The 85,627-nt window shown below is 50.4% G+C and carries 73 protein-coding genes, 1 pseudogene, 1 riboswitch and 1 other annotated feature (1 of these 76 running past the window's edge); of the genes and pseudogenes, 49 read left to right on the top strand and 25 right to left on the bottom strand.

Features of this window, described 5'->3' with window-relative positions:
- Positions 1-70: 70 nt before the first annotated feature.
- Positions 71-718 carry a MarR family transcriptional regulator gene (locus DP091_RS24255; RefSeq protein ID WP_113060661.1) on the bottom strand — a complete coding sequence of 216 codons (648 nt, stop codon included), beginning with the start codon at positions 716-718 and terminating at the stop codon, positions 71-73.
- Between the two features lie 441 nt (positions 719-1,159).
- On the opposite strand from DP091_RS24255, the gene DP091_RS24250 reads away from it, so the two are divergent.
- The 3 genes from DP091_RS24250 (at position 1,160) to DP091_RS24240 (ending at position 4,232) form a co-directional block, all read left to right on the top strand.
- The gene (locus DP091_RS24250; protein WP_113060660.1) at positions 1,160-1,342 is read left to right on the top strand and encodes a GapA-binding peptide SR1P; all 183 of its coding nucleotides are present in this window, start codon (positions 1,160-1,162) and stop codon (positions 1,340-1,342) included.
- Positions 1,343-1,741: 399 nt separating this feature from the next.
- A complete protein-coding gene (locus DP091_RS24245) occupies positions 1,742-2,596 on the top strand; it encodes an NAD-dependent epimerase/dehydratase family protein (protein ID WP_113060659.1) in 855 nt (284 codons plus the stop codon).
- Positions 2,597-2,813: 217 nt separating this feature from the next.
- On the top strand, positions 2,814-4,232 hold the full coding sequence (locus DP091_RS24240) for a stalk domain-containing protein (RefSeq protein ID WP_258394673.1): 1,419 nt from the start codon (positions 2,814-2,816) through the stop codon (positions 4,230-4,232).
- Positions 4,233-4,414: 182 nt separating this feature from the next.
- Here DP091_RS24240 and DP091_RS24235 read toward each other — a convergent pair whose 3' ends face one another.
- Positions 4,415-5,584, bottom strand: coding sequence for an MFS transporter (locus DP091_RS24235; protein WP_258394674.1), 1,170 nt, complete (start codon positions 5,582-5,584; stop codon positions 4,415-4,417).
- A 380-nt stretch (positions 5,585-5,964) separates the two neighbouring features.
- On the opposite strand from DP091_RS24235, the gene DP091_RS24230 reads away from it, so the two are divergent.
- The 4 genes from DP091_RS24230 (at position 5,965) to DP091_RS24215 (ending at position 8,334) form a co-directional block, all read left to right on the top strand.
- Complete coding sequence (locus DP091_RS24230) at positions 5,965-6,546, top strand: TetR/AcrR family transcriptional regulator (protein ID WP_113060656.1); 582 nt, start codon at positions 5,965-5,967, stop codon at positions 6,544-6,546.
- 147 nt (positions 6,547-6,693) lie between these two features.
- Complete coding sequence (locus DP091_RS24225) at positions 6,694-7,197, top strand: GNAT family N-acetyltransferase (protein WP_258394672.1); 504 nt, start codon at positions 6,694-6,696, stop codon at positions 7,195-7,197.
- 230 nt (positions 7,198-7,427) lie between these two features.
- Entirely contained in the window at positions 7,428-7,712 is a 285-nt protein-coding gene (locus DP091_RS24220; protein ID WP_015736836.1) for an autorepressor SdpR family transcription factor, read from the top strand.
- Entirely contained in the window at positions 7,696-8,334 is a 639-nt protein-coding gene (locus DP091_RS24215; RefSeq protein ID WP_113060654.1) for an SdpI family protein, read from the top strand. Before DP091_RS24220 ends, DP091_RS24215 begins: the two co-directional genes overlap by 17 nt.
- A gap of 173 nt (positions 8,335-8,507) precedes the next feature.
- Here the strand turns inward: DP091_RS24215 and DP091_RS24210 are convergent, their stop codons facing one another.
- Positions 8,508-9,491, bottom strand: a complete 984-nt coding sequence (locus tag DP091_RS24210) for a glycoside hydrolase family 43 protein (protein ID WP_113060653.1) — start codon at positions 9,489-9,491, stop codon at positions 8,508-8,510.
- Between the two features lie 126 nt (positions 9,492-9,617).
- Positions 9,618-10,250 (bottom strand): nitroreductase family protein, encoded by a 633-nt coding sequence (locus tag DP091_RS24205; protein ID WP_258394671.1) that lies wholly within the window; start codon positions 10,248-10,250, stop codon positions 9,618-9,620.
- Between the two features lie 178 nt (positions 10,251-10,428).
- Here DP091_RS24205 and DP091_RS24200 point away from each other — a divergent pair, with 178 nt between their 5' ends.
- From DP091_RS24200 to DP091_RS24185, 4 genes are all read left to right on the top strand, one after another.
- Complete coding sequence (locus DP091_RS24200; RefSeq protein WP_113060651.1) at positions 10,429-11,775, top strand: aminotransferase-like domain-containing protein; 1,347 nt, start codon at positions 10,429-10,431, stop codon at positions 11,773-11,775.
- Between the two features lie 162 nt (positions 11,776-11,937).
- A riboswitch (cyclic di-GMP riboswitch) is annotated at positions 11,938-12,031 on the top strand.
- A 187-nt stretch (positions 12,032-12,218) separates the two neighbouring features.
- Complete coding sequence (locus DP091_RS24195; RefSeq protein ID WP_113060650.1) at positions 12,219-12,968, top strand: GTP cyclohydrolase II; 750 nt, start codon at positions 12,219-12,221, stop codon at positions 12,966-12,968.
- 17 nt (positions 12,969-12,985) lie between these two features.
- Positions 12,986-14,140: a bifunctional diaminohydroxyphosphoribosylaminopyrimidine deaminase/5-amino-6-(5-phosphoribosylamino)uracil reductase RibD gene (gene ribD / locus DP091_RS24190; RefSeq protein WP_113060666.1), complete on the top strand. Its 1,155-nt coding sequence runs from the start codon at positions 12,986-12,988 to the stop codon at positions 14,138-14,140.
- Positions 14,141-14,435: 295 nt separating this feature from the next.
- Complete coding sequence (locus DP091_RS24185) at positions 14,436-14,810, top strand: winged helix-turn-helix transcriptional regulator (RefSeq protein ID WP_113060649.1); 375 nt, start codon at positions 14,436-14,438, stop codon at positions 14,808-14,810.
- Between the two features lie 72 nt (positions 14,811-14,882).
- Here DP091_RS24185 and DP091_RS24180 read toward each other — a convergent pair whose 3' ends face one another.
- Together DP091_RS24180 and mgtE are read right to left on the bottom strand one after the other, a co-directional pair.
- Positions 14,883-15,959 carry an SDR family oxidoreductase gene (locus DP091_RS24180; RefSeq protein WP_113060648.1) on the bottom strand — a complete coding sequence of 359 codons (1,077 nt, stop codon included), beginning with the start codon at positions 15,957-15,959 and terminating at the stop codon, positions 14,883-14,885.
- Positions 15,960-16,213: 254 nt separating this feature from the next.
- Positions 16,214-17,569: a magnesium transporter gene (gene mgtE, locus DP091_RS24175; protein ID WP_113060647.1), complete on the bottom strand. Its 1,356-nt coding sequence runs from the start codon at positions 17,567-17,569 to the stop codon at positions 16,214-16,216.
- A gap of 215 nt (positions 17,570-17,784) precedes the next feature.
- Between mgtE and DP091_RS24170 the strand changes: the two genes are divergently transcribed.
- Positions 17,785-18,705, top strand: coding sequence for an aldo/keto reductase (locus DP091_RS24170; protein ID WP_113060646.1), 921 nt, complete (start codon positions 17,785-17,787; stop codon positions 18,703-18,705).
- 129 nt (positions 18,706-18,834) lie between these two features.
- Here the strand turns inward: DP091_RS24170 and DP091_RS24165 are convergent, their stop codons facing one another.
- Positions 18,835-19,761, bottom strand: a complete 927-nt coding sequence (locus DP091_RS24165; protein WP_113060645.1) for an NAD(P)-dependent oxidoreductase — start codon at positions 19,759-19,761, stop codon at positions 18,835-18,837.
- A 185-nt stretch (positions 19,762-19,946) separates the two neighbouring features.
- Between DP091_RS24165 and DP091_RS24160 the strand changes: the two genes are divergently transcribed.
- A complete protein-coding gene (locus DP091_RS24160; RefSeq protein WP_113060644.1) occupies positions 19,947-20,903 on the top strand; it encodes a 3'-5' exoribonuclease YhaM family protein in 957 nt (318 codons plus the stop codon).
- A gap of 109 nt (positions 20,904-21,012) precedes the next feature.
- Here DP091_RS24160 and DP091_RS24155 read toward each other — a convergent pair whose 3' ends face one another.
- Entirely contained in the window at positions 21,013-22,476 is a 1,464-nt protein-coding gene (locus DP091_RS24155; protein WP_113060643.1) for a sensor histidine kinase, read from the bottom strand.
- Entirely contained in the window at positions 22,473-23,162 is a 690-nt protein-coding gene (locus DP091_RS24150) for a response regulator transcription factor (RefSeq protein WP_113060642.1), read from the bottom strand. The genes DP091_RS24155 and DP091_RS24150 overlap by 4 nt, the downstream gene beginning before the upstream one ends.
- A gap of 261 nt (positions 23,163-23,423) precedes the next feature.
- On the opposite strand from DP091_RS24150, the gene DP091_RS24145 reads away from it, so the two are divergent.
- From DP091_RS24145 to DP091_RS24040, 21 genes are all read left to right on the top strand, one after another.
- Entirely contained in the window at positions 23,424-24,632 is a 1,209-nt protein-coding gene (locus DP091_RS24145) for a DUF418 domain-containing protein (protein WP_113060641.1), read from the top strand.
- Positions 24,633-24,895: 263 nt separating this feature from the next.
- Entirely contained in the window at positions 24,896-28,840 is a 3,945-nt protein-coding gene (locus DP091_RS24140) for a discoidin domain-containing protein (RefSeq protein WP_181469911.1), read from the top strand.
- A 76-nt stretch (positions 28,841-28,916) separates the two neighbouring features.
- The gene (locus DP091_RS24135) at positions 28,917-30,134 is read left to right on the top strand and encodes a Gfo/Idh/MocA family protein (protein WP_113060639.1); all 1,218 of its coding nucleotides are present in this window, start codon (positions 28,917-28,919) and stop codon (positions 30,132-30,134) included.
- 469 nt (positions 30,135-30,603) lie between these two features.
- Positions 30,604-31,674: a bifunctional 3-deoxy-7-phosphoheptulonate synthase/chorismate mutase gene (locus DP091_RS24130; RefSeq protein WP_113060638.1), complete on the top strand. Its 1,071-nt coding sequence runs from the start codon at positions 30,604-30,606 to the stop codon at positions 31,672-31,674.
- Between the two features lie 81 nt (positions 31,675-31,755).
- Positions 31,756-31,985, top strand: a binding site (T-box leader).
- 101 nt (positions 31,986-32,086) lie between these two features.
- Positions 32,087-33,649, top strand: a complete 1,563-nt coding sequence (locus DP091_RS24125; protein ID WP_113060637.1) for a 2-isopropylmalate synthase — start codon at positions 32,087-32,089, stop codon at positions 33,647-33,649.
- A gap of 447 nt (positions 33,650-34,096) precedes the next feature.
- Complete coding sequence (locus DP091_RS24120; protein ID WP_113060636.1) at positions 34,097-35,263, top strand: MFS transporter; 1,167 nt, start codon at positions 34,097-34,099, stop codon at positions 35,261-35,263.
- Between the two features lie 58 nt (positions 35,264-35,321).
- The gene (locus tag DP091_RS24115) at positions 35,322-35,477 is read left to right on the top strand and encodes a hypothetical protein (protein ID WP_258394670.1); all 156 of its coding nucleotides are present in this window, start codon (positions 35,322-35,324) and stop codon (positions 35,475-35,477) included.
- 45 nt (positions 35,478-35,522) lie between these two features.
- Entirely contained in the window at positions 35,523-35,825 is a 303-nt protein-coding gene (locus DP091_RS24110) for an ArsR/SmtB family transcription factor (RefSeq protein ID WP_113060665.1), read from the top strand.
- 149 nt (positions 35,826-35,974) lie between these two features.
- Positions 35,975-37,159, top strand: a complete 1,185-nt coding sequence (locus DP091_RS24105; RefSeq protein WP_113060635.1) for an MFS transporter — start codon at positions 35,975-35,977, stop codon at positions 37,157-37,159.
- A 205-nt stretch (positions 37,160-37,364) separates the two neighbouring features.
- Complete coding sequence (locus DP091_RS24100; protein WP_113060634.1) at positions 37,365-38,402, top strand: LacI family DNA-binding transcriptional regulator; 1,038 nt, start codon at positions 37,365-37,367, stop codon at positions 38,400-38,402.
- A 729-nt stretch (positions 38,403-39,131) separates the two neighbouring features.
- A complete protein-coding gene (locus tag DP091_RS24095) occupies positions 39,132-40,091 on the top strand; it encodes an ABC transporter permease (RefSeq protein WP_113060633.1) in 960 nt (319 codons plus the stop codon).
- Between the two features lie 19 nt (positions 40,092-40,110).
- Positions 40,111-40,995, top strand: a complete 885-nt coding sequence (locus DP091_RS24090; RefSeq protein ID WP_113060632.1) for a carbohydrate ABC transporter permease — start codon at positions 40,111-40,113, stop codon at positions 40,993-40,995.
- A gap of 48 nt (positions 40,996-41,043) precedes the next feature.
- Complete coding sequence (locus DP091_RS24085; protein ID WP_113060631.1) at positions 41,044-42,666, top strand: extracellular solute-binding protein; 1,623 nt, start codon at positions 41,044-41,046, stop codon at positions 42,664-42,666.
- 34 nt (positions 42,667-42,700) lie between these two features.
- Complete coding sequence (locus tag DP091_RS24080; RefSeq protein WP_113060630.1) at positions 42,701-43,972, top strand: Gfo/Idh/MocA family protein; 1,272 nt, start codon at positions 42,701-42,703, stop codon at positions 43,970-43,972.
- A 428-nt stretch (positions 43,973-44,400) separates the two neighbouring features.
- Positions 44,401-45,291, top strand: a complete 891-nt coding sequence (locus tag DP091_RS24070; protein WP_113060629.1) for a helix-turn-helix transcriptional regulator — start codon at positions 44,401-44,403, stop codon at positions 45,289-45,291.
- Positions 45,292-45,358: 67 nt separating this feature from the next.
- Entirely contained in the window at positions 45,359-46,177 is an 819-nt protein-coding gene (locus DP091_RS24065; protein ID WP_113060628.1) for an NAD(P)H-binding protein, read from the top strand.
- A 60-nt stretch (positions 46,178-46,237) separates the two neighbouring features.
- Entirely contained in the window at positions 46,238-47,188 is a 951-nt protein-coding gene (locus DP091_RS24060) for an ATP-binding cassette domain-containing protein (protein WP_113060627.1), read from the top strand.
- A complete protein-coding gene (locus DP091_RS24055) occupies positions 47,185-48,018 on the top strand; it encodes an ABC transporter permease (RefSeq protein WP_113060626.1) in 834 nt (277 codons plus the stop codon). Before DP091_RS24060 ends, DP091_RS24055 begins: the two co-directional genes overlap by 4 nt.
- Before the next feature lie 204 nt (positions 48,019-48,222).
- On the top strand, positions 48,223-50,280 hold the full coding sequence (locus tag DP091_RS24050) for a HelD family protein (protein WP_113060625.1): 2,058 nt from the start codon (positions 48,223-48,225) through the stop codon (positions 50,278-50,280).
- Positions 50,281-50,559: 279 nt separating this feature from the next.
- Positions 50,560-52,335: an ABC transporter ATP-binding protein gene (locus DP091_RS24045; protein WP_113060624.1), complete on the top strand. Its 1,776-nt coding sequence runs from the start codon at positions 50,560-50,562 to the stop codon at positions 52,333-52,335.
- Positions 52,319-54,169, top strand: a complete 1,851-nt coding sequence (locus DP091_RS24040) for an ABC transporter ATP-binding protein (RefSeq protein WP_113060623.1) — start codon at positions 52,319-52,321, stop codon at positions 54,167-54,169. The genes DP091_RS24045 and DP091_RS24040 overlap by 17 nt, the downstream gene beginning before the upstream one ends.
- Positions 54,170-54,256: 87 nt before the next feature.
- On the opposite strand, the gene DP091_RS24035 is transcribed toward DP091_RS24040, so the two are convergent.
- Positions 54,257-55,126 carry a LysR family transcriptional regulator gene (locus tag DP091_RS24035; RefSeq protein WP_113060622.1) on the bottom strand — a complete coding sequence of 290 codons (870 nt, stop codon included), beginning with the start codon at positions 55,124-55,126 and terminating at the stop codon, positions 54,257-54,259.
- Between the two features lie 125 nt (positions 55,127-55,251).
- Between DP091_RS24035 and DP091_RS24030 the strand changes: the two genes are divergently transcribed.
- Positions 55,252-55,938 (top strand): ankyrin repeat domain-containing protein, encoded by a 687-nt coding sequence (locus DP091_RS24030; protein ID WP_373456947.1) that lies wholly within the window; start codon positions 55,252-55,254, stop codon positions 55,936-55,938.
- Positions 55,939-55,970: 32 nt separating this feature from the next.
- Positions 55,971-57,200: an amidohydrolase gene (locus DP091_RS24025; protein ID WP_113060621.1), complete on the top strand. Its 1,230-nt coding sequence runs from the start codon at positions 55,971-55,973 to the stop codon at positions 57,198-57,200.
- A 68-nt stretch (positions 57,201-57,268) separates the two neighbouring features.
- Here DP091_RS24025 and DP091_RS24020 read toward each other — a convergent pair whose 3' ends face one another.
- The 3 genes from DP091_RS24020 to DP091_RS24010 form a co-directional block, all read right to left on the bottom strand.
- Positions 57,269-58,156: a DUF2268 domain-containing putative Zn-dependent protease gene (locus tag DP091_RS24020; protein WP_113060620.1), complete on the bottom strand. Its 888-nt coding sequence runs from the start codon at positions 58,154-58,156 to the stop codon at positions 57,269-57,271.
- Positions 58,157-58,243: 87 nt separating this feature from the next.
- Positions 58,244-58,930, bottom strand: coding sequence for a G1 family glutamic endopeptidase (locus DP091_RS24015; RefSeq protein ID WP_113060619.1), 687 nt, complete (start codon positions 58,928-58,930; stop codon positions 58,244-58,246).
- A 171-nt stretch (positions 58,931-59,101) separates the two neighbouring features.
- Positions 59,102-59,587, bottom strand: a complete 486-nt coding sequence (locus DP091_RS24010) for an anthrone oxygenase family protein (RefSeq protein ID WP_113060618.1) — start codon at positions 59,585-59,587, stop codon at positions 59,102-59,104.
- A 317-nt stretch (positions 59,588-59,904) separates the two neighbouring features.
- On the opposite strand from DP091_RS24010, the gene DP091_RS24005 reads away from it, so the two are divergent.
- The 3 genes and pseudogenes from DP091_RS24005 (at position 59,905) to DP091_RS23995 (ending at position 63,147) form a co-directional block, all read left to right on the top strand.
- A complete protein-coding gene (locus DP091_RS24005; protein WP_071223248.1) occupies positions 59,905-61,305 on the top strand; it encodes an ABC transporter substrate-binding protein in 1,401 nt (466 codons plus the stop codon).
- Between the two features lie 100 nt (positions 61,306-61,405).
- Positions 61,406-62,297: pseudogene (locus DP091_RS24000) on the top strand (carbohydrate ABC transporter permease).
- A gap of 16 nt (positions 62,298-62,313) precedes the next feature.
- Positions 62,314-63,147 (top strand): carbohydrate ABC transporter permease, encoded by an 834-nt coding sequence (locus DP091_RS23995; protein WP_113060616.1) that lies wholly within the window; start codon positions 62,314-62,316, stop codon positions 63,145-63,147.
- Between the two features lie 106 nt (positions 63,148-63,253).
- On the opposite strand, the gene DP091_RS23990 is transcribed toward DP091_RS23995, so the two are convergent.
- Positions 63,254-64,183 carry an AraC family transcriptional regulator gene (locus DP091_RS23990; protein ID WP_113060615.1) on the bottom strand — a complete coding sequence of 310 codons (930 nt, stop codon included), beginning with the start codon at positions 64,181-64,183 and terminating at the stop codon, positions 63,254-63,256.
- 199 nt (positions 64,184-64,382) lie between these two features.
- Here DP091_RS23990 and DP091_RS23985 point away from each other — a divergent pair, with 199 nt between their 5' ends.
- The 4 genes from DP091_RS23985 to DP091_RS23970 all read left to right on the top strand — a co-directional run bounded on the left by DP091_RS23985 (position 64,383) and on the right by DP091_RS23970 (position 66,885).
- Positions 64,383-64,646, top strand: coding sequence for an Atu4866 domain-containing protein (locus tag DP091_RS23985; RefSeq protein ID WP_113060614.1), 264 nt, complete (start codon positions 64,383-64,385; stop codon positions 64,644-64,646).
- A gap of 65 nt (positions 64,647-64,711) precedes the next feature.
- Positions 64,712-65,449 carry an SDR family oxidoreductase gene (locus DP091_RS23980; protein WP_113060613.1) on the top strand — a complete coding sequence of 246 codons (738 nt, stop codon included), beginning with the start codon at positions 64,712-64,714 and terminating at the stop codon, positions 65,447-65,449.
- A 138-nt stretch (positions 65,450-65,587) separates the two neighbouring features.
- Positions 65,588-65,938: a VOC family protein gene (locus DP091_RS23975; RefSeq protein WP_113060612.1), complete on the top strand. Its 351-nt coding sequence runs from the start codon at positions 65,588-65,590 to the stop codon at positions 65,936-65,938.
- Between the two features lie 146 nt (positions 65,939-66,084).
- Positions 66,085-66,885 carry a TetR/AcrR family transcriptional regulator gene (locus DP091_RS23970; RefSeq protein ID WP_113060611.1) on the top strand — a complete coding sequence of 267 codons (801 nt, stop codon included), beginning with the start codon at positions 66,085-66,087 and terminating at the stop codon, positions 66,883-66,885.
- Between the two features lie 398 nt (positions 66,886-67,283).
- Here DP091_RS23970 and DP091_RS23965 read toward each other — a convergent pair whose 3' ends face one another.
- The 3 genes from DP091_RS23965 to DP091_RS23955 all read right to left on the bottom strand — a co-directional run bounded on the left by DP091_RS23965 (position 67,284) and on the right by DP091_RS23955 (position 70,539).
- A complete protein-coding gene (locus DP091_RS23965) occupies positions 67,284-68,072 on the bottom strand; it encodes an ABC transporter permease (RefSeq protein WP_181469910.1) in 789 nt (262 codons plus the stop codon).
- Positions 68,072-68,956: an ATP-binding cassette domain-containing protein gene (locus tag DP091_RS23960; RefSeq protein WP_113060609.1), complete on the bottom strand. Its 885-nt coding sequence runs from the start codon at positions 68,954-68,956 to the stop codon at positions 68,072-68,074. The genes DP091_RS23965 and DP091_RS23960 overlap by 1 nt, the downstream gene beginning before the upstream one ends.
- Positions 68,957-69,189: 233 nt before the next feature.
- Complete coding sequence (locus DP091_RS23955) at positions 69,190-70,539, bottom strand: alpha-L-fucosidase (RefSeq protein ID WP_113060608.1); 1,350 nt, start codon at positions 70,537-70,539, stop codon at positions 69,190-69,192.
- 119 nt (positions 70,540-70,658) lie between these two features.
- Here DP091_RS23955 and DP091_RS23950 point away from each other — a divergent pair, with 119 nt between their 5' ends.
- On the top strand, positions 70,659-71,486 hold the full coding sequence (locus DP091_RS23950) for an AraC family transcriptional regulator (RefSeq protein WP_113060607.1): 828 nt from the start codon (positions 70,659-70,661) through the stop codon (positions 71,484-71,486).
- A 64-nt stretch (positions 71,487-71,550) separates the two neighbouring features.
- Here DP091_RS23950 and DP091_RS23945 read toward each other — a convergent pair whose 3' ends face one another.
- The 3 genes from DP091_RS23945 to DP091_RS23935 form a co-directional block, all read right to left on the bottom strand.
- Positions 71,551-71,853, bottom strand: coding sequence for a putative quinol monooxygenase (locus tag DP091_RS23945; RefSeq protein WP_113060606.1), 303 nt, complete (start codon positions 71,851-71,853; stop codon positions 71,551-71,553).
- 5 nt (positions 71,854-71,858) lie between these two features.
- Complete coding sequence (locus DP091_RS23940; protein ID WP_113060605.1) at positions 71,859-72,851, bottom strand: helix-turn-helix transcriptional regulator; 993 nt, start codon at positions 72,849-72,851, stop codon at positions 71,859-71,861.
- A 66-nt stretch (positions 72,852-72,917) separates the two neighbouring features.
- Positions 72,918-73,415 (bottom strand): DinB family protein, encoded by a 498-nt coding sequence (locus DP091_RS23935; protein ID WP_113060604.1) that lies wholly within the window; start codon positions 73,413-73,415, stop codon positions 72,918-72,920.
- Between the two features lie 202 nt (positions 73,416-73,617).
- Between DP091_RS23935 and DP091_RS23930 the strand changes: the two genes are divergently transcribed.
- Both DP091_RS23930 and DP091_RS23925 read left to right on the top strand, forming a co-directional pair.
- Positions 73,618-74,538 (top strand): aminoglycoside phosphotransferase family protein, encoded by a 921-nt coding sequence (locus DP091_RS23930; protein WP_113060603.1) that lies wholly within the window; start codon positions 73,618-73,620, stop codon positions 74,536-74,538.
- Between the two features lie 87 nt (positions 74,539-74,625).
- Positions 74,626-74,997, top strand: coding sequence for a hypothetical protein (locus DP091_RS23925; RefSeq protein WP_113060602.1), 372 nt, complete (start codon positions 74,626-74,628; stop codon positions 74,995-74,997).
- Positions 74,998-75,204: 207 nt separating this feature from the next.
- Here the strand turns inward: DP091_RS23925 and DP091_RS23920 are convergent, their stop codons facing one another.
- The 5 genes from DP091_RS23920 to DP091_RS23900 all read right to left on the bottom strand — a co-directional run bounded on the left by DP091_RS23920 (position 75,205) and on the right by DP091_RS23900 (position 81,344).
- Positions 75,205-76,344 carry a zinc-dependent alcohol dehydrogenase gene (locus DP091_RS23920; RefSeq protein WP_113060601.1) on the bottom strand — a complete coding sequence of 380 codons (1,140 nt, stop codon included), beginning with the start codon at positions 76,342-76,344 and terminating at the stop codon, positions 75,205-75,207.
- Between the two features lie 958 nt (positions 76,345-77,302).
- A complete protein-coding gene (locus tag DP091_RS23915) occupies positions 77,303-78,664 on the bottom strand; it encodes a dipeptidase (protein WP_113060600.1) in 1,362 nt (453 codons plus the stop codon).
- Between the two features lie 134 nt (positions 78,665-78,798).
- Entirely contained in the window at positions 78,799-78,969 is a 171-nt protein-coding gene (locus tag DP091_RS23910; RefSeq protein ID WP_113060599.1) for a LysR substrate-binding domain-containing protein, read from the bottom strand.
- 145 nt (positions 78,970-79,114) lie between these two features.
- Complete coding sequence (locus DP091_RS23905) at positions 79,115-80,011, bottom strand: cupin domain-containing protein (RefSeq protein ID WP_113060598.1); 897 nt, start codon at positions 80,009-80,011, stop codon at positions 79,115-79,117.
- 157 nt (positions 80,012-80,168) lie between these two features.
- Entirely contained in the window at positions 80,169-81,344 is a 1,176-nt protein-coding gene (locus tag DP091_RS23900) for an MFS transporter (protein ID WP_113060597.1), read from the bottom strand.
- A gap of 200 nt (positions 81,345-81,544) precedes the next feature.
- On the opposite strand from DP091_RS23900, the gene DP091_RS23895 reads away from it, so the two are divergent.
- The 3 genes from DP091_RS23895 to DP091_RS23885 form a co-directional block, all read left to right on the top strand.
- The gene (locus DP091_RS23895; RefSeq protein WP_113060596.1) at positions 81,545-81,889 is read left to right on the top strand and encodes a winged helix-turn-helix transcriptional regulator; all 345 of its coding nucleotides are present in this window, start codon (positions 81,545-81,547) and stop codon (positions 81,887-81,889) included.
- 145 nt (positions 81,890-82,034) lie between these two features.
- Positions 82,035-84,308, top strand: a complete 2,274-nt coding sequence (locus tag DP091_RS23890) for a helix-turn-helix domain-containing protein (protein WP_113060595.1) — start codon at positions 82,035-82,037, stop codon at positions 84,306-84,308.
- Between the two features lie 320 nt (positions 84,309-84,628).
- On the top strand, positions 84,629-85,627 hold the 5' portion of the coding sequence (locus tag DP091_RS23885) for an ABC transporter substrate-binding protein (RefSeq protein ID WP_113060594.1). 618 nt of this gene lie beyond the right edge of the window; only the first 999 of its 1,617 coding nucleotides appear in the window; it begins with the start codon at positions 84,629-84,631; its stop codon lies off the right edge, out of view.

The raw sequence follows: 85,627 nt of genomic DNA, 5'->3' as shown, positions 1-85,627 counted from the left end.
GTCCATTAGTTTGTCTATTCGTCTCTTGGATAGCTGCAAGAACTGATGCATGCTCCGGTCAGGTACTGTGTTACAAGCGGAGTTTATAGGTACGGGCTCGTTGTTCACCGCTTGCTATGTCCAGTAGCTGGAGCTCGACCAGTTTACGCAATAAACGTCGGGTATGCCGGTCACTCACCCTAAGATGATTCGCGAGTTCTAATGGAGTTATCGGGCGCAGCAGTCGCCGCGCAAATCGGACGGCTTCTGCCTCCAGCCAACTTAAGGACGCAGGCACATCTGACGCCACAAATCTGCCGACGAAGGATAAAATGAGCTGCTGGCATTGTTGTGGCTCTTCGACGATGGAGGGGTAAGCAATGGGAAGGAATGTCCAACCATCCAGCGCCAGTAAGCAGTGACGGCGGCATAAATCCTTAAACCTTCTTACGTCCAAATCGCGGGCATGCGGGCCGTATCCTTGGATTTCGATGCCTCCTCTTGCACCACCGGGCATATAGGCAAGGTCTAAATAACGATAACCATTGCTGAAATCGCGTACTTCCCATTCCGGATGCAAGTCATTGAAATTACCGATCGCGGGAAACCACACCGTGCGCAGAAACTCGACGGTACCGTGGCCTAACCCTTTATGAAGGATTTCAAGCCTGCGGGGATTCTTTTCATTCAAAATATTCGTGTGGTTCCAGAGCGTATATTGTTGATCAAACCGTGACATGTTCAATTTTCCTCCTTAGTATTAAATGGAATGCGTAGGGCTAGAAAATAAAAAAAGCCGCTCCATACAATGCAACCCCAATCCTTCATTGGGGCACTTTGCATAGAAGCGGCGTGTTCTTCACGTCCTTATGATGGCTAGTATAACTCGTGTTTTGCGGGTTTTGCAATAGTATTGCTTCCAAGCTATACAGCTTGTAGTTCTTCCAATTGATAAAAAACATGGGATTGTGTGATCTTCGCAAGTTCTGGACATGGAAGCGCTTCAGTTATTAAATGGAGCGTTTTTTTATGTTTTCTCCATAAATATGATGTCATATATAACGATTTTTTACCAATAAACGAATATATATTGTGTATTATTTATTTATATTGTACATTAATTGCATGGGATAGTTATACAAATGCATAACAATCTGATACTGGAGAGGATGAGTGAAGCATGAACACTTCCGTTAAAAAGTTGGAAATGGGCGTCATCTTATGCAGGCATTGCAGTGCTGAAATCGATACGGTGGATACGAATCGAATCGCTACCTTCTATGGCGTGTGTGATCAGCCAGAGTGCCGGCAGCTGCACAGCCACATGCATGTATCAGTTAGTGATGGAACAGACGAAGAGTGAGTAATGATAGGAGAAGGTTGTTCCGGCAAAAACGCACCACTTGATGTGGTGCGTTTTTGCATTGATTGAAGAGTGCTTATTGCTGAGTGCTCTGTCGCGCTTGTAATACTACGACAATGTGTGCACTTATCATAAGGCGGGTGCTCTCTCCATGCTTGTCATAGTGCGTCCTGTGGTGCTTGCCAAACTACGCTGCTCGGTCATGTTGGTCAAAAACGCCAGCGCCCTATACTCTTTTCAACTGCGGAGATAACCTCTCAATCGAATGGAAATGGCATGATTGATCTGATGAAAAGTGGTACTTATAGCTGCCCATTTATCATGCTAAGATGAAACTGCCAATATCCCCTTTTTGATAGGTGGGACCCATTGTATGCAGCGGAATGGAGGTTGTCATTTATGAAAATATTCGTAGCGGGCTCTACCGGCGTTATCGGCCAGCGTTTACTTCCCAGACTGGTGCAAGCCGGCCATAAAGTTATAGGCATGACCCATGACCCTCAGCGGAAAGGGTTGATCGAATCATGGGGAGCCAAGGGGATCATAGCGGATGCCTTTGATCGGGAAGGGATCATAGCCTCGATTGGGGAAGTGCGGCCGGATGTCATTATCCATCAGCTCACTTCGTTAAGCCAATGGAATCTGGAGGATAATGCGAGGATGCGGATGGAGGGCACCCGTCATCTGGTAGAAGCCGCGCAGATCCATGGCGTTAAACGCATGATTGCCCAGAGCATTGCCTGGGCCTATGAACCCGGGGATCATCCCGCCACCGAGGACGTCCCTCTGGACGTCCAGGCGCCTGCGCCTCGCAAGTCCACGATAGACGGTATCATCTCGCTGGAACAGGCCGTTGCACAACTGCCGAATCACGTCATTTTAAGGTACGGTATGTTCTATGGTCCTGGCACGTGGTACGACGCCAGCGGAATCATGGCGGAAAAGGTAAGAACCCGAACTCTTCCAGCAACGGATGGCGTAATGTCATTTCTTCATGTCGAGGATGCGGCGAATGCAGCATTGCAGGCATTGGACTGGCCGACGGGGCCGGTCAATATCGTAGATGACGAGCCTGCTGCCGGTACGTTGTGGCTGCCGCTTTATGCTGAGGCTCTGCACGCGCCTGCCCCAGCATATCAAGCGGGGAGCAAGCGCGGCGAACGCGGCGCTTCGAATGCCAAAGCCCGGAAGGAGTACGGCTGGCAGCCGCTACATCCCACGTGGCGAACAGGGTTTGCGCAATCGCTGAGGTGAGCGAGCTTAGTGTAATAGAAGAAAAGAAAGCTATAGTTAATAGAGGAGAATTACGGATATCAGCAAGCAAATCGGAAAGCATACTATTTTTTCCATACCATCTTTTGTATGGTATTATATACCATTATAAAGATCGAGAATGGAGGCCTCATGCGTGAAGGTATTGAATCGTAGAGTAGCTTATATGTTAGCGACGATATTGTTAGCAGTCAATTGTATGGCAATGGACACTGTGGGAGCAGCGGAAGCTGTGAAAAGTGATTCCCGCCCCATCCCGGTAAGCGTGGCTGGCGGCAGCGGACACGGTGTTGCGGCATGGAGCGACGGCTCCGTGACCGCCTGGGGTTATAACAAGTCAGGTCAAGTAGGTGACGGGACAAGTATTCATCAATTGGTGCCCAAGCAAGTCACCGGTCTATCTGATATTGTCGAGGTGGCGGCAGGCGACAATTCTTCATTTGCCTTGGACAAGAACGGGGACGTGTGGGCTTGGGGCGATCATTACTCTCCTTATATTAACGGAGATCCTGCGTTGCCTCACCAAAAGCGGGGAGGCCCCATAAAGCTGGAAGGACTTAAGGATGTAGCGAGTTTGGCATTTGTGAGGTATAGCGGTGTTGCCTTGCACAAGGATGGGACCGCAACGATATGGCATCCTGCTTCTAATCCGGATAATCCCTTGATAAGGTCTGTGAAGTATTTTCCTGTTAAAGGGGTCAAGAATGAAAAATCGATGATCATCGCCGGACATGAGGCCTTGATGCTCGGTAAAGACGGCAGCGTCGATATGTTAACGGTATATAACAGCTTCTACGATCGGTACCGGCTGGAGCGTGAGTTCCGTGAGATTAAACCGTTGGTTACTTCCTCCATTGCCGGAATCGCCGCGGATTGGTATGACGTGTTTCTGCTCCATGAGAACGGGACGGTGCTGCGGTGGAATGTGAATGAAAAGCAGCAAGTGCCGGCTGCGGTGAAGGGATTAAACGATATCCAAGAGATAAGAACGGGGTCTAACCGTTTGTACATGCTTAAAAATGACGGCACGGTCTGGCAGTGGAAATACAACGACCCGGCGGCGAAGCCTTTTCAAGTGAAAGGTTTGACAGGTATCAAGGCGCTTTGGGGAAGCAATGGATATACAGGTTATGCAACCAACAAAGACGGTATGCTGCTGGCTTGGGGAGAAGAGAAATATCAAGGCAGCGGCTCGCCTAACGAGAACGATCGAAATCCGGTCCTGGTACAGCCTCCTCTGTCCTGGACGGCAAACGGACAATCGGTTAGCTTTTACGGTTCTTCCGCCATTGTGAAAGGCAAGCTGTATGTACCGTATACTAGCGTTTTTGAAGCCCTCGGAATCAAAGTGAAGCGCGGACAGTCGAATCCGGATCCGAAACAAGGAAATCATCGATATCCGGTATGGTCTTTCTCTTATGGCGGGAACACCGTATCCATTAAATCCAGTGATCCCGCCGTTGTATTGGTGAACGGGAAGGTGACGCGAGAAGATGTCAGCATTCCATTCATGGCTAATTCGAGCATGTTTCCATTGGAGTTGATCACGACGCAGCTTGGCATTCCGATGTCCTGGAATAAAGCGACAGGTGAAGTGATCCTGGGGAAAACACTATAAGATTTATGATGTAGGCACGCCATAAGGCGTGTCTTTTGTTATTCTGAGGAGCTGCATCCTTAATGATGAATAGAGTGTTTCCAAAATGATAGACGTATAGGCTGGCAAGGCTGCCAATGTTCGTGGATATTACAAAAGATCGCCACTCCGTAGGAGCGATCTTTTGTAGTTTGAATTTATTGTCATAGGGTGCCTTTAGCACGTTTGGTTATAAGCCAAAAAGTAAGAGCGGCAGCGCTGACGGAGGCACCAAGCACACAAACTCCATGCCAACCATACTGTGCGTAGATGTGGGTCGAAGCAATGGAACCGGCGGCACTTCCGATGGAATAAAAAATCATATACCCGGCAACCATGCGACTGCGCGCCTGCGGGCGCAATGCAAAAATCATACTCTGATTCGTGACATGCACCGCCTGTACCGCCAAGTCCAGCAGAATAATACCAATGACTAAGGCAAACAGGGACCGTTCTGTATAGCTGATCGGCAGCCATGACAGCAATAGCAGGGACAATGCAATTCCGGTCGTTCTTTGTCCGTAACCTCGATCGGCTAGCTTACCGGCCTTTGCTGCAGCCAGTGCACCCACGACGCCCACGAGACCAAACGCCCCGATGGCAGAGTGCGAAAGGGATAGCGGCGGCGCGCTAAGAGGCAGCACCAATGGCGTCCACAAAATGCTGAAAGCCGTAAAAATCAGCATAGCCAGCACAGCGCGGATACGTAGTAGCCGTTCTTGAAGGAACAACACCAGTACCGACTTAAGCAGCTGAGAATAGGAAAGAGTTTTTACCTTACGCTCAACATTTGGCAGCACCTTATATAATGCGTAAACCATGAGCAGCATCAACGCAGCAGAAACCAGATAAACCGAACGCCATCCTGCAAGATCCTTCAAAACCCCTGAAATGGTTCGCGCTAAAAGGATCCCGATCACAATTCCGCTGGTTACCATGCCTACGGCTCGCCCGCGTTCAGCAGGAGCAGCTACAGTCGCGACGAACGCCACAATAGTCTGCGTTACTACGGCAAGCAATCCAACCAATGCCAAACCTGCAAAGAGCATCGTGCCGGATGAAGCAGTACCAACGATAACGAGAGCCGCCATGGAGACTGTCATTTGACCGATAATTAACCGGCGTTGGTTCAGTAAATCCCCCAGAGGCACCAGCAGCAGCAGTCCCAATGCATAAAAGATCTGTGTGACGGTAATTAGAATTCCAATCACGGAATAGTCCATGTCGAATTCGTACGACAGCTCATCGAGCAGCGGCTGTGCGAAGTAGATATTGGCAACTGACATACCGCAAGCAATCGCAAACAATAACGTAACATAACGAGTCAGAGGCATACGATTACCGGATTGGGCCGTGGACACCGTTCCCTGTGACGCATTCGCGGCTGTTTCGTCATGGACCGCTTTTTTTGCTATCAACTCTTCCATTCTGTGCATTCAACCCTTTCGAATTTTATGTACTGATCGGTATGATAAATTGCCCGATAAATATATCTTATCCATACGATCTATGTCAACAGGTTTATTTCAAGCGTTAGGGTGAAACGGTGTGTCCCAATATTTATCTGCATTAATATAGAAAAACGGTATTTGACAAAAACAACAGCCCAATATAAAATTAATTATACTGATTGGTAATGAAAAAAGGTTGTTTACTTCCCTTTTGTGATCATGAAGTTTTCCTTGAAATCAAATGTAATGAGAGGTAATTCATTATGGGACGAGTCCGCGAATTTGATGAAGAGAAAGTATTGGATGCAGCGATGCAGTTATTTTGGGAGAAGGGATATGAGGCTACCTCATTAAGCGATTTGACTTCCAGAATGGGGATTCAGCGGCCCAGTATATACTCAGCCTTTGGAGACAAGAAGGAGCTGTTCGAAACAGCTTTGCGCAAATACACGATGTCACATGCTTCCGAGGCGCGGACCAGGCTGCAAAACCATCAATCGGTCAGGGAGGCCTTTCGGGCTTTTTTTAAAAATATGGTTGATGAGGAATTTTCCGAAAGCCGCAGCCGAGGATGCTTTTGCATCAATACGATGGTTGAGCTTGCGCCTCATGATGAGAAATTTGAAATTCTGACAAGGGAGCATCAGATGTACTTGGCGGTCATATTTCAAGAAACCATTGAGCGAGGCATACAATCGGGCGAGCTTGCGAGCGGCACGGACGCGAAAGCTTTATCCCAAGCGCTGATCGTATCGCTGATTGGGTTGACCGTCATGTTGAAATCCCGTCCGGAGCGCTCATTCGTAAATAATACGATAGAGGTGACTCTTACATTGCTTAAATAAAAGGGGATCTGTAATGGAACGTTTATAGGCGTTATCCTACCCAAGTAATTTCGCGGGATGACGTTGAGTTTCATGTTTACGTGTTGTTGCAGCCGTCCAAGCATAGTAAACTGTTCTAAAAAAACAATAGTAGGTGCATCGATGAATATGAACATACGAACAGGACGAATAGAGGAGCTTCAAGAAATCATGGCTTTGATAGCCCGCTGTGTTGCGGTCATGCAGGCTGGAGGCAGCGATCAATGGGATGATCAGTATCCGAACCGAGAGGTCATTGGTGAGGATTTGCAGCGAGGAACATTGTTTGCAGCTGAGGGCGAAGGCCGGATCTTAGGGATTATCGTCCTTGACGAATCGCAGGCTGAGCAGTATGAGACCATTAACTGGAAGCAGATGAAAGGGCCTCATTTAATGATGCATCGGCTTGCTGTCGATCCGGAAGCCCAAGGACAGGGAGTTGCGCGAAAACTGATAGCCTTCTCCGAAGAATATGCCGTGCGAGAGGGTTACACGAGTCTGCGATTGGATACCTACGCCAAGAATACGGCTGCTCTCAAGCTGTATCAAGGATTAGGTTATGACCTGCGGGGAGAAGTGAACTTCCCGGGCAGAGCATTAAGCTTTCCGGTATTTGAAAAGGTGCTTGGATAAACAAGTCATGAAGTTAGTCTGCTGAGGATCAGCGTGTATGCTGGTCCGAGGTGGACTTTTGCTGTTTATTAGGAAAACTACGATTACATGCATCATGGCGAGGGGGCTTTTCGGATGCCCATTTTTACCTTCTATTTAGATTTTTTTCAAAATAGGTATTGCAATTGGATGCAGGGATAAGCGATAATGTATTTAGATGAAATTCTAAATAGAAATATGGGTGATGCACATTGGGCTTTCCGGAAACATTCAAGGCGTTATCTGATCCGGTGAGACGGGACATCCTGGTTATGCTCAAGCGCGGCAAAATGTCAGCCGGAGAGATCGGCCAGCATTTCGATATGACCGGGGCGACCATTTCGTATCATCTGTCGCAGCTGAAGAAGGCCGGACTGATATTTGAAACGAAATATAAAAATTATATCTACTATGAGATCAACGTGTCCGTCTTCGAAGAAATCATGCTGTGGTTTTCACAATTTAACGGGGGGAAACAAGATGAGGAAAAAGAATAGTTCGATGCTGGTTATAACAACGCTGATATGTTTATTGCCAATTATTTTATCGATGACGCTGTATAACCAATTGCCTGAGCAGGTGGCTGTTCACTGGGACGCAGCAGGCAATCCGGATAATTATGTGTCGAAGGCGGTTGCGGCGTTTGTCCTTCCGTTGATTACTGCGGTTCTTAACGTCGTTGTCAATGTAGCGCTTAACAACGATCCTAAGAAAATGAACGCTGCCCCGGTATTAAGAACGATGGGTCTATGGCTCATCCCCGCGCTGTCTCTCATTCTCATGCCGATCACGCTGTTCAAGGCCATGGGGGCCGAGCTGCCGATCCAGACGATTGCACCGGCTCTCGTGGGCATGCTGCTCGTGGTCACCGGTAATTATTTGCCGAAGAGCAAACAGAACTATACGGTGGGCATCAAGCTGCCTTGGACGCTGAACAGCCAGAATAATTGGAATAAAACGCATCGTTTTGCGGGGTACCTGTGGATGGCAGGCGGAGCGTTCATGATCCTGACGGCGTTTCTGAAGGCGAACCTTGCCGTTGCAATCGTCCCTGTCATTATATTAATTGTGGCGGCTCCAGCGATTTACTCGTTCACTTTGTTTAAAAAGGGTGTGTAACGGGCGGGGCAGCAACACAAGAACGTCCCGAACGGCCAACAAGCTGACTCCATGAACGATGGGTCAGCTTGTTGTTTATTTTACGGCAGAACACGGGCTCATCCGTATCGGGTACCAAATAATGACATGAAAAGCTGAACTCCATAGTGATGGAATCCAGCCTTCCCCTTGCCTTATTTGCCGTACGGATGAATCGTCTGAATGGTGCCGTCCTCATTATAGGTCAGCTCGGTAAATTTGACGCTGCGTTTATTGTCCGCTCCGCCGGAAAGGGAGCTGTCATGGTAGAAGAGGTACCATTTATCCTGGAACTGAACGATGGAGTGATGGGTCGTCCAGCCAATTACGGGGGTTAGAATCGTGCCTTTGAACTCGAAAGGCCCCGTTGGACTCTGACTCGTGCCGTAGACGATTTTGTGTGTTGAGCCGGTAGAGTAAGAAAGATAGTAGGTTCCGTTGTATTTATGGACCCAAGGTCCTTCAAAATATCTTCGCTCTTCATCCCCTGCAACAATCGGGTTGCCCTTGTCATCAACGATGGATATTTCTTGGGGCGTCTCTTTGAAATTAAGCATGTCATCGCTCAGCTCAGCAACCCGCGGTCCGATAGCAGGCGCGTCTGCGGCAGGCCCTTCCGCATCCGGAATGTGCGACCCGGTCTGCCATTGTTCCAGCTGTCCGCCCCAGAGGCCGCCGAAGTAAATATAGGCACGATTGTCGTCATCCATGAATACGGCAGGGTCGATGCTGTAGCTGCCCGGAATGTAATGAGGCTCCGGTTTAAATGGGCCAGAAGGAGACGAGCTTGTCGCTACGCCGAGACGGAAAATATCGTCATGATCCCTGGCGGGGAAGTATAAATAGTAAGTGTTGTTCTTGAAGGCAGCATCCGGGGCCCACATTTGCTTCTTCGCCCAGGGCACATCCTTCACATGAAGAGCTTCGCCATGGTCCACGCATGGAGCATCCACATTCTCCATCGACAGAACATGGTAGTCTTCCATGTCATACTGGTCGCCGTTATCATTGGACGTGTTCTCATGATCCAAGTCATGGGATGGATAAATATAAATTTTACCCTCGAATACATGGGCGGATGGGTCTGCAGTATAGATATGGGTTACGATCGGTTCGTTAGGCTGTACGGGCTTGTTCATCACGTTTCCTCCTCGGATCATTGCATTGTAAGCGCTTGTATTCATTTTATCAGACGCGATCCTCTCCAAAAACCTAAGAAAATTAGGTTTTTCACCTAAAAATATTAGATCTTTTTGGATTGAGCCTTAGAAGTGATTCCAAAAGACCGTCTCTTCTAAGGGTAAACGTGTTGAAGGATGAGCCGGAACGGACTTCTTGCCGATCGCAACCAGCATTACGGGAATCAAATGGCGCGGAACCCCGAATGCTTCCATAAAAAGGCTTGAGTTATATCCGCCCATCGGGCATGAATCAAGACCGCGCGCCTTTGCAGCCAGCATGAGCTGCATGGCGGCCATGGAAGCGCTCCGTATCGCTTCCTCCTGTGCAAGTTCAGGCGCATTGGTGTAGGAATTCATTATCTGCCGGACCAGATTCGTTTTAACCTCCTCTGTCATGAATCCTGCCTGAACCGCTTGTTCATATATCGCTTCGGCATGTTGATGGGCCTGCAGGTTTCCCAAAACCGCGATGATAGCGGAGGCTTCAACGATTTGCTTTTGCCCATATGCGATGGGTAACAATTTGTCTTTGGTGGCCTTGTCTGTAATGGCAAGATACGTCCAATGCTGCAGATTCCAGGCGGAAGGTGCGGTACTCGCGATCTCTAACATTTCTTTAATCTCTTCATGACTAATTTTGTGTTGGGGGTCAAAATGTTTTACCGCTTGACGTTCACGTACAGTAGTTAAATAATCGGCATGAGAAATGGATGCCACGCGAATCAGCTCCCTATCATAGTTATCTTCATTCTTAAGGCCGGGAAGGTGTTCCCAACGCAGCGAACGGTTACTTGAATATAGGATAATGATGTGTTTGAAACCATTCCCTATTTTGACAACTGTACCGATACAGTGGTGAGATCCTGTATAATAAGAGTCGCGAGGGGGCGGGGTAATGAAAAAATATTTATCCATTCTTACCGATATGGAATCGAAAATTCAAGAAGGACAATATCGTTCAGGGCAGAAGCTTCCTTCCGTTCGAAGCGCGGCCCAATCCTACGGGTGCAGCATTAGTACCGTGATTCGTGCTTATACTGAGCTTGAGAAACGGCACGCCATTTATTCGGTTTCGCAAAGCGGTTATTATGTAGTCCAGAAAGATGGGGATTCGGATAACATGGATAAGAGTTTGATTGATTTTGCGTCGGCTTCTCCGGATGTGAATGTGTTCCCTTATCTGGACTTTCAGCACTGCTTGAACAAGGCGATTGATACCTATAAATATCATCTGTTTACTTATAGTGATGGGAAAGGAATGGATAAGCTCCGCCAAACGCTTGTGTCCCATCTGGCTGACGCTCAGGTATTTACCGTGCCAGATCGGATCGTGGTGACATCAGGTGCAAATCAAGCGCTGGAGATACTGGCTAAGATGCCGTTTCCAAACGGAAAATCGGTGATTCTCGTTGAGCAGCCAAGCTATAATAACTATTTGCAATATTTGGAGGCGGAAGGACTATCCGTCATTGGCATACCCCGCTCAACAGCCGGGATTGATCTGGGAGCACTCGAGGACCGGTTCAAAACGGGGAACATCAAATTTTTCTACACGATGTCCAGATATCATAACCCTCTCGGAACGTCGCTTCGAATGGAAGAGCGGAAAGCGATCGCCGCCCTGGCCAGCCGATATGACGTGTTTGTGGTGGAAGATGATTACATGGCTGACCTTGGCAGTGGACGCGGATTCGACCCCATCCATGCTTATAACCAAACTTCGCATATCATCTATTTGAAGAGCTTTTCAAAGATTATATTTCCAGGCCTGCGTTTAGGTGCCGTCGTGCTGCCGGAAGCGCTGCTGGAGGGATTTCATGCTTATAAAAAATATGGAGATACCTCACTGCTGTCCCAAGCAGCGCTCGAAATTTATATCAGCAACGGTATGTATGAACGGCATAAACAGAAAATCTACAGTCAATATGAAGCCAGAATGCAGGCAATAGACTCCGCTGTGAAACGGTACGGGGGAACCGGGCTCGTTAAAGTCGTACCCGGTGACGGCGGAATATACAAATTATTCGAGCTGCCGCAGACTATAAACTTAGAGCGGCTGATCAAGCGGCTGAAAATGCGGAACATCTTGGTGATGCCCGGAAAGTTGTTTTATTTGTCCGATTATCTGGAAAGGGAGAAGTTTTTGCGAATCAGCATTTCCAGAGCGCGCTTGGAACAGATAGAGAAGGGGGTTCAAGCGATCGTTGAGGAAGTGAAGCGGGAAGAAGGCAATCGATGGTGATTCTTTCGGGTCATGTTTATATTTAGGTTGCATTTCATAAAAATGTATTTTATATTCATCTGGTAGTTATATGATAAAAAGCTATTACTTTCGATTGTTTCCGATATGGTGTGTTCTTCCATATTCGGCAATGATCGCGGATTTATTTTATGAAATGACATCGTACGATAATGGCAAACCCACTGAAAAGTGGCGACGCAAAGCTATAGGGGCTAAGGCGGATCACTCGTATCCGCTATGCTAGCCAGTTACCGAATACGACGGAAAAGCCTCCGTCTATTCAGACAGGGGCTTTTTGCGTTTATTTCTAAAAAAATTCCATTTTCTAACCAAATTCTTTCAGGTTGGAGGAGTAGTAGCTAACGTAAAAACTGCCAACGTTTTCAAGGAGGGAAACAAACCAATCGATTGATCACCATCTAAACCAACAAGGAGTTGTATTCATGAATATGGACCAGGTCAGGAAATTGCTAGCTAGTAAATTAACCATTCTTAAACAGCCGGAATGTCCCAACATCGGTCTTGTTGGTCCCGTTAGGCTCCCTGTGCAGTTGGAGGACAATGAGGCTGTATTTAAATGGTATACTTGGTTAAATACAGGTAATTCATTTATGGATAAGAATGACATTCTGGAATCATTATCTCAGGCAGATCTTGCTTCACATCAGCAGTCTTCCGTACTAGTATATGGCGATTTTGCCAATGAGGAGCATGCCCTGATACGGATGCACAGCATTTGCCATACCGGAGATATCTTTGGAAGTAAACGATGCGATTGCGGCTACCAACTGCGGGAATCCATGCGCATGATCATCGAAAACGGTACTGGAGCTCTCTTTTATTTGGCGAATCACGAGGGTCGCGGAATAGGGCTTTTCCCCAAATCGTTAGCTTATCTTTTGCAAGATGAGGGGTGCGATACTGTAGAGGCCAATCTAAGCCTTGGCTTTGCAGATGACCATCGATCTTATGATGAAGCCATACGTGTACTCCAAAGCTTGCGGCAAAAACCAGTCACCCTGATTACAAACAATCCTAGAAAGCTGCAGTCTTTGCGGGAAAAGGGACTTTTAACCGATCATCATAAATCCATTTGGGGAGATGTATCCGAGCATAATAATCGGTATTTGGCAACGAAGATCGAAAAATCAGGTCATATTTACGACTCTTTGGTGGAGACAGCTTTATTATGATGGGGAGTGTTAATCATATGAATTTAGACCAACATTTTATGAAGCTGGCATTGGATTTGGCAGGTACGGCCAGTGGGAAAACCAATCCGAACCCGGTCGTTGGCGCACTGATAGTCAAAGACGGACAAGTAGTTGGCGCAGGTGTTCATAGGAAAGCTGGGGAACCTCACGCAGAGGTGCATGCATTTCGGATGGCTGATGGGTATACCGAAGGCGCAACGCTCTATGTTACGCTGGAACCAAGCCCTCAATCCTCCCCTTGCATAGAATTAGTCTTGAATTCGGGAGTCGCAAGAGTTGTCGTGGCGATGGAGGATCCGAATCCGAAGGTGGCCGGAAGAGGCATTCAATTATTGAGAGAGAATGGAATAGAAGTTGATGTGGGTGTATTGGGGAAGGAAGCCGAGTTACTTAATGAACGATTCGTGCACAATATGTCAAAACGACGGCCGTTTATCATTTCCCAGGTAGCCATGACGCTTGACGGAAAAATTGCCGCGTCAACGGGGCATTCTAAATGGGTTACATGTGATGAAACACAGCTTGTAGTACATAAATTAAGAAACAAAGTCGACGCCATATTAGTAGGAATTAATACGGTGTTGGCCGATGATCCGCTCCTTACGACCCGACTGCCGGAAGAAAGTGGGAAGAATCCCATACGGGTAATTTTAGATTCGAATTTGAGGTTGCCCGAAGATGCCAAAGTTACCGATTGTTCGGAAGCAGCGACATGGGTAGTCACGAAGGAGGGTGCTGATCCGGGAAGAGTACACATGCTGCAGCAAAAAGGAATTGAAGTTCTGTTCGTTCCTGTGAACCGTTTCGGGCTGGATCTCCATGCATTATCGGATATGTTATATCAGCGAGGTGTTACCGACCTGCTGGTAGAAGGAGGCAGCGAAGTAAATGGATCATTCCTTCGAGCCAACCTTATTGATAAATGGATGATTTATATCGCTCCCAAAGTGTTGGGGGGACGGCAATCCTTCTCGCCCTATGGCGGCTCGGATTTGGAATTAATGGATGACGCGGTACGCGTAAAGATTCAATCCGTACAACAAATCGGCGAAGATATTTGCATTACCGCTTATCCGGATTACCATTATTCCATGTCTAAAAGTTCCTGCGTAACAGATAATCTGAATGAACTTTCCTTGAATAGTTATTAGTGAATAGACAAATAGAGTACATGATATTATGGATGATAGAAACGGCAGCGGGATACCCAACTGCCGTTTTTTCTCATTCGCATATTCGAATCTATTATTGTCGGTTTTTCAAATTTTCCATTAACTGGTTATCAAGTCCCATGTTGATAGCATAAATCAGATGGTATATTTTTGTAAGAGACATTTTATGTAGAGCTGCTGATAAATCGTATGAATACATGCTCTAAGCAAGGGGGAAAATGGTATGCTTGTTGGAGAAGAAGGGTTCAGCATATCGAAAGGAAGATGAGTACGCATGGAAAATCCTAATAAAGTCTACAATACTGCGGTCGAAGCAACGCTGGAGGTCATTGGCGGGAAGTGGAAACCGGTCATTCTCTTTCATCTTACTTTCGGAAAAAGACGCAATAGTGAATTTTTATGCCTGATTCCCCAGATCACGCAAAAAATGCTGACACAGCATCTGCGAGAGCTGGAAGAGGAAGGCGTTATAATACGAAAGACGTATAATCAGGTTCCTCCCAAGGTGGAGTATGAACTCAGCGAGTATGGCTGGAGCTTGAAGGAAATTCTTCATTTGATGTGCCGATGGGGCGATATTCATATCGAGCGAAAATACGGCGAATCCGCCATGGTGCTGGAGAAGCCTGCATTTGAGGATCGGCACTAAGAGGTATGATAAATGAAGGAGCCGACTATTCCTTGTAGAGTCGGCTCTTTGTCATGCAGCTTGCGCGATAGCTTAGGGAATGACTTTACGCCGCCGGAGCTCGTCAAAGATGTTCATGAACATGGCTTCCGTATCGACATACTCATGAAATCCGAAGCGGCGGGCCTTCGAACCGTCTGCAAAGAAATCATAATCCCAGGAGAACACAAAATCACCGAACTTCCAGGAGGAAACCTCTTGATATGTGTGCTCCGCAAGTCCGTGATGCTCCACCATACGATTCCAGACCGGCTCTTTATCCGCCATAACCGTTTCCAGATTCATCTGCAGAGGCGGTGCGGTTTCCAGTTCGAAATACTTCGCAATCTTCGGCCATAACTCGTTCCAACGGAACAGATCCCCATTCGTGATGTTAAATGCTTGATTGGCACATCGTTCATCGGTTGCGGCCCATACTGTAGCCTTCGCGAGCAGATCGGCATCGGTCATCTCCAGCAGACTGTGATAGGCCCCCGGCTTACCTGGAAAACGCAGAGGAATGCCGAGCTCTTTCGAAATCGAGGCATAGACGGCAATGACCATCGCCAGATTCATCGGGTTCCCAAGGGCGAAGCCGCTGACAACGGATGGGCGCAGCGCCGACCAGGTCCAGACTTTGCCTTGCTGCCGTTCCTCGAGGAAGTTCTGCTGATCGATATTGAATTCTGGCGGCATATGGTTCGCATCCGTCTCCCGGGCCGGCGTCTTGAATGGACCGAGATGCGCGCCGTATACCTTGTAGCCCTGCATCAGACTGACATGCTGCAGATTGGCAGCAATGGGCTCGATAGCTTCCACGACATGGACGAGCATCGCCAGATTTGGTGCGACAAGCTCGGCCCACGTTGGCCGGTCCTGATAGGCCGCATAGAAGATATGCGTCACTTCGGTCAAGGAGCTTAATTTGGCAATCGTATCCTCCTGATCAAGCAGGTCGGCGGAGATATAACGTACCCGGTTCGTGGATTCGCCGCCTCGGCGCGATACGCCGACGATGTTCCAATCGGGAAGCGTGGCAAGGTATTCGATGAGGTTGCGGCCGATCACCCCGTTGGCTCCTACAACCAATGCCGTCTTTTGCGAATGATGTGAACGTTGATCTGTATTCATTTATTCATCTCCTAAAGTCATACTTGATTAATGTCATTTTGCACGTTAGGGTTCGGCTTGAGAAGTACGCACTTTGAAGTGACCTAGTCACTTTTTGGTAATGTTTAAGCAATGCAAAGAGGTTGACAATTAGTTTTGAATCACTTGCCGGATAAGAAACCCGTGGATAAATTGGATCTGGCAGAGCATCAAAAGACTTCCAGCTTGTGTGCCGGAAGTCTTTATTGAAAGGGAATATTCATCCCCGTGGTCGGCTAGATATAGGAAAGAAACAGGGTGGCGATACCAAAGTAGATGACAAGCGATAGGATATCGTTAATGGTTGTAATCAGTGGACCGGAGGCCACAGCCGGATCGATCTTGAATTTGAACAGAATGAGGGGGATGATGGTGCCCGCCATCGTGCCCACGATGAGTGTTGCAATCAATGAGACTCCGACCACAAGCCCCAGATAGAGATTGCCCTGCCAGAAGTATGCGATCAAGGATATCAGGATCCCGCATGTGACCCCGATCATCAAGCCGACCTTCAGCTCTCTCGCTAACAGTCGGTACACCAGCGATTTGGTCATTTCTTTCGTAGTCAGGCCGCGTACAATAACAGCTAACGACTGCGTGCCGGTGTTGCCGGTCATTCCGGCAATCATGGGCATGAAGAAGGCTAGCGCGACAACCTGTGCCAGCGTCTCTTCAAATCGGGAAATGATCGTCCCCGAGATCAGACCGATGAATAAGAGCAGGATCAGCCACGGTAATCTTCGAAAGGCGGCAACGGTTGCTTTAGTGTTGAAGTCAATGGATTTGCCCCCGGTGGCGTTCATTTTCCGAATGTCCTCATCGGCTTCCTTGATGACGACGTCGAGAATATCGTCAACCGTAATGATGCCTACAAGTTTGTTATCCTGTTCAACGACGGGGATAGCGACCAAATCGTATTTTTGGATTATCTGCGCGACTTCCTCCTGATCGGCATCCACAGGTACGGATAGTACCCGGCTGTGCATGATATCCACCATATATTCATCCGGTTCGGCCAAGATAAGTCCACGGTAGGACACCACGCCTATCAGCTTCTTGTCTTGGTCAATAACGTACAGATAGTTGATCGTTTCGGAAATGGAGACGTAAGTTTTCAGCTTCTGGACGACCTCTGATACGGTGTAATGCTGGGGAATCCACACATAACGATTGGTCATGATTCGGCCCGCAGTTTCCGGCGGGTATTTCATCAGGTTCAGGACAAACTGGGATTCCTCGTCCCGCATTCCCTTGAGGAATTCGTCTTTCTGCTCGGGCGACAGCTCATCAAGCAGAATGGCGAGGTCATCGTTATCCATCAAGTCCAGGACGATGGCTGTTTTTTCTTTGCCCAGCGTGCCCAAAACTTCGATCTGCTGGTCATGCTCCATTTCCTGAATCATATCGGCCAGCTGTTCCTCGTTCAGAAACTGCAGAAATCGGGTTTGGTCCGCATCGCTGAGATGGCTATGTATTCTGGCCAGGTCATAAGGAAGAAATTCATCGATCATTCGCTGAAAGTCATGGGGTGTATTTGCTTTCAGACTCTCTATAATGTCCGGCATCCATTGCTCCAGCGTCCGAGTATTCACGCCGACAATCCTCCTTTCTGATTCCGTTATAGGATAACGAAATGATTACGTATTATAGGGTTCACCATAACGACTTATTATTAAACAATCCGGATACGGCCAGTGGATGAAATCAAGGGTGATGGACGAGAAAAAAGAATCCGCAGCATGAGTTGCAAACGGTTGCAATTTCACATAAGATATAGGCGCACAAATCTAAGAGTAGGGGTGAGTATATGAAATACAGACGTCTTGGAAAAACCGATCTGAAAGTATCGGTAGTCGGTGTGGGAACCTGGCAGTTTGGCGGTGATTGGGGGAAGGATTTCAATCAGAAGGAAGTCGATGCCATCTTAACGCATGCGAAGGAGCTCGGCATTAATCTGTTGGATACAGCCGAATGTTATGGTCCTCATCATATGTCTGAGAATTTCATCGGTGATTTCTTGTCGCGCGACCGCCGCGAGGATTGGGTCATTGCCTCGAAGTTTGGTCATCGATGGCATGAGCAATGGGAGAACGCTTGGGATGCGAAGCAGATCCAAGTTCAGCTGGAGGAGTCACTTAAAGCGCTCCGTACTGATTACATCGACCTGTATCAATTCCATTCCGGCTCGGATGAAGTGTTCAACAATGATGATATGTGGACGATGCTGGACAAGCAGGTTCAGGCGGGAACGATCCGCAATCTGGGCATATCCATCGGAAGCAACAGAAATATCTATCAAACCGACAAGGCTGCGGAGGTGAATGCCAAAGCCATTCAGGTCGTGTATAATCGTCTGGATCAAGCTCCGGAGGAAGAGGTTCTCCCCTCATGCATGAAGCAGGATCTTGGCGTATTGGCGCGAGTTCCGCTTGCAAGCGGGTACTTAAGCGGAAAGTACAAGCCGGGAACGGTGTTCAGCGACAATGTGCGCAAGAATCGTGACCAGGACGAGATCAATGCCAAGCTGAGGCTTGTGGAAGAGATCAAGCAGAACGAAGTGCCGGAGGGCGTGAATATGGCCGAGTGGGCCTTGGCCTGGTGCTTGAAGCATCCGGCTGTCAGCTGCGTCATTCCCGGCTGCAAGAGCGTGGAGCAGGTGGAGACGAACGCGAGAGCCGTGGAGCTGGATTTGGTCCAAGACGACCATCCGGGAGCGTGGAAATCTTAGTACAACCTAGATTCGAGTGCGAATTGGACGATAATAGAAAAAGCACCTGTAGAGGTGCTTTTTCCTGTATCATTCCCATCCTGCCTGCTAACCGGCAACCATCCCGCTTCGCAGGCAGAAATTCGAATTTTAGAGATGACTCGTTGAAGCACGGGATGGTTCAATGCGATGATCCGCGGGCTTCATGAACGTTTCAATCAGGCTGGTAAAGCTGTCCCCGCCACGGCCATTGGCAACCCCCCGTTTAAAGATTTCCAGCACCGCTTCAGGCAGTGAAGCGTCAATCCCAGCGTCATGTGTAGTATGGACGGTATGTTCAACGCTGGCAGCGCCCATGGCGAGCCGGTCCACGTCCCCCGGATATTCTCCAGCATCGATGCGCGGCGTATAGAACTCAATGAATTGCGGCAGCGATGCCATCGTGCTGATCGCATGAGGCTTCAATTGCTCTGCTGTGATGCCGTTAGCCTTGCCTACTGCAACAGCGTGCAAATAACTGAGCATCCCCGTCCAGAACATATCCATTCCGATCTGATAATATAGCGCGGCGAGCCCAGGATCTTCACCCCGATAATCCGTACTCGTCAGCACTTCAAGCAACTCCTTTTGGGACTCGAAGATATCCAAGGGGCCGCTGTAAAAGGTGAACGACTCCGGCTTGCCGATTCCCGACGGTGGGACCTGCACACCGCCTGTGAGATGCGAAGCGCCATGTCCGGCCAGCCATTTGGCTGCTTCCCGGGCTTTCTCCGGGGTGTCCGAGCTTAGATTAACGAATACCTTGCCCGCGAGAATGTCAGAGTCCTTTTCAAGAATAGCGTACATCGCATGGTAATCCGTAAGACTGAGAATGACTACCTCGCTTGCATTCAAGGCTTCCTTAATTGTGGACGCTCTGATTGCTCCCTGATCAACAAGCTCATTGGCTTTACTGGCTGTGCGATTCCACAATGTGACCTCGTAACCGTGATTCAGTAACGTGCGTGCCATGGCTTGACCCATCGGTCCCAGGCCTATGATCGTCACGGATGATTGACTTTGCGTATTGTTTTTCATTTTGAATTATAGCTCCTCTCAATAAGTCTAACCCCATGCTAAACGATGACACTGGTGTCAAAGTCAACAGCTGAAGTTTGGCTAATGATTCTGTTATTTTGCAGAGCGAATATTTCAGTGTAATAGACTCATTGCACGGGACTTTGTTATAGTTAACTTAACGGGATTTTTTGGGGAGGAACCAGATGAAGCCGATTAATAAACTTAGCGTTCAAGATGATTTTGTTGGATTTTACTTGCTGAAAGAGTTAAATATGAGACAGACCAACGGCACGCCGCCGAAAGATTATTTTGACATCATTCTCTCGGATGCGAGCGGCCAGATTTCGGCCAAGTACTGGGATGTAACCATACAGGATAAAGAAACGTTCCTGCCGATGCAATTAGTCAAAATCCGGGGAACCGTGCTGAGCTACCGGGATCAGCCTCAAGTCAAAATCAGCCGAATCCGTAAAGCTACGGATGAGGACGGCGTTTCCTTAACCGATTTTGTGAGGGCTGCGCCAATCCGTCCCGTGGATCTGTTACATACGATCAAACTTACGATGAATGAGATTACGGAGCCGCAGGTACGAAGCATTGTGCAGTATTGTGTGTCGAAGGTGGAAGAGAAGCTGATACATTATCCGGCTGCCAAAACCTATCATCATGCCTATTTTGCCGGACTTGCCTATCATATTGTCCGCATGCTGGAGATTGGCGATTTCATCTGCAAGCAGCGGCCGTTTCTGAATCCGGACTTGATTAGGGCGGGCATTATCCTTCATGATATCGCAAAGCCGGAAGAGATGATCGCTCAGATGGGCATTGTTACGGACTACAGCAATCAGGGAAAATTGATCGGACATATCGCGCTGGCATCCAATTGGATCGTTGAAGCGGCCATACAGAACGACATCGCGCTGGATTCCGAAGTGGTACTGGGACTACAGCATCTCGTACTTTCCCACCATAACCTGGGAGAGTGGGGGAGCCCGGTTCAGCCGCAGACGGCTGAAGCCGTCGCGCTGCATCATATCGATCTGTTGGATGCCAAGCTGCAGATGGTAGAGGATGCCCTGGATACGACACTTGAAACGGAGCCGTGGACACCGATGATCCGCGGACTCGACAATAAGGCGATTTATCGACTGAAGGTATAAGGATTGCTTGAATACGAGTAAGAAAAGAGAGTGCCTTTTATAAAATGAGTGAGGCATCCTTCGATCCATTGGATCATGGAGGATGCCTCTTCGTTATGCTGGGAAAAGTTTAAGGTTCTTGGCTCGATATCGGTATGGTAAAGCGCACCGTTGCCCCGCGAGGCGGGGTGTTCTCGGCAGAAATATGCCCTCCATGATGCTGAATGAGAAGTTTGGCGATATACAGCCCCAGACCGGAATGCCCTTTTTGTCTGGAGGAATGATGATCCCCTTGATAAAACTGCTTAAATACCTGCTGCAGATCCTGCTGCTGCCCAAAGCCTGCTCCATTATCCGTAACAGCCATCATCACCTGCTCCTCGGTGATTTCGATCCGCCATAGAATCAGTCCGGCTTCAGGAGTATATCGAATGCTGTTCGAAACGAGATTATCCAGTACCTGCATGATGCGATAGGGATCCAAGAGGACGGGCTTCTTGTTCAATCGATTATCGTTGATCTCTGTATGGAAGATTATGTTCTGATTGCCGCATAAAGCGGCATATTCCATGGTTTTATCATCTGCCAGTTCTTCAAGATCCACGGGAAGCGGCTGAAGCCGAAAAGAGACCTTCTCAATTTCTGCGATGGTATTCATATCCTGAAGGAGCTTTGAAGCGCGTGTCGTGTTGCGTTTGATGACTTGCAGATATTGCGATCGTTTGTCTTCGTAAGACTCCTCGTTCATCTGCTCCAAGCCCTCAACATGCCCTTGAATAATCGTAAGCGGTGTCCGAAGGTCGTGAGCGAGAGCCGCAAACATGGTGCTTCTATCCTGCTCCAATCTCCACTCCCGCTCGATGGATTGCTCCAGCTCTTGACGCATGTCCTCAAAGGCATGTGTAAGTCGGTTAACTTCCGTTATAGACGATGTCCCTGTCATCGAAAAGTGTAAATTTCGCTCTTTAATTTGCTCGGCTCCTTGCAGAAGCTGCTGCAGCGGAGTGCTGATCTGTCGGCTGAATCGCCTTCCGAATATAAGCGTGAACAAGATGATGTACAGAAAAGGCGTCAGAACAAAGATGAGGGACCCGATGGTTACCAAGGGATTCAGCGCCGGATTGGCTGCCGTCACCTTCAGGTTATATCCAAGCAGAAGAGCCCCTGCAAGATTTCCGTCACCGGAGACAACCGGAGTGTATTTAACGACTTGATTCATGCTTTTATGCGTCTGGTTCAAGCGTGCCAGTATTTTTTGCCGGCTAAGTGATTCGTTGAGAGGAAGATCACCATATAGGGGTTCGCCAGTAAGGGACACTACCAGGTAGGACATGCCCTGCGAGGGGATTACCTTTTCCAGATCGGCTTGTCCCTGCCTGCCCATGACAGAATCGCCCCGGGCTTCGGCGTACTCCGAAATTACAGGGATCTGAGCTTCATAATGATTGGCCGGGAACGCGATGTCATGGTTGAACAAGTATCCAAGCAGCATCGCGAGCAGTCCCCAGGTTACAAGCGTAGCCAGCAAGCTGCAGGCCATGATCGAGGCGAAATGGCGGGCGAACGTGTTTTTGATGGAACGCTGTTTCATCATTGGGGATCCCACTTGTAGCCAATGCCCCATACGGTTTGAATATAGCTGCGGTCCTGTGCGTGGGCGGCCAGCTTGGCCCGTATTTTCTTAATATGCTCGGTGATGGTAGAGTCGTCCCCTTCAGCGTCAAATCCCCATAACTTCTCATAAATCTGCTCTCTGGAAAAGACCTGCCCCTGATGCATCGCCAGCAGTTCCAAGATCTGATACTCCTTATTCGTAAGAGCGATGTTGTGCCCGTTGCAGGTAACGGCATGCCCCTTGCAATCGATCGTCAGGGCTGGGAAGCGCAGGATGCCCTGTTCTTTGTGCGTGCGGATTCTCTGTTCTCGCCGCAGATGGGCATGGATACGGGCTTTTAATTCAGCAAGGCTAAAGGGCTTGAGCAAATAATCGTCCCCGCCGGCAGCCAGCCCTCGAATTCGGTCCACTTCACTTTGGCAAGCGCTTAAGAACACAATGGGACACTGCGTCTTTTCCCTAAGCTGCTCGCATACCGCAATGCCGTTCATATCAGGCATCATTACATCGAGTATGATCAGGGACGGCTGCTGTTTGCTCTGGATTAACGCCTCCTGTCCACTTCCGGCAGTCAGTACCTGATAGCCTTCTAGCTCCAGGGCATCTTGTATAAATGAGATGATTTCTTCTTCATCATCGACTAATAGGATCGTTTCGTTTGCCATATCTATTGCATCCTCCGAAAAATAGCTATTAAAAAAGGGTCTATCTAGTTAGTGTACACGTCATTTCTAAAGAATGAATAAAGAAATGGAATTTATTATTCAGTAGTTCAAGCATCACTGCGCATGCGGATCTTCTCCAGAACGATTCCGCCTGCTCCGTTGAAGTAATGCACATCAAAAGATCCACAAGCAGAACTTTTCTTTATCCTTTCTTTATGATTGTACCTTAACCTGAAGGCACATTGATAAGGAGGTACGATGATGGCAACGAATTCACAGCCAAGAATAAGGCTCATTGACAGCTTGAGGGGATTTGCATTATTAGGCATTTTTTTGGTGAACATCACGTTTTTTACGACATCGCTGCAAACCATTTCGTTCGGGGTTGAATTATGGTCAGGCTGGTACAATGAAGTCCTGATGCTGCTGCGCGGAATTGTAATTGACGGCAAATTCATATTGATTTTCTCTTTCCTGTTTGGTTTTGGCATGATCATGTTACAGGAGAGCAGTCAGGCAAAAGGACGAAGCTTTAACCGTATCTATACTCGCAGGTTGACGGCTTTGCTCCTAATCGGCCTGATCCATGGAATTCTGATTTGGTACGGAGACGTTCTGACCCACTATGCACTCATGGGTTTTCTGCTGATGCTGTTTCAACGCTGCAAGCCGAGAACGCTGCTGATCTGGTCACTGTCCCTGCTGCTGCTCGTTCCCGTTCTGCTGACGGGAGCAAGTCTGCTGAACTCTTCGGCTGGACAGGTCTTTGAGCCGTTTAGTCAAGCGGATGCGCATCAGATAGGTGTCTATTTCCAAGAGCGGGATGCAGCCATTTACGGGGAGGGGACGATGGTCCAGATCATCGCTCAGCGGCTGAATGATTACATCAGCTCCGTCTTGAATATGGTGGTCTTCTACCCGCAAGTATTAGGGATGTTCCTGATGGGTGCCTACTTCTGCAAGCGCCGTATTTTGCATGAGGTCCGGATGAACAGGAAGGGGATCATCCGATTGGTCGCCATTGGCGGAGGCCTGGGTCTTGTCCTCCAACTCGTGATGTCGCTAGCGGATGGACTACCATCCTGGTGCGAGGCCGTAGTCTTATTCGTTGGAGGGCCACTCTTGACACTGGGCTATATCGGTGTATTTGCACTTTTATACCAGAATAAAACGTGGCAGAAGGTGCTGAATTTATTTTCTTATCCCGGAAAAATGGCCTTCACCAACTATTTGCTTCAATCGATCCTATGCGGATTAATCTTTTACAGCTACGGATTGGGCTGGTATGGGAAGATCGAACCGATCTGGCAGATGGTGATGGTTGTCGTCATTTTTGCTCTGCAAACAGCCTTCAGCAGAGTCTGGTTGAAGCGGCTTCCGATGGGACCATTCGAGTACATCTGGCGCCTGATTACATATTGGGGAAATCCGGTGAGACAAGGACAGAAGGCCGCTATGCATGCTGAATAAGTGAAGGTTATGCCCTCGCAAAAAGTGAATCTCACTAAATGCTCGTCCCTTATGGGGCGAGTTTTTTATAAGAAAACCGAACAAAAATATCGGGCGGCATGATACCGATTGAAGATGCATTATCAATTTTTAAGATATGTTGTACGGCTCTAAGGTGCTTGCGTTATGATGCTAGATATAACAATTTCGAGGCGAAAGGAGATGGGGTGCAGGAGCTGCAAAAGCAAGGCAAATCTGATGAATCCGTGAGAGGGAGGGATTGGATGATGTTCTTTAAACGCTGGCTAACGATCGTGCTTGTTATCGCATTGTCGGCAGGTGGGCTTTCGAAGACGGGAGGTGGGGCTTGGGCGGATCAAGCGACTACGCAAGGCAGTAATCTGCTATTGAATTCGGATTTTGAAGCCGTGACCACAAAGGCTTCTTGGTTGGACCAGGTGGCTCCCGAACATGTCAGTGAATGGAAGGCGGCGGGCAATCCGGTATTTGCGGTCGATGACTCCGTCTATTATAGTGGGGCCCGGTCTGTCTCCATTACCGCTACCGTATCTGGAACCGACCGGGGAGCGATAACGCTCCCTGCGGCAGGCATTGAGGCAGGTAAGAGTTATTTGCTCAGTGGCATGTACAAACTCGAGAATGTTTCGGATCAGGTGCTGGTCCGCTTCCAGTACAAGAGAAGCGGCACTAGCAGCATCAGCTATGCGTTTCAAGGTGAAAGGGGGACCAAGGATTGGACCTACTTCAGCCATGTCGTTCATGTGGCTGCTGATATGGATGCCAATCCTCAGGGAAAGGTCGAGGCCTTTCTGGAAAAATCGGCGGGTACGGTCTGGTTCGACCAGCTCTCCATGCGGGAGTATGTCCCGCTGCGGGATATTTCACTCGACAGGCAGACCATCAGCCTGCAACCTGGAGAGACCGGGCGTTTCCAGACAGCTTATGATCCGGAGAATACTTCTGATACGTTCCTGGAATGGGCTTCATCTAACACGGTCGTAGCTTCGGTATATCAAAGCGGGGAGGTGACGGCGCATGCAACCGGTCATGCTGTCATATCTGTTATGTCCCCGCAGAGCGGGATAACAAGACAGGGCGTCGTTACGGTGGGTACGCCGCCTTCGCTTATCGCCGAGTCCTACTTGGGATCCATTAGCGAGAATGGCGTACTAGACGGACAGCTAGCTGCTGCCGACAGCTCGGGAGCTTCGGTTTCATTTGAACTGGCCGCTGTACCACGCAATGGTACGGTATCGGTCCTGCCTGATGGTTCGTTCCAATATTATCCGAACCGTGGTTACGCGGGCGCCGATTCGTTCATTTTCTTGGCTTACGGAGCGGACGGCGGACCGGCTGCCGCCGCGGCGAAGATTGAGGTGCTTCCTCTGGATTCGCCTCCGCTCTTGGATCTGACGTGGTATTCCACCGAAAAAAACACTCCACTAACCGGACAACTGGGCCGCCTGTTGTCGGAAGAACAGGTGGAATGGACACTCAGCAGGTCTCCCCGCGGTGAGATGAGTCTGGCTTCGGACGGCTCCTTTACTTATATGCCTGCGCCCAATGAAGTCGGCTACGATACGTTTGAAGTTACGGCGACGACAGCATCCGGAAAATCGGCGACCGGGAAGACCCGTATTTTTGTGGTGCCGGATGAAGAGGATCTATTGGATCAATTGATCTCCAGCGGTAATGAAGGCATACATCCCCGCGTGTTTGCGGATGCCGGTGATTTTGCTTCCATCCGCGAACTCATCGGGCAGGATGAATATGTGACAAAGTGGTTTAATCAGTTGAAGCGGGAGGCGGATCGGCTGCTGGATGCGGAGCCGTACGGATATCTTGCGAATGGAGGCAGCAACAGCAATGTTCGGGATTTGCTGATTCGAACGTCGATGATGTATCAGCTGACCGGGGATGTAGCCTATGCTCGGCGGGCAATCGAGGAGTTGGAGGCTGCCGCGGCATATCCCGACTGGGGAGGGCGTTATAATAATATGCTCTCCTTGACGTATATGACGCTTGGATGTTCGCTCACATACGACTGGCTGTATGATGCCATGACTGAACAGCAGCGGAACATGGTACGGGAGGCGGTCATGAAGCATGCGTTCAGCCACGCGCTCTCCTGGTATCGCGGAGAATTCACCCATAACGGGGAGTATAACAACATCAACTTTGTGGATAACGGCAGTTTTTCCGTTGCGGCGCTAACCATGCTGGGTGATGAAGAGAAGGTGACGAAAGCCGGGCTTGAAATTCTGCGCGGGTCTTATCGTAAGCTGCAGAATACGCTCCGTTTCTTTACGGAGGACGGATCATGGCCGGAGGGGCCACATTATTGGCAGTACGGGACGGAGTTCCTTTTCTTTAAAATGGCTGCAATGCACCATACGCTCGGAGAGGATTACGGCTTAGCGGAGCTTGAGGGGGTGAAGGAATCCGGCGAGTATCCGCTGCATTTATGGGGACCTGGAGGATTTTTTAATTTTTATGATTCGGCGACCCCGAATGTGCATCCCCAGACGCTCTGGATGGCCGATTTCTACGATCAGCCGCACATCGCTTGGTATGCCGGGGATCTGACGCGTCGTAAAGGGGCCTTTTCTCCCTACTACCTGCTGTTCTACCGTCCGGGGATGTTTGATGTGCAGCCCGACAAGCTGGATCGGGTATTCACCGGGAACGAGGCGATATCCATGCGGAGCGGATGGACAGACTTGAATGATGCCTTTGCTTCGGTGAAAGGTTTTAACGATACACTGCTGAGCCATATCGATATGGACGCAGGGACATTTGTGTTCGATGCGCTGGGTGAGCGGTGGGCGACGGATCTAGGGATGGAAAACTATAACCTGCCAGGCTTCTGGGATTATGCCGGCGGACAACGCTGGACCTATTACCGTAAGGGCGCCCAGGGACAAAACGTGATGATAATCAACCCGGAATCGAATCCCGTCTTCATGCAGGATTACGATGCGCGAGCACCGCTTGTGAGAAGTGATTTCAAGCCGCGTGGCGCTTTCGGCATGATCGACCTGACCGAGCGGTATCCGAAGGATGCGTTATCCTACAGGCGTGGATTAATGCTGACCGGCGATCGTCAGCAGCTGATCGTGCAGGATGAATTTGACTTAAAATCGTCTTCCGAGCTTTATTGGTTCATGCATACGGAAGCGGACATAGAAGTGCTCGGGAGCGGCCAAGAAGCCGTGCTGACGCAGAACGACAAAAAACTGTACGTCAAAATGCTGGCTGCTCCCGAAGGGGCGGCATTCTCCGAGATGACGGCCCAGCCGCTGGAAGGGACGCCGAATCCTTCGGGTCAAACGGTAAATCACGGCATACGCAAGCTGGCTGTTCATATGACCGGGGTGACCCGGGGTAAGCTGTCGCTGTGGATGGTTCCTTTGACCGAAGAGGCTCTGCTTCCGGAGGAAGCACCGGATTTCCACAGCCTTGACGATTGGTCGATTCCAGACGGTCCCCTGCCGCAAAAGGTGCGGCTGCCAGAAGTGAATGCCATCTCGGTGGACGGCTCCGCCCTGCCCGGGTTTGATCCGCAGCGCACCTATTACGAATGGACGGTTCCGTATGACCAGCGCTCGAAGGTTCCGGAGATTGAGGTTGTTTCCGATCATGATGTTGCTGTCATCCATGCCGGCGGCGTTCCCGGCAAGACGTATATTGATGTGACCGATCGGTCCAATCCGGACGCCCGCAATCGGTATACCATCGCTTTGAAGTCTGGACCGTTGATTGGCGATCCTCCTCCTGGTCACCGATTGCCGGTTCAAGAAGTCACAGCCAGCGCATCCCCGCAGGCGAATAACGGATATACTCCGGAGAAAACGATCGATGGCAATTACGAGACGCGCTGGACATCGGAAGGAACGCATTGGATTCAATACGATCTCGGCGAGAACCGGAAGGTGGGCGCGGTTTCGATCGCTTTTTTCAGCGGGGAAACACGCAGATCCTATTTTACCGTGACGGCTTCAACTGACGGAGTCCACTGGAACACGGTTTACCCGGACGGACTCAGCTCAGGAACGACCGCCCAACCGGAAGTATTCCAATTCCCCGAGGTAACGGCGAGATTTATCCGCATCAACGGATCGGGCAATACGTCGAACCAATGGAATAATTACACGGAGGTCGGCATCTTTCGTCCGATGAACGGAAACGGATGGGGCAGGGGACAATGATGGCTAGAGCCCCGTTCTGCCATGAATCAACATAAGGTTCAAGGGGCCAATTCATGATAGAAGGAGTAGTTCATATATGATCGGGTACAACGAAGAAAAGATTCGGTTAGGTTTTGTCGGTCTCGGCAAACGCGGAAAGGATCTGCTGAGGCTGCTGGGTGATATGCCGGATGTGGAGATTACGGCGATTTCGGATCTATATGAGGATCGCCTTCAAGAGGCTGCACGGCAGGTTGCTGAAACAGGAAAATCTGCCCCTGCCTGCTTTACGAATTATCGGGAAATAATTGCACGTAAGGATGTAACGGCTGTTATCATCGCTTCATCCTGGACCAGCCACAGCGAGATCGCCATAGCCGCGATGAGGGCGGGAAAGCCCGTGGCATCGGAGGTGGGAGGCGCTGCTTCCCTCGAGGAATGCTGGCAGCTGGTTCGCACCTATGAGGAGACCGGTACGCCCTGCATGCTGCTGGAAAACTGCTGTTATGGCCGGGAAGAAATGGCGCTGCTGAGGATGGTAAGAGAGGGGATTTTCGGAGAACTGCTTCACTGTCAGGGGGCTTATCAGCATGACCTCCGGGAAGAAGTAGCGATGGGGGTGGAGAACCGCCATTACCGCGTCCACAATTATTTGCACCGCAACGGTGATGTGTACCCCACCCATGGTCTGGGGCCAGCAGCCAAAATGCTGAACATCAACCGGGGCAACCGTCTTACCAAGCTTTCCTCCATGTCCACCAAGACGCGCGGAATAACGGAGTGGGCTCGCAGAAACCTGGGTGCCGAGCACCCGGTTACGCTTACGGATATGGTTCTCGGTGATATTGTTACCACCATGATACAGTGCGCCAACGGTGAATCGATTCTGTTGACGCACGATACATCCCTGCCCCGCCCCTATTCCCGCGGGGGACGCGTACAGGGAACGAAGGGCATCTGGATGGAGGACGGCGCCGTCATTCATATTGAAGATCGGAGCCCGGCCCATGCATGGGAGCCGTTCGAATCCTATCTCCACGAGTACGAGCATTCGTTGTGGGCGGATTATTTGAAAGACGGCGTACGGGGAGGACATGGCGGCATGGATTATCTATGCCTGCGCGCTTTTGTCGAGAGTGTGCTCAAGAAAACGGAAATGCCGATCGATGTGTACGACATGGCCGCCTGGATGGCGGTAACTGCACTATCCGAGCAATCGATTGAACTTGGAGGCACAATGCTTCCGTTCCCCGATTTCACGAACGGAAAATGGATGAATAGACCTCAGGGCAACTTCACAACTTATGCGCTTTAAGTAAGGGGAAAATCCATGTGTATATGGAATAGTGCACGCCTGCAAAAAGCGGAATTTATTGTTTCTTTATAGCGTTGAAGCACCCAAGCTTTAAATAAAACTCTTGCAATTTCAATTCGGGGTGTAATACAATGCTTCTTAATTAACCAACACGATATGTTATAACAAGCGATGATGGAAAGAGTAAGCGAAAGAACGTTCCTGACAGGAAAGGGCAGCCACCGACTGAGAGCGCCCGGGCGAAGGTTCTCCGCTGAAGTTCATTCCGGAGCTGGTATGCTGATAATCTGCATGTTGCGTGCAGAGGGTAGGTTTACCCGTAACCCTTGCGTTAAGAGGTTCAAGTGAGATGTGTTTGCTTTTTTTCGGCATATCTAATAAGGGTGGTACCACGACTCCTCGTCCCTTTCCGGGCGGGGGGTCTTTTTGTTTTTATGAATCAGAAAAAAAGGTGAAGGAGAGATTTTAGATGAGTCAAGGACGTTTGGAACAATTAAGATCGGAGCTCGATTCCGTTAATCTTCAGCTGCTGGAGCTGTTGTCGGAGCGGGCACGACTCGCCCAGGAGATCGGTCAGGAGAAGGAAAAGCAGGGGGTTCCCGATTTCGATCCGGTACGCGAGAAAAAAATGTTGGATACTTTGGTGGAGCATAACCAAGGTCCTTTCGATAATGAAACGGTGCGTCATTTATTTAAACAGATTTTCCAGGCATCCTTGAAGCTGCAGCAAGTCGATCACAAGAAGCATTTGCTGGTGAGCCGGAAGAAGAAGCAGGAAGACACGCTGATTCAGCTGGGTCATACGGTGATCGGCGGCGGCACGCCGGTAATGATCGCAGGGCCGTGCTCCGTTGAGAGTTATGAGCAAGTACGCCAGGTTGCGGCTGCCCTTAAGGAAGCGGGCATTACCGTTATGCGCGGCGGCGCGTTCAAACCGAGAACATCGCCTTACGATTTCCAGGGGTTGGGCCTTGAGGGCCTGAAAATTTTGAAGGAAGTGGCGTCCGAGTTCGGCCTGAAGACGATCAGCGAAATCGTGGACCCTGCGCATATCGAGCTTGCGTGCGAATACATTGACGTTATTCAGATCGGTGCGCGGAACATGCAGAACTTTGAGCTGTTAAAAGCGGCGGGGGATGTTCAGACGCCGGTGCTGTTGAAACGCGGTCTTGCGGCTACGATCGATGAGTTCGTGCACGCTGCGGAATACATCGTGTCCCGCGGCAATACGCAAGTGATGCTGATTGAACGCGGCATACGGACGTACGAGAAAGCGACGAGAAACACCCTGGACATCTCGGCGGTGCCGATTCTGAAACAGGAAACGCATCTTCCGGTGCTGGTGGACGTGACGCATTCCACGGGCCGTAAGGACATCCTGGCCCCTTGTGCCAGAGCGGCTCTTGCTGCAGGAGCTGACGGCGTGATGGTAGAAGTTCATCCCGATCCGGCTACGGCGTTGTCCGATGCGGCGCAGCAGCTGAATATTCCGGAATTCCATGATTTCCTGGCGAATGTGAAGAAGTCCGGATTGCTGTAAAAAAAGCATTCTTTTGCTTCTGGAAGATAAAGGGTTGACAAAATGCTTCTCTTTCCTTAAGATAGTTATCAAAATTCATATCGAAATGTTTTGATTAGAAATAGTAAAAGTGAAATGACTTTTCAGAGAGCCGTTGGCAGGTGAGAAACGGTAATGTCGTTCCCTTTGAACTCGTCTATGAACAGCTGCCTGATCATGTAGGGTTAGCCGGAGTTCCACCGTTATAGGGATAGATGGTGATGGCCATCGAAGAAGATCATTTTGCATAAAATGAATTAGAGTGGTACCGCGGGTTCAACCCCGCCTCTATACGTAGAGGCGGGGTTTTTTTGTTGGTTAAATTCCGGGTTTAACCAACCCCGCTTGATATAAATGAAAGAATGAACGATCGATGATCGAGGAGGAATATCAAATGGAACGCAATATTATCGTATTGGACACAACCTTGCGCGACGGAGAGCAGGTTCCGGGCGCCAAACTGAACGTACAGCAAAAAATTGAGTTTGCGCATCAGCTAAAGCGGCTGAACGTCGATATGATCGAGGCTGGTTTTCCCGCGTCTTCGGCAGGGGATTTTCAAGCGGTTCAGGAAATCGCTCGAACCGTAGGCGATAGCGTCTCCATTACTGCGCTTGCACGCGCGGTGAAGGGCGATATCGATGCCGTATATGAAAGCATTAAGCTTGCTCAAAATCCGCTGATTCATATCGTGCTTGGCACCTCAAACATTCACGTGGAGAAGAAATTCAATCGCTCCAAGGATGCGGTGCTCCAGATGGGCGTTGATGCGGTGAAATATGCCAAAACACTGCTGCCTCATGTCCAGTATTCGACGGAGGATGCCTCCAGGTCCGATTTTGAATACCTGTGGACAACGATCGAAGCCGTGGTGAAGGCCGGAGCAACGATGATTAACGTGCCGGATACGGTCGGTTATGCCGTTCCGGATGAATTCGGCGAATTGATTCGCAAAATCAATGAACGCCTGAAGAATCTGAACGACCAGGTTATTCTCAGCGTTCACTGTCATAACGATCTTGGGCTTGCTACGGCGAATACGCTCAGCGCAGTGAGAAATGGTGCTCAGAAAGTAGAATGCACGATTAATGGTTTAGGGGAGCGCGCAGGCAATACGTCGCTGGAAGAAGTGGTCATGGGACTGAAGGTCCGGGAGAATCATTTCAAAGCCTCCACCAACATCCGGCTTAAGGAGCTGATTAGAACCTCCCGGCTGCTGACGCATTTGACGGGCCTGGATGTGCAGGTGAACAAGGCGATTACAGGTGAGAATGCATTCGCGCACTCTTCCGGGATTCACCAGGACGGATTGCTGAAGGATAAACAGGTTTATGAGATTATGTCGCCGGAGGAAGTCGGCGCTGACAGCATGGAGCTGATCCTGACGGCGCGGTCCGGAAGGCATGCGTTCAAGAATGCGGTGGAGAAGCTTGGCTTCGAGACAGGCGAAGGCGAAGATTTTGAAGCGCTGTTCGCGAAATTCCTGCAGCTGGCCGATGCCAAGAAGGAAGTATATGACCATGACGTTTTTTATTTGGTGACCCAGCACCGTACCCATGAAGAAGTCAGCAGTCATCTGTATGAGCTGGATTCGTTCCAGGTCGTGACCAATGATCTGTATCCGACGGCAACCGTGAAGTTGAGAAAAGGCAGCGAGACATTCAGGGACAGCATGGTGGGGGATGGCCCGATCGATGCGCTGTACAGCGCCATGAAAGCGTTGGTCGGTTTGGACGTACAGTTGAAGGATTACAAAATCAACAGTCTGTCCAGGGGAAAAGAAGCCATCGGCCGGGTAAACATTCGAATCGAATACCAAGGCAAAACCTATTCCGGGCGCGCGATGGATACGGATATCATTAAGGCGAGCGCGTTGGCTTTTCTTAACGGGATTAACGCGGTATTGCTTGATGCCGGCCAGGATGTGCAGGTGCAAGCGCCGGTGGATGCACGATAATTCAAGTTATGAGACGGTTGCGTTCATCAAAGGCTAAGTCATAACGGCAACGTAATGCTGGTGCGGAGGGTGGATACCTCACGTCTACTTCTAATGTAGAGGTGGGGTATGCGGCCGCCGTAACCGATGGATTTTAAAAACATACTTATTGACCGATCGTTACAAAATATATATAATGAGCTGGAAACTATAGGAGAAAGGAGCCGATCATGGTGCGAAGATTATGGAGGAATTCGTCCTTGCAGCGGAATGGCATGTTCTTTCAAACCGAAATGTAGAGTGATCGAGTTGTTTTATTTTTTTGCATGGTTTTGTACTAATCGGTAAAATAGTTGGTTGTATGCTGCAAAGCAGCGTCTGAATCGAGCGCTTACGAGACGCACGGATCCTATTTTTGTACCGATAATTACCGAAGTTTGGAATAATAAAAGACAGGAGTTGTTTCCGTTGCCTTTATCCATTTATATATTAGGACTTATGATTTTCTCGATGACAACCTCTGAGTTTATGGTAGCAGGCATTATGCCTTCGCTCTCGGCGGAATTTGGCGTTTCGGTTGCAGCCATCGGTTACCTCATTACCGCTTATGCCGCCGGCATGATTATAGGAGGACCGCTGCTGACGGTAGGGCTGTTGAAGGTGCCGCGCAAACAGGCCTTTATGATATTGGCTGCCATTTTTCTTGTCGGTCAGACGCTCGGCGCTGTCGCGACCACATATGAAGTGATGATGGCTGCCAGAGTGATCACGGGTATCTCCTCTGCAGCGGCGTTTGGCGTCTCGCTTGCGATTAGCTTTTCCCTCGTCGGTCCGGAATCACGCGGAAGGGCGGCATCGATCGTTCTCGGCGGTTTAATGGTTGCAACGGCGATCGGACTTCCGCTGGCGATGTGGATCGAGCAGCTGCTGGGCTGGCGTGCCAGCTTCTGGGCTGTTGTGGTTCTGGTATTGGCATCGGCTTTGGTGGGGCAGTTTACGATCCCATCCTTGCCCAGAACGGAATCGGCCGGCATTCGTGGAGAGTTTGTCGCCTTCAAGAATCGCCATCTATGGGCTGCATATGCCACAAGCATGCTGATTATCGGAGCTACCTTTGCCGCATTCAGTTATTTCTCGCCGATCTTAACCGATCTTACCGGCTTTGGCGCTCAGGCGGTTCCGATCCTGCTTGGCGTTTACGGCGTGGCGACGGTGCTTGGCAACATGGTCACCGGCAGGTTGGCGGATCATTATATGATGCAGATCCTCATCATGGGGTTGGTCGCTCTGGCGGCGGCTTTAGTGATATTCGGACTGTTTGTGCACAGCCAGTTAATCGCTATGATTGCGGTTGTGATCGTAGGTTTGGCGGGTGTGCCCATGAACCCGGCCATGGCAACCCGGGTCACCCGGGTTGCCGATACGGGATCGCTTGTTACGACGGTGCATGGGTCCGTTATCAGTCTTGGCGTTGTTGTTGGTTCCTCCGTTGGAGGGATGGCGATGGATGCGGGATTCGGCTTGGCATCGCCTCTGTGGGTAGGGGCGTTCTTGGCTGTTCTCGGTTTGCTGTCCTTACTGCCAGCCGTGCGAGGTAGGGGAGAATCACAGCAGCATCCGCTCCGGATTAAATAGCGGAAACGGGAGGATGTATCTGTAGCCGCTTCGTAAATGGTTTCCGCAATTAACTCCGGTGTGGAGACGTTGGTTTCAAAGCTGGCTGCCGAGTTTCAGTGGGGGCGGGGTCCGACCTGGCTGGATCGACGAAGAGACGGCGCTGGATACGGCAAACGAATGGTTCTGCGCGAGTGCCGTGAAAGGCTATGGCATTCGTACGGAGGATCAGTAAGGGGAACAGGTTGACATATCGATAAATCCCGATATAATGATACGTATGAAACCAATCGAAGTTTTTAAAGCGTTGTCCAATGAATCAAGGCTTGAAATATTGCAGTGGCTCAAGGAACCGGAACTACATTTTACACCCCATGAAGGGATTGATATGAGGAAAGTCGGGGTATGCGTAACCCAGGTGACCGAGAAATTGAATATGACGCAGTCCACCGCATCGCAATATTTATCGATTCTGCATCGGGCAGGTTTGATCAAGACGGAGCGGCTTGGGAAATTTACGTATTATAAGCGGGATGAAGAGGCTATCCGGGAAATTGGAGAGTATTTAAAGCAGGAGATTTAGAGCAGGTACTGACTGATTCCTTCAGAAAAAAGGAATATTCAGTCTTGTCTTGGACTACACATCTAAATATTGCGATATGTCTTTTTGTTGGTTTAACATATCGACAAATCGTGATATATAAATATTATTAAAGGAGTGGAAATACAATCATGACGGGTGCTTGGAAAATTTACTTTTTGGCGATCGTTAGTTTTTTAGTAGGAACTTCGGAATATATTATATCGGGAGTTTTGGATAAAATTGCGGATTCGTTAGGAATTACGATAACCGCAGCCGGTCAGCTGATCACGATTTTCTCATTGGTCTACGCGATTTTAACCCCCGTTCTTATGGCACTGACCGCTAGAATGGAGAGACGGAAGCTGTTGGTTTATTCATTGGGTATTTTTGTGATCGCGAATCTATTGTCGTTTGCCCTTCCGGGGTATGTTCCGTTTGTCATAGCGCGGGTTATTATGGCGATGGGCGCAGGAATGGTAGTTGTAACTGCACTCGGGATTGCCGCCAAAATCGCACCGCCGGGTAAACAGGCGAGTTCGATCGCTACAGTCATCATGGGCTTCACGGCTTCACTGATCATCGGCGTCCCCCTCGGGCGTGTCGTTGCTGCTGCTTTTGGATGGAAATCAGTGTTCGGTTTCATTGCCATTCTAGGGGTTGTCTCCATGATTGTGCTGCATAAGGCGATTCCCCACACCAAAGGAGATGCTCCTGTACCGCTGCTCCAGCAATTCGCGCTGCTCAAAAAGCCTAAAGTGGCACTCGGCTTGGCGATCACATTCTTCTGGCTGGGTGGGTATTCCGTTGCCTATACGTACCTGTCTCCTTACCTTCTTCATGTTAGCGGTCTGAACGAAGGTCTGATTAGTGCAGCGCTGTTTGCCTTTGGCATTGCCAGCCTTATTGGCTCCAAGTTCGGCGGATTCAGTACGGATCGATGGGGAGTGCCGCTTACATTAACAGGGGGCATGATTCTGCATATTCTCGCGTTAATCGTTCTGACTTTTACTCAAGCAGCCGTATCGGCCATCCCCGTATTTGCGATTCTTGTCATATGGTCGTTATCCGCCTGGTCTTCCGGTCCGACACAGCAGTATAATCTCGTCCAACTGGAGCCGAATTCATCGGGGGTCATGCTGGGCCTGAACCAATCCGTGATGCAGCTCGCCATGGCTGCTGGCGCAGGCATCGGAGGAGTTGCCGTTGAGCAATGGTCCTTGTCATCCATTACCTGGATCGGAGCCGGGGGCGTTGCCATAGCCACAGTAGTGTCGTTTGTACTTTTCCGTTTAGGAAAGCGGGAGAGCATGGGGCGAGCGCCATTGGAAGCCTGATGAATACCCACTGGTGACGCAGTGCTGTTGGATACTTAAAATGCAGCACTTTCATACTGTCGGAAACGAATAATCCATGAGACATCCCCTTTCTTCTCAGCGCTCAGATGGACATGAATTTGACGCCCCAAAACCAGAAAGTTTATGCTATGATCAATGGATGGCGGAAAATTTGGTTCCAAATTTTGCGAAGGAGGAGATGCGATTGGCTAAGCTTAAAGATATCGCCGAGCGGGTCGGGGTATCCATATCTACGGTTTCGCGTGCCATCAGCAATGATGCAAGCCGTCCGGTCAGCGAGGATACCAAGCAGAAAATCCGGCAGGCGGCGCTTGAACTTGGTTATAAACTGCCTGAGTCATCCAAAAGCGTACATGATAACGGCATAGCCGATAAGCGGGTTGTCTGCGTTGTTCCCCAAAACCTGATGGATGACCACCCGTATTTCTCAACGGTTCTTGCCGGTTTCCATAAAAAAATGGAGGAGCTCGGACAGCCCCCGGCGATCGTTCGTACATGCGAGGAAGTCGCCGATGCGGACAAAATACGCCTCATGCTGAGGGAGACAGGAGCCCAGGGGATTGTAGCCGTCAGTTGGTATGACAAGGAGCTGTTTGAATTGATACAGCAGGCTGGGGTTGCCATCATGGGAGTAAGTTTGAATGATGAGAAGCTGACCGTGCCGGTCGTAGACTGTGACCGGATATCATCCGCGAGGGCAGCCGTAAGCCATCTGATTGACCAGGGACACAAGCGAATCGCCTATATCGGGGGGCCTGCGTATTCCAAGCAGATGGAGAGCGAAGAACGGTATGTTGGATATAAATTCGCTATGCTGGAAGCCAACCTGGAGGTGCGCGAGGAGTGGCTGATGAATACCGGATGGAATGTGGATCGAAGCTTCAGCAAGCTGTCCGAGCTGCTCGGAGGCCTTCCCAAAGAGCAATGGCCAACGGCTGTTTTTTGTGCCAGCGACATGCTGGCCATTCCGGCGATGCGTGCCGTTGTCGAGAATCAAGGCAGGATACCGGAAGATATCGCGATCGTGGGGATGGATAACATCGATGTGGCCCAGTATACAACGCCCCCGTTAAGCTCTGTCTCCGTGCCGAAGTACGAAATCGGCAGGGTGGCCGCCAAATCGATCGTGGATTATTTGGACGGGCATTTCAAGGCGGCAATCAAAATATTGCTGCCATGCTCATTGATTGTTCGGGAGTCTTCAAGTTTTACCAGAACATGAATTCAACTAACTCGTTATGTACGGTTAGTTGACATAAAATATGGAATAGATATTATCGAACAGCTGTCGGCTTGAGATCCGACAGCTGTTTTTTGTGCTTTCTCATCCAAATGTTGAGGTTTTTGCGCCAAAACGTTCCAAAAAAGTGTTTGACAACGCCATATCGCTATATTATTATGAGTAAAAATCAACCAAATATTTGGAATGATATTTCTGGTCTTGGCAACTGCTAAACGTTTCTTCGTATAACTTCACTTAGTCATTAACTGCGTTTTCATTCCTTTAATATAAAGCTTTTGATAATAGGCATATTTCCTCCCATTCATGAATTAGGTCCTTCGAATTCGCCTTTCATGTACCAGTCTTGATCCAAAATTAAGCTGAAATTATCCAAAACTATATCCAAAAGTAATCCAAGAAAATGAAATAACATCCGAATTGCTCGGGTCTTATTTATAAAAAAGATTTGGCGTTACTATACCTAACATATAGGGGCGTTGCAATAACCGTATTTTAACAAACGGCTAGCTGAGGTGGTGGTAGCTTAGTCACATGATGGATTGCAGAGGAAAAGGAGGGAAATAAGTAACGAGTACTTTCCAAGCTCGATGCATGTAAAGGAACTGATCCGCTGGTTGAGCGGACACCCATGCTTTGATGGCATGTCAAAAAATCGCTTTGCTGGTGAAATGAGATTTACCCAATCCCATACATACGAGGTGATGCTCATTGGCTAATTCGCCCCTGCACTCCGCAGCAACCGCGGTACCCGAAACAAAAAGTAAGCGCTTACTGTGGAATCGCGTCTTACGCAATTGGCAGCTTTATGCCCTGATTTCACCGGTCATCGCCTATTACATCCTGTTCCAGTATGTTCCGATGTACGGCATCCAGATCGCCTTTAAGGATTTTATAGCAACGCAGGGGATATGGGGCAGTCCGTGGGTCGGGTTTGAGCACTTTGATCGCTTTTTCAACAGTTATTATTTCTGGCGCCTGATCAAGAATACGCTGGGCATCGGATTATACAGTCTTGCCGTCGGTTTTCCGATCCCGATTATTCTGGCTTTGCTCATGAACGAGGTTCGGGCTGAACGTTTCAAGAAATTCGTGCAGACCATCACATATGCGCCTCACTTCCTCTCTACCGTGGTCGTTGTCGGGATGATGATGATTTTCCTGTCGCCCCGTTACGGCATCATCAATCATTTTATTGAAATGTTCGGCGGCCAGCCGATCAATTTCATGACCGAGCCCTCTTGGTTTAAGTCTCTTTACGTTCTGTCGGATGTATGGCAGACCATGGGCTGGAGCTCCATTATTTATTTGGCTGCCCTTGCCGGCATTGACAACCAGCTGCACGAAGCGGCGCGCGTCGATGGTGCGACCAGGCTTCAGCGCATATGGCATATTAACATCCCTGGCATCATGCCAACGATCATCATCCTCCTGATCCTCAATATGGGCAGCATTATGGGTATCGGGTTCGAGAAGGTGCTCCTGATGCAAAACAACCTGAATATGGAGAGCTCCGACATTATAGCCACCTACGTCTACCGAATGGGGATCCAGAATGCCGAGTACAGTTTCTCCGCAGCCATCGGATTGTTCAATTCCATCATCAATTTTGTCCTGCTGGTTGTCGTGAACTTTATTTCGAAGCGCGTGAGCGAGACCAGTCTTTGGTAAAGAGGGGAGTGAAAGAACCATGCAAATTGAAACCAGAGGGGACCGCATTTTTAATGTTATCAACTATACGATTCTGATCCTGGTTACCATCATTGTCATGTACCCGCTGGTTTTTGTGCTCAGCGCATCGTTTAGCGACCCGCAGGCGGTTCTGAGGGGCGAGATGCTGCTGTGGCCCAAGGGCGTTAACCTGAATTCCTACGTAAAAATCTTTCAGAACAAGGATATCATCAGCGGCTTTACCAACACGCTGGTATATACGTCGCTTGGCACGTTCATTAATCTCACGATGACCATCCTTGCCGCTTATCCGCTGTCCCGGAAGGATTTTGTCGGGCGAAATGCGATCATGGCGCTGCTGGTCTTCACGATGTTTTTCAGCGGAGGACTCATTCCTACGTATTTGCTGATCAAGAACCTCGGCATGCTGAATACGCTCTGGGTCATGATTATCCCGAATGCCGTATCCATCTGGAACATCATCATTATGCGCACCTTCTTTCAGCAGTCCATACCCGGCGAGCTGCAGGAGGCCGCGACGATCGACGGATGCTCGAACATTAAAATCCTGACCCGGATAATACTGCCGCTGTCCATGCCGATTATCGCAGTGACCATATTGTTCTATGCGGTCGGTCATTGGAATGCGTTCTTTAATGCACTTCTGTATTTATCGGATAAAGATAAATTTCCGCTGCAGCTCATCCTGCGCGAAATTCTGATTCAGGGACAAACGAACGATATGGTCAAAATGTCGACCGAATCGGCGATCAAGCAGCAGAGGGAAGTGGAGGGAATTAAGTACGCGGTGCTGGTGGTGGCGAATATTCCGGTGCTGGCCCTCTATCCGTTCCTGCAGCGATATTTTGTCAAAGGCGTGATGATTGGGGCCATCAAAGGATAATTCCTTGCATGGAAATATGGATGGAACATGAAAAGGGGAGGATTACGGATGAAGCTGAAGCAATGGGGAAGTCTTCTGTTGACCTGCATGTTGTCGGTATCGCTGGCGGTGGGCTGCAGCTCGAAAGGCTCGGGAGGAACGGCTCAATCGGACCCTTCGAGTGAAGGGAAATCCGCGATAAATGAAACGGGTTTTCCGATTGTCGACGACAAGATGACGGTGACCGGTTTTGCCGGAAAGTTCTTTGCCAACGCCGACTGGAACAACATCAGGCTGTGGCAGGAATATGAGAAAATGACCAATATTCAGGTGCAGTGGGACACGGTGCACAAAGACAATTTGGCGGAAAAACGGAACTTGCTGCTGGCCGGCGGCGATTATCCGGAAATGTTCTATGCATCCGCTTTTCCAAGGGCGGATCTGCTGAAATACGGCAAGCAGGGCGCTTTTATTCCGCTGAATGACCTGATTGAACAATACGCGCCGAACTTCAAAGCGTTGATGGAGAAATATCCGGTCATCGAGAAGGGGATTACAATGCCGGACGGCAACATTTACGGGCTGCCGACGCTGTACGATCCGGAATTCCGGTCCGTGCTGTACGGAACGCCGTGGGTGAAGTCGGAGTGGCTGACCAAGCTTGGCCTTCAAGAGCCGCAGACGCTGGATGAATTCTACGATATGTTGAAGGCGTTCAAAGAGAAGGATCCGAACGGCAACGGCCAGAAGGACGAATATGCCTGGGGCGGCGTAGGGACTGCCGGCATCGTCAACTATTTGCGCGGCTCGTTCGGCCTCAATTATCACGGAACTTCGAACATTAACGTGGATACCGATCCGGCGAGCGGAAAGGTCCGGTTCATTCCGACGGATCCAAGATACAAGGAACTGCTTCAGTTCGTGAACAAGCTGTTTAAGGACGGTCTGCTGGAGCAGGACATCATGTCCGTGAAGAGCACCGAGGTGGACGCCAAAGGAGTTGAAGGCCTTCTCGGCGTCGTTGATAACGTGGATCCGGTCGCCATCTACAACCAGGAGGGTTATGTGGGGCTGCCGGTATTGAAGGGGCCGCACGGCGATCAGATGTTCAGCGCCACGGGCTCTCCGCTGGGGAACATCGGGATGTTTGTCCTGACCGATAAAGCGAAGAATCCGGCCGCGCTCATCCGCTGGATGGATTACTTCTACAGCGACGAAGGCATCCGCATGTTCTTCATGGGCTGGAAAGACGAAACGTATAAGGAAGATGCAGAAGGCAATGTGGATTACGTGGACGACATCAAGAACAATCCGGAAGGTCTCAATCTGGACCAGGCGGTAGGGCAGTATCTGATATGGCCCGGCGGATATTACCCGGGCTTCGTGACCCAGAAGTATTTCAAGGGAGCGGAAGGCCTGCCGACTTCTGTAGAGAACGCAAAAAAAGCCGAGCCGTACGTCATCCCACAAGACAAGGTCTGGCCGCCGTTTAACTTTACGGCCGATGAGCAGTCCGAGCTTACCGGTATCCAAACCGACATTCACACGTACGTGGATGAAATGCGGGATAAATTCATAGCTGGGAACGAGTCCTTTGATAACTGGGACCAATATGTAGCTAACCTGCAAAAAATGGGCTCGGAGCGCTATCTGGCCATTTACCAGTCCGCGGCAGATCGATATACCAAATAAACACGTGTACAGAACCTAAAAGGAGCGACATGTTATGACACAATTGAAAGCCATATTGATCGGGGCCGGCGCGCGCGGCGCCGGGGGGTATGCCCCCTATGCCCTGGATTACCCGCATGAATTGACCTTCGTGGCTGTGGCCGAGGCCGATCCGGCGCGGCGCATCCGATTTGCCGAGAGGTTCGGAATTCCGCCGGAACAGTGTTATGAATCCTGGGAGCCGCTGCTGGCGGAGCCAAAGCTTGCCGATATCGCCGTCATTTGCACGCAGGATCGCATGCATTATGGCCCAACCATGCAAGCGCTCGAGAAACAGTATCATGTGCTTCTGGAGAAACCGATGTCTCCGGAACCGAAGGAGTGTCTTGAGATGGAGCAGGCGGCCATTCGCAACAACAGGCTGCTGACCATATGCCATGTTCTGAGATATACCCCTTTTTGGAGTACCATCAAACGCGTGATTCAGGAAGGGACCATCGGTGAGGTGGCTTCGATCCAGCTGAACGAGAATGTGGGATACTGGCATATCGCCCACAGCTTTGTGCGGGGGAACTGGAATCATTCCGACAAGGCCAGCCCGATGATACTGGCCAAATCCTGTCATGATATGGATGTGCTGTCGTGGCTGATGGACCGGCCTTGCACGCAGGTCACTTCGTTTGGCTCCCTGATGCATTTCAGGGAGGAGCAGGCCCCCGAAGGTTCGGCCGACCGCTGCCTCGATTGCCAGGTAGAAGCGACCTGTCCATATTCGGCCCCCCGGTTTTACTTGAGCGATCAGTACAAGGGATGGGCGGGGCATTTCACCCAGGAGCTGACCAAGCCGAACATCATTCAGGGGCTTCGCGATACGGACTATGGCCGCTGCGTATATCGGAGCGATAACAATGTGGTCGATCATCAGGTCGTCAACATGGAGTTTGAAGGCGGCGCCACCGCAATGTTCAGCATGTGCGGGTTTACGTATGAACAGGAGCGCAGAATTCAGATCATGGGCACCCGCGGCGAGCTTCGAGGAGAGGAAGGCAAGATTACGGTTTACGATTTCCTGACCGGGCAGAAAACGGAGATTACGATTCCTTCGCAGTCGAGCGGACATGGCGGGGGCGACAGCGGAATTGTGGCGAGCTTCCTGAAGGAGGTTCGGAGCTATAACGGGCAGGAGAGCCTGACGTCGGCCAGTGCCTCCGTGCGGAGCCATCTGATTGCGTTCGCAGCGGAGAAATCGAGGCTGAATCATGGCCAATCCATCAATTTGAACGATTATGCGCGGGAATTGATGGCGGAAGAGAATGCGGTGAAATAAAAGAAATTATATTAAAAATACATCATATGAAAAATTCATAATAGATATTTTACCACTGTCTTGTGACAAGAGAGGAGCTGTCCGGTCGTCTGGCAGCGGAAGGTCTGCGCAGCCATACCGAAATTCCGCAGGATGGCGAATGGGTCGAATGGAACGCTTAATACGCCAACTGCTGGCATAACAGCGGGAACAGCTAGCTGTCAGCGGATGGTTTCAGTAGCAGTTAGACAGTTTGAGCTGATATAATCTATGCAGGAAGCTCCGTGATACGGAGCTTTTTTGGTTATCCCACCTCATCCACTCTTTTCCTGAAAAATAACCCCAATCCATTAAGAACGAAATGTAATCCTGACATACTAGATGTCAGGATTCATGCTTTATTATTCGATTCAGAAGTCAAAAAGTATGAAACGCGAGGAGTGTTATCGATGAAACTCGACCGGCTGCTTGGCATTACGATGGAATTGTTGACCAAACAAAGAGTGACGGCCACGGCGCTAGCCGCCCGGTATGAAGTCTCGGTTCGTACGATCTACCGCGATGTGGACCTCATTAATCAGGCTGGCATTCCGGTTGCTTCCTACACCGGTGCGGACGGCGGCTTTGAATTAATGAACGGGTTCTATCTGACGAGGCAGCACTTCTCCGTTGACGACTTTTTGGCGCTCTACAATCTTTTGAAGGGCATCGAAGGGACTGTGAAGGGGAGATACACTTCCATCCTGAATAAGCTTGGAACCCTGCAGCCTGCCCTGTTGAACGGAGGATGTCATGAACAAATCCTATTCGATATGAGCACGTCGGAGCATGAGCGGGCATGGGTACGACCCATTTTAAATGCCATTGAACGCTCGAACCTGATGACGCTTCACTACACGAGTTCATCCGGCAGCCGCTCGGAGCGGCAAGTGGAGCCGCTGCAGCTGTACTGGGAACAAGGCGTGTGGTATTTGGAGGCCTACTGCTTGTTAAAGCAGGGGAAACGAATCTTCAGGGTATCGCGCATATCCAGTCTTGAAATATCCACCGACACGTTCCTACCAAGAGGAAACCTGAGGCGGGAGGATCAGGAGGCGGTGCAGGGCATACAGGCTCATCTCCGTTTCGATTCATCCGCCGCACCGCGGGTGACCGAGCAATTTCCGGAGGCTTTCATCTCCGGGGAGGGACTTCTTGATGTCCAAACGGTGTTCTATACCAAAGCTTATGCCATCTCGGTGATCTTAAGCTACGGTGCAAAGGTGGAGATTATCTCCCCGCCGGAACTGAAAGCAGAACTGCTGCAGGAGCTGGAGGAAATACGTAAACGTTATGAATAATGGACCAAGAACAATGAACAATGAATGAACATGAACCATTAGCTAAAACTCGAGGAGGAAGTTTCATATGACCATTTTGGTAACAGGAGCTACAGGAACCGTTGGAAAGCACATCGTGCAGCAGCTTGTGCAGCAAGGCATAGAGGTGAGAGCGATATCACGCAATCCGCAGCAAGCGAATCTGCCGGAGGGTGTACAGGTGGTTGCCGGGAACCTCAACGACCCGGATAGCCTGATCCCCGCCCTGCAAGGCGTGAGGGCCATGCATTTGATCATTTCCAGTGATGAGGCATACGGGACCCTGCAGACGGATCCGCGGATTATTGAGCTTGCCGAGAAGGCTGGCATACAGCGGGTAACGGTATTGGTGGGCTATGAAGAAGGGCCTGTCGAAGCTGCACTTCGAGTCAGCGGAATGGAGTGGACCTTGCTCAAGCCAGGCGAGTTTATGGCGAATATTCTGGTGGATTGGCAGGAATCGATCCGCGACGAAGGCGTCGTCCGCGAGCCGTTCGGCCATGCGCTGAGTGCGAGAATCCACGAAGCCGATATCGCTCGCGTTGCCGTCGCCGCACTTCTTGAGGAAGGTCACCATGGACAAGAATATTTCCTTACGGGGCCGGAAGCCCTCTCGCGAATGGAAGCGGTTCGGATTATAAGCGAGGTAACAGGCAGAGACATCCGCTTTGTGGAGCTGACCGAGGAACAGGCGAGAGATAAATGGAGAGAGCAAGGCTATGACGAGGAGTCGATTGAATTTTTTGTGCAAATGGGAAAAAATCCGCCCGAGGTCGGTTATACGGTATTGCCGACGGTGGAGGTAGTCACGGGGCGGCCGGCGGCCACGCTTGCTGATTGGGTCCGTGATCATAAAGATGATTTTTAAGTGTGAGCAGCATGGCAATCTAAAGGTCGATTTGTATAAGAAGAGGAGGAGTTGTGAAACTTGCCTTACGCCATTGAAACGAAAGAGCTTCGCAAATCTTATAACGGCATTGGGGTCGTTCAAGGAATGGATCTGCGAGTGGAACAAGGAGAGCTGTTTGCCTTGTTAGGTCCGAACGGCGCCGGAAAAACAACCACCATTCATATGTTATCCACCCTGGTTAAGCCGGATGGGGGATTCGCACGCGTGGCTGGGTATGATGTCGTAAGCAATGCCCGGCACGTTCGAAGAAAGATCAGCCTGACAGGCCAGTTTGCAGCACTGGATGAGGGACTCTCCGGTCTTCAGAATTTAATGCTGATTTCAAGGCTATACGGTTATTCTGCGAAATCGGCTCGATCCATAAGCGAGGAGCTGATCGAATCCTTTGGACTCGACGAAGCAAAGGACCGCGCGGTGTTGCATTACTCTGGCGGGATGCGGAGGCGGCTGGATATTGCCGCCAGTATCGTTACGAAACCCGACGTTATTTTTCTGGATGAGCCGACAACGGGCCTCGATCCGCAAAGCCGCATTCAAGTGTGGGAAGTTGTAAGGTCGCTTTTGAAGCGGGGCACCACCGTGCTGCTGACGACGCAATATCTGGAAGAAGCCGATCAGTTGGCGGACCGGATCGCCGTGATGGATAAGGGGAGCCTGATTGCGGAAGGGACGCCCCGGCAATTGAAGGCATCCGTTGGCAGCAGAACGTTAACCATCCAATTCATCGAACCGGCCGACCAGCACAAGCTGGGTAATTTGTTAAATGAGGAACATGCCTTGACCTTATTGCAGGACGATCATCCCTTGGTACATAAAATTCCGGTCAAGGATGCAAGTGCTGCGAATCAGGCCCTCCATACACTGATGAAGCACGGGTTCGCTATTGATTATTTCGCCTTAAGCGAACCGAGTCTGGATGAGGTCTTTCTGTCTCTGACCCACGCGAAGTCGATGGGAGGCACGCCATGAGTGTAACTCATCATACAGCGGATATGGACGACGTGCTGCCTGTTCGCCAAGCCGATACCGATCCTCCCCATGCCCTGACGGCGATCCGAATCTTTATGTGGAGAACTTGGCAGCATACGAAGCATAACGGGTTGGGTCTGGTAATGGACGCGGTTCTGTCGCCGGTTCTGCTGCTGCTTATATTTAGTTACTTGTTCGGCGGCGCTATGGCCGGGTCAACCGGGGCTTATATTCAATTCCTATTGCCCGGCATTCTGATCCTGACGGTCGTGCCCATGACGGTGTATAGCGGAACCACGATATGCTCGGATATTACCAAAGGGGTATATAATCGATTTCGAACGCTGCCCTTTTGGCAGCCCGCCTCGGTGCTTGGGTCCATCCTGACGGATGGGGTGCGCTATACAATCGGCGTAATCGTGGCCCTGGGCACGGGGCTCGCGCTGGGTTTCCGCCCCGAGGGCAGCGTCATCCAGGTGGCACTTGCCATTGCCTTCATCCTGTTCTTTGCATTCGGCGTCAGCTGGATATTTGCGTTGATCGGCGTCGTGGCCAAACGGCCGGAGACGGTATCGGGGTCGAGCATGATCGCGATATACCCGCTGCTGTTCGCCAGCAACATTCTGGTGGATTCGTCGACGATGCCGAAATGGACGGGCATACTCATCGACCTGAATCCGATCAGCATGGCGGCAGCCACGGTCAGGGGATTGATGAACGGCACGGCAACCATGCCTGTGATCATGACAGGAATCGGGGTCTGCGTGGTGATTATCGCTATTTTCGTTCCACTTACGCTGTATCTGTACCAAACCAAAAACGAGCGGTAAGAGGCATAAAAAAAACCAGGCTTGCATGAGCATGCAGCTTGGTTTTTTTATCTATGTCATGACATTATGGTTGATGTAAATCGTATAGGTATTTTTGGACCCACGATAAATACACAATACTACAACGGAAAGTATAAGTCTATATTTTTTTCGGGAAACCCCTATACTTAAAGCTATTCTTTAGCAAAGAGGGGGAGGTTCCTAATGCTGAATCCAAGCGAAAGCGCAGAGCGGGAATATCTAGAGTTTGTAGTAAAGGAGCTTCATCGGGCATCGAAGGAATTAGAGGGGAAAGTGTCTGATTCTTACAGGGATATCATTGAAGCCAAGAAGTACCTGTGGGTCAACATGGCCCAATTGGATGCGGCGGAACGGGCGGCCAACCGGGTTGATATTTCCTTGTCCATTGATACGGGTGAGAAGACGGCGGCGAGACTGCAGAAGATGCGCAAGCTACTCACGTCGCCGTATTTTGGCCGGGTGGATTTCCGTTCGAATGAACCGGAAGAAGAAGATGCCTACTATATTGGCATCCATTCATTCACGAATCCGGAGAGTCAGGAGCATCTGATTTATGATTGGCGCTCGCCGGTAGCAAGCTTGTTCTATGATTACAATGTCGGTCCTGCGTCGTATGAAGAGCCCATGGGCAGGATGCAAGGCGAAATTACCGTCAAAAGGCAGTATAAAATCAAAGAAGGTCAAATGGAATATATGATTGAGAGCTCCATGAACATCAATGACGACGTCCTGCAGAAGGAGCTCAGCAGCACGTCGGACGAGAAGATGAAGAATATTGTGGCTACCATCCAGCAGGAGCAAAATGCCATCATACGAAACGAAACCGCGAATGAGCTGATCATACAGGGGGTGGCAGGTTCAGGTAAAACCTCGGTGGCTCTGCACAGGGTAGCCTTTCTGTTGTACCGCCATAAGGAGACGTTGACTTCCAGCAACGTGCTCATTATATCTCCTCATAAAGTATTCTCTGATTATATATCCAACGTTCTGCCAGAGCTTGGCGAAGAGAAAATCATGGAGGTTACGATGGAGGAGCTTGCTGCCAAAGAGCTGCGGGGATTATGTCAGTTTCAGACCTTCTTCGAACAGGTGAATGAAATCGTGAGTGCCAATGACGAACAGGCCATTAAACGGATCCGGTACAAGGCCAGCATGCACTTCGTACATGAGCTGGAGGCTTATACGAAATATGCCGGTGAGCATTTCTTCCTGGCTGCGGATATTCAGCTGAAAGACGTATGTATTTCGGCTTCGGAGATCAGGGACTGTTATCTTGGCACCATGATCACGCCGATCAGGCAGCGATTGGAGAAGACGGCTTCCATCCTGTCAGGCCGGGTTCGTACAGAGGATGGAGAGAGACTGACTGCGGCAGAAGCCAAAAAGGTCAAAACCGCGATCAAGAACATGTTCAAATTTCAAAATGCGCTCAGCATGTACAAGGAATTTTTCTCATATGGGAACAAACCGGACATGTTTGTCATGAACGGAAGGAAAACGATTGAGTATGCGGACGTATTTCCGCTGCTGTATCTCAACATGCATTTGGAGGGAAACACGTCATACGATATGGTGAAGCATCTGCTGGTCGATGAAATGCAGGATTATACACCGATTCAATACGTCGTGCTATCGAAATGGTTTTCGTGCAAAAAAACGATACTTGGGGACAGCAACCAGTCGGTCAACGTATATACGTCCACTTCACTGGATGATATCAAGAGCGTATTTCCGCATGCCGATACAATAGAGCTGTTAAAAAGCTATCGTTCCACGCTGGAAATTATGGGTCTCGCGAAGCGAATCCATCCGGGCAGCACCATGATTCCCGTGGAGCGGCATGGAGAAGAACCGCAGGTGATCCGGTGTCGTGACGCCCGGGAGGAGCTGGAGTTCATTCATGAGCTTAGCCGGCACTTTTTAGATTCCGGGATGCAGACGATGGGGATCATATGCAAAACGTCTTCGCAGGCCCGGCAGGTGTATGAGTCCATCAGGGGGCTTCAGGGCAGCGTGAATCTGCTTGATTTTAGCAGTGAACGCTTTGAGGAGGGAATTACGATCACCTTCGCCCATATGGCCAAGGGACTGGAATTCGATCAGGTTATCGTTCCTTTTGCGGACGTCGAAAACTATCGTTCCGAGATGGATCGAAGCTTACTCTATATTGCTTGTACCCGGGCCATGCATAAGCTTTCGCTGACCTATTCGGGCGAGCCGGCACCTTGGTTGGCGGTGTGAGCGTGAGCCGAAAATCAGGGTAGCGCCATCCATAGGACCACCTTTTAAAAAAGTCGCGACGAATGGTTGCGGCTTTTTTCTTCTAGATGATTGGATTGAAATGATATCGGCTGCTGTTACACAGTATGCCTGAATTTGTATAAATCATATGGCCGTTCGGGAAGGAGGACTGATTTATTTCTAGAACCTATTAATATGGGAGTATCACAGCAAACGTATGGAAGGAGGAACGTAACGGGCTAATCAATCCAATAACGGGACAGGAAGTGATATGGGACATTGGACTCTCATCGAATACTTGGAGATTTTTTCAGGAAGACGTGGCCGTTTTATGTTTTGTCGGTTTGCTGTCATCTGGTTGCTAACATCATCCACGTGAACTTCCCAAGGGTGCTGGGCAATTTTACGGATGAACTGAAGGATGGTTTATTGTCAGTCGACGGTATCGTGCAGTACAGCTGGACGCTGCTGGGTATCGGTGTCGGCTTCGCCGTCATCGGCGGGATCGGTCAGTTTCTGGTGATGTATACGGGGCGGTATTTCGAATTTATGAACCGCCGCCGATTGTTTGTCCATTTTACGGGGCTCAGTGAGCGATTTTATTCCAAGAATGGCGTTGGCAAGCTGCTAAGTTATTTCATGAATGACGTGACGACGGTAAGGGAAGCGATCTCCATGGGGATCAATCAGACGGCAAACTCCTCCATCCTGCTGGTCTCTACAATCGTCATGCTGCTGATCACGAACGTACCGCTGTATCTGGTGGCTGCGAGCATCGCGCCTTTGCTGCTGATTCCGGTCATTGTCGTTTGGCTCGGACCGATTATCAGAAGAAGGTCCCTGCAGGTACAGGAAGCGCTGGGTGTGATGACGGAATCGGCGGAGGAGCAGTTTGGCGGGATCCGTGTCACCAAGAAGTTCGCGGTGGAAGACACGATGAAGCGGCGTTTTGGGACGACGGTGGACCGCATCCGGGACAAGCAGCTGCGGCTGGTACGCGTATCATCGCTCTTTCAATCGATCATTCCGTTTCTGGGCGCTACCTCACTCATTATCGCCCTCTTATTCGGCGGTTACCTGACCATTCTGGGACGGATTACGGTCGGAAACTTTGTCGCATTGACGCTTTACATTCGCATGCTGATGAATCCGCTGCAGCAGATCGGCAATGTCATTAATGTCGTTCAGCGCGCGAGGGCTTCGCTTGACCGATTAAACGACCTGCTTGGCAAGCAGGCCGACATTAAGGAACTGCCTGGCGCCAAGGAGCTGAATCAGGAGAACCCGGGCATTGAAGTGCGTGATTTATCCTTCTCTTACGAGGATGCGGATGGTCAAGAGGAGGGGGCCAGACAGGTTCTGCGCGGCATTCAATTGGATGTTCCTCCCGGATCGACGCTGGGCATTATTGGCCGGACGGGAAGCGGCAAGACTACGCTTATGAAGCTGCTGCTGCGTACCTTTGACCCGCCTCCGGGGAAAGTGCTGATCGGGGGTGTGGATATTCGGAAGCTTACATTAAAAAGCCTGCGCGAAGGGATCGCCTATGTTCCCCAGGACGGCTTCCTGTTCAGCTCGACCATCCGCGAGAATATTGCCTTCTATAAACGGGACACGGAGCCGGCTGTCGTCGAGGAAGCGGCGCGAAAAGCACGGGTCTACGACAACATCGTGGAGTTTCCGGACAAGTTCGAGACCCGCCTTGGGGAGCGCGGCATTACCCTGTCCGGAGGGCAGCGGCAGCGGACCAGCCTTGCACGGGGAATAATCAAGGATGCGCCTATCCTCATTCTGGATGACAGCGTAAGCGCCGTCGACGCGGTGACGGAGACGGAAATCATGGAGACGATTCGGGATATCCGCGCTGGGAAGACTACGATCATCATTGCCCACCGGATCAGTGCATTGAAACATGCCGATGAGATCATAGTCCTGGATCAGGGAGAGATGGTTCAGCGGGGCACGCATGAAGAACTGCTGTCGAAGGACGGACTGTACCGGACGCTGCATGACATTCAGGAAGAGGGGATGAAGCATCATGGCACAGGCCATTAACAATTGGCAGCTGGACCAGAAGGCGGATCTGAATGCCCCTCAGTCCAAGCCCAAGTATATTTCCACATTCCGTGCTTTGTCGGGTTATATGAAGGAATACAAGCTGATTTTTGCCGGGTTTATCGGCTGCACCTTGATTGCCATCTCGGCAGAGCTGCTGCAGCCGTATCTGATGAAAATCGCAATCGATGATAATTTGATGGTCGGCAAGAACGATTTTCGGGGCCTGATGCTCATATGCGCTATCTATTTTTTGTTATCGCTGCTCAGCATGGTGTTTACCTATTTGCAAAATAATTTGCTGCAAAAGGCGGGGCAGAGCATTGTAGCCAGCATTCGCAAACGGCTGTTTGCCCATATATCCAAGCTGTCGATGTCTTATTTCGATAAGGTGCCGAGCGGCAGCTTGATTACGCATGTGTCCAGTGATACCGAAGCGATCAATCAGTTTTTTAACCAGGTGCTGCTCAGCCTGTTCCGCGACGGCTTCACCTTGATCTTCATTCTGGTCCTGATGTTCCAGCTGGATGTCACGCTGACCTTATACTGCTTGATCCTGCTGCCGATCATTGCGGGGATCGCCATTGCGTTCCGGCGTTATATGCGCCACACCTATCAGATGGCCAGAACGCGGTTATCCCGGATGGTGGCCTTTGTGGCCGAGAATCTATCGGGCATGAATCTGATTCAAGTGTTCCATCAGCAGAAGGAGCAGGAGAAGCAGTTCGAGGAACGGAACGGCTCTTATTTCAAAGCCAACATTCGGGAGATCCGGACGAATGTGCTGTTTAACCGCTCCTACGAAATATTGAACAACTTGGCGATTGCGTTCGTGACGTGGCTCGGCGGACAAGCCGTCCTGGGCACGACGCTGGAGTTCGGCGTGCTGTATGCCTTCATAACGTATATCCGTTTATTCTTTCAGCCGATCAACACGATCACCCAGCAGTGGAACACGCTGCAATCGGCAACGGTGGCGATTAACCGGATATGGGGTCTCCTGGCGATTCAGCCTGAGGTTACGGATCAGCGCAAGCCGGTGGCCATCGAGAAAGCAAGTGTCGAGGGACGCGTTGAATTTGATCGGATCACGTTCGGTTACGAAGGCGGGGCACCGGTCATTCAGGACCTGGATCTCCATATCAACCCTGGAGAGATGATCGGGATTGTCGGTACCACCGGCGCGGGAAAAAGCTCGCTTATCAGTCTCCTGTGCCGTTTCTATGATGTAAATGAAGGAAGCATTCGAATTGATGGAATCGACATCAGGGAGCTGGCACAGTCCGATCTGCACCGGATGGTAGGCCTTGTTCAGCAGGAGCCGTATCTCTACTCCGGGACGGTGCTGGACAATGTACGGCTGTTCGACGAGACCATCTCGAGGGAACGGGTGATCGAGGCTTGCCGGTTTATCGGTGCGGATTCGATCATCATGAGGATGAGGGAAGGCTATGACACCCGGTTGTCGGAGCGCGGCAGCGGCTTGTCCGCCGGCGAACGGCAGCTGATCTCCTTCGCCCGAATCATTGTGTTCCAGCCCAAGATTCTCATTCTAGACGAAGCGACCGCCAATCTGGATTCGCATACGGAGCAGTTGATCCAGAACGCCCTTCAACTTGTGGCCGAGGGGCGAACGACCCTTGTCATTGCCCATCGCCTATCTACGATCATGGGGGCGGACCGGATTTTGGTCATGAGCAAAGGCCGGATCGTGGAGCAAGGCACGCATCAGGAACTGCTGAACTCCCATGGGTATTATGAAGAGCTGTATCTTCACTCCCAAGGACAGAAGCAGGAGCACGAGGCTGCCGGTTCATTGTATCGTACAAGATAACCGCATTAATTTCTTGCCGGAGGACGGAGCTTTCATTAGCTCTGTCCTCTTTTTGTATGAGCGGCCGATTATAGAAGCAGTAAGCAGTTATAGGGCACTTGTCAACAAGTCAATGAAGTTCAGAGCCGTTCTGGAGACGTGATGATCCCTCAGCCAGATCAAGGCTGTGGAAGCCGCTGCCGGAGTGTCCTTGATTTGGAAGGCATGAACAGATGTTGGCAAGTGCTGCTTGACCAGCGTTTCGGGAACGATCGCCACGCCAAAGCCTGAAGCGACCAAGCGCAGCAGCAGCGAAATGTCGGAGCATTCGGCTGCGATGTTCGGTTGGAGTTTCTGTTCCGAGAAAGCCATCTGGATCGTATAGTACACGCCCAATCCTTCCGTGCTTGGCAATATGAGCGGATACTGGGCAATATGAGAGAGGGTTATCTCCTGTTCGATGGATGCCTCAGAGGTGAGCATATAAAAGGGCTCCGTCTGCAGATGAAGGATCGAGAAATCATCCAATTCAAGCGGCAGGCGGACGATCGCTAGTTCGAGCGACCGGTTTCTTACGAGCTCACAGAGCTGATACGACTCGTTCTGCTGAATTTTGTACGAAACTTGGGGATATCTTGCTTTGAACTCATGCAGCCATAACGGCAGCTCTACCGAAGATAATGTATTGATGCCGAGACTCAGCGTGCCCTTATCGCCGTTTCCGACCTCTATAACCTCGGCTTTGGCCTCTTCCATGAGCTGGGTCACCTGGAGCGCATATTTATACAGCGCTTTACCCGATTCGGTGATTTCGAGCCGCTTTCCTCGGCGATATACCAAGACGGACCCGAGCTCCTCCTCCATCGCTTTCAGCTGCTGACTGAGGGGCGGCTGGGATATATGAAGCCGGTTGGCGGCAAGCGAGATCGTACCTTCCTCCACGATGGCAATAAAATACCGGAGCTGTCTGATGTCCATCGGTTGAAACCATCCTCCTTGTATATGAAAAACCTTAGTGAATTCAATTTTTTAAGTATTTTTCATATGGTTCTGTCTCATGTTAGCATACCAATATACACGATAGAAAGAGGAGGGAGCATCGAGTGCTGCGTTTATCAGCGATTCTATTGATCCTTTTCCTGTCGGCCTGTCAATCCAATCCGGAGAAAGACGAGGTGCAGAATATGAACCGTGAACTCATTGAATATGCCGAGCAAGGCAATACGGAGCAAGTACGACAGCTTCTTCAATCCGGCGCAGACATCAATGCGACGGATGAGCGGGGAAGAACAGCCGTGATGGTAGCGACCTATCACAATCATGTCGGAACGGTAGAGGCTTTGATTCAGGCTGGCGCTGATATCAATATACGGGATCATCAACGGAATAACGTATTTTTGTATGCCGGTGCAGAAGGAATGATGGAAATTTTGCGGCTCGCGATCGAAGCCGATGCCGACGTGACGTTGACGAACCGTTATGGCGGGACGGCTCTCATTCCGGCCTCCGACCGCGGACATGTGGAGATTGTTCAAGAGCTGCTGACCCGGACCGACGTCGATGTGAACCATATAAATAATTTGAACTGGACCGCACTGCTGGAGGCTGTCATTCTCGGTGACGGCAGTGAGAAATATCAGCGCATCGTGAAGCTGCTGCTGGATCATGGGGCGGATGCCCGGATTCCCGACGGGAATGGCGTAACTCCCCTGCAGCATGCCAGGGAGCGGGGATATCAAGAAATCGAGCGCATCATATTGGACGCTGTAAACGAAGGGCAAGGCAAATAGAGGCAGGTATAAGCGAGAAGGGGATGAACGTTATGAACGAACAGAGCACTGCATTTTGGCTGCTGAATGTCCGTCTGGAAACAGGTTACCGCTACGAGGATGACGTCGTGATCGGAACCGAAACGGAACTTTTTCATGTGAAAATAGAAAATGGGACTTTCTCAGAGATCCGACCTGCGGATGCTTTGCCTGATACGTTACTGACGACAAGGGATGTGCAGGGGGATCTAATGCTCCCATCATTTAGAGATATGCATATCCACCTGGACAAAACCTATTATGGGGGCCCATGGAAGGCACCAAGCCGTCCGGCTCACGGAATCTTCAGCCGAATCGAGGAGGAAGAGAGGCTGCTTCCGGCGCTGCTGCCTACAGCCAAGGAAAGAGCGGAGGGACTGCTGGATCTGCTGCTGCGCTACGGGTCTACCCATATCCGCTCCCATTGCAATGTGGATCCTGTTGTCGGCTTGAGAAATCTAGAGGCCACGTTGCAGGCGGTTGAAAGATACAGGGAAAAAGCTTTTGTCGAGATTGTAGCATTTCCACAGCACGGCTTGCTTCGCAGCCAGTCCGTCTCTCTGGTCAGGGAAGCGCTCCGGAACGGAGCAGCCCTTGTTGGTGGTCTGGATCCCACAACGGTGGATGAAAATATGGAAAAATCACTGAACACCGTGATGGAGCTGGCCGTTGAAGCCAACGCCGGCATTGACCTGCACCTGCATGAGTCGTCGCATGTAGGGCTGAATACCTTTAAGCGCGTAGCTGACCTTACGGAAGAGGCGGGTTGGAACGGGAGGGTTACGCTCAGCCATGCGCTGGCTTTCGCGGACGTCTCACCAAGCGAAGTGGATGAGGTGGCGATTCGGTTGGCGGATCTGGGCATTTCGGTCACCTCTTCCGTACCGCTTGGCCGAACCATTCCGATTCCGCAGCTGCACCGCCGCGGCGTAGACATCTCGCTTGGGCAAGACAGCATTATGGACCATTGGTCCCCATTCGGCAAAGGGGATAATCTGGACAAAGCGGGCACGCTGGCCGAACGCTTCCATATGTACGATGAGCGTTCGCTCGGACAGGCTCTCGGGTTTATTACGGGAGGGGTGACGCCGCTGGATCAGGACGGCCGCTATGCCTGGCCCAACGTCGGGGATGCGGCGGACGCGGTGATCGTAGGAGCCAGCTGCTCGGCCGAAGCCGTTGCCAGGCGGTCACGCCGCCGGGCCGTCCTGTTCAAGGGGAAACCGGTTTACGAATCATGGTAAAGAAACAGCCGCTGCTTGCCGAAGATTTCCGGCGTGCAGCGGCTGTTGTTGGTTATGGCTTTCGGTTGTTATTCCCTGAAGTAGGGGGAATCCGCAATGATTTCCCTCCAGGGAATATAAGTCGCCTCGACCGCGGATATACCGCTCTGTCTTAAATAATCGGTTACGATCCGGTAGCCGATAGAATACCCCGCATAGGGTGGAATGCCCATTTTCGTAAAGCCGTAAAGATCCCCTTCCAGATCCCCGAACATGTAACCTCGTATCTCATTGAACCCGGTTACCTGCAGCGCGTCCCTATAACGCGGAAGAAGCTCGCTGTGCTGATCTTCGTTCAGGGCATGAACCCAGGGTCCCAAGTGATCCTCGCCGTACATTTCGGCGGCAAAAGCTTCGGCGAGTCCTTCCAGCACTAGGTATTGAGCGACCGTTGTCTCGGCACTCCATGGCTCATAAGAGAGCCTCACGTTATGATGGAATTCATGTGCCGTAATGGCTGCCAGCCTCGGCAGGTTATAATCGTTCGGCCACACAACCACCATGATTTGTCCCGGAGTTCCCCCCGAGCCTGTATATCCGGGATGGGGGCTGAACCGTTCACGGTCACCCAGCGCCAGAGTGAAGAGCAAATCTCCCAGCTCAATGCCGTGAGCTTGCGGCTTTAATGCGGCATATGCCTTCATCACGGCTTCCTTGCATCGGCTCCAGGAACTCGCTTGCTCCAAGCGAGACAAAGCCCGGAGCCCCTCCTTAGGATGATCGGACGAGCGAAATAATCCCAGCAGCTGCGTCATATCGTAATCGTCCTGTCCTTGAGGCATGCGCTTGCGTATCGTGTCCATAAACGGCTGAAGCGGCTTATTCACGAGCTTCTCATATGCGGTAATCCGCAGCTCAGGCCCAGATTCAAGAGCTTGTTGTTGATGGGTTAGTGTATCGATGGCGGTCAATTGCATACTGATATCCTCCTCTTATCGAAAGCAATAGCTGCTTCGTATAATGTTGAGGATAATCCTTTACGCTGCGTGAAGGTCAAGTCTCTATTATGAATAAATACTTTTGACAACGAACCGGTCTCCTGCCCTGTTCGGATCGGAGGGAATGGAGGTAACTTTTAAATTCTGGAGCATGATGCCCCCGTTATCGGCAGTCAGTTTTGGACTTTTCCCATTGACGCGGCAGCAGGAGAAGACGACAGGAGACAGCCTTGCCATGGTTGCAAGCGCCCCATTAATTTGGGGGGTTTCAACGATCCATTCCGCTGAGGTCTGCGGACCGTTATAGCGCTGTAATGTTCGAAAGGTCCAGTTCCGGGATTCGTTTCGAAGGCAGATTAACCAGTTCGAACCGCTGCGTTTGCTGATGCTGGCATGCATCCGGTCACCCGGCAGAATCGGCAGCGGAATGATCGTAACCGAGGCCGGGAGGATCTCCCACCATGCATAATAGTAAGCCTTGCCGTCTATGAATTCATGACCTGTTCCGGTCTGTATCAGATTGCTGTTGCCGAAGCCGTCAATTCCAATCCATGCTGAGGAATAGGTCGCCGCACGGCTTGGACGAACAAACGGCACATTCCATTTGGCGGAGATCTGTTTGTAAGCACCTTTTTTTCCTTTGAGGCTGTATCCGCTCCAATTGCTTGAAATCCATCCGATGTTACGACGCGGCTTGGCTGAAGTGTCAAGTTGGCAAGTGTGATTCCACTTATCTATCGTGAGAATCCCCATATCTCCACCGCCTTTACTAGATTGATAGTATATCTAATGAAGAATCGGTAGAGTTGGTATGGGTTTTCTGTTAGAAAGTTCAAATGAGATGTGGTTCACCAATGAAGAGAGCAGCGCAGGGATACGCAGGCATTTAAGAACGATGGGTGACAGACACCTCGTGATCGCTGCTTAGTTAAGATACCTTAGCGCAAAAACAAACAGGATCATCGCCCCTAAAGAGGTGATGGTTCGCACATGATTCCAGGGCATCCAGCGTCTCAGGTAGTTGTTCCATACCTCGCCTCCGGCAATGCTACCCGGGTCAACGGCGGCCAGTGCGTCATTGAGCGGGACATTGAACGCCATCGTTATGATGAATCCCGCTAAATAGAGCAGGCTGGCGGCAAGCAAGTACAACGAGCCGGGTTCCCCCCAGCGCATGATGGATACGACCGCAAGCACGATACTGGTTAACGCAGTGCCTGTAAACAATGTGCCGAACAAAGGATTGAGGATGGTTGCATTGATGGACTGCATGGCATGGATCCCCTGTTCATTGGGAATTCGGGCTAGCGCTGTCATTATAAAAGACGAGAAGGCGAAGAACAGCCCGGCTATGAGTCCCGATCCGGTTACCGAGAATAAAGCCAACAAAAAAATTAAGCGGTCACTCATGGATAGTAAACCTCCAATGTCATAGTTTCTGGTAGGTTCCAGTATATTCATTTAATTGTTTGTACATACAAATATAATTAGATCTCCAGCAAAAGTAAAGACCTAAATATGCAGAACATTATCATCAATCCATAGACTCTGTATTTATATTAATATTTTCTATTTCTGGTAATTAGTTCATCAAGCCGCCCGTTATGAGAAAAAAAGTTCAGAATATCCGCACTCTTTTCAAAATAGAGTTATATATACGCTCTCGTAAGCGTATACAGAATTTGGATAATATATCAAATGTGCTGCAGCCAAAAGGAGGGAGTAGTATGAAGTCAGGCAAGAGGGGTTTTTGGCTAGTAACGACGGCTTTATTAAGCGTTTCTTTGTTATTCGGTTGTACCGGGGGTAAGGGGGCGCCGGCCGATACCGGCGATCCGGAGCCGGGAAAGGATGGAGAGACGGCCAAGAAAATCATTACTGTGACGTTTCGGGATGACGGGATCGGCGAGAACGGAGCGTTCTATAAATGGCTCAAGGAAGTTTCGGCCAGCTACCCTGACAAAAGCGTAGAGATTAAGCCGACTCCGATTCAGGCCTCGGAAGGCGATTATTTTGCCAAGGTGGCCTTGGCGCTCAAGTCAAAAGATACGGCGCCGGATATCGTGACAGAAGATACCTTTATCCTGAATTCTGATGCAAGCGCAGGTTATCTCGAACCGCTTGACGATAAGTTGGCGGGATGGGAAGACTGGGGCAACGGTTCCTTTATCGAAGCGATGAAGAAGGGGGTCACTGCCAGCGATGGCAAGGTGTACGGCGTACCGTACAATACGGATTCCAGGGGCCTCTGGTACAACAAGGACATATTCAAACAGGCAGGTCTTCCGGAGGATTGGCAGCCTAAGAACTGGGAGGAGGTCTTAAGCGCTGCGCGTACGATCAAGGAGAAGGCGCCTGATGTTGTGCCGATCTGGATGAACATGGGCAAGGCTACAGGCGAAGCCACCTCCATGCAAACCTATGAAATGCTGCTCTACGGAACTGGAGAAAGGCTGTATGACGATGCCAGCGGCAAATGGATTACGAAAAGCCAGGGCATTCTGGATGCGCTGACTTTTGTGGAGACGGTCAATAAGGAGAAGCTTGGACCCCCGCTCTCCAAAGTATTGAACGGTCAGGCAGGCAACACGGCTTCCCGCGAATACCTGCCGCAAGGCAAGCTGGCGATTTCCCTGGATGGATCCTGGATCACAGGTAACTATATGGAATCAGGCGCGGCGCCATGGCCTGAATACAAAGATGTGCTCGGCTTCGCGCCGATGCCGACCAGCCAAGGGCAGGACCCTGGATCGATTACGCTAGCCGGAGGGTGGGCGCTGTCGATTCCAAGCAACTCCAAGAACAAAGACGAGGCTTGGGAATTTATCAAGTATGCGCTAAACAAGGAAAATACGCAGAAGCTGGTCATGTCCTCAGGGAATATCACGGTCCGTGCCGATGTTGCCAAGGATCCGGAATATACGAAAATGCCGTTTAACGAAATCGCGACCGAATACCTGCAGAACGCAGAGTTTAGACCGGCCCAGGAGAAGTATCCGGAAGTGTCGACGCAGATTCAGACCATGGTGGAATCCGTAGCAACGGGAACATCGCCTGCAGATGCCATGAATAAATATGCGCAGGACGTCACCCGCATTGTCGGAGCGGATCATATCTTGGAGAAATAATCGGCTATACGTGAAGAACCGGCTTGCTCAAGCGCTCCATAATCGCGGAGGCTTGGGCAAGCGGTGTTTCAGATCATCTGCACGAAAAGGAGAACGAACCATGAGCAGTCTGTCCGTAGACGTTTACCCGAAACGAAGAAAAACGTATACCTGGCTCTTTTTTTTTGCTTCCTTCAATCGCGATTATGCTCGTGTTTTTTATATATCCCATTCTGTTAACGTTCTTCTATTCCTTCACCAACCTGGCGTTAACCGGCGAAGCGGCGAGGGAGCTTAAGTTTATCGGCCTTGACAACTATACCCGGATGTTCCAGGACCCCACGGTTCGGATCAGTATATGGAACACGCTGGTTTTTCTCATCGGCTCGGCGGTGATCGGACAGCAGGTGCTGGGATTTCTGATCGCGCTGCTGATGAAGCAGAGAAACAAAACGTTTCGGCGAGTGATTGGAACGATTGTGCTTGCAGGATGGGTGACGCCCGAAATTGTATGTGCTCTTTGCTTATACAGTTTCTTTGGGGATGAAGGCACGCTGAATGCGATCATCACTTTTTTTGGATTTTCGGAAGTGACCTGGCTGTTTACCGTCCCGATGCTGACCATCATTCTTGCGAACATCTGGCACGGCACCGCCTTCTCGATGCTGGTATTTCAAGCAGCGCTGGATGATGTGCCTAACGAAATTGAGGAAGCGGCGGTGGTGGATGGAGCCTCCAAGTGGAAAATCTTCACGCACATCATTATTCCCTACATTAAAAGCACCATTACAACCAACATGATGCTGGTTACGCTGCAGACGCTTGGGGTGTTCGGACTCATCTATGCGATGACCGGGGGCGGTCCGGGCAATTCGACGACGACCCTGCCGATCTTCATGTACAATCAGGCATTTGTGAACTATCAATTAGGCTATGGAACCGCCATTTCGCTGCTGCTGCTGCTGATCGGGATTGTGTTAAGCCTGCTGTATATCAGGTCGATGAAAGAGTAACCAGAGGTGAGATCATATGAATGCCAAACAACGTAAATTAATCTATCGAATTCTGCCGTACGCGATCCTAACGGGGATCGGTATTTGCTTTGTGCTGCCGCTGCTCTGGGTGCTCGTGGCTTCCGTCGATCCGAATGCGATGCAATCGCTGAAGATGCCCAGCAGGGTTACCGGTGCAAACTACGTAGAGGTGATGACCAGCAGCGAGAACCAGCGCGCATATCTGATTGGTCTGGTGATGTCGCTTGGCCAAGCCGTATTGGTTGTTCTTCTGGCGCTGCTCGCAGCTTATCCGCTATCCCGTTATCAGATGAAATATAAGAAGCCCTTTATGCTGACCATTCTGTTTATGACATCGCTCCCGATTACGGCTGTAATGGTGCCTGTGTACCAGCTGTTCCTGGGGCTCAAGCTGTATGACAATATTTTTGGCGTCATCTTGTTTTATGTAGCATCGTCCATGCCGTACGGGATATGGATGATGAAGAATTTCATGGATTCCGTGCCGAGCGATCTGGAGGAAGCCGCCTGGGTGGACGGCGCTTCGGTGTTTACGGGAATGCGCAAGGTGGTGGCGCCGCTGATGGTTCCGGGTATTTGTACGGTCGCGATATTTACCTTCTCGGGCAGCTGGGGCAATTTCTTCGTTCCGTATATCCTGCTGCAGTCGCCGGAGAAGTTCCCGGCTTCCCTAAAGCTCTATCAGTTCTTCGGGCAGTATGGCATGGTCGATTACGGCAGTCTGGCCGCCTTCTCCGTGCTGTACGCCATTCCGGCAATCATCATGTATATTCTTTCCCAGCAGTTCATGTCCAAGGGTTTCGGGCTGCAGGGCGGAACGAAGGGATAGGGAAAATAACAGAATGCAGGGCATGGGGATGCCCAAAATAGAAAAACGGCAGCCATGCCGTTTTTTTGTGTTTGGCGAAATCGCTCCCGTGAGCTGTCTGTTCCAATCAAGCCTGGACCTGCCTAGGGCCGACATACAATGACTCGCGCAGACGCTTGATATCCCGGATCGGAGGCAAACCGAACATGCGGGCATATTCCCTGTTGAATTGAGTGGGACTTTCATAGCCGACCTGAAAGCCTACATCTGCAGCTTCGGATGTTTCCAAGAGCAGAAGTCGGCGCGCCTCTTGCAATCGGATTTGTTTTTGATATTGCAGCGGGCTCATGGCGGTGATTTCCTTAAAGTGATGATGAAGCGAAGAAGGACTCATGTTGACGGCAGCGGACAGATCCGCGATGTGAAGCGGCTGATTATAATCCCGCTCAATCAACTGGGCCGCTGCCGCGATTCGCTGCGCATGACTGCCGCTGACGGCAAATTGTTTCAGGGATTGGCCTTGTTCCTCTTGAAGGATTCGATAAACAATTTCCTTCGTGACCAGGGGAGCAAGGACGGAAATATCCTCCGGCGTATCCAGAAGGCGCACGAGGCGGACGACGGCATCCAGGAGTGCCTGATTCATCGAGCTGACAAAGAGGGCTTTTGTGGAGTCGGTTTTCTTAGGAAGAGCCTCTTGGCAGGATGGAATGAGGTCGAAGATCAGATGACGGTCCAAATCCAGTCTAAGGCACAGGTAGGGCCGCTCCGGTGATGCCTGAATCACTTGGCCGGATATGGGCAATTGCAGCGAAACGACAAGATAACTGTTCGAGTCATAAAAATAGCTTTCTTGTGCCAGCATGATTAATTTTCTGCCTTGAGCTACGATGCACAGTGCGGGCTCGTGAATCGAGTGGATCAATTCCGTCCCGTCGGTTGCCCGTATTAAAGATAGATTGGGTATAGGCGTAGTATGGGTACCGTCCGTACCCGTGTATTTTTCGATGTATCCTGCAAGTTCATTCTGCAGAGTGCTTCCTCCATGATCTAACATCCCGGTTTGGCGAGCCTCCTCCAATCGTATTTGATTTAATCTTAATAAGATTTGCAGGAATAGGCAAGAATCGCGGTGGATTCGGCTACCGGATAAATACTCCATGCAGGCATAATTAGAGTATCCTCGATGGTTGAAGGCAGGACGGTTATGCATGAAACTCAAGAGGATCAGATAAGAGTAATAAGGAGGTATTGGAATGGATCCAGCTCTTAAAGCAAATGAGGTTCAGCATCCCTATATAGGCGTGTGGGTGACCAAGGACGGATACATTCGCCACGAACTGCTGCCAAACGGTCGTTACGATGAAGCACGGGGCCGGCGGAAAAGCGCTTATCAAGGCCGCTATTTCATTCAAGGCGATCACATCGAATATGTGGATGATACCGGATTCACGGCTGACGGCGATTTTCGGGACGGCGTTCTCTATCATGCAGGGATGGTGTTGGTACGGGAAAACTAAACGTGCGAGATTGAAGAGAACGGTTTGGCTTAGAAGTACAGAACAGGTATCAGGAGGAGAGCTGTATGTCTAACGTTAAAGGAAAAGTCGTGGCCATTACAGGCGCAAGCAGCGGGATCGGTGAAGCGGCAGCCCGGCTGCTGGCTCATCACGGCGCCCATGTGGTTCTTGGGGCGAGAAGGACGGACAGGCTGGAGAAGCTTGCTTTTGCATTGAATCGGGAAGGCGGATCAGCTGTTTACCAATCGCTGAATGTGGCTCATCTCGATCAAATGGAATCTTTCATTGACTTGGCGGTGAGCCGATTCGGTAGGCTGGATGTCATGCTCAACAATGCTGGCGTCATGCCTCTGTCACCCTTGGAGGCCTTGAAGGTGGACGAATGGAACCGGATGATCGATGTGAACATCCGCGGCGTCCTCCATGGCATTGCGGCAGGGCTGCCGGTGATGCAGAAGCAGGGCTTTGGTCAATTTATCAATATTGCTTCCATCGGGGCGTACGAAGTATCGCCAACCGCAGCCGTTTATTGTGCGACCAAGCATGCGGTTCGGGCAATCTCGGAGGGCCTGCGGCAGGAGGTCGGAAGCGGTATACGGGTCACGCAAATATCGCCGGGGGTAACGGAGTCGGAGCTTGCCGACAGTATCTCCGATGATACGGCCAGACAGGTCATGAAGGAATATCGAAGAATATCCATTCCGGCGACTTCGATTGCGCAAGCGATTGTATATGCTATCGAGCAGCCGCCGGAAGTCGATGTGAATGAAATCATCATCAGGCCGACCGCATCAGGGAGCTAACGAATCAGCTGTTGAGTTCAATCTCAACAGCTTTTTTTGTTGGAAGGATTTGTTATACTTTAGTTATGTATTTTACATGAGGGCGCTTAAAGCATAGATGCAATGATATCTTTAGCATGATGAATGGAGGAGGACAAGTTGAGAGTTAAACGAATCGTTGCGAATATCGATACGGAGGATGTCGCCGCAGCCAAGAAGTTTTATCAAGATGTACTGGGTTTGGATATGTTAATGGATCATGGCTGGATTACCACTTATGGCTCGCAGGAGAGGATGAGCATACAGATCAGCTTTGCTTCCGAGGGAGGCGGCGGCACGCCCGTCCCTGATCTGTCGATCGAAGTGGATGAGATAGAGGCTGTGCTCGAGGAGATGAGGCGGGCAGGCTTTTCCATTGAATATGGACCCGTTGATGAGCCTTGGGGAGTAAGACGCTTTTTTGTCCGCGATCCGTTCGGGAAGCTGGTCAACATTTTGTCACATGTATGAGTGCACGGTGGTCAAGTTTGGTATCCTCGCAAGTATGCTCATATTCTACTCTGCACATAAGAATGAACGCATATGATATACTGTTTATAATATAAACAATTAACAATGGACATCAGAAGCTAGAATGCAGAAAGGATACACAAATCATGTCAAAAGATGAGAGTATGGATCCGGATATTGGATCTAGGCTGCCCGGAGGGGCGGCTCTGAGCTGGGGATTGGTAAAGCCGCCGCAGCGGGGACCGAAACGGGAGATGAGCCTGACGCAGATTGTGCAGACGGCCATCGACATCGCTGATCAAGAAGGGCTTCAGGCGGTCTCCATGAATCGGATCGCATCCGCTTTGGGTTTTACTGCCATGTCCCTGTACCGGTATATTACCAGCAAGGATGACCTGCTGCTCCTGATGCAGGACGCCGTGTGCGATATTCCCATTCCACCGGAAGATTCCGCGGATTGGCGCGAGAATATGCGAATCTACGTCAAATCGACGATGCAGGTATTCCGTGACCATCCCTGGTTCGGCGACATACCGATTGCGGGTATCCCCCTTACGCCAAACAATCTGCGATTTATCGACTGGGGCCTGCGCTTCATGAAGGACATGCCGTTGAATGATTATGAGCGGATGTCTTTGATTCTCCTGTTAAGCAATTATTCAAGAACAAGCGGCATGATGCAGCGGGACATGGACCGCGCCCTGCAGGCAGGATCCACCCCGGAACAATTTAGCGGACTCGATTATACGGCCGCGCTGAAACAACTTGTAACGCGGGATCGGTTTCCATTCCTGCATCCGGTTGTGATGTCGGGAGTCTACACGGAAGAGAATCAGGAAGAGAACCCGATTGGCAACGACATTGATTTCGGGTTGGAACGCATCTTGGACGGCATTGATCATTATCTTCAGGCCAAGACACAGCCTGGACAGTCGGACAAGTCATGATATTCGCGTGGTTGTAAGAGTGTGGAGTAAGAGAGTACAGTAAGAAAGTGCAGTAAGAAGTGCAGTAAGTGCGAGCAGTAATAGAGTGCAGTAAGTGTGTGCAGTAAGAGCGTGTAGTAAGAGCGTGCAGTAAGAGCGTGCAGTAAGAGTGTGCCGCAGCTGAGTAAAAAACCGATCCTCGTATGAGGATCGGTTTTTTGCTAATTCATAAAGCCTGATGCGGGGGACCATGATCTAGTTTGGTAAATATCGTTTCCGGACGGACATGACCGCCGCTGGAAGGAGGACGAAGTCCCTTATGTGGCTTTTAAAAACGAAATACTATATTGTGAGTACTGCTCCCTCTATGCGGTGTGTGGTCCGGGGCATGCTTGAATGGTACCGCGCTTAAAGCATATTTAACGTCGACCAGCTTTTCTCTTAAAGGTCCACATGCCCCATACCATAGAGGCGACAAGGATGAACAGACACCATCCTATTGCCCAGCCGATGTGATCCTGGACAGATCCACCCGTCAGCAACCCGCGAATGGACTCGATGACCGGGGTGATCGGCTGGTAGCTTGCGATTCCTTGCAGCCATGTCGGCATCGTCTCGGTAGGAACGAAGGCACTGGAGAGGTAGGGGAGGAATAGCAGGGCGAATCCATAGCTGCCGGCCGCTGCCGGACTGCCTGCAACGAGGCCGATGGCGGCATAGAGCCAAGTGAAGGCAAAGATGAACAGCGCGATCAAACCGATGGCGAGAATCCAATCCAGAAGTCCGGCCGAAGGTCTGAATCCGACGAGCAGAGCTACAGCGATAACGACGAATGTCGCCAGCATGTTTCGGGCAAGGCTGGCTACCACATGTCCTGTAATGACACTGATGCTTTGAATGGGCATGGTGCGGAAGCGGTCAATGATGCCATTGGTCATATCCTGGGAGACATTGACGGCCGTGCTGGACGATCCGAAGCCGGCGCATAGCAATATGATTCCCGGCACCACGTAGTCTACATACCGTCCGCTGGGATCGAGTGCGCCGCCAAACACATAGGTGAACAGCAGCATCAACATAATCGGCAGCATCATGGCCGTAATCATGGCCTCCGCGTTTCGGATGCTGTGACGTAAGCTGCGACCGATAAAGACGGTTTGGGTAACTGCTAAAGACGCTGTTTTTGAGTTCGAAGCTGTTGCTCTCATTATACAATTTCCTCCAATTTCTTGTCAGTTAGCGACAGGAATACATCATCCATATTTGGTCTGTGAAGACTTACACGCGTCTCGCTAGGAAGCAGGCGAGTCAACTCTTGAAGCGTCTGCGCGACATCCCTAATGCTGCCGTTTGTCGGAATCCTGTGAATCACCTCGTCGTGTACGTTGCGGAGCTCCAGCATTTCACCTCCGACCTGGGTCTTCAGCTCAGCCGGGCTCCCCTCAGCAACGATTCGTCCACTATCCAGGACCGCAATCCGGTCAGCAAGCTGATCGGCTTCTTCCAAATACTGCGTGGTCAGCAGTATGGTGATGCCCTGACTCTTCAATTGCAGGATGATATCCCACAGGGTACGGCGGCTGCGTGTATCCAGTCCCGTGGTCGGTTCATCCAGAAACAGAACGGGACGCGGCACGGTAAGGCTGATCGCAAGATCAAGCCGTCTTTTCATTCCGCCCGAATACGTCTTCACGCGCTTGGCTGCAGCAGCTGCGAGATCGAATTGTTCGAGCAGTTCGGCGGTTCGCAGGCGTGCTTCCGCTACGGATAAACCCGACAGCCTGCATATCATCCGCAGATTCTCTTCCGCGGTCAATACTTCGTCGACGGCAGCAAACTGGCCGGTCAGACTAATGGACTTCTGGACATCCTGCTTGCCCTCTTCGAGATCATATCCGTTGATCCGCACACTGCCTGCATCGGGTGTCACCAAGGTCGATAGGATGTTGATTAAGGTGGTTTTGCCGGCGCCGTTGGGACCGAGAAGGGCAAATACGCTTCCTGCCGGCAGGTTCAGGTTGATCCCGTCCAGGACGGTTTGATGTCCAAAGCTTTTACGCAATTGACGAATCTCAACAGCATAGTTACTCATGTTAGGTTCATCTCCTTGAAATATTAATTGTATATATAATAAACAGTTTAATTGATAATTAGTATATTGTATAAACAGTTGACTTGCAATATGTTTTTTTAAGTATAGACGCTGCGTGAGATTACAGGGATGATGGAGCTTCTGGGTATAAAAAAAGAACCTGGCACGATGTAACAAAACATCGTGTCAGGCTCTATTCAGGAATGTAAGCCAGGGTATAGGTCGGCTTGGCGCTATGAACGATCCGATTCGTCATGAAGCTCCAGTTCAATGACGGTATTGCGCTTGTCGGGAAGCGGATACGTGAAGTGTTCAGGTCGCGCGAAATTCACAAATGCGTCCTCGGTGAATTCCGCTGCGCTCCATGGGCGGCTTAGGAACAATTCGTATCCGTCAGCCAGCAGACGGGCCTTCTTCACCTTGTCGGCCATACCGATGAGATTGATCGGTCCGATGGACTCCTCAAAGACGTGGGCATATAGCTTATTGCCTTTTTGGGTGTACCGACCCCAATCCGGCTTCGGATAATCGGTGGCCGCGCAGCCATAGATACTGTCGCCGTTCTTGCTCATCCAGTCACCGATTTCCTCCAGCACGTCGAGGCTCTCCTTAGGAATAACGCCTCTCGCGTCTGGTCCGACGTTCAGCAACATGTTGCCGTTCTTGCTGACGCATTCCACCAGCTTGCGGATGATCGTGGTTGCCGATTTGTAATTGCGGTCAGCGGCTGCATAGCCCCAGTTGTTATTCAGCGTGATGCAGGCTTCCCATGGGATCGGGGCACCTGTCTGATCCACGACGCCGTGCGGCGGAATGATCTGTTCAGGCGAAGCGAAATCTCCGCTGTAAACGGAAGGATCGGTAGTGTAGATGCTGCCCCCGCTCTCGCCGCTGCCTTCAAGCCGGTTATCGATAAGAATATGCGGCTGGAGTTCGCGGATCATCTTCATCAGCTCGGTAGCGCGCCACACCTCGCCGCGCATGTTATCATAAGAGAAGTCAAACCACATGATATCGAGTTTGCCGTAGCCTGTCAGCAGCTCCCGCACCTGCCCATGCATGTAATCCAGGTATCGGTCGAAGTTTTTCGGATCGCGCTTAAAGGCTTCGTTCGCCCGCATCGGGTGAATGCGGTCCCCATAGGCCGGATAGTCCTCATGGTACCAGTCAATCAGCGAAAAGTAGAGTCCGACTTTAAGGCCTTCTTCACGGAATGCTTCCAGAAACTCCTGCACGAGGTCCCGCCCGGCTTTGGTATTCGTTGATTTATATTCGGTCAGTTTGCTGTCGAACAAACAGAATCCGTCATGGTGCTTGGCCGTCAGCACCGCATATTTCATGCCAGCTTTCTTGGCCGCTCTGGCCCACTCCCGAGGATTATAGTCAACGGGATCAAATTCATCGAAATAGGTCTGGTAGTCTTCGATGCTCATCTGTTCCGTGCTTCGGAGCCATTCGCCTCTGGCCGGAATGGAGTAGAGCCCCCAGTGGATGAACATGCCGAAACGGTCGTTCTGGAACCATTGCACGCGCTGGTTTCGATCGTGGATGACTTGATTGGTTGGAGTGGTAGTCGTTGTCATGGATTCAAACCTCCGATTCTTGGAATTGTCGAGTTTGATTTTAACAAGAATGTGTTAGTATGAATAGATAATTACTTAACTCTGACGGGTATTATAATAACTTTAGAGGATAATCGAAGATGAAGAATGAACGAAATGAACATGAAGCCATTCAGCAGATGCTCCTGAACATGCAGGTTCAGATCTGGGAGGCCGAAAGAACGCAGTGCTGGCCGGAGTGGAAGGAATTCGACTACACCGTGTCTTACAACAAGCTCTATTTTATCCTGGATGGGGAAGGATGGGTGAAGATCGGCGATGAGGAGCTGTATCCCGTTCCGGGTCAATTAGTTCTGATGCCGGCACGCACCAGACAATCCTACTCCGTCATCAGCGGCCGTCCCTATCTTAAATACTGGTCGCACTTCTCGGCGACCGTAGGCGATTCCGACGTGTTTTCCTGGTTGAGCGTTCCTTATTGTTATGATTTATCGGGTAATGCGGAGATTCCGTCATTATTCCAGCAGCTGGTGGAAGCGCATCGTACCGGTACGATAGCTGCGCGGTTAAAGGAAAAGTCGGTGATGCTGGACATCCTGTCCCGCGTGTTCGAGCACCAGCAGCCGCAGATTCATACGGACAAAATGGAAGATATGGGCAGGCTCCACAAAGTGCAGCAGTACATTAAGAATCACCTGCATGAGGAGATTACGCTGGAGCAGATGGCGGGAACGCTGCATTTGCATCCGAATTATTTTATTAAGTACTTCAAACGGCATTTTGGGATCACGCCGCAAAAATATCTAAGCCTCAAGCGGATGGAGCAGGCCAAACTCATGCTAAGAACGACCTCTCTAAGCATCAAAGAAATTGCGGACGCAACCGGCTTTGAATCAGCGAACTATTTCTCGAAAACGTTTCGTAAAGAGGTTGGTTACAGCCCCTCGGAATATCGGAACAATATATAGCAAAAAAGAGGCTGTCCCTGAAATTCGATTCGGGGATAGCCTCTATTCTTCTGGTCAGGTTTGCCTAAAAACCTTTTCCTCCAAGCGGCTTAAGCTTGAGCGGCTCCGCACCGGCGATCAGCGGGCGCCCGCGCTGCAGCAGCTCGGACGTGTCGGCTCCCTGCAACGAAGCGGCATGCGCGTCTTGGCTGCGCCACAATTCCGTGACCCATACGGCATTCGGATCGCTGTCCGAAATGTTGACGATATAGAGCTCACAGTCTACGTTATCGCGAAGCATCGCTGCCGCTTCGAGCAGGATCTCCGCAAGTTCATCCCGTTTACCGGGATGGGCAATCAGCTTTCCGTACATCGCGAACTTCTCCATCGGGTTCACCCTTCCTTTTTGGTCATGTCGCTTAACATGCGTTCGTAATGGAGCGCCATGCTTGTCGTGATCTCTGACAGTTTGAGCACGAGAGAAGCGGGCTCCAGAATGGTTAAAGCTTTGCCGTAAGGGAGTAGAAAATAGGGAACATAGGACATCAGCGAAGACGTATCCAGTTGGAAATGAGCTTCTCCATCACGACGTTTCACGAGAGTATGTCCAAATAACCAATGCTGGCTTAATTCATTCAGTACATGCTCATGGCCTTGGACGACGACATGGATCAGTGGTTCACGGCTGCCTGAATCGGGCAGAAGACTGCCGAGCAGTACATCCTTGGCCGAAAAGTCAGCGGGCCGTTCAAATACATGTTCTGTCAGCTCCAGCCCGATGATCCGATCCACGCGGAAATTGCGAATCTCTTGGCGCAGATGGCAGAAGCCGGCAGCATACCACTGACCCTTCCAATGGATGATGCCGTAGGGGTCGAAGTTTCGGACGACGCGCTCGCCTTCCCTGCCCTTCGAATACGACATCTTCAAGGTTTGTCCTTGCGCCGAGGCATTCTCCAGCGTCTGCAGCAACGGCTGAAGCCCGGTATGGACAGGAGGCTGCAAAACCGAGATGCCGCTGCTGTGCCGTTCGATCTGATGAAGCTGCTCCTCATTTGTATAAAGCTTCAGCTTGTCGATCGCCCGCTCCAGCGCGTCCGTATACGGATAGCCGGTTTCTTTGGCAAAGATCGAAGCGTGCACTAATGCTTTCTGCTCTTCGGCGTCAAACATCAGCGGGGATTCCGCGAACTGCCCGAGGATCCGAAAGCCGCCGTTCGGCCCGGAATCGGCAATGATGGGCGCGCCGCTGGCGCATAACGAATCGATGCAGCGGTACACCGTTCGGACATGGATTTCCAGCTCATCGGCAATTTGCTGTGCGGTCATCTTCTTGCCCGAGCGGAGCATCCACAAGATCGACAGCATATTATCCGCTTTGGACATCTAGATTCGCTCCTTCCAGGGTGGGATGATCCCGAATGTTTTACGTTTAAGTAGATTGTATCTTTTCTACACGAGCGGGTCCATGCCCTTGTCGATCCAGGAATCGTAGGTCGGGCCGTAGAGTTCGGGAATCCGCAGGCCGGCTTGTCTCATCAGCACCGTCATCTGTCCGCGGTGATGCGCTTGATGAACCAGGGTAAAATGCAGGAATGCCGCATTTGTCCATGGCTCTCCGTCGAATTCGCGGGTAGCGCGAAGATCCTCCTCGCTCCACTGGGACTGAACCGCATCCAGAAGGGCATGCCGAATCCGGCGGTAGCGGTCCTGAATCTCGGCGGCCGAATCGGGGGTTTCCTGCTCGCGGGACGGGCCATCAAATTGCAAACCGAGCATGGTCATGTACTGAATCGACATCACCAAATGCCAGGCCAGCTGTCCAAGCGTGCGATGCTGCTCCGTCATAGCGGTTTTGAGCGATTCGTCGGTTAAAGCGTTCATGACTTGTTCGGTGATATGCGCCTCTTTTAACCATTCAGTCTTAAAATCCTCTATACTCATGTTCATGTGTAACCCTCGCTTTGGTTTAGGATGTGTGCTGCAAGTCGAGTATATTACACCATTCCTGACAGTTACGGTCAGTAATTATGGGCGATACGAATTTATTTATTCCAGGGTTTAGCCGAATATTGATCTGATGGTCTGCAGATCCTTCATCAATTATAATGTATGAGATTTAAATTTCGTGAAGGAATATAGGGGGGACAGCATGCAGGAAATGCTTCGTGAAATCCCGGGAGCTCAAGAATGGATCGTCATTCAAGCGATTGATAAGGGCTGGTCGGCAGATCGTAAATATTATGTCCAGGATACGCAAGGCAAGGAGTGGCTCCTTCGGCTGTCCGACATCTCTCAATACGAGAGGAAGCGGTGGGAGTTTGAAACGGTAAAAAAGCTTGATCCTATCGAAATGCGTATGTCCCGCCCGATTGATTTTGGGATATGCCATGATGGCAGCCAAGTGTTTTCCCTGTTCACATGGGTTCCGGGAGAAGATGCCAGGGATGCCATTCCATTGCTGGATTCTGAGGAGCAGTACCGGCTGGGCGTTCAGGCAGGCCAATATTTATGCAAGATGCATCGCATTCCGGCTGAAAGCGGCGTTGATGCGTGGACGGTTTATTATAATTCCAAGATGGATAGGTACATCAAAAATTATGAGAGCTGCGGCATCCGGCTCGCAGGTGCTGAGAACATCATTCGTTATATGGAAGAACATCGGCAACTGCTTGATGAGCGACCCCGTTCTTTTCAGCATGGGGATTATCATGTCGGCAATATGGTGGTTACGCCTGAAGGCGAGCTGGGCATCATCGATTTCAACCGGGCGGATTCCGGTGATCCTTGGGAGGAGTTTAACCGGATTACGTGGGATGCTGCCATTAGCCCGTGGTTTGCTTCCGGTCGTATTCACGGATATTTCCAAGGTGGAGAGGTACCGGAATCATTCTTCAGATTAATGGCACTTTATATCGCGAGTAATCAGATTTCCTCGATACACTGGTCAATTCCATTCGGTGAGCAGGAAGTGGAGGTTATGCTGAATCAGGCTCAGGAGGTACTGAACTGGTATGAGGGGTTCCAAACGCATATACCCAATTGGTATAAACCGATGCCGGGGTCATCTTAGCCTATCATTGACAGGATAGCAATCTAGAAGAATTTATTGATGCAACAGCATGATACGATATAAAAAAACAGATGGAGGTTTGTACTCATGTCATCAGCGGATATTCGGTTTGTCGGCGGAAACAATATTGCCCTTAAAATTCCGAAGTACAAGTATGAGGAAACCGTGCATTTTTACAAAGAGGTGTTGCAGCTGCCCTATTTGGGCTTCAAGGATGGTTCACACCTCTTTCAGCACGGTCCGAACAATCTATGGCTGGATTGCATGACTCACTATGCTCAGCAGGATGTCTGGTTAGAGGTCACTACGGATCATCCCGAGACGGCCGCTTCGTATTTGAGAGAGCACCAGGTGGATCGCAGGGATGAGGTGGAGGTTTACGAGAACTCGCAGGGCTACTGGATATCCGATCCATGCGGGACGATCATTCGGGTGAATCCCAGAAAAGCGAGTGAATAGACAAGCCCGGCGAATGGTTAGCCGTTGGCGACGCGCATCCCTTGAGACGTGAAGCTATGTCGAAGCGTCCAACCACGCATTCGGTAAAATTTTTTGCTCACTACATTCCATGAACCGGGACACAAAAAAACCAAGCATCTCCTATCCAAGAAAAAGATTGTGACAGGGATGCTTGGTTTAACTTTTTGCTGAGAATGAGGAATTACGCTACGGCTTCAGAACCACCTTGGTGCAGTCTTCTTCATGATCGTTAAATATCCGATAGGCATCGCTTGCTTGCTCCAGTGGAAGACGGTGGGATACAATCTCGGTTGGGTCGAATTCCCCGGCGGTGATCTTCTTGAACAGCTCCGGCATATAATGGATGACGGGGGCTTGTCCCATGGTAAGGGTAATGTTCCGTTCAAAAATATGGCCGAGCGGGAACATATTATACAATGAACCGTATACGCCGGTCAGCTGAATCGTGCCGTATTTGCGAACGGCATCGATGGCAATATCGATTGCGCTTAACGTTCCGCCCTGGAGCTTCAGCTTTTGACCGATGGCTTCCATGGTTGACTTCTTGCCGTCCATGCCAACACAGTCGATCACAACATCCGTGCCGCCCTTGGTGATCTCGCGAATGTATGCGCCCATATCATCATAGTCTTCAAAATTGAAGATCTCCACGTTGTTCATCCGCTTTGCTTTTTGCAGCCGGTAAGGGAGACGATCCACAGCGATTACCCGTTTGGCCCCCTTCATCCAGGCGAATTTCTGGGTCATCAGACCGATCGGTCCACAGCCGAGCACCGTCACGGTATCGCCCGGCTTCACGCCGGCATTCTCCACGCTCCAATAGGCAGTAGGCAGAACGTCGGACAAGAAGAGAAGCGCCTCATCCTCCAGCTCGCATGACTCGGGAATGACAAACGGCATAAAGTTCCCGTATGGCACGCGCAAATATTCAGCTTGTCCGCCAGGGTAGTTGCCGTAGCGCTCGGTGTAACCCAAGAACCCTCCGGCATGGACATCCGGATTGCCATTGGAATTGTCGCATTGACTCTCCATGTCATGATTGCAATAGTAGCAGTGGCCACAAGAAACATTGAACGGAAGAACGACACGGTCGCCTTTTTTCACGCGGGTTACGTTAGCCCCGACCTCTTCTACGATCCCCATGGGCTCATGGCCGATCACGAAATCTTTAGCCGTAGGCATAGCCCCTAGGTAAATATGAAGATCGGAACCGCAAATAGCTGTAGAGGTGATGCGGACGATAATATCATCCTGGGTCCGAATAGATGGATCCTCTACGTGTTTGACCTGAATGTCTTTTGCGCCTTGAAATGTGACTGCTCTCATACGTTCCCTCCTTATGCGGTGTACAGAAGTTCTCTTTTTTTAATACCCGCTATCCACTTGTATTAACATCCCCGCCGCTATTCATGCATATGCGCTAATACGCGCAAAAAACATAGTTTGCGGAAGAAAGGCAAATGCTAAACATCGCATAATTACGGTAATGCTGCCCGAACCTCAACAATGACAAACGTGTAAAAGTGAACCGGCTCCGCGAACCTCGATGACAAACGTGTAAAGTGAACAGGCTGCACAAACTGATGACAAACGTGTCAAAGGGGATAAATGTAGCAAACGTGCCAAATGAGTCAAATGGGATTTACCGGACACAGGATACGTTATTTGCTCTGATAAGAGCTAAACTTTGATACTTGCGGACATGAGTTCCGTTATTTGCATAAAAAGTCCGTTTTTCCGCAGCAAAAAGGTTAAATAACGGACTTGGTGTCCGTTAGGATAAGAGAATTACCTGAAATATGGCGAATAACGGATCTGTAGTCCGTTGGAAGCCGCTTGTTTGGTGATGGCAGCCGTCTATAGGTTATGAAATCCGCGTGTTTTGGTGATAGTAGCCGTCTGTAGGGATGAAATCTGCTTGTTTGGTTGATAGCCGCCGTCTGTTAGGGATGGATTAGCATGTTTGGTGATGGTAGCTGCAAGTTGGTGATGGAATTCACTTGATTGGATAGCAGCTCATGTTGGTGATAGAAGAGTAAGTTGGTGATCGTAGCCGCTGTTGGTGATAGCAGCCGCTTGTTCCGGCATCCCAACAGTTTTTGTAAGACACCCCATGGCCGATTTCTTTGGTAAAACGAAGCAGCAGGTCAATGATCGGTGTATAGATGACATAAGGGCTTTTCATATAACAAAAGAACGCGTATAGGCAGGGATTCGGTTATCCCGCCATACGCGTTCTTTTTTAGGATCGTTACTATGACTCGTCGGCGTTGGCGTCAAAAGTTTACACGAGCTTCAAATACTCAACGATCGTCAGCAAGCCTTTATCGAAATTCTCCAAATTAAAATGCTCGTTCGGCGCATGCAGATTCTCGTCCGGCAAGCCAAAGCCCATCATGACGGCAGGAGCGTTCAGCGTGCTGGACAGCTTCTCCACGATCGGGATGGACCCGCCATCCTTCGTAAAGAGGGCGCGCGTGCCGTAGACATTTTCGAATGCGTCCGCGGCTTTTTGCAGCATCGGATGGGACGGATCGATATTGAAGGCGAATGCTTTTTCCTTCGGTTTAAACGTAATCTTCGAACCGACTGGAGTGTGGGCATGCAAGTGGGCTTCAATTGCGTCAAGGACCGCTTGCGGATCCTGGTCTGCTACCAGACGGCACGTAATTTTGGCATGGGCTTCCTTCGGAATGACCGTCTTGCTGCCTTCACCCTGGAATCCGCCGTACACGCCGTTCAGCTCAAGGGTCGGACGCGCTCCTACGCGTTCAACGAAGGAGAATCCTTCCTCACCGTACAGGGAATCGAGGCCGAGATCCTGCTTCAGCTTATCCTCGTCGAATTCCTGCTTGGCAAATTCTTCGCGCATTTCCGGGGACAACTCCAGCACTCCGTCATAGAAGCCTTCTACGGCGACACGGCCCTGTTCGTCATGAAGCGAAGAGAGTAAGGACACCATCGCATGCAGGGCGTTCGGCACGCCGCCGCCATATGTACCGGAATGAAGGTCGGTATTGGCTGTTTCCAGAGACAACTCCAGGGAGCACAATCCGCGAAGGCCCGTGGAGATGGCCGGTTTGCCAGGTGCGAGCAGGGACGTATCCGAGATCACGATGGCGTCCGCAGCCAGCTTGTCCTTGTTATTGTCAAGATAGAGCGGGAGGTTCGGACTGGACACCTCTTCTTCGCCTTCGATGCAGAACTTGATGTTGACCGGAAGCTCCTTCTCTTGCTTCAAAATCGCTTCGACGGCTTTGACATGCAGGAAAAGCTGGCCTTTGTCGTCCGTTGCTCCCCGTGCGTACAATTTGCCGTTGCGGACAGCCGGCTCGAATGGCGGCGTATCCCACAGATGAAGCGGGTCTACGGGCTGCACGTCATAGTGGCCGTAAACGAGCACAGTCGGCTTGCCTTCGGCATGCAGATAGTCTGCCGTAATAATAGGATGTCCAGCCGTTTGATGAACTTCCACATGCTCGAGGCCTGCTTCCGTCAGCTTGCCTGCGAGCCACTCGGCGGCCTTTGCCACATCGTCTTTGTGCTCGGATAGTGCCGAAATGCTCGGAATGGACAACCATTCCTTCAACTCATTCAGATGGGTTTCACGGTGTTCAGCGAAATACGCTTTATAATCAACGCTCATGAATATGGATCCTCCTTCGATTTACATTGGCATTCGAAAAGATGCCGTATCTTACTATTCTAACCGTTTTTCGGAGAATACGAAATATTAGCCGGAACAAATCGGAAACTTGTCTGGAATCCCATCCGCCGCTGTCATGCAAAATGGTTCAAAAGATTTCTCCAGAACATCCGCAGCGCCGGACTGATCAGCTTGTTGCGGTGGCGAACAACATAAATCCGGCGCTCGGACAGCCAGGTCGGAATAGGTCGTGCTTGAAGTCTCCCCTCTGCCAGTTCTGATTGTATGGCCGCTTCTGCGATCATGCCATACCCCAGCTGGAAGCTGAAATAACGGAAGGATCGGTCTTCCTAAATAATATATTTCTATATAAAAAGAAATACGCAGCATCACTGGCCAATCGTGATGCTGCGTATTCCACTCGAAGTTCTATGATCACCAGAGGGTTAATCAGAATTGATCCCAACCGTTTCCGATTAACTGGCGCTGCAAAAATGGCAGCTGACGCTGCTGCTCAATGAACCGCTGACGCTGCTGTTCTTGTATTTGTTGTTGTGAACGGAATTGCTCTTGCAAATGAGGTGGTGTTAGCGGCGGTTCAGCAGCATATGCTCCATGTTGGGGTTGATCCTGGGCTTGAAATTGCTGCTGGAACAGCTGTTGCTGTTGTTGCTGCTGAAATTGCAGCTGCTGTTGCTGCTGTTGAAGAAGCTCATAGTCCCGATTACCAGAGGTTTCTTGATGGTAATAGTGCTGATTATGATGCGACGCAGGCTGTTGATGCTTCATCTGCCCTTGCACTTGCCCCTGCTGCAGGCAGTTTTTGGGCGGACCGATGACAACCGTATCGGTAATCGGGGCCAGGGTGTCTTTGACTTTGTCTTCATCCAGGCAGTATGTGTGCGCGAACACGCTGGCTGGCGTCAATCGCAAGAGATCGGAGCCTGCAATGAATTCAGGCACCGGTGCGTCAAAGACCGCGATCAGGTGCGTGTTGTCAACCGTCGCCATTTCATAATGCCACCAGCCCTGGGGTACGAGGGCTACTTGACCGGGCATTACCTTGAAGTTCAGCAGCTCCTTCGTGAACGGATTGACCATGGAGACGATGGCTGCGCCTGTAATGACATACACCAGCTCGGATGCATTCTGGTGGGTATGCGGCTCCACCACATTGCCTGTGCTGAGGTGAATATCCAGCAGGGAGGCGTTTCCAAGCGTGTTCAATTCTTTTACGGAGAGAGAATAGATGAAATTCTGATTGTCTTTCTTGAATGTTTGATTGTTTCTCAGATCATAAGTATAGCGAACAGATGGAGAGGTGAAATCCATATAAGAGACTGCCACTGTGATTCCTGCCCTTCATAATGTAATAGGCGTTTGACCCATAAAATACGGTATTCCCATAGGCAAGCATACGTGAGCCCATTTTTGGAACCAGCAGCATGCAAGCCACCCTTGTGAGGGTGGCTTGGGGAAATTTCATATGATGGAGCAGGCGAGGTCAGGCCGATTTCGGGATGGTAACCGGCGACTTCCGTCCGGCCGAGAAGCTGACCAGTCCAGCGGTCAGGCCAAGCGCGAGCACGAATCCACCGAGCCATGGGTGATATTGAAGCGTGGATGTCGTATTGACCATGAAACCTCCTGCACCCGCGCCTGCGGCTAACCCGAGATGGACAATGGAGGTGTTTAAGCTGAGGATCAGATTGGAAGAGCCCGGTGCTTGCTGGATAAAATAACTCTGAACGGCCGGACCCGCCGCAAACATGGACAGGACCATGATTCCCATCAGGACGAGTCCTATGAACGATTGACCGGCGAGCAGCGGAAGAAGCGCGAATACCGCGATATGAATGAGCGTGCTGAGCGTAATCACTTTCGCGGGCCCAAACCGGTCGACTCCATATCCGCCGAGCCTCGAGCCGATCGCTCCAAAAACTCCAAAGCCGAGCATAACGATACTGATCCCTGGTGGCGCAATATGGAAAATATCCTGGATAAATGGCGTAACATACGTAAACAGTACCGAGTTGCCGGATTCCCGGAAGAACGTAAGCAGCAGCGCGCTTACGATGACGACGCTCCCCAGCACTTTGAATTGCTGGTGAAAGGGAACAGGAGTATCCCCTTCAACATCCGGCAGGAGTCTGATCAGGACAAAGGCGACCAGCAGACTGAGCAGAGCCAGCAGCAGAAAGATCGATTGCCAGTTCAGCAGATTCGTGATCCATATTCCGATCGGAACGCCGAGCACCATGGCGCTGCTAAAACCCAGCACGATGGTACCGATGGCGCGGCCTAACTTATCCGGGGTTACCAGTTTGGCTGCTGTACCCATTGCGGCTACGAGATACACCCCTGAGCTTACCCCCAGGATGACGCGGGAGCCCATGAGCAACCATACTTCGGTGCTGAAATAGGAAACGAGACTGCCGGCAATGAACAGCAGTAGAGAGCCGAGCAGTACTTTTTTACGGTTGAACCGAGCGGTGAGCGAGACCAGAAACGGTGTTCCGATCGCAAAAGCAAGCGAATACGCGGTAATCAACTGGCCGGCAAAGGCCAAGGAAATATGAAGATCGTCTGCGATCGCATACAGAATACCCGAGACGACCAGTTCCGAGGTGGCAGTAAGAAAAACCCCAAGCGCCAATAAATATATCGTGAATCGATTCATATCTTATTCATCCCTTCGTTAGAAGATTTATACCCTCTGCGATCATGGCTAGCACATGCCGCAAGCGGGTTGGTACAACTTGAAATCTCTTTGTGTTTGTATTATAAGTAAGACGCATATATTATGTAAGAAGGCAAAGTATTTGGATATTATCCAATCATTTTGACTAACTTACAATTAGTTAGCGATGGGGTGAGATCGTGGAACCTGTTAGAGAAGAACTGCAGGAAACGCCGGCGTTCAATCATATCTGCTCGGTGCTGCAAATTCTCGGAGCCAAATGGGCGTTTCTAGTCATCGCGCAATTAGCCGAAGGACCGAAACGATTTAATCAGCTTCACCGGGATGCTGCCATCATCAAGACGCAATCCTTAACGGATGTGCTGCGGCATTTGGAAGGCAGCGGGATCGTAAGGCGCGAGGTATTTCCGACCGTTCCGGTCTCCGTGGAATATTCATTGACCGACAAGGGATTGGACTTCCTGGATTCTTTGAAGGAGATGGAGAAGTGGGCCGAAAAATGGGGAGTGGAACAATCCTCGTGACTGCTGCCACAACAATAGTACACATATCAAAAAACTCATTTCCGAAGTGTATAACAGGAAATGAGTTTTCTTTTTTTTGAAAATTACGTATTCTTATAGATAACATTTTCAGATTTGGTTCGAAGGATAGGGAGGTGGTCACCGCTTGCGAATCCATAAAGTTAACCTGCTGACAAAATTATTGATTTCCTATTTGCTTGTGCTGATGTTTCCCGTGATCGTCATCCTGTGCTATTACTATCCTTATTCGGCAGAAGTGGTGAAAGAGAAGGAGATGGACTGGAATGCGCATATTACGGAGCAGTTCATGACATCGATGGATACGTTTACAAGGTATGTGTACAATTTACCGTTTGAGCTGGTGCAGAACCGGGAATTCAAGATGTATAAGGCGGAGGAAAGCGACTACCAGCGGGTGCTTATTGCCAATGAGATGAAAAAATACAATGCAACCGATGCGTTTATTTACAACACCTTGCTGTATGTGAAGAACATCGGTTATTTGTTTTCCAAAACTGGAAGCGCATACAGTCTGGAAGACCTCTCCATTCCGGGTGTTGGTTACTATTATGAAAACTGGGCCCACGAAGATATGATCCAGACCCTGAATGATCTTCATTCTCCAGTCGTGAGGCCTGTGGAGAATGTGGTCGTGCCCGGCAATAACCGGGTCAGAATGCTGACCTTCGTGCAGCCGCTGCCGGTAGGGGGCTCGAATTCCCCCGGGGCCGTCATGATCATGATCAGGGAGGATACGATTGTCCGGATGATGAAATCCGTTTCGGAAACCTACAGCGGCGATTTTTTTGTGTTAGACGGCCAGGGAAGGCGATTGGTATCCTCCAGCGATGCGTCATACCAATCTTCGGATGATTTCAAGAAGCTTGTGCATCGCTTAGGGGAAGAGTCAGTTTCCTCTTCGGGTATTCATACCATCAGCGGATCGGACTATCTGGTATCGTCCTCGGTATCGGATAAGAATGGCTGGAAATACGTGAGTTTGCTGCCGGTATCTAAGTCCCTGCAGGGCATTCGGACGATTCAGCTGAATACGGCTATCCTGGTCGGGCTGATTCTGCTGCTTGAAGTGTTCATCATCTATGTATCCATCCGGAAGAACTACCAGCCGATTCGCCGTCTGGTTGATCTCGCCGTACATGTGTTTGAACCACTGGAGCGAAAACCGATGAACGAGATTGATACGATCAAATATACATTGGAGGAGCTTTCGCAGGCTAACAGCAAGCTGGACGAGCACGTGAGGGGATCGTTGCCGATTATGCGGGACAACCTGCTGTTTGAGCTGGTGAGTGGGCATATTCCAGACTGGGAGAGCTTTGAACAGGAAGCCCGCAGAGTCGGCATCCGGTTTCATCATGATAACTACACGGTTGCCGTGTTGTGCTGCGAATCGGATGGAGCAGGGCTGGACAAGATACTGGCTTGCTGCCGGGATTATGAGGGGCTGCTGCCTGATGATGCCCAAGGCTGCTTCTTCAAGAGCATCTATCAGCAGGAATTGATTCTGGTTTGCTCCCATACAGCCGATTTCCCTATCAAATTCTGCATGGAGCGGCTTCATGATGAAATATTGGAGCGTACGGGCCAACAGACGGCGATTGGCATCGGCAAGCCTAGCGCAGCCCAATCGCCGGTGGATCTCCATCTCTCCTACCTGCAGGCGCTCCGCACCGCGGAGTTTCTGCGCATCCGGAAGACCGGGACCGTGCTGATCTTTGATAATCTCGAGATCCCCCAAACCGGAGCCGTCTCCTATTTTGCCGAAATTCTGCAATCCCTCGAGCTTGCGATCCTTAAGAACGATGCGGCCATGTTGGCCTCTTTGGCGGAGCGGATGATCGGTTACTTAAGCAATGACAGCCTGCCGCCGCATATGATACGGAGCGTGTATCTCAATACGGTTACCGTCATCTTCAACGGCCTCCAGCGGTTTCGTCATGACGATCAGAGCCTGCTTCGGCTCACCGAGGCGGCATTCAACCACCGTTATACGCTGGAGCAGATGATCGGGATTATCAGGGAGAGTTATGCCAAGCTGTGCGAGATGATCAGCGAAACGCTCCCCGTGTCCCGTACGGCAACGCAGGAAGAGATTCTGTCCCTCATAGCGGAGAAAGGAATGGATCCAAACTGCTCGCTGCAGATGATGGCCGATTATTTTGATATGTCGGTCTCCAACTTCAGTCATCACTTCAAGAAGACGATGGGGCAGAATTTCAAAGAGTATATCGATCAGCTCCGCATCCAGAAATCCATTCAGCTTCTACGGGACAGCGAGGAGACCCTCGAATCCATTTCCCAACAGGTCGGATACACCAACACCTCGAGTTTTATCCGTTCCTTCAAAAAAATGGTGGGTACGACACCCGGACAATATCGGAATACGCATAAAGCATAAAACGAAGACCGCTGATGCTGGATACGGCAGCTTACAGCGGTCTTTTGTCAAAACTTTTCGTTATGCTGGCGCTTTTTTGAAGCTGGGCAGGTCATTTTTTGAACATATACAATATTTGAATTCCCTGTAGCGATCCGGGCTGGTTGCGCTTTCACTCTTTTGATTATAAGCGCTTTCAAAAAATGAAGATGCTTAAAAAACTGTCCGTTTACGGGGCTCTTCCCCTCCGTTTAGAGTGAAATGTGTCCCAAGGCAAGGCCGATACATGGCCGCATACCCCCATGGACCAAGACCAACAAACGAAACCAGGAGGTAATGGAATGAAGAAAAGGGTAAACGTTTTCATCTCGCTCGTCGCCATCACAGCCATGTTGTTAACAGGATGCAGCGGGGCCGGAGGTGACACGAACGAGTCAGCCGAAACGCCCGGGGATCAAACAGGCAAAAAAGTAAAACTCACCGCCATCATTACCAAGCATCCGCTCACGAAGCCGCTAGCCGAAATGGAGTGGCTGCAAAAGGTTGAGGAGACGGCGGGCGTGGACATCGAATGGCAGGAGATTACCGCGGATTGGGGACAGAAGAAAGGGACGATGCTGGCCAGCGGCGATATTCCTGATCTGTTCATCGGGCCGAACGTCATTACGGATGCGGACTTTGCGCAATTCCAGGGCTTATTCCAGGATCTGTCGGGCATGCTGGATCAGGCGCCCAACGTACAGAACATGTTTAATGAAAAACCGGATACGAAAGTGATTGCCACGCAGTCGGACGGTAAAATCTACGGTCTTCCGAAATATCAGCGGTTCTGGCCCGCTACCGCCAGCAGGCAGTTCATTAATCAGCAATGGCTGGATCAACTCGGCTTGAGCATGCCGACCACATGGGATGAGCTGTATGAAGTCCTCGTGGCCTTCAAAGAGAAGGATGCCAACGGCAACGGCGATCCGAATGATGAGATTCCGATGGATTGGCCGGGAGGCATCGGCGGATATTTTAACCCGGCGGTGCTCCTGGGCAGCATGGGCATTACGCTGACGGACGGCAGCGGACAGGGCTATTTCGTAGAAGACGGTCAGGTGAAGAACTTCCTGACGGATGACCGGTACAAAACGATGGTCGTGTTTCTGAACAAATTGTACAAGGCGGGTCTGATTAACCCGGAAGTATTCACGCATGATTATACGAAATTTCAATCCATCGCGCGCGGGGAAGGAGATACGGCCAAGGTCGGCTTTACCTGGGGATGGGTGGCGTCCGACCGGTTTGGCGAGCAGCTGGCAAAGCAGTATGCTTCCATGCCGCCGATGAAGGTGTCG

Source organism: Paenibacillus sp. MDMC362 (assembly GCF_003269305.1).
Taxonomy (GTDB): Bacteria; Bacillota; Bacilli; order Paenibacillales; family Paenibacillaceae; genus Paenibacillus_AQ.
The sequence above is the reverse complement of the archived record's forward strand: the minus strand, read 5'-3'. Positions and strand labels throughout refer to the sequence as shown.

What these genes read in the sequence shown, in the direction of transcription:
- DP091_RS24255 (WP_113060661.1), bottom strand. Translation starts at nt 718, where the DNA reads ATGTCACGGTTTGATCAACAATATACGCTCTGGAACCACACGAATATT.
- DP091_RS24250 (WP_113060660.1), top strand. Translation starts at nt 1,160, where the DNA reads ATGAACACTTCCGTTAAAAAGTTGGAAATGGGCGTCATCTTATGCAGG.
- DP091_RS24245 (WP_113060659.1), top strand. Translation starts at nt 1,742, where the DNA reads ATGAAAATATTCGTAGCGGGCTCTACCGGCGTTATCGGCCAGCGTTTA.
- DP091_RS24240 (WP_258394673.1), top strand. Translation starts at nt 2,814, where the DNA reads ATGGCAATGGACACTGTGGGAGCAGCGGAAGCTGTGAAAAGTGATTCC.
- DP091_RS24235 (WP_258394674.1), bottom strand. Translation starts at nt 5,584, where the DNA reads ATGCCTCTGACTCGTTATGTTACGTTATTGTTTGCGATTGCTTGCGGT.
- DP091_RS24230 (WP_113060656.1), top strand. Translation starts at nt 5,965, where the DNA reads ATGGGACGAGTCCGCGAATTTGATGAAGAGAAAGTATTGGATGCAGCG.
- DP091_RS24225 (WP_258394672.1), top strand. Translation starts at nt 6,694, where the DNA reads ATGAACATACGAACAGGACGAATAGAGGAGCTTCAAGAAATCATGGCT.
- DP091_RS24215 (WP_113060654.1), top strand. Translation starts at nt 7,696, where the DNA reads ATGAGGAAAAAGAATAGTTCGATGCTGGTTATAACAACGCTGATATGT.
- DP091_RS24210 (WP_113060653.1), bottom strand. Translation starts at nt 9,491, where the DNA reads ATGAACAAGCCCGTACAGCCTAACGAACCGATCGTAACCCATATCTAT.
- DP091_RS24200 (WP_113060651.1), top strand. Translation starts at nt 10,429, where the DNA reads ATGAAAAAATATTTATCCATTCTTACCGATATGGAATCGAAAATTCAA.
- DP091_RS24195 (WP_113060650.1), top strand. Translation starts at nt 12,219, where the DNA reads ATGAATATGGACCAGGTCAGGAAATTGCTAGCTAGTAAATTAACCATT.
- ribD (WP_113060666.1), top strand. Translation starts at nt 12,986, where the DNA reads ATGAATTTAGACCAACATTTTATGAAGCTGGCATTGGATTTGGCAGGT.
- DP091_RS24185 (WP_113060649.1), top strand. Translation starts at nt 14,436, where the DNA reads ATGGAAAATCCTAATAAAGTCTACAATACTGCGGTCGAAGCAACGCTG.
- DP091_RS24180 (WP_113060648.1), bottom strand. Translation starts at nt 15,959, where the DNA reads ATGAATACAGATCAACGTTCACATCATTCGCAAAAGACGGCATTGGTT.
- DP091_RS24170 (WP_113060646.1), top strand. Translation starts at nt 17,785, where the DNA reads ATGAAATACAGACGTCTTGGAAAAACCGATCTGAAAGTATCGGTAGTC.
- DP091_RS24165 (WP_113060645.1), bottom strand. Translation starts at nt 19,761, where the DNA reads ATGAAAAACAATACGCAAAGTCAATCATCCGTGACGATCATAGGCCTG.
- DP091_RS24160 (WP_113060644.1), top strand. Translation starts at nt 19,947, where the DNA reads ATGAAGCCGATTAATAAACTTAGCGTTCAAGATGATTTTGTTGGATTT.
- DP091_RS24155 (WP_113060643.1), bottom strand. Translation starts at nt 22,476, where the DNA reads ATGATGAAACAGCGTTCCATCAAAAACACGTTCGCCCGCCATTTCGCC.
- DP091_RS24150 (WP_113060642.1), bottom strand. Translation starts at nt 23,162, where the DNA reads ATGGCAAACGAAACGATCCTATTAGTCGATGATGAAGAAGAAATCATC.
- DP091_RS24145 (WP_113060641.1), top strand. Translation starts at nt 23,424, where the DNA reads ATGGCAACGAATTCACAGCCAAGAATAAGGCTCATTGACAGCTTGAGG.
- DP091_RS24140 (WP_181469911.1), top strand. Translation starts at nt 24,896, where the DNA reads ATGATGTTCTTTAAACGCTGGCTAACGATCGTGCTTGTTATCGCATTG.
- DP091_RS24135 (WP_113060639.1), top strand. Translation starts at nt 28,917, where the DNA reads ATGATCGGGTACAACGAAGAAAAGATTCGGTTAGGTTTTGTCGGTCTC.
- DP091_RS24130 (WP_113060638.1), top strand. Translation starts at nt 30,604, where the DNA reads ATGAGTCAAGGACGTTTGGAACAATTAAGATCGGAGCTCGATTCCGTT.
- DP091_RS24125 (WP_113060637.1), top strand. Translation starts at nt 32,087, where the DNA reads ATGGAACGCAATATTATCGTATTGGACACAACCTTGCGCGACGGAGAG.
- DP091_RS24110 (WP_113060665.1), top strand. Translation starts at nt 35,523, where the DNA reads ATGAAACCAATCGAAGTTTTTAAAGCGTTGTCCAATGAATCAAGGCTT.
- DP091_RS24105 (WP_113060635.1), top strand. Translation starts at nt 35,975, where the DNA reads ATGACGGGTGCTTGGAAAATTTACTTTTTGGCGATCGTTAGTTTTTTA.
- DP091_RS24090 (WP_113060632.1), top strand. Translation starts at nt 40,111, where the DNA reads ATGCAAATTGAAACCAGAGGGGACCGCATTTTTAATGTTATCAACTAT.
- DP091_RS24085 (WP_113060631.1), top strand. Translation starts at nt 41,044, where the DNA reads ATGAAGCTGAAGCAATGGGGAAGTCTTCTGTTGACCTGCATGTTGTCG.
- DP091_RS24080 (WP_113060630.1), top strand. Translation starts at nt 42,701, where the DNA reads ATGACACAATTGAAAGCCATATTGATCGGGGCCGGCGCGCGCGGCGCC.
- DP091_RS24070 (WP_113060629.1), top strand. Translation starts at nt 44,401, where the DNA reads ATGAAACTCGACCGGCTGCTTGGCATTACGATGGAATTGTTGACCAAA.
- DP091_RS24065 (WP_113060628.1), top strand. Translation starts at nt 45,359, where the DNA reads ATGACCATTTTGGTAACAGGAGCTACAGGAACCGTTGGAAAGCACATC.
- DP091_RS24055 (WP_113060626.1), top strand. Translation starts at nt 47,185, where the DNA reads ATGAGTGTAACTCATCATACAGCGGATATGGACGACGTGCTGCCTGTT.
- DP091_RS24050 (WP_113060625.1), top strand. Translation starts at nt 48,223, where the DNA reads ATGCTGAATCCAAGCGAAAGCGCAGAGCGGGAATATCTAGAGTTTGTA.
- DP091_RS24040 (WP_113060623.1), top strand. Translation starts at nt 52,319, where the DNA reads ATGGCACAGGCCATTAACAATTGGCAGCTGGACCAGAAGGCGGATCTG.
- DP091_RS24035 (WP_113060622.1), bottom strand. Translation starts at nt 55,126, where the DNA reads ATGGACATCAGACAGCTCCGGTATTTTATTGCCATCGTGGAGGAAGGT.
- DP091_RS24025 (WP_113060621.1), top strand. Translation starts at nt 55,971, where the DNA reads ATGAACGAACAGAGCACTGCATTTTGGCTGCTGAATGTCCGTCTGGAA.
- DP091_RS24020 (WP_113060620.1), bottom strand. Translation starts at nt 58,156, where the DNA reads ATGCAATTGACCGCCATCGATACACTAACCCATCAACAACAAGCTCTT.
- DP091_RS24015 (WP_113060619.1), bottom strand. Translation starts at nt 58,930, where the DNA reads ATGGGGATTCTCACGATAGATAAGTGGAATCACACTTGCCAACTTGAC.
- DP091_RS24010 (WP_113060618.1), bottom strand. Translation starts at nt 59,587, where the DNA reads ATGAGTGACCGCTTAATTTTTTTGTTGGCTTTATTCTCGGTAACCGGA.
- DP091_RS24005 (WP_071223248.1), top strand. Translation starts at nt 59,905, where the DNA reads ATGAAGTCAGGCAAGAGGGGTTTTTGGCTAGTAACGACGGCTTTATTA.
- DP091_RS23995 (WP_113060616.1), top strand. Translation starts at nt 62,314, where the DNA reads ATGAATGCCAAACAACGTAAATTAATCTATCGAATTCTGCCGTACGCG.
- DP091_RS23990 (WP_113060615.1), bottom strand. Translation starts at nt 64,183, where the DNA reads ATGTTAGATCATGGAGGAAGCACTCTGCAGAATGAACTTGCAGGATAC.
- DP091_RS23985 (WP_113060614.1), top strand. Translation starts at nt 64,383, where the DNA reads ATGGATCCAGCTCTTAAAGCAAATGAGGTTCAGCATCCCTATATAGGC.
- DP091_RS23980 (WP_113060613.1), top strand. Translation starts at nt 64,712, where the DNA reads ATGTCTAACGTTAAAGGAAAAGTCGTGGCCATTACAGGCGCAAGCAGC.
- DP091_RS23970 (WP_113060611.1), top strand. Translation starts at nt 66,085, where the DNA reads ATGTCAAAAGATGAGAGTATGGATCCGGATATTGGATCTAGGCTGCCC.
- DP091_RS23965 (WP_181469910.1), bottom strand. Translation starts at nt 68,072, where the DNA reads ATGAGAGCAACAGCTTCGAACTCAAAAACAGCGTCTTTAGCAGTTACC.
- DP091_RS23960 (WP_113060609.1), bottom strand. Translation starts at nt 68,956, where the DNA reads ATGAGTAACTATGCTGTTGAGATTCGTCAATTGCGTAAAAGCTTTGGA.
- DP091_RS23955 (WP_113060608.1), bottom strand. Translation starts at nt 70,539, where the DNA reads ATGACAACGACTACCACTCCAACCAATCAAGTCATCCACGATCGAAAC.
- DP091_RS23950 (WP_113060607.1), top strand. Translation starts at nt 70,659, where the DNA reads ATGAAGAATGAACGAAATGAACATGAAGCCATTCAGCAGATGCTCCTG.
- DP091_RS23945 (WP_113060606.1), bottom strand. Translation starts at nt 71,853, where the DNA reads ATGGAGAAGTTCGCGATGTACGGAAAGCTGATTGCCCATCCCGGTAAA.
- DP091_RS23940 (WP_113060605.1), bottom strand. Translation starts at nt 72,851, where the DNA reads ATGTCCAAAGCGGATAATATGCTGTCGATCTTGTGGATGCTCCGCTCG.
- DP091_RS23935 (WP_113060604.1), bottom strand. Translation starts at nt 73,415, where the DNA reads ATGAACATGAGTATAGAGGATTTTAAGACTGAATGGTTAAAAGAGGCG.
- DP091_RS23930 (WP_113060603.1), top strand. Translation starts at nt 73,618, where the DNA reads ATGCAGGAAATGCTTCGTGAAATCCCGGGAGCTCAAGAATGGATCGTC.
- DP091_RS23925 (WP_113060602.1), top strand. Translation starts at nt 74,626, where the DNA reads ATGTCATCAGCGGATATTCGGTTTGTCGGCGGAAACAATATTGCCCTT.
- DP091_RS23920 (WP_113060601.1), bottom strand. Translation starts at nt 76,344, where the DNA reads ATGAGAGCAGTCACATTTCAAGGCGCAAAAGACATTCAGGTCAAACAC.
- DP091_RS23915 (WP_113060600.1), bottom strand. Translation starts at nt 78,664, where the DNA reads ATGAGCGTTGATTATAAAGCGTATTTCGCTGAACACCGTGAAACCCAT.
- DP091_RS23910 (WP_113060599.1), bottom strand. Translation starts at nt 78,969, where the DNA reads ATGATCGCAGAAGCGGCCATACAATCAGAACTGGCAGAGGGGAGACTT.
- DP091_RS23900 (WP_113060597.1), bottom strand. Translation starts at nt 81,344, where the DNA reads ATGAATCGATTCACGATATATTTATTGGCGCTTGGGGTTTTTCTTACT.